79 protein-coding genes (1 of these 79 running past the window's edge) are annotated in these 115,343 nt (G+C 62.3%); 42 read left to right on the top strand and 37 right to left on the bottom strand.

Going from position 1 to position 115,343, the window contains the following annotated elements:
• Both QNI87_RS14245 and QNI87_RS14240 read right to left on the bottom strand, forming a co-directional pair.
• A protein-coding gene (locus QNI87_RS14245) for a circularly permuted type 2 ATP-grasp protein (protein WP_300597718.1) crosses the window boundary here: on the bottom strand, nt 1-1,238 show its 5' portion. Its footprint begins 1,276 nt before the window's first position; 1,238 of the gene's 2,514 nt are visible here — the first part of the coding sequence; it begins with the start codon at nt 1,236-1,238; the stop codon falls past the left edge of the window.
• 10 nt (nt 1,239-1,248) lie between these two features.
• The gene (locus QNI87_RS14240) at nt 1,249-4,644 is read right to left on the bottom strand and encodes a transglutaminase family protein (RefSeq protein WP_300597716.1); all 3,396 of its coding nucleotides are present in this window, start codon (nt 4,642-4,644) and stop codon (nt 1,249-1,251) included.
• A gap of 144 nt (nt 4,645-4,788) precedes the next feature.
• Between QNI87_RS14240 and QNI87_RS14235 the strand changes: the two genes are divergently transcribed.
• From QNI87_RS14235 to QNI87_RS14225, 3 genes are read left to right on the top strand one after another with little or no spacing between them, the layout of a single operon-like run.
• Complete coding sequence (locus QNI87_RS14235) at nt 4,789-5,613, top strand: sulfite exporter TauE/SafE family protein (protein ID WP_300597714.1); 825 nt, start codon at nt 4,789-4,791, stop codon at nt 5,611-5,613.
• 18 nt (nt 5,614-5,631) lie between these two features.
• The gene (locus QNI87_RS14230; RefSeq protein ID WP_300597712.1) at nt 5,632-6,783 is read left to right on the top strand and encodes an aminotransferase class I/II-fold pyridoxal phosphate-dependent enzyme; all 1,152 of its coding nucleotides are present in this window, start codon (nt 5,632-5,634) and stop codon (nt 6,781-6,783) included.
• 17 nt (nt 6,784-6,800) lie between these two features.
• Nucleotides 6,801-8,072: a hypothetical protein gene (locus QNI87_RS14225; protein ID WP_300597710.1), complete on the top strand. Its 1,272-nt coding sequence runs from the start codon at nt 6,801-6,803 to the stop codon at nt 8,070-8,072.
• Between the two features lie 58 nt (nt 8,073-8,130).
• On the opposite strand, the gene QNI87_RS14220 is transcribed toward QNI87_RS14225, so the two are convergent.
• Together QNI87_RS14220 and QNI87_RS14215 are read right to left on the bottom strand one after the other, a co-directional pair.
• Nucleotides 8,131-11,715 (bottom strand): M1 family aminopeptidase, encoded by a 3,585-nt coding sequence (locus QNI87_RS14220; protein ID WP_300597708.1) that lies wholly within the window; start codon nt 11,713-11,715, stop codon nt 8,131-8,133.
• Nucleotides 11,716-11,736: 21 nt separating this feature from the next.
• Nucleotides 11,737-12,648, bottom strand: coding sequence for an ABC transporter ATP-binding protein (locus QNI87_RS14215; RefSeq protein WP_300597706.1), 912 nt, complete (start codon nt 12,646-12,648; stop codon nt 11,737-11,739).
• A 225-nt stretch (nt 12,649-12,873) separates the two neighbouring features.
• Between QNI87_RS14215 and QNI87_RS14210 the strand changes: the two genes are divergently transcribed.
• From QNI87_RS14210 to QNI87_RS14180, 7 genes are all read left to right on the top strand, one after another.
• Nucleotides 12,874-14,034 (top strand): DUF2891 domain-containing protein, encoded by a 1,161-nt coding sequence (locus QNI87_RS14210; RefSeq protein WP_300597704.1) that lies wholly within the window; start codon nt 12,874-12,876, stop codon nt 14,032-14,034.
• A gap of 124 nt (nt 14,035-14,158) precedes the next feature.
• On the top strand, nt 14,159-17,452 hold the full coding sequence (locus QNI87_RS14205; RefSeq protein ID WP_300597702.1) for a glycosyl hydrolase: 3,294 nt from the start codon (nt 14,159-14,161) through the stop codon (nt 17,450-17,452).
• Nucleotides 17,449-17,976 (top strand): PepSY-associated TM helix domain-containing protein, encoded by a 528-nt coding sequence (locus QNI87_RS14200; RefSeq protein WP_300597700.1) that lies wholly within the window; start codon nt 17,449-17,451, stop codon nt 17,974-17,976. Before QNI87_RS14205 ends, QNI87_RS14200 begins: the two co-directional genes overlap by 4 nt.
• Nucleotides 17,977-18,006: 30 nt before the next feature.
• A complete protein-coding gene (ggt, locus tag QNI87_RS14195; protein ID WP_300597698.1) occupies nt 18,007-19,824 on the top strand; it encodes a gamma-glutamyltransferase in 1,818 nt (605 codons plus the stop codon).
• A gap of 47 nt (nt 19,825-19,871) precedes the next feature.
• Nucleotides 19,872-23,474 (top strand): hydantoinase B/oxoprolinase family protein, encoded by a 3,603-nt coding sequence (locus tag QNI87_RS14190; protein WP_300597696.1) that lies wholly within the window; start codon nt 19,872-19,874, stop codon nt 23,472-23,474.
• Nucleotides 23,471-24,688 (top strand): Nramp family divalent metal transporter, encoded by a 1,218-nt coding sequence (locus tag QNI87_RS14185; RefSeq protein ID WP_300597694.1) that lies wholly within the window; start codon nt 23,471-23,473, stop codon nt 24,686-24,688. Before QNI87_RS14190 ends, QNI87_RS14185 begins: the two co-directional genes overlap by 4 nt.
• Before the next feature lie 124 nt (nt 24,689-24,812).
• Entirely contained in the window at nt 24,813-27,392 is a 2,580-nt protein-coding gene (locus tag QNI87_RS14180; protein WP_300597692.1) for a M14 metallopeptidase family protein, read from the top strand.
• Nucleotides 27,393-27,510: 118 nt separating this feature from the next.
• Here QNI87_RS14180 and QNI87_RS14175 read toward each other — a convergent pair whose 3' ends face one another.
• The 3 genes from QNI87_RS14175 to QNI87_RS14165 form a co-directional block, all read right to left on the bottom strand.
• A complete protein-coding gene (locus tag QNI87_RS14175; RefSeq protein ID WP_300597690.1) occupies nt 27,511-29,397 on the bottom strand; it encodes a hydantoinase B/oxoprolinase family protein in 1,887 nt (628 codons plus the stop codon).
• Nucleotides 29,398-29,521: 124 nt separating this feature from the next.
• The gene (locus QNI87_RS14170) at nt 29,522-31,570 is read right to left on the bottom strand and encodes a hydantoinase/oxoprolinase family protein (protein ID WP_300597688.1); all 2,049 of its coding nucleotides are present in this window, start codon (nt 31,568-31,570) and stop codon (nt 29,522-29,524) included.
• A 40-nt stretch (nt 31,571-31,610) separates the two neighbouring features.
• Nucleotides 31,611-32,519 (bottom strand): hydroxymethylglutaryl-CoA lyase, encoded by a 909-nt coding sequence (locus QNI87_RS14165; RefSeq protein WP_300597686.1) that lies wholly within the window; start codon nt 32,517-32,519, stop codon nt 31,611-31,613.
• Nucleotides 32,520-32,758: 239 nt separating this feature from the next.
• Here QNI87_RS14165 and QNI87_RS14160 point away from each other — a divergent pair, with 239 nt between their 5' ends.
• Nucleotides 32,759-33,952 carry a CoA transferase gene (locus QNI87_RS14160; RefSeq protein WP_300597684.1) on the top strand — a complete coding sequence of 398 codons (1,194 nt, stop codon included), beginning with the start codon at nt 32,759-32,761 and terminating at the stop codon, nt 33,950-33,952.
• A 21-nt stretch (nt 33,953-33,973) separates the two neighbouring features.
• Here QNI87_RS14160 and QNI87_RS14155 read toward each other — a convergent pair whose 3' ends face one another.
• Nucleotides 33,974-34,651, bottom strand: coding sequence for a GntR family transcriptional regulator (locus tag QNI87_RS14155; RefSeq protein ID WP_300597682.1), 678 nt, complete (start codon nt 34,649-34,651; stop codon nt 33,974-33,976).
• Between the two features lie 422 nt (nt 34,652-35,073).
• Between QNI87_RS14155 and QNI87_RS14150 the strand changes: the two genes are divergently transcribed.
• On the top strand, nt 35,074-37,599 hold the full coding sequence (locus tag QNI87_RS14150; protein WP_300597680.1) for a TonB-dependent receptor: 2,526 nt from the start codon (nt 35,074-35,076) through the stop codon (nt 37,597-37,599).
• Nucleotides 37,600-37,625: 26 nt separating this feature from the next.
• Nucleotides 37,626-38,246: an isochorismatase family protein gene (locus tag QNI87_RS14145; RefSeq protein WP_300597678.1), complete on the top strand. Its 621-nt coding sequence runs from the start codon at nt 37,626-37,628 to the stop codon at nt 38,244-38,246.
• A gap of 18 nt (nt 38,247-38,264) precedes the next feature.
• On the opposite strand, the gene QNI87_RS14140 is transcribed toward QNI87_RS14145, so the two are convergent.
• Nucleotides 38,265-39,155, bottom strand: coding sequence for a LysR family transcriptional regulator (locus QNI87_RS14140; RefSeq protein ID WP_300597676.1), 891 nt, complete (start codon nt 39,153-39,155; stop codon nt 38,265-38,267).
• A 111-nt stretch (nt 39,156-39,266) separates the two neighbouring features.
• Here QNI87_RS14140 and QNI87_RS14135 point away from each other — a divergent pair, with 111 nt between their 5' ends.
• The 6 genes from QNI87_RS14135 to QNI87_RS14110 all read left to right on the top strand — a co-directional run bounded on the left by QNI87_RS14135 (nt 39,267) and on the right by QNI87_RS14110 (nt 50,378).
• Complete coding sequence (locus tag QNI87_RS14135) at nt 39,267-40,838, top strand: proton-conducting transporter membrane subunit (protein ID WP_300597674.1); 1,572 nt, start codon at nt 39,267-39,269, stop codon at nt 40,836-40,838.
• 4 nt (nt 40,839-40,842) lie between these two features.
• Entirely contained in the window at nt 40,843-43,245 is a 2,403-nt protein-coding gene (locus QNI87_RS14130; protein ID WP_300597672.1) for a DUF2309 domain-containing protein, read from the top strand.
• A 108-nt stretch (nt 43,246-43,353) separates the two neighbouring features.
• A complete protein-coding gene (locus QNI87_RS14125) occupies nt 43,354-44,994 on the top strand; it encodes a TolC family protein (RefSeq protein ID WP_366146192.1) in 1,641 nt (546 codons plus the stop codon).
• On the top strand, nt 44,991-46,310 hold the full coding sequence (locus tag QNI87_RS14120) for an HlyD family efflux transporter periplasmic adaptor subunit (RefSeq protein ID WP_300597668.1): 1,320 nt from the start codon (nt 44,991-44,993) through the stop codon (nt 46,308-46,310). The genes QNI87_RS14125 and QNI87_RS14120 overlap by 4 nt, the downstream gene beginning before the upstream one ends.
• On the top strand, nt 46,307-49,576 hold the full coding sequence (locus QNI87_RS14115) for an efflux RND transporter permease subunit (protein WP_300597666.1): 3,270 nt from the start codon (nt 46,307-46,309) through the stop codon (nt 49,574-49,576). The genes QNI87_RS14120 and QNI87_RS14115 overlap by 4 nt, the downstream gene beginning before the upstream one ends.
• A 124-nt stretch (nt 49,577-49,700) precedes the next feature.
• Nucleotides 49,701-50,378, top strand: a complete 678-nt coding sequence (locus QNI87_RS14110; protein WP_300597664.1) for a Fe2+-dependent dioxygenase — start codon at nt 49,701-49,703, stop codon at nt 50,376-50,378.
• Nucleotides 50,379-50,507: 129 nt separating this feature from the next.
• Here QNI87_RS14110 and QNI87_RS14105 read toward each other — a convergent pair whose 3' ends face one another.
• Together QNI87_RS14105 and gdhA are read right to left on the bottom strand one after the other, a co-directional pair.
• On the bottom strand, nt 50,508-52,358 hold the full coding sequence (locus tag QNI87_RS14105; protein WP_300597662.1) for an acyltransferase family protein: 1,851 nt from the start codon (nt 52,356-52,358) through the stop codon (nt 50,508-50,510).
• Nucleotides 52,359-52,537: 179 nt separating this feature from the next.
• Nucleotides 52,538-53,893, bottom strand: coding sequence for an NADP-specific glutamate dehydrogenase (gene gdhA / locus QNI87_RS14100; RefSeq protein WP_300597659.1), 1,356 nt, complete (start codon nt 53,891-53,893; stop codon nt 52,538-52,540).
• Nucleotides 53,894-54,233: 340 nt separating this feature from the next.
• Between gdhA and QNI87_RS14095 the strand changes: the two genes are divergently transcribed.
• From QNI87_RS14095 to QNI87_RS14085, 3 genes are all read left to right on the top strand, one after another.
• The gene (locus QNI87_RS14095) at nt 54,234-55,967 is read left to right on the top strand and encodes a BCCT family transporter (protein WP_300597657.1); all 1,734 of its coding nucleotides are present in this window, start codon (nt 54,234-54,236) and stop codon (nt 55,965-55,967) included.
• Nucleotides 55,968-56,323: 356 nt separating this feature from the next.
• On the top strand, nt 56,324-58,990 hold the full coding sequence (locus QNI87_RS14090) for a TonB-dependent receptor (protein ID WP_300597655.1): 2,667 nt from the start codon (nt 56,324-56,326) through the stop codon (nt 58,988-58,990).
• Nucleotides 58,991-59,064: 74 nt separating this feature from the next.
• Entirely contained in the window at nt 59,065-61,029 is a 1,965-nt protein-coding gene (locus QNI87_RS14085; RefSeq protein ID WP_300597653.1) for a tetratricopeptide repeat-containing sulfotransferase family protein, read from the top strand.
• On the opposite strand, the gene QNI87_RS14080 is transcribed toward QNI87_RS14085, so the two are convergent.
• Nucleotides 61,026-61,364, bottom strand: a complete 339-nt coding sequence (locus tag QNI87_RS14080) for a tRNA-binding protein (protein ID WP_300597651.1) — start codon at nt 61,362-61,364, stop codon at nt 61,026-61,028. The genes QNI87_RS14085 and QNI87_RS14080 overlap by 4 nt on opposite strands.
• Nucleotides 61,365-61,495: 131 nt before the next feature.
• Here QNI87_RS14080 and QNI87_RS14075 point away from each other — a divergent pair, with 131 nt between their 5' ends.
• The 5 genes from QNI87_RS14075 to QNI87_RS14055 are packed head-to-tail and all read left to right on the top strand — an operon-like array spanning nt 61,496 to nt 66,265.
• Complete coding sequence (locus tag QNI87_RS14075; protein ID WP_300597649.1) at nt 61,496-61,975, top strand: (2Fe-2S)-binding protein; 480 nt, start codon at nt 61,496-61,498, stop codon at nt 61,973-61,975.
• Between the two features lie 3 nt (nt 61,976-61,978).
• On the top strand, nt 61,979-64,228 hold the full coding sequence (locus tag QNI87_RS14070) for a molybdopterin cofactor-binding domain-containing protein (RefSeq protein ID WP_300597647.1): 2,250 nt from the start codon (nt 61,979-61,981) through the stop codon (nt 64,226-64,228).
• A gap of 28 nt (nt 64,229-64,256) precedes the next feature.
• The gene (locus tag QNI87_RS14065) at nt 64,257-64,730 is read left to right on the top strand and encodes a c-type cytochrome (protein WP_300597645.1); all 474 of its coding nucleotides are present in this window, start codon (nt 64,257-64,259) and stop codon (nt 64,728-64,730) included.
• Nucleotides 64,731-64,743: 13 nt separating this feature from the next.
• Complete coding sequence (locus tag QNI87_RS14060) at nt 64,744-65,691, top strand: XdhC family protein (protein ID WP_300597643.1); 948 nt, start codon at nt 64,744-64,746, stop codon at nt 65,689-65,691.
• The gene (locus tag QNI87_RS14055; protein WP_300597641.1) at nt 65,684-66,265 is read left to right on the top strand and encodes a nucleotidyltransferase family protein; all 582 of its coding nucleotides are present in this window, start codon (nt 65,684-65,686) and stop codon (nt 66,263-66,265) included. The genes QNI87_RS14060 and QNI87_RS14055 overlap by 8 nt, the downstream gene beginning before the upstream one ends.
• Nucleotides 66,266-66,387: 122 nt before the next feature.
• Here the strand turns inward: QNI87_RS14055 and QNI87_RS14050 are convergent, their stop codons facing one another.
• Entirely contained in the window at nt 66,388-67,839 is a 1,452-nt protein-coding gene (locus QNI87_RS14050; RefSeq protein ID WP_300597639.1) for a DcaP family trimeric outer membrane transporter, read from the bottom strand.
• Nucleotides 67,840-67,986: 147 nt separating this feature from the next.
• Here QNI87_RS14050 and acs point away from each other — a divergent pair, with 147 nt between their 5' ends.
• Both acs and QNI87_RS14040 read left to right on the top strand, forming a co-directional pair.
• Nucleotides 67,987-69,921, top strand: a complete 1,935-nt coding sequence (gene acs, locus QNI87_RS14045; protein ID WP_300597637.1) for an acetate--CoA ligase — start codon at nt 67,987-67,989, stop codon at nt 69,919-69,921.
• 46 nt (nt 69,922-69,967) lie between these two features.
• Nucleotides 69,968-70,597, top strand: coding sequence for a response regulator transcription factor (locus QNI87_RS14040; protein ID WP_300597635.1), 630 nt, complete (start codon nt 69,968-69,970; stop codon nt 70,595-70,597).
• Here QNI87_RS14040 and QNI87_RS14035 read toward each other — a convergent pair.
• The 8 genes from QNI87_RS14035 to QNI87_RS14000 all read right to left on the bottom strand — a co-directional run bounded on the left by QNI87_RS14035 (nt 70,567) and on the right by QNI87_RS14000 (nt 83,492).
• Nucleotides 70,567-74,001: a PAS-domain containing protein gene (locus QNI87_RS14035; protein WP_300597633.1), complete on the bottom strand. Its 3,435-nt coding sequence runs from the start codon at nt 73,999-74,001 to the stop codon at nt 70,567-70,569. The genes QNI87_RS14040 and QNI87_RS14035 overlap by 31 nt on opposite strands.
• 208 nt (nt 74,002-74,209) lie before the next feature.
• A complete protein-coding gene (locus QNI87_RS14030) occupies nt 74,210-75,985 on the bottom strand; it encodes a sodium:solute symporter family protein (protein ID WP_300597631.1) in 1,776 nt (591 codons plus the stop codon).
• A 12-nt stretch (nt 75,986-75,997) separates the two neighbouring features.
• A complete protein-coding gene (locus QNI87_RS14025; protein ID WP_300597629.1) occupies nt 75,998-76,375 on the bottom strand; it encodes a DUF4212 domain-containing protein in 378 nt (125 codons plus the stop codon).
• 162 nt (nt 76,376-76,537) lie between these two features.
• Nucleotides 76,538-77,209, bottom strand: coding sequence for an exonuclease domain-containing protein (locus QNI87_RS14020; RefSeq protein WP_300597627.1), 672 nt, complete (start codon nt 77,207-77,209; stop codon nt 76,538-76,540).
• 18 nt (nt 77,210-77,227) lie between these two features.
• Nucleotides 77,228-79,105: a putative nucleotidyltransferase substrate binding domain-containing protein gene (locus tag QNI87_RS14015; protein ID WP_300597625.1), complete on the bottom strand. Its 1,878-nt coding sequence runs from the start codon at nt 79,103-79,105 to the stop codon at nt 77,228-77,230.
• Between the two features lie 56 nt (nt 79,106-79,161).
• On the bottom strand, nt 79,162-80,655 hold the full coding sequence (locus QNI87_RS14010; protein WP_300597623.1) for a TolC family protein: 1,494 nt from the start codon (nt 80,653-80,655) through the stop codon (nt 79,162-79,164).
• Between the two features lie 3 nt (nt 80,656-80,658).
• Nucleotides 80,659-81,723: an HlyD family efflux transporter periplasmic adaptor subunit gene (locus tag QNI87_RS14005; protein WP_300597621.1), complete on the bottom strand. Its 1,065-nt coding sequence runs from the start codon at nt 81,721-81,723 to the stop codon at nt 80,659-80,661.
• 2 nt (nt 81,724-81,725) lie between these two features.
• Nucleotides 81,726-83,492 (bottom strand): ABC transporter transmembrane domain-containing protein, encoded by a 1,767-nt coding sequence (locus QNI87_RS14000; protein ID WP_300597619.1) that lies wholly within the window; start codon nt 83,490-83,492, stop codon nt 81,726-81,728.
• Between the two features lie 309 nt (nt 83,493-83,801).
• Here QNI87_RS14000 and eda point away from each other — a divergent pair, with 309 nt between their 5' ends.
• The 5 genes from eda to QNI87_RS13975 are packed head-to-tail and all read left to right on the top strand — an operon-like array spanning nt 83,802 to nt 89,677.
• Complete coding sequence (eda, locus tag QNI87_RS13995) at nt 83,802-84,449, top strand: bifunctional 4-hydroxy-2-oxoglutarate aldolase/2-dehydro-3-deoxy-phosphogluconate aldolase (RefSeq protein WP_300597617.1); 648 nt, start codon at nt 83,802-83,804, stop codon at nt 84,447-84,449.
• 3 nt (nt 84,450-84,452) lie between these two features.
• On the top strand, nt 84,453-85,562 hold the full coding sequence (locus QNI87_RS13990) for an FAD-dependent oxidoreductase (protein WP_300597615.1): 1,110 nt from the start codon (nt 84,453-84,455) through the stop codon (nt 85,560-85,562).
• A gap of 56 nt (nt 85,563-85,618) precedes the next feature.
• Complete coding sequence (locus QNI87_RS13985) at nt 85,619-87,757, top strand: bifunctional TVP38/TMEM64 family protein/FAD-dependent oxidoreductase (protein ID WP_300597613.1); 2,139 nt, start codon at nt 85,619-85,621, stop codon at nt 87,755-87,757.
• Nucleotides 87,758-87,776: 19 nt separating this feature from the next.
• The gene (locus QNI87_RS13980) at nt 87,777-89,060 is read left to right on the top strand and encodes a nucleoside transporter C-terminal domain-containing protein (RefSeq protein ID WP_300597611.1); all 1,284 of its coding nucleotides are present in this window, start codon (nt 87,777-87,779) and stop codon (nt 89,058-89,060) included.
• Nucleotides 89,061-89,071: 11 nt separating this feature from the next.
• Complete coding sequence (locus QNI87_RS13975) at nt 89,072-89,677, top strand: CDP-alcohol phosphatidyltransferase family protein (RefSeq protein WP_300597609.1); 606 nt, start codon at nt 89,072-89,074, stop codon at nt 89,675-89,677.
• On the opposite strand, the gene QNI87_RS13970 is transcribed toward QNI87_RS13975, so the two are convergent.
• A complete protein-coding gene (locus QNI87_RS13970) occupies nt 89,674-90,468 on the bottom strand; it encodes a DUF1499 domain-containing protein (protein WP_300597607.1) in 795 nt (264 codons plus the stop codon). The two genes, QNI87_RS13975 and QNI87_RS13970, sit on opposite strands and share 4 nt — an antisense overlap.
• A gap of 234 nt (nt 90,469-90,702) precedes the next feature.
• Between QNI87_RS13970 and QNI87_RS13965 the strand changes: the two genes are divergently transcribed.
• On the top strand, nt 90,703-91,278 hold the full coding sequence (locus tag QNI87_RS13965) for a plastocyanin/azurin family copper-binding protein (protein ID WP_300597605.1): 576 nt from the start codon (nt 90,703-90,705) through the stop codon (nt 91,276-91,278).
• Between the two features lie 73 nt (nt 91,279-91,351).
• Here the strand turns inward: QNI87_RS13965 and QNI87_RS13960 are convergent, their stop codons facing one another.
• The 15 genes from QNI87_RS13960 to bchF form a co-directional block, all read right to left on the bottom strand.
• Nucleotides 91,352-91,690 carry a cytochrome c family protein gene (locus QNI87_RS13960; RefSeq protein ID WP_300597603.1) on the bottom strand — a complete coding sequence of 113 codons (339 nt, stop codon included), beginning with the start codon at nt 91,688-91,690 and terminating at the stop codon, nt 91,352-91,354.
• Nucleotides 91,691-92,020: 330 nt separating this feature from the next.
• Nucleotides 92,021-93,244 carry a 5-aminolevulinate synthase gene (hemA, locus tag QNI87_RS13955; protein ID WP_300597601.1) on the bottom strand — a complete coding sequence of 408 codons (1,224 nt, stop codon included), beginning with the start codon at nt 93,242-93,244 and terminating at the stop codon, nt 92,021-92,023.
• Nucleotides 93,245-93,278: 34 nt separating this feature from the next.
• The gene (gene puhE / locus QNI87_RS13950; RefSeq protein WP_300597599.1) at nt 93,279-94,091 is read right to left on the bottom strand and encodes a putative photosynthetic complex assembly protein PuhE; all 813 of its coding nucleotides are present in this window, start codon (nt 94,089-94,091) and stop codon (nt 93,279-93,281) included.
• Nucleotides 94,085-95,146, bottom strand: a complete 1,062-nt coding sequence (gene acsF, locus QNI87_RS13945) for a magnesium-protoporphyrin IX monomethyl ester (oxidative) cyclase (RefSeq protein WP_300597597.1) — start codon at nt 95,144-95,146, stop codon at nt 94,085-94,087. The genes puhE and acsF overlap by 7 nt, the downstream gene beginning before the upstream one ends.
• Nucleotides 95,143-95,478: a hypothetical protein gene (locus QNI87_RS13940; protein ID WP_300597594.1), complete on the bottom strand. Its 336-nt coding sequence runs from the start codon at nt 95,476-95,478 to the stop codon at nt 95,143-95,145. The genes acsF and QNI87_RS13940 overlap by 4 nt, the downstream gene beginning before the upstream one ends.
• A complete protein-coding gene (gene puhC, locus QNI87_RS13935) occupies nt 95,478-95,963 on the bottom strand; it encodes a photosynthetic complex assembly protein PuhC (protein ID WP_300597591.1) in 486 nt (161 codons plus the stop codon). Before puhC ends, QNI87_RS13940 begins: the two co-directional genes overlap by 1 nt.
• On the bottom strand, nt 95,960-96,619 hold the full coding sequence (gene puhB / locus QNI87_RS13930) for a photosynthetic complex putative assembly protein PuhB (protein ID WP_300597589.1): 660 nt from the start codon (nt 96,617-96,619) through the stop codon (nt 95,960-95,962). The genes puhC and puhB overlap by 4 nt, the downstream gene beginning before the upstream one ends.
• Nucleotides 96,616-97,446, bottom strand: coding sequence for a photosynthetic reaction center subunit H (gene puhA / locus QNI87_RS13925; protein ID WP_300597587.1), 831 nt, complete (start codon nt 97,444-97,446; stop codon nt 96,616-96,618). Before puhA ends, puhB begins: the two co-directional genes overlap by 4 nt.
• A 67-nt stretch (nt 97,447-97,513) precedes the next feature.
• Complete coding sequence (locus tag QNI87_RS13920) at nt 97,514-98,977, bottom strand: BCD family MFS transporter (RefSeq protein ID WP_300597585.1); 1,464 nt, start codon at nt 98,975-98,977, stop codon at nt 97,514-97,516.
• A complete protein-coding gene (gene bchM / locus QNI87_RS13915; RefSeq protein WP_300597583.1) occupies nt 98,974-99,741 on the bottom strand; it encodes a magnesium protoporphyrin IX methyltransferase in 768 nt (255 codons plus the stop codon). The genes QNI87_RS13920 and bchM overlap by 4 nt, the downstream gene beginning before the upstream one ends.
• Nucleotides 99,741-100,637 (bottom strand): ferredoxin:protochlorophyllide reductase (ATP-dependent) iron-sulfur ATP-binding protein, encoded by an 897-nt coding sequence (gene bchL / locus QNI87_RS13910; RefSeq protein ID WP_300597580.1) that lies wholly within the window; start codon nt 100,635-100,637, stop codon nt 99,741-99,743. Before bchL ends, bchM begins: the two co-directional genes overlap by 1 nt.
• Nucleotides 100,638-100,655: 18 nt before the next feature.
• Complete coding sequence (locus QNI87_RS13905) at nt 100,656-104,321, bottom strand: magnesium chelatase subunit H (protein WP_300597578.1); 3,666 nt, start codon at nt 104,319-104,321, stop codon at nt 100,656-100,658.
• On the bottom strand, nt 104,311-105,963 hold the full coding sequence (bchB, locus tag QNI87_RS13900) for a ferredoxin:protochlorophyllide reductase (ATP-dependent) subunit B (protein WP_300597576.1): 1,653 nt from the start codon (nt 105,961-105,963) through the stop codon (nt 104,311-104,313). The genes QNI87_RS13905 and bchB overlap by 11 nt, the downstream gene beginning before the upstream one ends.
• 3 nt (nt 105,964-105,966) lie before the next feature.
• Nucleotides 105,967-107,262, bottom strand: a complete 1,296-nt coding sequence (locus QNI87_RS13895) for a ferredoxin:protochlorophyllide reductase (ATP-dependent) subunit N (RefSeq protein WP_300597574.1) — start codon at nt 107,260-107,262, stop codon at nt 105,967-105,969.
• The gene (bchF, locus tag QNI87_RS13890; RefSeq protein WP_300597572.1) at nt 107,259-107,807 is read right to left on the bottom strand and encodes a 2-vinyl bacteriochlorophyllide hydratase; all 549 of its coding nucleotides are present in this window, start codon (nt 107,805-107,807) and stop codon (nt 107,259-107,261) included. Before bchF ends, QNI87_RS13895 begins: the two co-directional genes overlap by 4 nt.
• Before the next feature lie 564 nt (nt 107,808-108,371).
• Between bchF and QNI87_RS13885 the strand changes: the two genes are divergently transcribed.
• The 7 genes from QNI87_RS13885 to QNI87_RS13855 all read left to right on the top strand — a co-directional run bounded on the left by QNI87_RS13885 (nt 108,372) and on the right by QNI87_RS13855 (nt 115,145).
• A complete protein-coding gene (locus QNI87_RS13885; protein WP_300597570.1) occupies nt 108,372-109,055 on the top strand; it encodes a B12-binding domain-containing protein in 684 nt (227 codons plus the stop codon).
• A gap of 15 nt (nt 109,056-109,070) precedes the next feature.
• Complete coding sequence (gene ppsR / locus QNI87_RS13880) at nt 109,071-110,495, top strand: transcriptional regulator PpsR (RefSeq protein WP_300597568.1); 1,425 nt, start codon at nt 109,071-109,073, stop codon at nt 110,493-110,495.
• 309 nt (nt 110,496-110,804) lie between these two features.
• Nucleotides 110,805-111,707: a chlorophyll synthase ChlG gene (chlG, locus tag QNI87_RS13875; RefSeq protein ID WP_300597566.1), complete on the top strand. Its 903-nt coding sequence runs from the start codon at nt 110,805-110,807 to the stop codon at nt 111,705-111,707.
• Nucleotides 111,707-113,077 (top strand): BCD family MFS transporter, encoded by a 1,371-nt coding sequence (locus QNI87_RS13870; protein WP_300597564.1) that lies wholly within the window; start codon nt 111,707-111,709, stop codon nt 113,075-113,077. The genes chlG and QNI87_RS13870 overlap by 1 nt, the downstream gene beginning before the upstream one ends.
• Entirely contained in the window at nt 113,074-114,270 is a 1,197-nt protein-coding gene (locus QNI87_RS13865; RefSeq protein ID WP_300597562.1) for a geranylgeranyl diphosphate reductase, read from the top strand. The genes QNI87_RS13870 and QNI87_RS13865 overlap by 4 nt, the downstream gene beginning before the upstream one ends.
• Nucleotides 114,271-114,275: 5 nt before the next feature.
• A complete protein-coding gene (locus tag QNI87_RS13860; RefSeq protein WP_300597560.1) occupies nt 114,276-114,788 on the top strand; it encodes a TspO/MBR family protein in 513 nt (170 codons plus the stop codon).
• Nucleotides 114,789-114,863: 75 nt separating this feature from the next.
• Entirely contained in the window at nt 114,864-115,145 is a 282-nt protein-coding gene (locus QNI87_RS13855) for a hypothetical protein (RefSeq protein ID WP_300597558.1), read from the top strand.
• The last annotated feature ends 198 nt before the right edge of the window (nt 115,146-115,343 follow it).

The raw sequence follows: 115,343 nt of genomic DNA, 5'->3' as shown, positions 1-115,343 counted from the left end.
GAAAAGCTGGCACCGGGCCGTGTGTGTCCATCTTCAAGGCCGACAACTCCGCGCCGAAACGCGGAACTGATCACAAGATCATTGAGATTGGCGAGCACGAAGGCGCGCTCGGTCTCGCCCCCGCACCACCAGGTTGCCGCATTGGGCAGAGCCAGCGGTTCGTCCATCAGAACGCGCGAAAGCTTGGGCAGAAAAGCGGGCATGGCGCGGCTCTCGACCACGCCAACCCCCGGCCAGTTGGTGAGCACCAGACCGTTTCTGGCCGCCGCCAGTAGGTTGGGCACGCCAATCTGCGAGCGCGCGTCAAAGTTCATCGGGTCAAGATCGCGCGTGGTGATCCAGCGCCACAGCGCGTCGATACGTTTCAGCCCGGCAATGGTCCGCGCGAACAGCCTCCCCTCGCGCACGGTCAGGTCGCGGCCCTCGACCAGCGAAAAGCCCAGCTGCCTCGCGAGGATGGCCTGTTCGGGATAGGATTGGTTGAAGCGACCGGGGGTGAGCAAGGCCACGCGCGGATCGTCACGCTGACAGCTTGCGCCAATCCCGCGCCGGAGCGCGTCGAAGAAGCCGCTGTGCGAGCGTGTTCCGATGGAGGCAAGCAGACCGCCGGTCGCGCGCGCCAGAGCTTGGCGATTCTGGATCGCGTAGCCGATCCCAATCGGGAAGCGCACCCGGTCGGCGAGCACGCGCCATTCCCCGCTGGGGCCGCGCGCTAGATCGACCGCGTAGGTGTGCAGGAACGGCCCGCCATCGCCACGCGCTCCGACCATGCGGCGGGCGAAATCCGCGCTACCCGAAACGACGGCGGCGGGCAGGTGGCCATCGTTGATCAGCGATTGCTGCGTGTACAGATCGGCGATGACCTTTTCGAGCAGATCGGCGCGCTGGATGAGCCCCGTTGTCACCGTTTCCCACTCGTCCGCAGCGATCAGGATCGGCATCGGTCCCAATGGCCAGGGGCGCTCGTGCTCGTCGCCCCGGATGCGGAAAGCCAGGCCCAGATCCTCGACGTGGCGGTCCAGATAGTCCTGCAAGACGTCGATCTGCCCGTTGCACTGCCTGGCAAAGCCGCGCGCGAGATCGTGCCAGGCCTTGCGAATATCGCCCGCAGACTGGCTGTAGAAATCCGCCGTTGGCGCTTGCGGTCGGTAATAGGCGAGCGGATCGGTTTCCGGGTCGGGCCCGAACAGGTCCGTGTCGGTGCTTGAGGGGAGGGGTGACGGGCCCTGATCGATCATGGGGCGCGGATTACACCGGACGGACCGGACGGCGCAAATCGAGCGTCAGCGGGAACTCGCCGCGATCCTCCAGGCTCGGAATGGTGACACAGCCCGGCGAGTGGCCGTGGTCCTGAAACCGGGCCTTGCGGCGCGATTCCGCTTCGAAATTGTTGATCGGTACATCCTCGAAGGAGCGCCCGCCCGGATGCGCGACATGGTAGACGCAGCCGCCCAGCGAGCGATCGTTCCAGGTGTCGTAGACGTCGAAGGTGAGCGGCGGGTCGGCTTTCAGGAGTGGGTGCAGACACGAAGCGGGAGCCCACGCCTTGTAGCGCACGCCGCCGACCGCTTCGCCAGGTTTGCCCGTCGGTGTCATTGGCACGCGCCGCCCGTTGCATCCGATCACATGGCGACCGGGCGTCAGCCCCTTGGCGCGCACCTGCAAACGCTCGGTCGAACTGTCGACATAGCGCACCGTTCCGCCCACCGCGCCGGTCTCGCCCAGCACGTTCCACGGCTCGAGCGCGTGCGCAATCTCCAGTTCGACGCCGCCCGCGTGCATGCTGCCGTGGACGGGAAAGCGGAACTGGCGCTGGGCTTCGAACCAGCTGGGGTCGAAATCGTAGCCGGCGCGCCTGAGGTCGGCGAGCACCTCGAGGAAGTCGCTCCAGCAGAAATGCGGCAGCAGGAACCTGTCGTGCAGGCTCGTGCCCCAGCGCACCAGATCGCCGTCCTGCGGCTCGCGCCAGAACCAGGCGGTCAACGCGCGCAGAAGGAGCTGCGCGGCAACGCTCATCTTTGCGTCGGGCGGCATTTCGAAGCCGCGGAACTCGACCAGGCCGAGGCGTCCGGTCGGACCATCGGGCGAGTAGAGTTTGTCGATGCAGATCTCGGTGCGGTGTGTGTTGCCCGTCACATCCACCAGCATGTTGCGAAACAGCAGATCGACCACCCAGGGGAAGGGCTTGTCCTCGCCCGGACCCGGCACCTGTCCCAGCGCGACTTCCAGCTCATAAAGGCTGTCGTGGCGCGCTTCGTCGATGCGCGGCGCCTGGCTAGTGGGGCCGATGAAGAGGCCCGAGAACAGGTAGCTGAGCGAGGGGTGGCGTTGCCAATAAAGCACGAAGCTCTTGAGCAGGTCGGGCCGGCGGATGAAGGCGCTTTCGGTAAAGCTTGCCCCGCCAAGGACAAGGTGATTGCCGCCGCCTGTGCCGACCGATCGGCCATCGACCATGAATTTGTCGGCTGTCAGGCCGCATTCGCGCGCGGCATCGTAAAGCCGCGTCGTTACATCTACCAATTCGTCGAAGCTCGCTGTCGGGTGGATATTGACTTCGACCACGCCGGGATCGGGGGTGATCTTGAGCACGTTGATACGCGGATCGGGCGGAGGCAGGTAGCCCTCGACCCGCACCGGGGTGCCCAGCGCTTCGGCGGTAGCTTCCACCTCGGCGATCAGCTCGAGAAAATCCTCCATGGCCTCGACCGGGGGCAGAAAGACCGAAAGGTATGTGCCCTTGGGCTCCACGGTCAGGGCGGTGCGCACCGCGCCTTCGATGATTTCCTGCTCGACGATGTCCTGGCGGGCCGCGCCGCCTGTGTCATCGACCCTCTGGTGCGCCTGTTCGGGGCGTCGATCCGCAGGCGACAGGGCCTCGCGCGTGGCCTTGCCGCGTTCCTCGCGTTGCTCGCGGTAATCGGCAAGCGGCGCGCCCGGATCGGTCTCCACGCGCGGGTGGATGTAGGGGTAGTCGCTCTGCGGGACATGCGGCAGAGAACCGAGCGGCAGGCGATAGCCAAGCGCGGAATCGCCCGGAACGGCAAACAGCGCGCCGCGTCGCAGCCGCCATTGCTCGCTCTTCCAGCGCCCCGGTTCGCGCGCCTGCTTGGCCTGCTGGACTTGAGCGGTCTGCTGGCGCTGGATCGGCAGGACAAAGCCAACCGGGGTCGTCAGGCCGCGGCTGAATGTCTCGACGATCCGCTGGCGCTCTTCGGGGTCTTCAAGCTTGGGATCGAGCGGGCTGACATTGACCGGCAACTCGCCTTCGCGTTCGATCCATTTTTCCGGATCCTCATAAACCGGGTGGACGAAGTCATCCTCCACACCGAGCGCGCGAGCCGTGGTCTTGAGGAAAGCGTCCGCGTCCTCGGGTGAGACTGTCTCGTCTGCGCCCTCATCCGGATCCGACGCGATGAGTTCGGGGTTTCTCCACAAGGGCTTGCCATCCTTGCGCCAATACAGGGAAAACCCCCAGCGCGGCAGGCTTTCGCCCGGGTACCATTTGCCTTGGCCGTGGTGGATCAGGCCTCCGGGCGCGTAGATCGCCTTGAGCTTCCGGATCAGCTTGTCAGCGTAGCGCGCTTTCGTCGGTCCGACCGCCTCGCCGTTCCATTCGGGCGCCTCGCCGCCGTCTTCGGCCACAAAAGTGGGCTCGCCGCCCATTGTGAGGCGCACGTCCTGTGCGTCGAGGTCCGCATCAACCCGGCCTCCCAGCTCAAGCAGCGCGCGCCAGCGTTCATCCGTGAAGGGCTTGGTAATCCGCACCGCCTCTTTCACGCGGTCGACCGACATGGAGAAGCTGAAATCCACCTCCGCAGGTTCAGCCATACCCTCAATCGGTGCAGCGGAGCGGTAGTGCGGGGTGGCCGCGAGCGGGATATGCCCCTCGCCAGCAAACATGCCAGAGGTTGCGTCCATGGCCACCCAGCCCGCGCCCGGCACATAGGCCTCGGCCCAGGCGTGCAGGTCGACAACGTCCTCGCTCACGCCCTTGGGGCCTTCGACCGGCTCGACATCGGCGACGAGCTGGATCGAGTAGCCCGAAACAAAGCGCGCCGCGAAACCGAGGCGACGCAACAGCTGGACGAGCAGCCACGCGCTGTCCCGGCACGATCCACGTCCCGCTTCCAGCGTCTGTTCCGGGCCTTGCGTGCCCTGCTCCATGCGGATGACGTAATCGACGCGCGCGTTGACCGCGCGGTTGACCTCGACAAGAAAGTCGATCGTGCGCCCTTGGTGGGACTTGAAACGGTCAACAAGCGCCTCGAACAGCGGCCCCTGCGGCTCGGTGTCGAAATAGGCCACGAGATCCTTTTCGACCTGCTCATCATAGCGAAACGGATAGGTCTCGGCGTAATCGGCGACAAAGAAGTCGAACGGGTTGATGACCGTCATCTCGGCCAGCAGATCGACCTCGATCCTGAACTCGCGCACCTTCCCGGGAAACACGATCCGCGCCAGCCAATTGCCGTGCGGATCCTGCTGCCAATTGATGAAGTGGTTTTCCGGCTCGATCTTGAGAGAATAATTGGGCACCGCGGTGCGCGTGTGCATCGCTGGTCGCAGACGGATCACCTGCGGGCCAAGCTCGATAGGCCGCGAATAGCGGTAATGCGTAAGATGGTTAAGGGCCGCGCGTATCATGGCGAGACGTTAGAGGGCCGCGCGCGCACTATTGCAACGCGAAAATGCAGATCGCTGTCGCGCCGGGGCGGTGCGTAGACGCGCAGCAATGCCGCACTGCAACAAAGCGCTTGGCGAATCCCCATTCGCGTCTATTATTACCAAGTGAGCGATCTCTCCTACCTCACCTTCGCCGTTCCGCTGCTGCTTGCCGCGGGCGCCGCCGCTGGCTTTGCGGGCGGGCTTTTCGGCATCGGCGGAGGCTTCGTAGTCGTCCCTGCGCTTGTCATCCTGTTCCCGATTCTGGGGCTGGGCACCGACGAAAGCGCGCACATTGCGGTCGGCACATCGCTGGCGACGATCATCTTCACCTCCATCCGCGCAACCCAAAGCCACGCCAGGCGCGACTCGGTCGATTTCGAGGTTCTCAGGAGCTGGGCGCTGTGGGTGGTGCTGGGCACAGCGCTGGGCACGATCATAGCGAACTGGGTATCGGGCGCGCAGCTCGCGCTGATTTTCGGCGTTGGCGTCATCGGCTTCGCAGTCTACTTCCTGCTGCCTGCGCGTTTGGGTGAGCCGGTCTTTGCCGGTATGCCAACCGGGTTTCCGCGAGCCGGAATGGCGGGCGGGCTTGGCGCGTTTTCCGCGCTGTTGGGTATCGGCGGAGGCACGATCACGACGCTGACGATGACGGTGTGCGGGGCGCCCATCCACCGCGCAATCGGAACGGCGTCGGGCATGGGCGCAATCATCGCGATACCCGCCACATTCGGCTTTATGCTTATCGGCTTCGACGAACCGGGTCTGCCCTGGGGCTCGGTGGGGTACGTCAATGTTCCCGCTGCCGCAGCGATCATCCTTACCTCGGTTGTCTTCGCCCCGCTGGGCGTGGCCGCCGCGCACAAACTGCCGCCAGAAATCCTTCGCCGGGTCTTTGGCGGGTATCTGATCACCGTGGGGGCCACGATGATCGCCAAAAGTTGGAGCTAGACCAAGGAGCGCCAGAAAATGAGTAAGGCCATGCCGACCGATCGACGCAATTTCCTGAAAGGCGCAGGGACGGGCGCGGGCCTCGCCACCGGACTTGGTGCAATGCCCCTGGGGGCCAGCGCCGCCATGGGCGAAGGCGCGGTTCAGGCCGACTTCGGCCCGATGAACGGACAGGCGCTCCTCAGCCGCAACGAAAACCCTTATGGCCCCGCGCCCTCGGCTATCAAGGCGATCACCGAAAACGCGAGGATGGGTTGCTACTACACGGATCGTGCGCTCAAACGCCTGCACGCCATGATCGCCGAGCGCCACGAGGTGCCGATCGAACAGGTGGTCGTTGGCAGCGGCTCGACCGAGATCCTGTGCGCGATTTCGCTGGCCTGGGGCCGAGACGGCGCGATCCTGTGCCCGGACCTCTTCTGGGACACCACGGTCAAATACGGGGAGCGTCAGGGCGTCACATCGATACGCGTGCCGCTATCGAGCGACATGAACGTGGATCTGGCCGGACTTGAAGCGGGGCTTACCGAGGAAGTCTCGCTGATCCAGATTTGCAATCCCAACAACCCTACCGGCGTGCTCATCCCCGCGTCCGACTTGCGCGCCTTTGCGGCGAAAGTGTCGCCCAAGGCGACCCTTCTCGTGGACGAGGCCTACAACGAACTGACCGACGCGCCCGACGACAACACCATGATCGACATGGTGCGCGGAGGCGCGGACTTGATCGTGTGCCGCACATTCTCGAAGATCTATGGCATGGCGGGCTTGCGCGTCGGCTACGCGATCACTTCGGAACAGAACGCCGAGCGCATTCGCAGCCATATGATGAGTTTTGGCGGAAACCTTGGCGGTGTCGCGGCGGCGATCGGCTGCTACAACGATCTCGCCTTCCTCGACCAATCGCGCGCCATGGTGTTGGAGGGTCGCAAGATGATCATGGACGCGGTCAAGACCGCTGGCCTAACCGCGCTGCCCTCGCAGACCAATTTCGTCTATGTCGAAGTGCCCGACGCCGATGCGGTGCAGGCCGCAATGAAAGAACGCGGAATTTCCATTCGCGGCGCTTACGGCAAGTGGACGCAATACTCGCGTGTCAGCACCGGCAAGCTCGCGGATGTAGAACGCTATGCGAAAGCGCTGCCGGAGGTTATTAGCTCACTCAACGCATAAAACCGCAAGAGAGAGGAATGACGATGCGCCTCAAGCTGCTTGGAGCCACAGCCTGTGCAGGAGTGGCGCTGTTCGCCGCTTCGGTGTTCTCCGCCCAAAGGGTCGAAGCGCACGAGGAAGACACCGCGCAGGCCACGCTGGTGGAGGTGACTAGCGGTCGCATCAGCTTCGATCACCCGGTCCCCACCTTCAAGGTCGACGCCGCCTGGCCGCTTTTGCCGGAGAACCTGATCCTTGGGCAAGTCTCGGGCCTTGCGATCGACAAGGACGACAATGTCTGGATCGCCAACCGTCCCAACGCGCTCGGCTTCAGCGACACGGGCCGTGACGCCGATCCGCCGATCACCAAAGCGTGCTGCAACGCGCCGCCTCATATCATTCAGTTCAGCGCCGAAGGCGATTACCTGCGCGGCTGGGGCGGGTCAGAGCTTGCGCCCGGGGAAAGCACGCTGGAGGGAAGCGGGCGGCGCGCGGTGGAGACGGGCGATGAGCAATGGCCGCGCAATATTCATGGCCTGTTTGTCGATGAGGATATGACGCTTTGGTTCGGCGGCAACGGGCCGGGCGATCACGCGATCCTGAACTTCACCGCCGATGGCGAATACATCCGCCAGATTGGCAAGCGGCAGGTGACCGATGGCAATTACTCCAAGGAGTATCTCGGCAACCCGGCTGACGCCTCTTACGATGGCAAGACTGTGCTGGTGGCCGATGGCTACACCAACCGGCGGATTGTCGAATTCTACGGCGAGAACCTTGAATACCGCCGCTTGTGGGGTGCCTATGGCGCGAACGCGGAAGATGCGGCGCGCGATATCGTGTTCGATCCCAGCCAGGCCTCCAGCAATTCCGATGGCGGCGCGCAGCCGGAAAGCCGGTCTTTCGGAGACATTGTCCATTGCGTTGTGCGCGGGCCGGAGAGCACCGTTTATGTCTGCGACCGTCGTAACAATCGCCTGCAGGTCTTCCGCGAAAGCGAAGAGGGCGTCGAATTTCTCCAGAACGTGCCTATCGCGCCCGAAACGGGCGGGACGCGCACCGTTACCGATGTCGGCTTCAGCCCGGATGGCGCATATGTCTACGTCGCTGACATGATGAACGGGCGCATCTGGATCCTGCTGCGCGAAACGCATGAGGCGATCGGCTGGATGGGCAAGAACGGGCGTTACGCCGGGCAGTTCATCTGGCTGCACAGCCTCGATGTCGACAGCCAGGGCAATGTCTACGCGAGCGAGGTCAACACCGGCCGCCGGGTGCAGAAGTTCGTCTTTCAGGGCCTCGAAGACTGAGCGCATGACTTAGGCGTTGGCGCCGGAGCAATGCCGATCCTCCGGCGCGTTTCAACGGTTAGCTAACCGCGACCAGATTGTCATCGGAGTTGCGATCCACATACTTGTTGTAGGGATCGACCCCGACCCAGCTTGGCCGCGTGTCGGTGACGATGGTGATTTCCTGTTCGCCCGAGGCCACCTGGCGTCGCTCAAGAAGGAGGACGTTCTCCTTGGCGAAAGCTTCGCTGCCCGGGCGATCGGTGAACAGGCCGATTTCGATCTCGTCGGCGAGGTCCGCTTCGGTCTCCACACCCTCACCATCGGCGTAGTATTTCGCCGCGGCAATCGAGATCGTTGTTTCGAAGCGGCCATCATCAAGCTCGGTCACCACGGCTTCCTCCGCGATGAGATCGTAGACCGTGATGCGCTGCAAGAGATCGCGAACCAGATCGCGCTCGGTGTCGTTGCGGGCGAGGCTGTAAAACCCATCGACCAGATCGGTCGCGCCCGCGTAAGGCTGGCCCTTGAAGCGATACTGGTCGAGCAGATCGGCGAGCATTTCGTTGACGCGGTCTTCGCCCAGGCGATCCTGAAGCAGGTACATCACCACCGAGCCCTTGCGGTAGTGAATGTAGCCCTGGTTCTCGACGCGTTCGAGCGGCAGTTCCTCGATCGCTTCGCTCCCGCGCGAACTCAGGTAATTGTCGAGCTCGAACTTGAGGAAGCGGCGCATCTGGTCTTCGCCGTAGAGCTCTTTCATCACCATCAGCGCGGAATACTGCGCGAGGCTTTCGACCAGCATGGTTCCGCCCTGCTGGTCGGCGCTGATCAGTTGATGCGCCCAGTACTGGTGCCCGAATTCGTGCGCGGCGATATAGGTGACATAGTCGATGTCTTCCGGATCGGCGAGATTGGCGAGAAAGCCCAGCCGCTCGGACCACGGCATCGTCCCGGCAAAGGCCTGCGCAAAGCTGGCGTATCCGGGAAACTCGATGATGCGCGCGTGATCGAACTGGTAGGGTCCGAAATTCTCGCGGTAATAGCCAAGCGAGGCCTGCATCGCATCGAGCATGCGTTCGACGTTATAGGGGTGCTTGGGATCGTAATAGACCTGTAGTTCGACCCCGTCCCAGTCGCGCTTGGCAACTTCGTAGCGCGCCGACTGGATCGAGAAGAACGCAAGGATCGGGTTCGTGGACTTGAAACGCGCAATCCGGCGATCCCCCTCGATGCGGTCCGAAACGCGGGTGCCGGGCGCGACCGGAACCTGATCCGCGCTGGTCGTGACCGTGATATCCGAGTTCACCCAGTCGACATTGCCGACATAATTGCGCTCGCGCGCGCTCTCGTCCTCAAGTTTGGGCAGCCGCAGTTCGGGATCGAGCCCGTATTCGCGCCGCGTCGCGCGGTCGGTCAGCAGGCCTTGCCGGTCCATACCCAATTGCACGCCAAACTCGGAATTGTTGAGGAAGGTGCCGTTCTCAACCAGACGCGTGCCGTATCCGCCTGCGCCCAGCGCCTTGTGCCAGCGCCGGCTCTTGAAGCTGAGCGACGCGGTTTCGTCGGGCGCCAGAGGCGTGTCAAAGCGGTAGATGCGGTGCTGAAAACGCTCATCGTTGGTCTCGAGCGTCGCGCCGGGCACATCGGCCTCGAGCAGTTCGGTCGCATTGTCGAACAGGCGCACATGCAGGGTCTCGACCGGCGCACCGGTGTCGTTGACCATCTGGTACGTGCCGCTCGCTTCCAGCCGTCTCTCGCCGGGATAAAGGTCCACCTTGTAGGTCACATCGGTGACCGACGGCTGCTTGAGCGAGGCGTATTGGAGATATTCCTTCTCGTAATCCGCCAGACGCTGTTCGTTCTCATCGCTGGTGCGATAGGTGTTCTGGACGTTCATCTGATCGTACAGGAAGACGCCCGTGCCAGCGCTGACCAGAACGCCCGCAAGAGCAAGCCCGCCGGCGGGTGAGACGAGGCGGGTGGGCAGGCGCTTGAGGCGCGGCAGCAGTCGCGTCTCGGTCCCGCGGCGCCACAAAAGGTGCGCCAGCACCGCCATCAGCAGCGCAACCCCGCCCCAGTACAGCCGCAGCCACCAGTTCACCGCCCCGCCAACCGCATCGGCGTTCATGTCGGAGAGCGCAGATGGACCGGAGCTGCCATAAAGCAGAAGCGGGTGATCGTAACCAAAGCCCGCAAGCGTAAGGGTGGCCACAAGGTAGATGACCATAATCCCCCACCCGACATATTTGTTGGGGCTCAGCGCTTGGACGAAGACGGCCAGGATCGCGATCAGGAGCAGGTCGACCGTAAACGGCAGGACATACCACCACCAATACTTGTCCACCTCAAAATTGAAGTAGCCGTTCAGCGCCTGGATCGCCACTGCGGCGGCGACCGAGATGAGCAAGGTCGACAACAGGACCAGCGTCACGGCAATCGTCTTTGGCACCATATAGGCCCAGCCGGGCAGCGAAGTGCTGTCGATGACCTCGTGAAACTTGCGGTCTCGATCGCGCCAGACCAACTCGCCCGAATAGTAGATTGCGATGATGATCGGGATGATCCCGAAGGTGCCCGCGAGGATCGGAATCAAGGCAAAGGTCGCCGGGACCGGAGCGGTGCCGTAGATCTCGTTGCCAAAGGCGAGCGAGGCGATCGAGTTGAACAGCCCCATCGCCATGAGGACGAAGAAAGCCGGGCTGCGAAACACTTGGCTCATCTCAAAGCGCGTGGTCTTTACAAGACGCGCAAAGCCCGCGCGCTCCGGCCGCGTTTCTGGCAGGGTGGCGACCGTGGCGGGCTTGGTGCGGGCGAGCTTTGCCGCCTTCCTCGCCAACTTCTTGGCCTTGCGCGCGGAAACGCCTTTTTCGGCAAAACTGAAGCGCCAATAGGCCAGCGCCAGCGCCAGCGCGGCGACTACCAGAACGCCAAGGCGGTTCATCAGGATGGGGCCGGCAAACGCGGGAAGCTGTGAATTGGATTCGGCGGCTGTCCAGTAACGGGTCGCGTTCCCGACTGCGCCAAGGCCAAGCGGATCGATCAACGCGGCGGTGTCGCGGTAATCCGGCTCCGAACCGACGACGACGTTCAGCGCCACGTAGAGCACAAGAAACGCCACGACGGCGACGTAGGAATAGATCATCGAGCGGGTGAGTGTCGCCACGGCAAAGAACACGGCGCACAACAGGATGATCGTCGGCGCCGCGAATTGCAGGTAGGTTCGCGCGTAGAAAGAGAATTGGTTGGGCCCAATCGTCTCGGGGTCGATCCACGGCATGAGCGACCCGATGAAGATCGCCAGCGGCACCACCATGAACGCGATCAGCGCAGCCAGCATCGCCCCGGTAAAGCGACCGATGAGATAGGCAAATTTCGTGACTTGCGTCGACCGAACCATCGGGCCGAACCCGCTCTCATCGTCGCGCACCACGACATTGGCGACGAAGGCGGTGGTCACAAACATGTAGAACAGAGCCAGGATCAGCTGCGTTTGCAGGATCGCCGAAGGGCTGTTGACGTTTACATTGCCGCCGCTACCGATCTGGACGGCGTCGCTCGCGGTCGCGCCAAACGTCATGAGGAAGAAGATAACGATGGCAACCCAGAACACCGGGTTGCGCAGTTGGTAACGCAGCTCAAACAGCGCGATCGATCCGAACATGTTCCCTGTTTCCTCGTTGCGTCAGGCGGCGTGCGCGGCCGCGGGCGGGGGTGCGGGCTGGGCGCGGCGGCTGGCGGCGAGTGTGGAGAAGTAAACGTCCTCCAAACCGCCATCGACGCTCTCGAACCCATCGGCCGGATCGGTTTCGGACAGGATATGGATGATCGTTCGTCCGGCGAACAGGCGGGTCGAAATGACCTCGTACCGCGCCGTGTAGTCCTCCAGTTCGCCGCGTTCGATGGTCTTGGCCCAGATTGTGCCGCGCGCGCGTTCGATCAGATCGATAGGCGCGCCTTCGAGCTTGATCGAACCTTTCACCAGCACCGCCATGCGTGGGCAAAGGTCGGCGACATCTTCAACGATATGTGTCGAGAGGATGACGACAACGTTCTCGCCGATTTCGGCCAGCAGGTTGAGAAAGCGGTTGCGTTCTTCGGGGTCGAGGCCGGCGGTCGGTTCATCCACGATGATAAGATCGGGATTGCCGATCAGCGCCTGCGCGATGCCGAAGCGCTGGCGCATCCCACCTGAGAAGCCCGCAATCGCCTTCTTGCGCACATCCCAAAGATTCACCTGATTGAGCAGGGTCTCGACCGTGTCCTTGCGCGCGCGCTTGCCGCTGATGCCCTTGAGCACGGCCATGTGGTCCAGCATGTCGTAGGCTGAAACGCGCGGGTAGACGCCGAAATCCTGTGGCAGGTAGCCAAGGCGTTTTCGAAGCGCTTCGGGGTCGGCAAGAATGTCGATACCATCAAAGGTGATCGCGCCCGAGGTTGGCGATTGCAGCGTGGCGACCGTGCGCATCAGCGTCGATTTGCCCGCGCCGTTGGGGCCTAGAAGGCCGAACATCCCTTTGGGGATCGAAAGCGTAACATCGTCCAGCGCGCGCACGCCGTTCGAGTAGACGTGGCTGACATTCTTCAATTCGAGCATGCGTGATAAGTCCCTGATTAGGCGGCTTGGATGCTATGAAGGCGTGTTGCGGTTGTAAAGCGCGTCAACTTGCGGCTTCTACCGACGCGCGTTTGGTGTCGACGAAGGGGCAATCGACCAGAGTGCGGCCGAACGGGGTGCGGCGAAGTGAGGCCGCTTTGCGCTTGCCTCACCGCGCTGTGTGCCCCTAACTGCCGCGCGCGTTGAACTACGAGAGAGATCTTGATGAAATCTGGTGCCTTGGCCGCGTTGACGGCGACGGTGGCGATATTTGGGCTTGCTTCAGCCTGTTCACCTGACCCGGCGGGCCTGGGCCCGGCGACCGAGGAACCTATGACCGACCGCGCCGAGCCCGTCACCACCGAAGACCGTTTTGCAGTCCTCGCGCTCGATTGCGTTCACCGCGAATATCCCAACAAGATCAGCCATGTCCTGAATTCGGCCGAGGATGTCGCCGCGCCCAGCGAGTTGACGCCCGCCTTCTACGGGTGCTTCGACTGGCATTCGTCAGTCCACGGCCACTGGCTCTTGACGCGCATCCTGACCACGCGGCCGGGAAGCGTCTACGAAGACGAGATCCGCGCCAAGCTTGCAAAGAGCTTTACCGAGGAGAACCTCGCTGTCGAGCTTGCCTATTACACGACCGAAGGCCGCCGGTCGTTCGAGCGGCCCTATGGCATCGCCTGGTACCTCCAGCTTGTGCTTGAGCTTGAGGAGAGCGATGATCCTCAGCTTGCTGAATCGCGCGAAACGCTGCGCCCGCTGGAGAGCGCGATTGTCGCCGAGGTGATGGATTGGCTCCCCAAGCTTGCCTATCCGATCAGGCTTGGGACGCACAATCAGACCGCCTTCGCGTTTGGTCTGATGCTCGACTACGCACGCGGTGTAGGCAACGCGGAACTGGAGCGGGCTCTGGTCGAGAAAACGCTGGCTTTCCACAGGGACGATGTGGATTGCCCGCTCGCTTATGAACCCTCCGGCGAGGATTTCCTCTCGCCCTGCCTGATGGAAGCGGACCTGATGCGGCGCGTCCTTTTCGGTGCCCATTATTCGGCTTGGCTCGCCCGTTTCCTGCCGCAAATTCCGCTTGATGGGGGCGCGGACTGGTTGGAGCCAGGTGTGGTGCGTGACGCCTCGGACGGCAAGCTGGTTCATCTCGATGGCGTCAATCTTTCGCGCGCCTGGGCCTTGGAAGGGATCGCTGGTGCGCTTGCCGCTGACGATCCGCGCGTGCCCGCCTTGCTCGCGGCGGCTGAGAGACACAAGGAAACCGGCATCGCGGCCGTCTCGGACGAGCATTACTCAGGCGGCCACTGGCTCGCGAGCTTTGCGACCTACCTTACTACAAAACGCGGGCTGGCTCTGGACTTGCGGGATGGCGGGTGAGAAGAGTTCGTGCAAGTCGACCAACGACACAACTTGATCGACCAACGCCGAGTGCTACGCTGGCGTGAACGGCAAGAGCTTGGAATACCTTGCGATCATTCGGGACGCTAAACGAGGGGCAAACATGCAAATTCTCAAAATCCTGGTCGGCTGCGCTGTGGCTTTGGGCCTTGGCAACGCGGCAATTGCACAAGACGACGAGGATAAGGAGAAGGACAAACCCGCGCTTTCGAGCGGCACATTCAAAGCCTTCGAACTGCGCAATATCGGGCCTGCGTTCATGTCGGGGCGCATCGCCGACATCGCCGTGGTGCAGGACGACCCGGCGACCTGGTATGTCGGTGTCGCCTCGGGCGGTGTGTGGAAGACCGAGAACGCTGGCACCACTTGGACCTCGCTTTTCGAAGGGCAGGGTGCCTATTCGATCGGTACGGTGGCGCTTGACCCCAGCGATCCGGCCCGCGTCTATGTCGGGACGGGCGAGAACAATGGCGGACGGCACATTGGCTATGGCGACGGCGTCTATCGCTCGAACGATGGCGGCAAGACCTGGACAAATATCGGTCTGAAACAGTCCGAACACATCTCGAAGATCATCGTCCACCCTGAAGATCCCGACACGATCTGGGTCGCGAGCCAGGGCCCGCTATGGGCGCCGGGCGGGGAACGCGGTGTGTTCAAGACGACCGATGGCGGGGAGACGTGGGAAAACGTGCTCGCCAAGGGACCGTACACCGGCGCGACCGACCTCATCATCGACCCGCGCAATCCGGATCGCCTTTACGCGGCCCTGTGGCAGCATCACCGCACGGTCGCGGCCTATATTGGCGGTGGTCCCGAAAGCCGCCTCTATAAGACCGAGGATGGCGGGGAGACCTGGGAACAACTCAAAACCGGCCTTCCCAAAGGCAATATGGGCAAGACGGGTCTCGCGATTTCGCCGATGAACCCGGATGTCGTCTACGCCGCGCTGGAGCTTGATCGGCGCGAAGGCGGCGTGTGGCGCTCGGAGAACCGCGGCGCGAGCTGGGCCAAGATGTCGGATGAAACGGGGCAGGGCACTGGCCCGCACTATTATCAAGAGCTCTACGCGAGCCCGCACTATTTCGACCGCATCTATCTGGTCTCGAACACCTCGAAAATTTCCAACGATGGCGGCAAGACCTGGTCGAGCCTCAACAACTCCACCAAGCATGTCGATGATCACGCGATCGCCTTCCGACCCGATGATCCCGAATATATCCTGTTCGGTTCTGACGGCGGCATTTACGAAAGCTACGATCACACCAAGACCTGGCGCTTCATCGATAATCTGCCGATCACCCAGTTCTACAAGGTGGCGGTCGACGACGCCGAGCCGTTCTACAACGTGTATGGCGGCACGCAGGACAACAACTCGCAAGGCGGCCCCTCGCGCACCGACAACCGCCACGGCATCCGCAATGACGATTGGTTCGTGACGCTGGGCGGCGATGGGCACCAGTCGGCGACCGAGCCTGGCAACCCCAACATCATGTACGCCCAGTCGCAGCAGGGGAACCTGGCTCGAATTGACCGGATCACCGGCGAATTCGTGCCGATCCAGCCGCAGCCGGTACCGGGCGATGATATTCCGCGCTGGAATTGGGATTCGCCGATCTGGGTCAGCCAACACGATCCCAAGCGCATCTATTTCGCCTCGCAAAAGCTGTGGCGTTCGGACGATCGCGGCGACACCTGGCGCGCCATTTCCGGCGATCTTTCACGCAACGAAAACCGACTGCGCCTGCCCGTGCAGGGCCGCCAGTGGAGCTGGGATGCAGGCTGGGATCTGCTCGCCATGAGCCAGTACAACACGATCACCTCGATCGGCGAATCGCCGTTTGACGAGAACTTGCTCTATGTCGGCACCGACGATGGCCTCATTCAGGTGACGCAGGATGGGGGCGCGAACTGGCGGCGGATCGAAGTGGGCTCGCTACCCGGCGTTCCGACAACCGCCTTTGTCAACGATATCCGTGCGGACATCCATGATGTGAATACGGTCTATGTCGCGCTCGATAATCACAAATATGGCGATTACAAACCCTACCTTCTCAAGAGCACGAACCGGGGCCAGAGCTGGACCAGCATGACCGGCGATCTGCCCGAACGGCACCTTGTCTGGCGCATCGTGCAGGATCATGAGGCGCCGAACCTGTTCTTCCTCGCGACCGAATTCGGCCTGTTCTTCACGGTAGACGCGGGCACCAAGTGGGTGAAGCTGACCGGCAAAGCACCCACCATCTCGTTCCGCGATGTCACCATCCAGCGGCGCGAGGATGATCTGGTTGCCGCAAGCTTTGGGCGAGGCTTCTACATCGTCGACGACATTTCGCCGCTTCGGGCCGTGAGCGAGGCGAGCCTGCGCCAGGAGGCGATGCTGTTTCCGGGGCGCGACGCGCTGTGGTATCTCGAGCAGCACCCGCTGGCGTTCTCGCCGGGTGGGAGCCAGGGCGATGGATATTTCCGCGCGCCCAATCCTCCCTTTGGCGCCAACTTCACCTACTACCTCGCCGACAGCATCCCCTCTTTGAAGGAGCAGCGTCAGGAACGCGAAAAGCCGGTTGCGAAAGAGGGCGGCGACAATCCGTTCCCCAGCTTCGCCTCGCTGACGCAGGAGCTTCAAGAGGAGAAACCCACGATCTGGCTGACCGTGCGCGACGCCGATGGCAATGTCGTGCGCCGCCTCAAGGGGCCGGCCAAGAAAGGCTTCCACCGGGTTAACTGGGATCTGCGCTATCCGGTGACCGACGTGGCGCGCAAGTCGAGCGGCGATAACCGTCGCTTCGCGTCCGGCTTCCTCGCGGCGCCCGGCGCGTACACGGTCGATCTGACCAGCCGTGTGCGCGGTGTGACCACGCAGCTGGTTGCGCCGCAGCCGTTCACGGTTGAACCGCTGCGCGAGCAAGGCGCGCTTCCGCCGCAACCCGATGCGATGGAGTTCCAGGCGCAGGTGACAAAATTCGACCGTGCGGTCACGGCGCTGGGCTACAAGCTTCGCGAAGCGGAGGAGAAAGTGCAGCTTCTCGCGATCGCGACGCGCAGCGCTCCGGGCGGCGATCCCGCTACGCTGGACGACCGTCTCGACACGATCCGCGGCGAACTGAACGCGCTTGACGAACTGGTTAACGGCAACCCGGCGCGCAACGCGATCAACGAGCGCACGCAGCCGACCGTGCGCAGTCGATTGGGCCGTGTCCTGTATGGCCTGTACGGTTCCACCTATGGTCCGACCCAAACCGCACGCGAACAGTTCGGTTACGCCCGGGCGGATTTCGAAGTGGCGAAGAGCCGTCTCGCGACACTGACGCAGCAGACGATTCCGGCCTTCGAAGCCGAGCTGATCGCGATCGGTGCTCCCTATGTTCCGGGCGGCGTGCTACCAGAGGCGCAATGAACTGGAAGAAATTCTGGCGCCAGGTCCATTACTGGCTGTCATTGGCCATTTTCCTGCCCGCCGGCGTCATCTTTGTCGCCGGCGGCTTTCTGATGCTCAAGAAAGAGATCGAGTGGATTCAGCCGGGCACGGAGCGCGGACAGGTGGAAGCGCAGCTGCCGGAGGCCTCGTTCGAAGCGATGCTGGCTGCGGCGCGTCAGCACCCCGAAGCGGGTATCGCTGAATGGTCCGATATCGACCGCATCGATCTGCGCGTGGACAAGGGCATGGCCAAGCTGCGCGCCAATTCAGGCTGGGAGGTCCAGGTCGACACGAAGACCGCCGAGGTCCTGAAGGTTGCCTATCGCCGCTCGGACCTGATCGAGAGCATTCACGATGGCTCGTTCTTTTCGGATGAGGTGAAGCTCTATCTGTTCCTTCCCACCGGCATCCTGCTGGTGGTGATGTGGGGAACCGGCATTTACCTCTTCCTGCTTCCTCGGATGCGCAAGAAGAAGAAACCGCGCCCCGCCACAAACGTATAGTCACCACAAGGACATTACCGGAGACACCCTATGCGCCCCATGCGCCTTTCGCTCAGCGCGTTCGCCGCCGCTCTTGCTCTCACCGTTTCCCCGCTGGTGGCGCAGGATGCCGGCGAAGCAAGGCCTCTCGAAGAGCAGATCGGCGGGGGCGGGCGTCCGGTCGGGGCAAACTGGTCGCGCAGCCCGGTGATCGCGCAGAACGGTATGGCTGCGACCGCGCATCCGCTGGCCACGCAAATCGCGCTCGATATCCTGAAGGACGGCGGCAACGCGGTCGACGCCGCGATTGCGGCCAACGCGGCGCTTGGTCTGATGGAGCCGACCGGCAACGGTATTGGCGGCGATCTTTTCGCGATCATCTACGATCCCAAGACCGACCAGCTCTATGGCCTCAACGGGTCGGGGCGCAGCCCGGCGGGCCAGTCCTACAGCCAGATGATGGAAAAGCTGGCTGGCCGCGACAGTATCCCGTCCGTCGGTGTGTTGCCGATCACCATTCCGGGTACAGTCGATGCGTGGTTCGCCATGCATGAGCGTTTCGGCTCAAAGCCCATGAGCGAAATCCTCGCGCCAACCGTGTCCTACGCGCGCGCAGGCCACCCCGTTGCCCCAGTGATTGCGATGTATATGGCGGGCGGATTGCGCAGCTACACGAGGCGGCTGGAGACGACGCAATTCGAGTTCGACAACGCGCGCGCCACCTATTTCAAGGACGGCCGGGCGCCCAAGGCCGGGGAGATCTTCACCAACCCCGATCTCGGCAACACGCTGGAGCGGATCGGTGCCAACGGGCGCGATGAATTCTACGAGGGCGAGACCGCTCGCATCATGGTCGACTACCTACGGCGTAACGGCTCTGCCTTTACGCTGGATGACTTTGCCAAGCATGCAAGCGAGTGGGTTGAACCGGCTTGCGCGGCCTATCGCGATGGGTTCGAGCTGTGCGAACTGCCGCCCAACGGGCAGGGCTTCGCGGCGCTTCAAATGGTCAACATCCTGAAGAACGTCGATCTGAGGCAGTGGGAACGCGGCAGCCCGGAAGTCCTCCACTATATCACCGAAGCCAAGCGCCTTGCTTACGCCGATGTCGCGCGGTTCTACGCGGACCCCGAGTTTGCGGCCTTTCCGATGGAATTGCTCACCGAAGACTACGGCGAGAAGCGCTTTGCCCTGATCGATCCGGACAAGGCTACGCCCGTCTTTGAACCCGGCCGGGTCGAAGTCGCACCCAAGCTCGAAGGCGAGGGGGATACGACCTACCTCACTGTGGTCGATGGCGATGGGCTGATGGTGAGCCTGATTCAGTCGAACTATCGCGGCATGGGCGGCGGGATGGTGCCCGATGGGCTGGGCTTCATGTTCCAGGATCGCGGCGAGCTCTTCAGCCTCGATCCCGACCACCCCAACGCCTACGGTCCAGCGAAACGTCCTTTCCACACGATCATTCCCGCTTTTGTGAAGAAGGACGGCAAGCCCTTTATGACGCTCGGCCTGATGGGTGGGGGAATGCAGCCGCAGGGCCATGTGCAGGTGCTGATCAACATCGCCGATTATGGCATGAACGTGCAGGAAGCGGGCGACGCGGCGCGGTTGAACCACACCGGCGGACGCCAGCCGACCGACACGCTAACCGGGCCGCTGCCGGACGGCAATCTGGGCACGCTCAATGTCGAGCCGGGCATACCGCCGCAGACGATCGCCAAACTAGAGGCGATGGGGCATAACGTGCGTGTGGTCTCGAACGGTATCATGTTCGGGGGCTATCAGGCGATCGCGCGCGATCCGGACACGGGTGTGCTCACCGGGGCGACCGAGATGCGCAAGGACGGTCAGGCAAGCGGCTTCTGAGCCCCCGCGCTTGACCCGCCGCGTCGGGGTGGGCACTCGGCTCGATAATGGCAGGCTGGCAATTCTGGATCGATCGCGGAGGCACGTTCACTGATATCGTCGCGCGCGGTCCAACGGGCGCTGTTGAGACCCGCAAATACCTCTCGCACAATCCGGAAAGTTACGAGGATGCCGCCGTCTACGGCGTCCGCCAGTTGCTCGGGCTTTCGCAAGACGAGCCCATTCCCGCAGGTGCCCTCGACGCGGTGAAAATGGGTACGACGGTTGCCACCAACGCCCTGCTCGAACGCGCGGGCGAGCCGACACTGCTCGCCATCACGCAAGGGCTCGCCGACGCGATCGAAATCGGCCATCAGGCGCGGCCTGAAACCTTCGCGCTCGACATCCAAAAACCCGCTGCGCTCTATGGCGATGTCATCGAGATCGATGAGCGCGTTTTGGCCGATGGGACGGTGGATCGTCCGCTTGATCTCGACGACGCGCGGGCGCGACTTCTGGAGGGGTTCGATAAGGGCTACCGCGCGCTTGCGATCGTCCTGATGCACGCGTTCAAACACCCTGCGAACGAACGCGCTGTTGCCGAACTGGCGCGCGAGATCGGCTACACTCAGGTCTCCACCAGCCATGAGGTTTCGCCGCTGAGCAAGATCGTGCCGCGCGGGCAGACCACGGTCGTCGACGCCTATCTGACGCCGGTGTTGAAGCGCTATATCGATCAGGTTGAAAATGGACTGGAATGCGAAGGCGAGGCGGTCCGCCTGCTCTTCATGCAGAGCTCCGGCGGGCTGACCGCCGCCAGCTGCTTCCGCGGGCGCGATGCAATCCTGTCAGGACCGGCGGGCGGGATTATCGGCAGTGTCGCGACGGCCAAGGCGGCGGGCTTTGACAAAGTGATCGGGTTCGACATGGGCGGCACCTCGACCGATGTGTCGCACTACGCTGGCCAACTTGAAAAGGCTTACGAGACCGAAGTGGCGGGTGCCGCCATGCGCGTGCCGATGCTGGCGATCCACACGGTGGCTGCCGGCGGCGGATCGCTGCTGCGCTATGAGGGCGGAAGGCTAAGGGTGGGGCCCGAGAGCGCGGGCGCGGACCCTGGCCCTGCCTGCTATCGGCGCGGCGGCGCACTGGCTGTCACCGATATCAACGCCGCGCTCGGCAAACTCGACGCGCGCTTTTTTCCCGCAATTTTCGGCCCCGAACAGGATCAGCCCCTCGATGTTGAAGCCTCGCGAGCGGGCTTTCAGCGCCTCGCCGAGGCCATTGGCGACGGGCGCAGTGTTGAAGAGGTTGCCGAGGGCTTTCTCGAGATCGCGGTCGAGCGCATGGCTCAGGCGATCAAGCAAGTCAGCCTCGCGCGCGGCTATGACGTCTCGGGGTATGCGCTCAATTGCTTTGGCGGTGCGGGTGGGCAGCATGCGTGCCTGGTGGCCGAGCGTCTGGGGATCGCCCGGGTGCTTATCCATCCTTTTGCAGGCGTGCTCTCTGCCTACGGCATGGGCCTCGCGGATGTGAGCGTCGAGCGGCAAAAGGTGATCGACCAGCCGCTTGAAGACACGCTTGAGCCCGTGCTCATCGCTCACGTCACTGCGCTGGAAGAGGCGTGCCGCGCCGAGCTCGTCGAACAGGGGGCCGATCCCGCCGCAACGCGAACAAGCGCCACGGCGCTGCTGCGCTATCGCGGGACCGACACCGTGCTCACGGTCGGGCTTGCCAACGCCGCGACGATGATCGCCGATTTCGAGGAAGCGCACGCGCGGCAATATGGGTTCATCGCGCGCGAAAAGGAGATCGCGCTCGACACGCTTGTCGTCGAAGTCAGCGCCGGAGGAGCCAAGGCAGGCGAAGAGCTCGCGCCCCTCGTCGAAACCGCGCCGCGCCCGACGGCTCGCACCCGGTTCTACTCCAGAGGGGAATGGCGCGAGGCGCCGGTCTTCGCGATTGACGATCTTGGCCCTGGCCACCAGATAGCAGGGCCCGCCATCGTGACCGAGCCCACCGGGACAATCGTCATCGAACCGGGCTGGGGCGGGACAATCAACACGCTCGGCCATCTTGTCCTGAGCGCTGAGGGCTCTGGAAAGACCGGCTTTGCTGATCCCAGCGTCGCCGATCCGGTTGCGCTTGAGCTGTTCAACAACCGCTACATGTCGATCGCTGAGCAGATGGGCATTGTCCTGCGCAACACCGCGCAATCGGTGAATGTCAAAGAGCGGCTCGATTTCTCCTGCGCGATTTTCGATGCCAGAGGAAACCTCGTCGCCAACGCGCCGCACGTGCCGGTGCATCTGGGTTCCATGGACGAAACCGTGAGGTCGGTGCTGGCCAGTGGGCAAAGCATCCATCCGGGCGACGCGTTTGTGCAGAACAACCCCCATGCGGGCGGCTCACACCTGCCCGATATCACCGTGGTCTCGCCCGTCTTCGACGCCGAGGGCCGCGCCATCCTCTTCTTCGTCGCCAGCCGAGCGCACCATGAGGATGTGGGCGGCCTTTCGCCCGGCTCGATGAGCCCGCGCGGCCGCTCGATCCACGAAGAGGGCGTGCTTCTGGACAATATCAAGCTGGTGGAAGCGGGCGAATTCCAGACGCAAGCTATCGAGGCTGCGCTGAGCGCCGGACCCTATCCAGCACGCAATGTCGGGCAAAACGTGGCCGACCTGATGGCGCAGGTGGCGGCCAACGCTGCGGGAGCGAATGAATTGCGCAAGCTCGTGGCGGATTACGGGCTCGAAGTGGTGCAGGCCTATATGGGCCATATTCAGGACAACGCCGCCGAAGCCGTGCGCCGGTCGCTTGGGGCTCTTGAGGATGGGGCCTTCACGTTGGAGGTCGATTCCGGCGCGCGGATCGAGGTGGCGGTGCGGGTCGACCGCTCCTCGCGCACCGCCTGTATCGACTTTACCGGCACCAGCGCGCAGCAGGAAAGCGCCTTCAACGCGCCCGCAGCGGTCACGCGCGCAGCGGTGCTCTATGTGATCCGCTGCCTCGTTGCCGATGAGATTCCTCTCAACGCAGGCTGCCTGCGCCCGATCGAGATCGTCATGCCGAAGGGCTCCATGCTCAATCCGCGCTTTCCCGCCGCCGTCGTCGCCGGCAATGTCGAGACCAGCCAGGCGGTGACTGACGCTCTGTTTGCCGCGTTTGGCCGTTTGGGCACCGCTCAAGGAACCATGAACAACCTCACCTTTGGCAACGCGCGTGTGCAGTATTACGAGACGATCTGCTCGGGCGCGCCAGCGGGCTCCGGTTTTGACGGAGCGGCAGGCGTGCACACGCATATGACCAACACGCGGATGACCGATCCCGAAGTGCTCGAAGCGCGCTTTCTCGTGGTCCTGGAGGCCTTCGCCATCGATCGCGGATCGGGCGGGCGCGGGCAGTGGTGCGCGGGCGACGGCGTGACCCGCCGGATCCGGTTTCTTGACAAGATGGAATGCTCGATCCTTTCGGACCGCCGCCGCGTGCCCGCGCCCGGCCTTAAAGGCGGCGAAGCGGGGCGGCTGGGGCGGAACACCCTGGTGCGTGCCGGTGGTGGCGAGGAGGATTTGGGCGGATGCGGCGAAGCGTCGGTCGGACCGGGTGACGCCGTCATCATTCGCACGCCAACGGGCGGTGGGTACGGTCCCGCAAGCAAGCGCGGCTCGTGATCGCCCGGTTGCGACAGATCGGCCCCGGGGCTCTGGTGACCGCAGCCTTCATCGGGCCGGGAACGGTCACCGCCTGCACTCTGGCGGGGGCGAACTACGGCTATGCGCTGCTGTGGGCTCTGCTGTTCGCCACGCTCGCAACGATCATCCTGCAGGAAATGTCGGCGCGGCTGGGCCTGATCACGCGGCAAGGGCTGGGCGCCAATCTGGCCGATATCTTCGAGGGTTCGATGGCGCGCTGGCCGTTGATCGCGCTGGTGAGTGTGGCGCTGTATGCGGGCAACGCAGCCTATGAGGCGGGCAATCTCTCGGGCGCGGCGCTGGGCCTTGCGGCGATGGCGGGGGATGGCGATGAGGAGGGCACTTTCCTCCTGGCCGTTCTCGCCATCGCGCTTCTCGCCGCCGGTCTACTGGCAACGGGCCGCTACGCCGTGATCGAGCGCGCTCTGCTGGGTCTGGTGGCGATCATGACGCTGGCGTTTGCGGCGACCTTCGCGATTGTCCGGCCCGACCTCGCGGCGCTTTTACGAGGGCTTGTTACCCCCGCCATTCCCGATGGCTCGCTGCTGACCGTTATTGCGCTCATCGGCACCACGATAGTGCCCTACAACCTTTTCCTGCACGCCTCCGCCGTGGCCCGCAAAGGAGGCAGCGCAAGCGCTCTGGCCGCCGCGCGCCTCGACACCGGCCTCTCGATCGGCGTGGGCGGGCTGATCGCCATCCTCATCGCATCGACGGCGGCCGCCAGCCTTTTTGCAGCGAACATAGCGGTCGAGAGCGCGGGCGATATGGCGCGGCAATTCGACCCGCTTTTCGGCGGCTATTCGAGGCTCTTGCTGGGCGTCGGCCTGCTCGCTGCGGGCCTGAGCAGCGCGATCACGGCCCCGCTCGCGACGGCGTTTGCTATGACCGAGATCTTGCGGCTGGGCGGCGGGCAGGCCTCGCTCAGCTTTCGCCTGATCGCGCTCAGCGTGCTGGCTATCGGTGCCGGTCTGGCGCTGACAGGTACAAAGCCTGTTCAGGTTATCCTCGCCGCGCAATTTGCCAACGGGCTGCTCTTGCCCATCCTTCCGGGCTTTCTCCTTTACGCGATGAACCAGCGCGCGCGGCTGGGCGTGTACGTGAACGGCTTGCTCGCCAACAGCGCGGGGGTCATCGTCGTGCTCATCGCAGCGGGTCTGGGAGCGCGCCTGGTATTACGCGCGCTGCAATAGGTATGATCAAGACGCTTGACGGGGCGCGCCCGTTGGCGTCAAAGCAAACATCGAATTCTCAGGGAAAGGTTTGTCGATGAGGCGAGGGTTTTTCGCAAGAGCGCTAGCGGGATTCGCGGCGCTTATGGCCACGATGGGCGCGGCTCAGGCCCAAAGCTTCCTGCCGGGCGAGTTCGATCCGGCGATCCCGACCGTCACCGACACACTGGGCCACGCGCCAGGCACGCGCATGTCCACCTCCGCCGAGGCGCTGAACTATCTTGAGGCTCTGGCCAAGGCCGCGCCGGACCGCATGAAGATCGTGAATTACGGCGAGACCTGGCAAGGACGCCCACTCAATTACGTCATTCTGTCTGCACCGCAGAACATTGCGCGTCTTGACGCGATCCAGTCGGACCTTGCGACCATCGCTGCGGGCGAGACCGGCAACGGATCGGCGCTGCCGGTCACTTGGCTGGCCTACTCCGTGCACGGTAACGAGGTTTCCTGCACCGATGCGGCGATGATGATGGCCTACCACCTGCTCGCCGCTAAGAACGATCCGCGCGTCGCCAAGATGATGGAAGAAACGCTTGTCATCATCGATCCGGTGCAGAATCCCGACGGGCGTGACCGCTTCATCTACAACTTCCGCTCGAATGTGGGGATTGAGCCGCGCAGCGACCGTCAGGCAGCCGAGCACGATGAGGGTTGGCCCTCAGGCCGCGTCAACCACTACATGTTCGATATGAACCGCGACTGGTTCGCGCTCACTCAGCCCGAAACAAGAGCCAAGGTGAAGGCGATGCTGTCCTGGCGCCCGGTGGTGGTCGCCGACGTCCACGAAATGGGCGGCGATAGCACCTATTTCTTCAATCCGGCCGCCGAACCAATAAGCCCCAACATCACGCAATCACAGCGCCAGGGCTACGAAGTGATCGGGCGCAACAACGCGGCTTATTTCGATCAGATGGGCGAGCCCTATTTCACCCGCGAAGTATTCGACCTGTTCTACCCCGGCTACGGCGACACCTGGAACACACACCAGGGGGCGATCGGAATGACCTTTGAGCAAGGTTCGCCGCGCGGGCTCGTGTTCGAGCGCAGCGATGGCAGTTTGCTCACCTACGCTGAAGCCACGCGCAACCATTTTATCGCCAGCTTCTCGACTGCCGACGCGGTGGCGCAGAACGCTGACCAGTTCCTCTCCAATTACGCTGAGTATCGGCGCGCCAACGCCTCGGGCGCAGCCGGAAGCGGAGCTTATGTTATTGACCTTGCCAAGCGACGCTGGAACGCTGAAGCCCTGGCCCGCCGACTGGTCGGGCAGGGCATTAATGTAGTGCGCCGCGAGGGGCCGGTGAGCGTGTGCGGGCGATCCTATCCGCGCGGCTACCTCGCGGTTCCACAGGCGCAGGGAGCGGCGCGTCTGGTGCGCGCTCTGCTGGATCGCAACACCGAGTTGCCGCGCGAGTTCATCGCCGAGCAGGAAGAGCGGCGCCAGGAGGATCTGGGGCACGAGCTCTACGATGTCACCGCGTGGTCGGTTGGCCTTATGTCCGGGGTTAATGTGGATGTGTGCGGCTCCATGCCCGGTGGTGCACCGGTCTCTGAGGACGCGCCGGTCCCGGCGATCACCGGCGGTTCGGGCGACTTTGCTGTCGCGGTTCCGTGGACCGACAGCGGGCAGGCGCGCCTTGTCACCCTCGCGATCCGCGAAGGGATGGTGGGCCGCTTGACCGATGAGGAATTCACCTCCGACGGGCGCACCTTCCCGCGCGGCACCGTGGTCTTCGGTGCGAAGGCCAACGGGGATGGCGCGCTTGCAAAGATCGAAGCACTTTCAAGCCAAGTGGGCGGGGAAACCGTGCGACTGGCCTCAAGCTGGGTCGAGGATGGTCCCAATTGGGGATCGGGCAGCTTTACGACGTTGACGCTTCCCAAGGTTGCGATCGCCTGGGACGAAGGCGTCTCGCAACTCAGCGCGGGCGCTCTGCGCTTCATCCTCGAGCAGCGCTTTGGCCTGCCGGTGACGCCGATCCGCACCAACCGCTTTGGCCGCACCGACTTCGCCGACTACGACGTCATCCTCATCCCCGAAGGCTCGCCAGCGGGCGTCATGGGATCCAGCGGCATGAGCAATCTGCGCAGCTTCGTGGAGCGCGGCGGCGTGTTGGTCGCGGTTGGGCGCAGCCTTGACGCCTTTACGCGCGGCGACAACCCGATGCTGTCTGTCACCCGCGAAGCGGCGATTGGCAGCGATCTCTCCGATCCAGAAGGCGAGAATGGCGGATCGCTCGCCAAGGCCAGCGAGATTGAGGACGAGGAGAGCTACCGCGAAGCCATCGAGGACGAAAACGCACTGCCCGATTCGTTGCCGGGCGCGTTGCTGAACGTGGTGGCGGACACCAATTCGTTCCTCTCGGCGGGCTATGATGACGGCGGTGTAGTCAACGCCGATGGTTCATCGGTCTATACTCCTTTGAGCCGCGCGAACGGCCTCAATGCGGTACGCTTTGCGAGCGCCGATGACCTGATTGCGAGCGGTTATGTCTGGTCGGAGAACCAGCGCCAGATGGCTTTCAAACCCTACCTGATGGCGCAGCCGACGGGCGAGGGGATGACCATCGCCTTCGCCCACGATCCCTCGACCCGTGGCTACCTCGACGGGCTTGACCTGATGATCGCTAACGCCGTGCTGATTGCGCCTTCGCGGGTCCGGTAGGCGAAGACGTCACGATGTCTGCGCGCTCCTGCGAAAGCAGGAGTCCAGAGAGGGTGGCGCTCGGTTGCACTGGGCTCCTGCTTTCGCAGGAGCGCACAAAGAGCCAGAGCTTATCCCATTAAGCCGCCGCCGTTTTCGGACCCCATTGCGGCGCTTTAGGAGCCGGTAGGCCGGTCTCATGCGTGCAGGTTTCGCGCAGCGTCTCGATCGGCGGGCCGTAGTCGAATAGCGGCAGCTCGCCCCGGCTCGCGCGAAGCTCGGCGCGCAGCGCTTCGGTTTCGTCGGCGTCGATCACGCCGTCCTCATCGGCCACCACGCCATAATCGCGCGCGCCGCCGGGGGTGACGAGACCTTGCCGGATCTCGAGGCCGACGGTTTCGGGATCGCGCTCCAGTGGGTCGCCCCAGCCGCCGCCTCCCCAGGTGATGAAGTGCAGCCGGTCGCCCGCCTTGATCTCGACATCTTCCACCTTGTTGCCGACCACCGTGGTCGAGCCATCGGCGCGTTCGAGCAGTTTTTTGGCGCGCGCGCCCGGAAGGCCGCCATTGACCCCCCAGGGCGGGACGAACCAGCGATCATCGTGAATGGCGATCTTGCCATCGGCGAGGAAGCGGTAGGTCATGTGGATGCCGTTGCCGCCGCGATGCAGGCCAGCGCCGCCGCTGTCGGGCTCGGTCGAATAGCGCTCGATCCGCATCGGGAAATAGCGCTCAAGGAATTCGTTGGGCACGTTGGTAAAACCCGGCCACAGCGAGTGGCCATCCGGGCCATCGCCCAGAGGCCGTCCGGGGATACCGCCAAAGCCGATCTGGAAAAGCTGGAACCATTCGCCTTCGTGTCCGGAGCGGTTGTCCCAGCCCGAATAGAACAGGTGGGGCGAGGAGGAGAATCCGGCCGCGTTCAGGAATTCCGGGGTCTTCTGACCCAGAAGCCCTCCCAGAATATCGAAAATCCGTCCCAGCGCGTGCGTGCGCCCTGACAGGGCCGCCGGGAATTGCGGCTTCAACAGCGAACCTTCGGGAATGCGCACGTCGATGAGATCGTAGAACCCGTCGTTGAACAGGATCTGCGGGTCGAAGACCATGATCATGTAGATGCCGAAAAACATCTTGAACATGTTTTCGTTGAGGAAAAAGTTGATCGAAGCGGCGGATTGCGGGTCGGTGCCTTCGAAATCGAGGATCACCTTGTCGCCTTCGCGGTGCATGGTGCAGGTGATCTTGTAGGGGCCAAAGCCCTTGCCATCATCGCAGATGTAATCGGTGAAGCTCACCGGCTCTTCCGCGACCGCCATCGCGATCAGCGCTTTCATAGCCCGGTGGTTGCGCGCGAGCAGCTCTTGCGTCGCGGAGACATAGACATCGTCGCCAAACCGATCGGCCATTTCGACGATGCGCTTGGCCGCGACGCGGCAACTGGCGATGATCGCGTTGAGATCGGCCTGACACCAATCGGGTTTGCGTGTCTGGTGCATGACGAGGCGCATCAGATCCTCGTTATACTCGCCTCTCTTCCAGATCTTGACCGGCGGGATGCGCACGCCCTCTTCAAAGATCGAAGACGCGTTGATCGGCATCGAGCCTGGCACGCTGCCGCCGATATCGGACTGGTGCCCGAACATCGCGGTGTAGGCGATGAGGCGAGCGTCCTTGAACACTGGCAGCAACACCAACCAGTCGTTCGAATGGCTGACCGCGCCCTCGCACGAATAGGGATCGGAGAGGAAGATCATGTCCCCGTCTTCGAGCGTGCCGTCAAAGCCTTTGAGGAAGCCATCGATGAAGCTGCCGAACTGGCCGACGATCATCTTGCCGGAGGGGTCGGCGATCATCGGGAAGGCGTCGCCCTGTTCGCGGATGCCAGGCGACATGGCGGTGCGCACGAGCGTTGCGTCCATCTCGATGCGCGCGTTGCGCAGGGCGTTTTCGATGATATCGAGCGTCACCGGATCGATATCGATCTTCGCAAAGGGCGTGGCGTTGGTTTCGATGATTTGCGCGGGCATTAGTTTGTCTCCAAGCTGGATTTTGCCGCTTCCCCGCGAAGGCGGGGATCCAGAGCTTTCCGGACACCGGTACTTGTTGCTCTGGGCCCCCGCCTTCGCGGGGGAGCGGTATGAAAATCCAAATTCACTGCAGTTCGATCAGAATGTTTCCCGAAGCGTCGACGGTCGCGACGCAGCCGGTTTCGATCAGGGTGGTGGAATCCATCTCGGTCACGATCGCGGGGCCTGGAATGCGATCGCCCTGCTTGAGCCTGGACCTGTCATAGATCACCGCCGCGCGCTCCTCGCCGTCCATCCAGAGCGTGTGGTCGCGGATCTTGGCTCCGATCGGATCGCCATTGCCTTTGGGGAGCTCAGCGGCGGGCAGCGCGGGCGCTTTTCCAAGAGCCACCGCGCGCAGGTTCACGATCTCGTGCGGGGTGTCCATGTTGAAGGTGAAAAGGCGGCGGTGCTCCTCGTCGAAGCGCGCAAGGATGCCTTCGATCCCGTCGGCTTCGAGCACCGCCTCATCAATGGTGAGCGGCACTTCGAAAGCCTGGCCGGCGTAGCGAATGTCGACTTCGAACTCGGCGGTGATGTCCGCATCGGCCACCCCGTCGGCGAGCAATTCGCCGCGTGTCTGTTCGGCCATTTCGCGCAGGACCGTGACGAGATCGGCAACGCTCGTATCCCTGGCAAGCCTGGAAAAGCTCCGCGCGGTTTCGGTGCGCATGCGCGTCGTCGCGTCGCCCAGCGCGCACAGCACTCCGGGCGAGACAGGCGAGACGGCGGGCCAGCTGCCCATCAGCTTGGCAACTGCGTTGACGTGCAGCGGTCCCGCGCCGCCGAAGCCCATCACCGCAAATTCGCGCGGGTCGTAGCCCTGCTGTACGCTGATCATGCGCAGCGCGCCGAACATGTTCTCGTTGACGATATCGATGATGCCGCGCGCCGCTTCCATCAGGCTGACCCCGAGCGCGTCGGCGATGATCTGCACCGCTTTCTTGGCGCCTTCGCGATCAAGCTGGAAGCTGCCGCCCAGCAGGTCTTCGGGCAGATAGCCCAGCACCACGTTCGCATCCGTTACGGTCGGCAGCTCGCCGCCTTTGCCATACGCGACCGGGCCGGGTACCGCGCCCGCGCTTTCCGGCCCGACACGCAGCGCGCCGGTGAGCTCGGGCACATGCGCGATCGAACCGCCGCCCGCGCCCACGGTTTTCACATCGAGCGCCGACGCGCGCACCGAAAGATGGCCGACCTCGGTGGTGCGCTGGCGGCGCGGCTCTAGCCCCTCGATCAGCGCAACGTCGGTCGAGGTGCCGCCCACGTCGAGCGTGAGAATATTCTTGAGCCCGGCGTTCTTTGCCACCCACAGCGCGCCCGTCACCCCGCCAGCGGGGCCCGACATCAGGATGTTGACCGGGTGCTCTTCGGCCTTCTGGCTGCTCATCAGGCCGCCATCCGATCGCAGCAGCGAAAGCTTGCCTTCGAGGCCTTCGTCTTCAAGCTTATCGCGCAGGTTCGAGACGTACTTACTCACCACGGGGCGCACCGCCGCGTTGGCAACAGTCGAAAGTGTGCGTTCGTATTCCTGCATTTCCGGCAGCACTTCGTGACTGAGCGACACCGGGATGCCGGGTATTTCCTCGGCGGCGATCTCGCCGATCCGCGTTTCGTGCGCGCCGTTGACATAGGCGTTGATCAGGCTGACGGTCAGCGCCTCTATGCCCTGACCTTTCAGCTTGCGTAGCGCTGCGCGCACCGCGTTCTCGTCCAGTCGCCGTACCTCCTTGCCATTAGCGTCCATGCGTTCGGGCACATCGATCGTGTTTTGGAGCGCGGCGAGGGGCTGGGGCTTGGGCCACACGATCCACGCAGCCAGGCCCCCGGGCACAAAGCTGCGCGCTATCTGCATGATGTCGCGATACCCCTCGGTCACGATAAGTCCGACCTTCGCGCCCTTGCCTTCCAGCACGGCGTTGGTCGCGACCGTGGTCCCGTGGAGGAAATAGGCAATGTCCTTGGCCGACACTCCCGCTTCGGCGGTGATCGCCTTCACTCCGTTGAGGATGCCCTCGGAACTGTCGTGAGGGGTGGACGGCGTCTTGTGGCGCCAGAAAGCGCCGTTGCTTTCATCGAACAAGAGCAGGTCGGTAAACGTGCCGCCAACATCGACACCCAATCTGTAGGTCATGCGCTCTCCCTGAGATGGGTCTTTAGGTTTGCGCCCGAACTCACGCCGCGCGGGCTACGAGCGAAGGCAATTCGCGATCGAGAATGGATGCGAACCAGCGATTGGTCGCGATAACTTCTTCAAGGTTCACACCGCTTTCGATCCTGGATGCGTCCATCAGGTAGACGAGGTCTTCGGTTGCAATGTTGCCGGTGGCCCGGGGTGCAAAGGGGCAGCCCCCAAGCCCGCCGAGCGAGGCGTCGAACACCCCCACGCCCGCCTGATAGGCGGCCCAGGCGTTTGCTATGCCGGTGCCGCGCGTGTTGTGAAAATGGCAGCGCATCGGGATCTCGCCCGCCAGCAACTCGCCAAGCTGGCCAAACAGATCGGTCATTTGTGCGGGGACACCGACGCCAATCGTATCGGCAAGCGCGATTTCAATCGGGCCTTCGGCGGCCAGATCTTCAGCGATGGAGAGAACGGTTTCGGGTTTGACCTCACCTTCGAAGGGGCAGCCGAAAGCGGCGGAGATCGTGATTTGTGCGGACAATCCCTCGGCTTTGCAGAGGCGGATCATCTCGCGGTTCTGAGCGATCCCTTGCGCAATGGTCTGACCCTGATTCTTCTGGCCGAACGTGTCGCTCGCCACGATCACGCAGCCAATTTGGTCGATGCCTCGCTTTCCCCCTTCGCGCGTCGCGAGCCCGCGCAGCACGCCGCGCTTGTTGAGGGCAAGCCCGATATAGGTGATGTGTTCGCGGTCTGGCAGGCCAGCGATGACCGCCTCGGCGTCCGCCATTTGCGGCACACGTTCAGGGTGCACGAAGCTCGCCACCTCCAGGCGGCGCGCGCCGTATTCGATCATCCGCTCAACCAGCGCGAGCTTGTCGGAGGTGGAGACGATGTCGGGTTCGTTCTGGAGCCCGTCGCGCGGCCCCACCTCAACCAGTTCGATGCTTTGCGCTACCATGAATCGGGCTCTTGTCCTGCTCCCCAGACCCGCATCCCATACGCAAATTGTATACAAAAGCAAATCTGCTGCCTATAGGCGCAGTCCAGTCGCCATGGGCGCCCGCTGCAACGTTAGCGGGTCGCTGTGTCGGTCGAGAAGACGCTCTGCACGGGTTAGGTGCCTTTCAGTGCCTTCTCTAGCTGCGAGTGATTCGCAGGTAAATCGGGCTCCCAGGCGGGGGCAAAAGGGAGCATTGCATGGGACAAGATGGCGCAACTGGCGCGCTTTCAGGACTGCGTCTGATCGAGATGGGGCAGCTCATCGCGGGGCCGTTTTGCGGTCAGTTGATGGCCGATCACGGCGCTGAGGTGATCAAGATCGAGCCGCCAAAGGTGGGCGATGCGATGCGAAACTGGGGGCAGGGCGTGCCGCTGTGGTTTTCGGTCGTGGCGCGCAACAAGAAATCGATCACGCTTAACCTCCGCGAAAAAGAGGGTCAGGCGATCGTCAAGCAACTGGTTGAGAAGGCCGACTTTCTGCTTGAGAACTTTCGCCCCGGCACGCTGGAGCGCTGGAATCTGGGCTGGGAAGAGTTGCACGCGATCAACGCCGGGCTGATCATGATCCGGGTTTCGGGTTATGGTCAAAGCGGTCCGTATTCGAGCCGCGCGGGCTATGGCGGGATTGGCGAGGCGATGGGCGGCATGCGCTATATTTCCGGCGAACCGGATCGCCCGCCAAGCCGCGCGGGCCTCTCGATTGGGGACTCGCTTGCGGCGACCTATGCGTGCCTCGGTGCCCTGATGGCGCTCAATCATCGCCACAAGACAGGCGAGGGCCAGGTCGTCGATTCGGCCATCTACGAAGCCGTGCTGGCGATGATGGAATCGACCGTGCCGGAATACACCGTCACCGGTCATATCCGCGAGCGGACCGGATCGATCCTGCCAAAGATCGCACCGTCCAACGTCTATCCGACCAAGGATGGCAGCGTGCTGGTCGCGGGCAATCAGGACAGCGTGTGGAAGCGCATGTCGGCGATGATGGGCAGGCCAGAGCTGGGCGATGATCCGCGCTACAACAGCCATGTTGCGCGCGGGGAGCGCCAGGGCGAGCTTGATGAGCTGATCGGTGCGTGGACCCAGCAGCACACGAGCGCTGAAGTGCTTGCCAAGTGTGAGGAACACGGGGTTCCGGCGGGCAATATCTACCGCGCTCCCGAAATGCTCCAGGACCCGCATTTCGCGGCGCGTGAGGCGATCATCGAGCGCGAGCATCCGCGTTATGAGAACTTCAAGATGCAGAACGTGGCGCCCAAACTCTCCGCAACACCGGGCCATGTCGAATGGGTCGGCCCTGACCTGGGTGAGCACAACGAGGCGATCTATGGCGAGCTTCTGGGCATGGACAGCCAGACCATGGCCGACCTTGAAGCGCGCGGCATCATCTAAGCCGCGCCTACTCCGCTGCGCTTACTCTGCTGCGCAGGCTCCTTCCGCGCTTGAGCGCTGCTCGCCCATCGCGTCGGCGAAGACGTGAAACGCCCGGCGCAAATGGCTGCCCATGATCGCGCGCGCCCAGTGCGGGTCACGCGCCCGAAAGGCGGCGATGAGTTCGTCGTGATCGCGCGAGGATTGCCTCAGATCCTCAATCGAGTATTCGCGCGCCGTGTGCAGGACAACGGGCTGCTCCACCAGCGTTGCCAGGATCCGCCCCAGGCGCGGCGAATGCGCCGCCTCGGTCACCGCCTCGTGAAACAGGCGATTGGCATCGAGGAAGCGCGCCACGTCCGGAGGATCAAGCGCGACCGCCTCGTGCAGTTCGGAATTGATCCGCGCAAGTTCGTCGATGTCCTGAGCGCTGACCCTCGTCGCGGCGCGCTCGGCGGCGTGGCTTTCGAGCATCTGGCGCAGGGTGAACAACTCATCGATCTCGTCCTCGCCCCAATCGGGCACGACAATGCGATTGGATTGCGTGCGCATCAGCAGCAGCTCGCGCTCCAGCCGGGAAACCGCCTCGCGCACCGGCGTGCGGCTTACACCGGCAATTGCGGAAAGCTGTTCTTCGGTCAGGCGATCGCCGGGCCGAACCCTTCCTTCGAGCAAATGCTGACGGATCTTTTCATAGGCGGTGTCCGACGCCGTGCTCATGCGGGCAAATCCGAAGGGCACTCAAAGGGTACAGAAACGCACCAGAAAGCGACACAGCGCCCCTGACCCGGCCCTGCGCGCGTCTCCGAAGCGTTCAAAACGTGACCCAAAAACCTCAATTCACGTCCCCGCGCCTACACTTGTGTGCGGCCTATCAATTTTTCTTGACGCGGGCAAATTGTATACAATAAGTGCACGACACCACGTGAGTGCGACCGGCTTGTGTCAACACTCGAGGGGCCGTGGCTGACAGGGATCCAGCGCGCGCTTTGAGAGACTGACCACACCCGCGAGGCTGGCGCATTCGATTCAGAACCGCGCGCCGTGGATCGGTGGTCCAGGGCGCACCATCCCCGCCGAGTGGGAAACACGCCGTGCGTAAGACGCGGGGGCCAGTCGGATGGACTTTTGAGGAATCCCTGATGACACGATCCGCCAAATCCATTTTTGTCTCCAGCGTCGCTCTGGGGGCGCTGGCGAGCGCGCAGCCTGCCGCTGCCCAGACCAACGGCGAAGCCGCCACCGAAGAGGGTGAGGACAACACAATCATAGTGACCGCACGGCGGCAGTCCGAAACGCTCGCCGAAGTGCCCGCCGCGATCACCGTGTTCACCCAGGATACGTTGCGCGCCGCCGGGATTGAGCGCGCGGACGACTTCGTTCAGCTCACCCCCGGCGTCACCATCGTGACGGGAACAGCCGAAGCGGGCGACACCCAGATCAATATCCGTGGGATCAATGGCGCGCGCGACGCGGAGAGCTCGGTCGCGCTGGTGGTCGACGGTATCTTGAAGACCAACACGGCTCAGCTCAACCAGCGGCAGGGCACCCTGCGCCAGATCGAGGTTCTGAAAGGGCCGCAGGGCGCGCTCTACGGCCGTAACGCCGCGGCGGGCGCCATCGTGATCCAAACCGCAAAGCCGGGCGATGAGGTTGAAGGCCGTCTGCTCACTTCGGCGGCTGAAGATAACACCTATCAGGTCAACGGATATGTCGCCGCGCCGCTCAGTGAGAGTGTGGGTTTCGTGCTTTCAGCCAACTATTTCGGTACCGATGGTTTCTTCTTCAATCGCTTCCTCGATGACAATGTGGTCGATGATCAGGAGATCTGGTCGGTCGATGGCCGGGTTGTTGCTGAGCTGGGGCCGAACACCGAGCTTGACGTCAAGGCGCGCTACGAAGACCTCCTGGCCGCCTCGATCAACTTCAACACGACGTTTCAACTGCCGGCCTTCGCGGGGACAGACCCCGCCTTCTTCGGAGACGTGAACGAGCATCAATTCGATTACTATTCGAACATTCGCCCGATCAACGAGCAGGAGACCTTCGAGTTTTCCGCTCTGGTTCGGCACGAGTTTGAAACGGTCACGCTGACCGCCTGGGGCCTCTACAGCGACGTCGATCAGCTCTTGATCGCGGACGGAACGTCGGCCGATTTTGCGCGCTTCACCTTTCCAGGCGCGACGGAGGACTCGGTCGCAGCCTCAAACGCTTGTTTCGCCTCGACCGCTGAGCTGACGGGTTTTCCCACCAATCCGCCGACCTTTATCGGCGAGACTCCCGTGCCTTTCATCTTTGATCCGGTCACCGGATCGACCTTTGGCGCCTATAGCCCGACGACCTGCGATGGCACCCAGCTGCAAATCCGCAATCAAACCGATTTCAGTGCGGAAGTCCGCCTGGCGTCGAACACAGGCGGTCCAATCGAGTGGCAGGTGGGCGCGTATTATCTTCACATCGATCGCCAGGTCGGGGTCAGCATCGGCGCGGATCTGGGCGAGGGCGTCAGCCGCGAGCTTTACAATCCGCCGGGTTCATTCAACCCCACATCGCAGCTGTTCAACGATGACTTCTCGACCGATGTCTACGCCGCGTTTGCATCGGTGGATTGGGATGTGAGCGATCGCTTCACCGTCAGCCTGGCGGGCCGCTACGACATCGAGGATCGCAGCGTTTCCAGCCTTGTACCGGATGTGGCGGATCCGATTACGGGCGCGCCGATCAACCCTGGCCTTGCCTTCGGACCGATCCCGGATCAGTCGGAGACATTCCGCCAGTTTCAGCCCAAGATTTCGCTGCGCTACGAGCTGACAGACACGGTCAATCTCTACGCCAACTGGGGCATTGGGTTCAAAGCCGGCGGCTTCAACAACCAAGGCTCGGCCGCCATTGTCGATCAAAGCTTCAACCAGTTCATCGGCACCGACGTCTTGATCGAAGACCAGTTCCGCAAAGAAACGTCGTCGGCTTTCGAAGCGGGCCTCAAGGGCGCTTTGCTTGGCGGCGCGGTAACCTTCGACCTGGCGGGATACTACACCGATGTCGATGACATGCAGTTCTTCGAGTTCTTTGTCGGCGATTTCGGATTGCTGCGGGTGGTCTCCAACATCGACGAGGTCGAAATCTATGGGGCTGAACTCAATATCGTGGCGGAGCCGATCGATGGGTGGACGCTGTTCGCCTCGGGCAATGTCACCGAAAGCGAGATCAAGGAGAACGCCTCGCGCCCGGTCACAGTGGGCAACGAATCCCCTTACACTGCCGATTACACGATCAATGTAGGAAGCCAGTTCGACGTGCCGGTGACCGATACTCTCGATTTCGTCGCGCGCGCCGACTACCGCATCACCGGGCCGACCTGGTTCCACACCGTACAGGACGACACCTCTCCCACGCTTTTCAGCGGGCTCCTGCCGGGTTCGGCTCTGGCGCTTCCGGCTGAAGTGGGCGATGCGGACTACACGGTCACCGAGCGCGAGGCCTTCGGTGTCCTGGATGTCCGCGTCGGTGTCGAGATCGACGATAGCATCACAATCATTGCCTTTGCCGAGAACCTCACCAATGAGGAATATGTGAATGAGGTCATCCCCGCCATCGAGTTTGGCGGTTCGTTCATTTCGCCCGGAGGTCTCCGGCGCTTTGGAGTGGAAGTCGCCTATAACTTTTGAGGCCATCGTGCGCTAAAGGCGTCGTCATGAGCGATGATCTTCAAGCGAGCTATTCGGGTGTGTATGAAGGCCGGATCGGGTTCGGCGCCAGACCGGCGCTGATCCTGATCGACTTTGTCGCCGCATATTTTGAGCCGGAGAGCCCGCTTTACGCCGATGTTGACGACGCGCTCGCTGCTGCGCTCATTTTGCGTGAGGCGGCGAGGAGAGCGAGTGTGCCGGTCATCTACACCCAAGTCGTGTACCACCCCTCGCTTTGGGACGGCGGACGTTTTGCCCAGAAAGTCGCGCCGCTGGCGGGTTTTGCGAAGGGGCATCGGTATGGCGAATGGGCGCGGGGTCTGGAGCCGGGCGAGGACGAGCTTGTCCTTTCCAAGCAGTATCCCAGCGCCTTTTTCGGAACGTCGCTGGCCTCAACGCTGACCGCGGCGGGGCACGACAGCCTGCTCATCACCGGATTGACCACAAGCGGCTGTGTCCGCGCGACCTGTGTCGATTGCTGCAGCCACGGGTTCATCCCGATTATCATCGAAGAGGCGGTGGGTGATCGTCAGGAGGACCCGCACCGCGCCAACCTGTTCGACATGAACGCAAAATACGGCGATGTGGTAAGCTTGTCTGAGGCGATCGCGTCGATCGGGGGCTGAACTGCGAGATGGCCTCGGCTAGTTAAGCACCTCGGTTAGCAGCGGATTGGGGAAGCGGCGGCGGATCGTCACCGCCCAGAATATCTCGCTCAAGTCCTCCAGTCGGTGCATCTCCACGAGGGTGCCCGCCTCCAGTTCGTCGCGCACGACAATCGGCGGGATGACTGCCACTCCGACATCCGCGCGGGCCAAAAGGCGCAGCATCGCCATGTCATCCGCTTCCGCTGCGATGCGTGTGACAATCCCCTGACGATCAAGGGCGAGCCTCTCGATCAACGCATCAAAACCGGCCCTTAGCGATGTTTCCGGGGTTGGGAGGATGAGCGGGTGCGCGCGGATGACTTCCGCAATCGAGGCACCGCTGCGCAAGCTCTGCGCCCGTTCGGGCGAGCCAACCAGACTGACCGGTTGCTCGTCTATTCGGGTCACCAGATACGGGCTGCCCGCGTCGCGTGCGGGGCTGAGGTTGGTGAGCACAGCATCAAGGCTGAGCCCCTCAAGCGCGCGCAGAAGGCTGTCCTGAGACCCTGAGCGAAGCACCACCTCAACATCGTCGCGGCCCAGAATAGGCTCCAGAAACCGCATCTGGAAGTTGCGCGAAAGCGTCGCAAGCGCGCCGATCCGCAAGACCCGGCGCTGCCCTTCGGCGCTGGAGAGCGTGGCGGTTAGGTGATCGGCGGTACGAAAGATGTCGTCGGCGTGGTCGAGCGCGATGCGGCCGGCTTCGGTGATCTCCAGGCTGCGTCCGCGCCGTTCGAACAGATCGTGACCGAGGGCGGCTTCCAGCGCCTTGATCTGGGTGGAGACGGCGCTTTGAGAAAGGTTGAGCGCGCGCGCCGCGCCGGTGAGCGTGCCCTCGCGCGCAACGGCGCGAAAAAGGCGGAGGTGGTGCAGGTTTAGAACAGCCATTGTTCTATCATAGCGAACGTTTCGCGAGAAATATTGAATTTTTTTTAATGCAAGCTTGCCGCTACACGCCTTTGACCAAATCCAGCTCGATCCCCTTCGGAGCCTCACTCTATGCTTACAGCGCCGTCCTTGTCGTTCTTTGCGCCTATCGTCCTGCTGCTCGTGGCCGCGTTTGCCGCGTCGCGACCGGGCCGTCGACCGGGCCTGACACCGCGTCTTGCCGAGCTCGCGGCGCTTTTCTCGCTTGCTCTGACAACGGGCGGTCTGGTGCAGGTCGTGGCCGCCAGGGCCGTGGGCGTTGCCGCGTTTGAAGGCCCCGTTCTGATTGCCCTGCGCGCCGATCTGGTCAGCGCAACCATGGCGCTGCTGGTGGGCTTTATCGGCTGGATCGTGATGCGCTACAGCCGCACTTATCTCGATGGCGAAAGCCGCGAGGGCGCCTTTCACGCCTTGATGCTGACAACGCTCGCCTCGGTGCTTGTCTTTGCGCAGGCCGGAAGCCTTGCGACCCTTGTGATAGCGACGCTGGCGGTGGGGCTCACCTTGAAGCGGCTTCTGCTGTTTTATCCCGATCGCCCGGAGGCTCAGCGCGCTGCCACGAAGTTTGCGATCGTGTGGCACGCGGGGGATGCGTTTTTGATCCTGGCAACGGCGATGCTGTTCGCCGCGTTTGGAACGCTGGAACTGTCTGCGCTGGCGGATGCGGCTTGGGCGCAGGGTCTTGGCCTTGTTGGCAACGCCGCTGTTGTATTCCTTGTCGTCGCTGCGGCGCTCAAAACCGCCGCCTTCCCGTTGCACGGCTGGCTCACCGAAGTGATGGAAGCGCCCACGCCTGTTTCCGCCCTCCTTCACGCGGGTATCATCAATTCGGGAGGCGTTCTGTTGATCGCCAACGCCGGACTGGTTCAGCAAAGCTCGGGCGCGATGGCCGCGCTTGTGATGATTGGCGGCTTTACCGCGCTGTTCGGCGCGGCCGTCATGCTGACCCAGAGTGCCGTCAAGACCGCGCTAGCCTGGTCCACCGTTTCGCAAATGGGCTTCATGCTGCTCCAGTGTGGCCTTGGTCTGTGGACGCTCGCTCTGCTGCACATCGTCGCGCACTCGCTTTACAAGGCGCACGCTTTCCTTTCCTCTGGCGGAGCGATCGAGGACGTTGCCAAAGTGCGCCGCCCGGGACCAGTCGCCGCGCCTAGCGTGAAAGCGGTGCTGAATTCGTTCGGTCTCGCCATGCTGCTCTACGCGTTGATTGCAGGCCTTTTCATCTTCGCCTTTGGGCCAAAGAGTCCGCAGGCCTTGGCTCTGGGTGCGATCCTGATCTTCGGTGTTGCCTACATGGTCGCGCAGGGCCTGGCTGACCTTGCCCCGCGCGAGCTGACGCAGCGGCTTGTCGGTTCGTCGATCATCGCGGCGGTCGCCTATTTCACCTTCCAGGTGCTTGCACAGGCGGTTTGGGGACCGATCCTTCCCGCCGCGCCGACGCCCGGCCCGCTGGAATGGGCTCTGATCGTTTTGGCGGTAGTGTCGTTCGGCCTCGTTGCCTTTGCGCAGGCGCTCTTCCCGCTTTGGGCGCACCACCCCTCGACTGCAGGGCTGCGCGTGCATCTGGCCAACGGCCTCTATCTCAATGCTCTGCTCGACCGCGCCATTGGCGGCTTCGCGGCGACCAAGAGCAAACCCCAATGAGCTGATGGCCGGAGATACAACGATGTTCCTCAATCCCTCGCAGATTACCCCCGCTCGGCTTTCCGAAGTGCTTACCGCCGCCGAGGCCGCCGCGCGTGCGATCCCGCCCGCATTCCCGCTTGATGCGACGGTCGCGGTCAACCCTTTCCTGGGGCAAACGAGTGAGGATCTCGCGACCGCATCGGCGCGGCTGTCGCGCGTCGCGGGCACGCGGATCACGCAGACGGGCTCAGCCTATGCCAAGGCCATTCGCGAGGGGTTCATTCTCGACGAAGATCTTGAGGCGGCGCTGGAGGCGAACACCTCTTCGCTCAAGCATTCGAGTGTCGCGGCGCTCAAACTGGCGGCTTCTTCGTTGGGGGATGTTGCGGCCGCTCCCGCTCTGCCGACCATCGCCGATCTCGCTGCGCGCACAAGCGGCACCGACTGGCCCTCGGTGATCGAAAAAACCTTTGGGCAATGGGCATCGGGCCACTTTGATCGCGGTCAGGCTCTGTGGTCACCCACGCCCGGTGCCGAGGCGTTCGCCGCCTGGCGCGCCTGGGCGAGCCACGATCTGACCCCTGAAATTGCGGGCCTTGGCGGGTTCTGCGCGCATGTCGCCGCGGCGCCGGACACGACTGAGCGCGCGATCCTTTTTGCCGCCGACAAGCTTGGGATCCAAGCGGATGCAGCCGAGACCGCGTTCCACCGCCTCTATATGAGCCTTGGTGGCTGGGCTCAGCACGCGCGCTGGATGCTGTGGCAGGCGGAACTAAAGGAGGATGTCGACCGCACGCTCGCCGATTTGCTCGCCATACGCCTGATCTGGGAGGAGGCATTGCTGGAGGCGTTTCCTGAAGTGAAGTCTGAGTGGACAGACGCGCTGGCGGGCCACGCTGCGCCGGTCGAAGCCACACAGGATCAGGTGACGCTCGCGATCCTACAGGACTCCGCCGACCGCGCACACCAGCGGCGCCTGATTGCCGCTCTTGATGGTTCCGACAAGGTGTCCGGGCGTCCTCACGTTCAAGCCGCTTTCTGCATCGATGTGCGCTCGGAAGTCTTCCGTCGCGCCCTCGAAAGCGTCGACAGCGGGGTCGAGACGATCGGATTTGCGGGTTTCTTCGGCATGCCTCTGGCGCACCGCCCGCACGGTTCGGACCTGATCCAGAATCGGCTCCCTGTCCTGCTGAATCCGGGTCTTGAAACAACCAGCGAGGGCGATCCGAAGGTCGATGAAAGCACCCGCATCAAGGCTCGCACGGCGCGCGCCTTTGGTCGGTTCAAGCAGGCGGCGGTCTCGTCCTTTGCCTTTGTCGAATCGATGGGGCCGCTTTACGCGGTCAAGCTGGTGAAGGATGCGTTGGGTCTCGCCAAGGGTCCGACGAAGCCCGAGCCCATGCCCGAAGTGGTCGGCGGTCTTTCCGCCAAGATGAAAGTCGACACCGCAGCCACCGTTCTCGGCGCGATGGGTCTGACGACCAATTTCGCAAAGGTGGTTCTGCTGCTTGGGCACGGCGGCAATGTGACCAACAACCCGCATGAAAGCGCCTATCACTGCGGCGCTTGCGGTGGCTACGCGGGCGATGTGTCGACACGGGTGCTGGCAGGCATGCTCAACGATCCCGAGACCCGTACGGGCCTGGCCGAGCGCGGGCTGCACGTGCCCGAGGATACGGTTTTCATCGCCGGGCTGCACGATACGACGACGGACGCGGTGACGCTCTACGACAAGGATGTGACGGATGTTCCGCACGATCTTGGCCTCGTGCGCGGCTGGCTTTCAGAGGCGGCTTGGATCGCTCGCGCCGAGCGCGCTCCGCGCCTGCCGGGTGCCAAATGGCAGAACCTCCACGCGCGTGCAAGAAACTGGGCCGAAACACGGCCGGAGTGGGGTTTGGCGGGCTGCGGCGCCTTCATAGCCGCCCCGCGCGCGGCGACCGCGGGCAAGGATTTGGGCGGCCGCGCCTTCCTCAATTCCTACGATTGGCAAAGCGATGAGGACTTCAGCGTTCTCGAGCTAGTCCTGACCGCTCCGGTCGTCGTGGCGAGCTGGATTTCGCTTCAATATTATGGCTCTTCGGTCGCGCCCGACATCTTTGGCGGTGGCAACAAGCTGATCCACAACGTTGTGGGCGGCATTGGCGTTATCGAAGGCAACAGCGGACGACTGCGTCCGGGCCTGCCGTGGCAAGGTGTGCACGATGGAGAGGAACTCGCCCACGAACCGCTGCGTCTGTCGGTGATGATCGAGGCACCGCGCGAAGCGATCCTTGATGTGCTGGAACGCCACCCCGGCATGCGTGAGCTGTTCGATAACGGCTGGCTGCATCTGTTCACGCTCAAGGACGGCCGTGTCGACGCGCGGTACCGCCCCGGACTTAGCTTTGCTGACGAAGTGACAAGCACCTCGATCGCCGCCTAACCCCTTCGTCAAAGAGGCTCGCCGAGGGGTCGGGCGAGCCTCTTTGTTGATTGAGCCCCTGCAAAAGGCCTCTTGCCAAATCTCTGATTGTGCGTCTCGTGCGGCTTCGTGCGCAGCGTCACGTCATCGCGACGTTCGGTTACGAACTTTCACTTGTCAGGATATTACGCAGCCTTAGTGCGTTGCGCTGTTATCGTGACACTCGCGCCTAGACTGCCATCCCCGAGGCTTCCGATCGTTCGTCGCTTTGCGGCCTGCGCCAGCGCGCTTTTGAGCGCGTGCGCGCTCGCAGGGTGCATTTCGATGGCACCCGATGCGCGAACGCCCGCGCGCGTTGAACAGATGCCCGAAAGCTTCGCTCAGGCCGAGCTTGCCGAAACCGGTGAATACACGCCCGAAAACTGGTGGCGCGCTTTTGAGGACCCGGTTTTGGATGACTTGGTCGAAAAGGCGCTTGCCAGCAATCTCGATATTGCGGAATCCGCCGCACGCTTACGTCAGGCGAGGGCGCAGGCGCGCGTCTCGCGCGCGGCTCTGGTTCCGCAGACCTCGCTTGCCGGAGATGCGTCCGAGACGAGTTCGCCGCTTGCCGGACTTGCCTTTGGCGATCTTGGCGGGGGCGGATCGGATCGGATCGACAACGAAGCGTATACGCTTGGCGCCACCGCTTCGTATGAGCTCGATCTGTTTGGCCGCGCGCGCGATGACTTTCGCGCCGCGCGCCAAGATGCGATCGCCAGCGAGCGCGACCTCAAGACGGTCCAGCTTAGTACGGCTGCTGAGACGATTTCGGCCTACTTCGACTATGTCGATACGGCGCGGCAAATCGCGCTGACGGAAAGAACCGTCGAAGTTCTGCGCGACCGCGCCAATCGCACCGATGAACGCTTTGAAAGAGGCCTTGTCGACAGCCTTGAACTCTACCAGATCCGGCAGGATCTTCGCTCGACGGAGAGCTCGCTGCCGCAATTGCGATCCACTCTCGTCGCCACCCGATCGCGCCTCGCCCTGTTGCTGGGCGCCTACCCCGCCGAACTGGACGAGGCGCTAAGCCAGCCTCTCCGACCGCGACTCGTCTTTGAGTCGGTGCCCAGCGGTCTACCGATCGCGATTCTGGCGCAGCGCCCGGATGTCGCGGCGGAGTACGAGCGGTTGGAAGCGGCGCGGCTGCGTATCGGTGCGCGCCGAGCGGAACGTTTCCCCGCCTTGAGTTTCACCGCCACGCTCGGCACTCAAGGCGCTGATCCGGCTGGCGCTTTCGATTTCGCCACCAACTGGACCTCTTCGCTCCTTGCGGCGTTCACTGCGCCCCTGTTCGATGGCGGGCGTATCACGGCAAATATCGCTTCGGCGCGGGCGACCTATGACCAACAGGCCGCGGCCTACGCTCGCAGCGTCATCACCGCGTTCGGTGAGGTGGAGAGTGCGCTGGCGGATTACGAGCAGCAGCGCGACCGGTATGCACTCGTGTCTGAACAGCTCGCGGAATCGCGCGGGTCGCTGGACCTGCAAAGCCGCCGGTTCGCCGCCGGAACCGGCGACTATCTTGCCTACCTGGACGCGTTGCGAACCGTTTATGGGGTGGAGACCAACCTATCGACGGCTGCTCGCGCGACCGCGCTGGCGCGCCTCGGGCTGCACCGCGCTCTTGGCGGAGACTGGAGCCCTGGGGGGGCACCGGGTGATGCGCGATCCGTCGATATGCAGCGCAGCGACAAGACAACACTCGATAATGGGGAAGCCTCATGAGCCGCCAGCTGCTCTATTCGCTCGCGTTTCTGATCGGCGGCACGCTGATCGCTGCTGTCTTGATAATGTTGCGCCCCGAGCCGATCGAGCAAGAGCGCATCGAAGAGGTCCCGCTGGTGGAGGCGGTGGCCTTGAAGGAGACATCCGGGACGATCCCCGTTTTGGGACAGGGCACGGTGCAAGCGCGAGACGAAGTTGTGATCGCGGCGCAGGTTTCGGGTCGGCTCACCTATGTGAACCCCTCGTTTCGCGAGGGCGGAGTCTTAGCGAAGGGCGCGCCGCTCTTTCGGATCGAGCAGAGCGACTTTGTAAACCAGGTGCGCGCCGCCGAAGCCGATGTCGAGGCGCAAAACGTCGCGGTGTTGGAGGCGGAAGAGGAAGTCGAGATCGCGCGCGAAGAGCTTGAGCGCTTTGCCGCAAGGGCGCAGGCGGCGGCTGCGGGTGGTTTGAGCGAGACGGTCATCCTGCCACCGCGCGGCATGGAGGACGTCGCCGCGCAGACTCAGACCGACGCGCCCACATCCGGGATAAGCGCCGGCTCGCGTGGACTGGCCACGCGTGAGCCGCAATTGCAAAGCACCAAGGCTGCCCTTGATCGCGCCGAAGCGAACCTTTCCGACGCCAAGCTACAGTTGGCTCGAACGAGTGTAAAAGCTCCCTTTGGCGGGCTCGTGCGTGAGGAGAACGCCGCCGTGGGTCAGCTGGTCCAGCCAGGTGAGCAGCTCGGCTCACTGGTTGCAACCGACGCTTATGAGGTTCGTGTTTCGCTGACCGCCGATGAAGCCGCGCTCATTCCCGGTTTGCTCACCGGTACGGGAGGACGCGTTCCAGCCGAAGTCACCACAACCTATGGCGGGACCCGCTATCGATGGGACGCCTATGTCGACCGGGCCAACGCAATCCTCGACAGCGCGACCCGCAATATCGAGGTCTTCGTGCGAGTGCCCGCGCCCCTTACCAGCGGGCGTATCCTGGATGAGGAGGCAGCCGGCCGTGCCCCGCCTCTTCTGCTGGGTGCGTTTGTGGACGTCACGATCACAGGCGCGAGCCTCAACAGCTACGCAACAGTGCCAAGCGATGCGGTGCGACCGGGCAACGAGATTTGGGTGGTGCGCGATGGCAAGCTAGTCGTCCTTGAAGTGCGCGTCATTCAGCGCAGCGACCGCATCGCGTACATAACATCGCCGGAGCTCTCAAAGGGCGGCAAGCTGATTACGAGCAACCTGGCCGCGCCCATTGAAGGCATGGCGCTGCGTGTCGTGGGAGCCGAGCCTCAAAGTGCGCAAGAGACGGTGTCAGTGAGTGAAGCCGAATGAGCGAGGATCCGGCCACGGCCAGCGCACCGGTCCCACCCCCACCGTCATCAGCATCTTCGCCGCGTCCGCGCCCCGGCGATCGCGCGCGCGACCGCCGGGGTGTGATCGCTTTCATGGCGCGCAACGGGGTGGCCGCCAATCTTCTGCTGCTCGCGATGTTTGTCCTCGGTGTAATCTCGTTCGGGCAGATTGTGCAGGAGGTCTTTGCCGAAAGCAGCCTCGATACGATTGAGGTCAGCGTCAATTATCCTGGCGCCACTCCCGCCGAACTCGAAGAGTCGGTTGTCCAGCGGATCGAAGAGGCGGTCGAAGCCATCGAAGGCGTAGACAAGATCACCGCCACAGCTCGTGAGGGCAATGGCACGGTCAGCATCGAGATGGAGGAAGGAACGGACATTGCGGCCGCGCTCGACGAGGTAAAGTCCGAGGTCGATCAGATCGAAACTTTCCCCGCTGAAGCGGACGAGCCCGATATCCGGGAACTCACGACACGCTCCGTCGTGCTGCGCATCGCTTTGTTCGGCGACGTTTCGGAGCGGTCGCTTAAGGAAACGGCCTTTGCTCTCGAAGATGAGATCGCCGCCATGCCCGAGGTCTCCTATGTCGAGACCAGCGCCGTGAGGGACTATCAGATCTTTGTCGATGTTCCGCAAGGATCGCTGCGCGCGCTCGATCTGTCGCTGCCGGAAATCGCGCAGGTGGTTACGCAGTCTAGTCTGGACGCGTCCGCCGGATCGCTCGAAACGCCTAATGAAGAAGTGCGTCTGCGAACGGTTGGCCAGAACTACGACCAGTCGGACTTTGAGAACATCATCGTGGTCAGCAGCGGCGAAGGCGATCTTTTGCGGCTGGGTGATATCGCAACCGTAACGGACGGATTTGAAAACAGCGACCTGATCGCGCGCTTCAACGGCAAGCCAGTCGCCTTTGTCGATATCTACCGCACCTCCGATGAACGCGTGCTCGATGTCGCGGCGGCCGTCAAAGAAAGGTTGGCGACGAGCTACGCGCCCCCGCCCGGCGTCGAATTTGCGGTATGGAGCGATCAGTCCGAAATCCTCAACGACCGTTACCAGCTGCTGCTCAAGAACGCGGCTCAGGGCCTGTTTCTCGTTCTTCTGGCCCTTACGCTGTTCTTGGATCTGAGGCTGGCGTTTTGGACCGCGGTAGGGATTGGCGCCACCTTTACCGGCGCGATTTTCGTCCTCGATATCATCGGGTCGAGTATCAACATGTTCTCGCTGTTCGGCTTTATCCTGGCGCTTGGCCTTGTGGTCGATGACGCGGTCGTGGTCGGCGAAAATATCTACGCAGAGCGCGAAGGTGGTCGAAGTGGCCTGGGGGCTGCTATTGCAGGGGCGCAGCGGGTGCGCACGCCGGTGATCTTCGCGGTTCTGACCAGCATGACCTCCATACTTCCGGTGCTGGCGATCGGCGGGGTGATCGGTAACATCACGGCCGATATTCCTCTGGTGGTCGTCTCGGTGCTGGGCCTCTCGCTGGTTGAGGCGCTGCTTGTTCTGCCAAGCCATTTGTCGCACCTGCCGGCTGCGGGCGCGCACGCGGGCAATCAGATCACGCGCTTTTTCGAAAGGGTGCAGCAGGCGGTCGACAAGCGTTTCAAAGCCTTTGTCGAAGGACCGCTCGACAGGGCTCTCGAATTTTCGGTGAAAGCGCCAGCGGTCGTGCTCGCAGCGGCTACAGCCCTTTTGATCGTCATGATCTCGCTGATACCCGCGGGGATCATCAAGGTCAGCTTCTTCCCGCAGATTCCGGGCGAAATCGTCTCAGCCTCGATCGATATGCCAGCCGGATCGACCATTGAGCGCACACAGAGAGTGACCGAGAAGGTCCTGGCGGCCGGCGACCGGGTGCTTGCGCGCTATGCGCGCAAGGAAGAGCGCGAGGCGGGGGTGATCCCGGACTTTGTCGAAGCGATCTACTCCACTGTCGGTCAGCGCGCATCCGGAGGTGGCCCGGCTGGCAACTCGACCACCTTGGCTGCCAACCTGGCCGATGTGCAGATCGCGTTGAAAGCGGATCGCGAAGTCGAAGTCGACGCGGCCGAGATCGAAGCGGCGTGGCGCGAGGAAATCGGCGAGCTTGTCGAAGTCAGATCGCTTTCCATCTCCTCTGATGACATCAGCTTTGGGGCTGCGATCAACGTTCAGCTGTCAGACAAGGACCAAGCGGTTCTGGACGCCGCGCGTGTCCGTGTGATGGAAGGTATCGGTCGGATCAACGGCGCGTTCGATACTGAGAGCGATCAGGACGCTGGCCTGCGAGAGATCGAGCTGCGCTTGAAGCCGGACGCGCGCACACTTGGTCTCACCGTCCAGGATTTGGCCAATCAGGTGCGCGCCGCGTTCTTCGGTGCGGAGGCTGTGCGGGTCCAGCGTGGCCGACAGGATGTGCGCGTCTACGTGCGTCTGCCTGAAGCAGAGCGCGATTCGATCGCCGACGTTAACGCGTTGCGCGTGCGCGTTCCCGGCGGCGGCTTCACCTCCCTGTCCGCGATCGCGGAGGCGAACTTTACCGAGGCGCCCGCGACCATCCGGCGCGAAGATGGGCGGCGCATCGTCAGTGTGAGCGCCGATGTCAATGAAGACGCCATCACCGGGACGGAAGCGACCCAGTTCATTGAGGAGGAGATACTGCCCCCGATCCTCGCCGACTATCCCTCGTTGCAATACAAGTTCGGCGGCGAGCAGGAAGAGCAGTTAGAGAGTTTTGGTGATCTGGGGGGGGCTTTCGTGATCGCCCTGATCGCGATCTACGCGCTGCTTGCCATCCCATTCAAATCCTATACCCAGCCGTTCGTTATCATGGCCGCGATCCCCTTCGGCTTTATCGGAGCGCTTGTCGCCCATGTCTTGCTTGGGCTTTCGATTGGTATTCTGTCCTTGTTCGGTTTCGTTGCGCTGGCTGGCGTGATCATCAACGGCAGCCTCGTGATGATCGACTTCTTCAACGAGAATATCACGTTGGGAATGAGCGAGGACGAGGCGATTGTGGACGCGGCCAAATCGCGGTTCCGCCCGATCATGCTCACCGCGACGACGACCTTCCTGGGCGTGGCGCCGATTACGTTTGAGACCAGCCGGCAAGCTCAGTTTCTGATCCCCATGGCCGCAAGTCTCGGTTTCGGCGTGCTGATCGGCACCGCGCTCTTGATGTTGGTCATCCCTGCGCTCGCGATCACACATTTCCGGGGACGCCGGTGGCTGAAGAAGCTCTACCGCGGCGAACTGGACGAGGAGGATTAGGCCGCACTCCAGTGTCGTGATGGTTCCGTGAGGGCGTTGCTTCCTCCCGCGTCGCGCGCCTATGTCATGTCCATGCGAGCCCGCAAGTGCAGGCGCGCGCATCGGGCGAGGAAATCCAGCTGCAATGATTGTCAAGATCGCCGCCTTTACCGAAGACGAGCGCATTGCCACGCTCAAGGACCGGCTTGCCGCGCTGCGCTGGCGCGATGGCCGCGAGACAGCGGGTGCGGTCGCCAAGCGCGTCAAGCGCAACCTCCAAGCGATCGTCAACGACGAGGCGGGACGCGCAATCCGTGCCGAACTCGGGCCGCTCATTTCGGAAAATCGCGTCGTGAAGGCCGCCGCTCGCCCGCGTCGCATCTCTCCGCTGCTGATCAGCAAGACTTCGGACGGTGGCCATTACGGCCCGCATGTCGACAATTCGCTGATGGGCAAGGGCGCAAACCGCATCCGCACTGACATCTCCTTCACGCTGTTCCTGAGCAATTCGGCTGACTACGAGGGCGGCGAACTGGTCATCCACACTGCGGGCCTGACGCAGGTTGTGAAAGGCGATTGGGGGCAACTTGTGCTCTACCCTTCGACCTCGATCCACGAAGTGAAGCCGGTAACGAAGGGCGAGAGAGTGGTGTGCGTAGGCTGGATCGAGAGCCTCATTCCCGACCCTACGCAGCGCGAATTGCTGTTTGACATGGAGAACCTTCGCACCAGCCTGCGCCAGAAGCTGGACCTGGGGTCGGCCGAATTGCTCACGCTTGACAAGACGATGTCGAACCTCGTGCGGATGTGGAGCCAGACCTGACCACCAGCGTTCCGACCCATCGCTCAAATGCAAACTCGTCACCAGCTCTCGCCAACGACAAGAACACCGACCTATTGGGCAAGGAAGGATGAATGTTGGCAGCACAGGCGCCGTCTACCCGGTCGAAGATCAGGGCCTTGGGAGGTCTCTGAGCGCGTAGGTTGAGCCCGATGTCGTCAAATGACCATAATCAAAGATCATCGGGCCGCCGTCCGGCGCGTAGAGCTTGCAGGATCCCTCCGGGCAGATTGCCTGGGCGACGGAATGGTAGCGCGCGTCCGAGCCGCTCAAGGCTTGCATCAGGCGTTGCTCTGTCACATCGGTCGACCGGTCACGGAAAGAGTGAACTGCGCTTTCGCTTTCGCTTGCGACCGCGCGTGCAAGGATGATGGGGAAGCTGCCGTCATATTCGATCACGGGGCCAAGGACGGTCACATCGATGCCTCGGTCCCGGATCGCATCAATCGTCTCGCGCAGCCTTTGGGCATCGTCGGCTCGCCAGCGGCTGGCCATGACCACGCCATCGATTTTGCCCGATGGCAAAAGCGTGTTCAGAACCCGTTCGCGGGTCGCCTTGCAGCCAGGATGCAACCAGCCATCGACAAGGGGTGCGCAGCCGAAATGGGTCGCCTGCAGCCAGTTGATTTCCGGGAAACGCTGGCGCAAGGCCGCGCTGTGCATGTGCGCGTGACTGTCACCGAAGATCAGCACATTGCGACGGCCAGGATCGGCGGTAAGGCACTCTTGCTCATCCAGTTGCTCTGATGGATCATTGATGAAACAGACGCGTGCCCGGTCCCGTGCCGGCTCGTCGACCCAATTCGTATATTCCACGTATCGCGCGATCTGTTTGGCGCGATCGGTAACCGGCCAGATGCTCTCAGCCTGCTGCGAGAGTGTGACGCCCACGGCAAGAGCGGCGACGGTCACTCCAGCTCCCAGCCCGACTGCCGTGCTCGGGGCGATGCTTCGAAGACGATTGCGCGCCGGTTTTTCGACAATAACGTATGAAACGGTGGCGGCGACCAACGAGGCAATGATGAGCGCGATAGTCTCCCGATAATCGAGGCTCCGACCGGTGGCTTCGCGATAAAGCGCGATGATCGGCCAATGCCAAAGATACAGTGGAAACGAGATGAGGCCGATCCAACGCATCGGCGCAAGCGACAGGAACCGGGCTGCAAAAGTGCCTGGCCCGTACGCAATGAGAAGCGCCGTTCCAAGGCAGGGCAGCAGAGCGAGTGGCGATGGGAATGGCAGCCAGCTGACAAGAAAAAGGACACTCACACCGATCAGGCCAAACCCGGCCATCGCCGCTAGTGTTGAAAGACGATGGCCCAGCTTTGGCGCCAGGCCCAAAGCGAGCAGACTGCCAATCAAGAGTTCCCAGGCTCGAAAGGGCAGCAGGTAAAAGTCAGCCTCCGGGTAAGACTGATGGACAAGGGTGCCTACCCCTAGCGAGGTGATCGCGATGCCGGACAACGCGATTGCGAGGCGCCTGCGATCCAGCCCGCGCAGAAGAACGAGCAAGAGGGGAAAGAGAATGTAGAATTGCTCTTCCACACCAAGGGACCATGTGTGGAGCAGCGGAAGCGAGTCTGCAGATCTGGCGAAATAGTTGATTTCAGACCAGAAATAGATATTCGAGCCGAACGCTGCACTGGCGGCTAGGCTATCGAAGAACTTGGCGATCTCGCTCGGCAGTCCAAGCACAGCGCCGACTGCAAGCGACACTATGGCGAGCATGAAATAAAGCGCCGGCAAGATGCGCGCGACGCGGCGCTGGTAGAACCGCACGATCGAGAATTGGCCCTGCTCGATTTCTTTCAGGATGATTTGCGTGATCAGGAAGCCCGATATGACGAAGAAGATGTCGACGCCGACATAACCGCCCCGCAGCGCGTCGACGCCTGCGTGAAACAGCAGGACCGGAACAATGGCAACCGCGCGCAAGCCTTCGATATCGGGGCGATATTGCACGGTCTGGGCGGCTCCATTTTCCCGTATGTCAGGGACGCTGGCTCGGGCTCTAGGAACGATTTCGGTTGAGATCAAACGGCGTGCGAGGTCATCCCACAGCCGCGCGAAGGTCACTCAAGCGGGTGAGGAACTCCGCGCCGCGGTCTTGCAAGGCACAAGCATGGATGCGAGCGCGCCCGTTACACCACCCCGAACGCCAGCATCGCGTCGGCGACTTTCTTGAACCCTGCGATGTTTGCCCCTTTTACATAGTCGACATAGCCGTCACCGGTGTCGCCGTATCTGGTGCATTTTTCGTGGATCCCTCTCATCAGATTTGTGAGCATGTCGCCAAGGCGCTCCTCGTCCCAGGTGATGCGTTCCGAGTTCTGACTCATTTCGAGACCCGAGACCGCGACACCGCCCGCGTTGGCAGCCTTGCCGGGGCCGTAGAGGATCTTGGCTTCGTGAAAGACCTTCACGCCCTCAAGTGTCGTCGGCATATTCGCGCCTTCCGATACCGCCGCGCAGCCGTTTTCGACAAGCTTTTTGGCTTCGTCTTCGTTCAGCTCGTTCTGCGTGGCGCAGGGGAGGGCGAGATCGGTTTCAACGCCCCAGGGACGCTTGCCCTCATGATAGGTCGCGCTCTTGAACTCGTCGACATATTCGCTGATCCGGCCGCGCTTGACGGTCTTGAGATGTTTGACCCAATCGATCTTTTCCTGACCGATGCCATCGGGATCGTGGACAAAGCCGTCGCTGTCGGAGAGCGTGATCACCTTGCCGCCCAATTGCGTGATCTTCTCCGCCGCGTGCGTTGCGACGTTGCCCGAACCTGAGATGACTGCGCTTTTGCCTTCGATGTCCTCACCCCGATGCTCCAGCATATTGCGCAGGAAATACACCGCGCCGTACCCCGTGGCCTCCGGCCGCATTTGTGATCCGCCGTATTCGAGCGCCTTGCCCGTTAGCACGCCTTCCCAGCGATTGGTGATGCGCTTGTATTGGCCGAACATGTAACCGATCTCGCGCCCGCCCACGCCGATATCTCCCGCCGGGACGTCGGTGTCGGGGCCGATATGGCGATAGAGCTCGGTCATGAAGCTTTGGCAAAAGCGCATCACTTCGCTGTCGGACTTGCCGCGCGGATTGAAATTCGCGCCGCCCTTTGCCCCGCCCATGGGAAGCCCGGTGAGCGAGTTCTTGAAGGTCTGTTCAAAGGCCAGAAACTTCAGGACACTCTCGGTTACGCTTGGGTGAAAGCGGATCCCGCCCTTGTAGGGACCGATCGCGTTGTTGTTGTGGACGCGCCAGCCGCGCTGAACCCGGATATTGTGATTGTCGTCTTCCCAACACACGCGAAACGAAACGATACGATCGGGCTCCGTGATGCGGCGCAGGATCTGCGCCTCGTGATATTCGACCTTGTCGGATATGAAATCGTAGATGTCCTGCGCGACTTCCTGCACCGCCTGGATGAATTCGGTCTGGCCCGGATTGCGTTTCCTGACACCCTCCATGAAGGTCTCGAGGTTCACGTGATCGGACAGGGCCATGCTTGCTCCTTCCAGCTCTGATTAGTGGCAGCGCGGTAAACACGGAAGCGAGAACTTTCGCGCAGCTTGGCCTAGAGTTACGTCTCGCTGCGCATAATGGTTCCGTCGCGGGGCGTTCGAACTTGCCCCCCGAAGGCGCGCCCTAGACGCTTGCAATCGGTGATCAGTCCCTTACCAGTGCTTCACCGTTGAATTTTCGCAACAGTAACGTGCATTCTCATGACGTCGCTTCGTTGCGAACCAAGGGACGAATAGGCTGCTAGCGTGACGCGATAGTGTCGAACAGGCGCTGGACTAATCGCAAGGCTCTGGGTGGGCGAAGCAGTCGGACAGGAAACGAATGGCTAGCGTAAGCGGCGAACCGACGCCGCAAACCGAGTACCCGATCGACCCGCCGATGGTCGAGCTTGAGATCGACACGCACGACCGGGGTTTTTACGACGGTTTTAGCCGCGAGGTTACGATCCCTGCCAAGATCATCGTCGCGCTTATTATTCTGTGGGCTATCTTCTTTCCGGTCAGCGCGATGGGAACGCTGCAAGCGGCGAACGCGTCCATTATCTCCTCGTTTTCCGCCTGGTATATCTACCTGGTCGCGGGGATAGTGATTGTCTGCGTTGCTCTGGCGGCGCTGCCTCAATCGGGCCGCCTGCGGATGGGGGCGCCGGGGGAGGAGCCCGAGTTTTCGCGCTTCTCCTGGTTTGCCATGCTGTTCGGGGCCGGGATCGGGATCGGCATGCTCACATTCTCGACCGGTGAACCGCTGGCGCACTTTTCGAACAATCCCGATATCATTAGCGGCGCCATAGAGGCGCGCTCGCCCGAAGCGGTGCGCCCGGCCTACCGATACACATTTCTGCACTGGGGATTTGGCGCGTGGTGCACCTATGCGCTCGTGGGATTGTGCGTTGGTTACGTGTCGCATCGCCGGGGCCTGCCGCTCACGATCCGTTCCAGCCTCGCGCCGCTGTTTGGAGAGCGAATGTCGGGCCTTGCCGGCCACGCCGTCGATGTTGTCGCGGTCGTCGCGACCATTCTTGGAGTCGCCTACACGCTGGGTTTTGGGGTCGAGCAATTTGTCGCCGGGCTACACCGGCTTGGCCTTGGTGAGTGGCTGATGGTAACCGGCTCGCATGGCAAGGCTCAGGGGGCCTCCAGCGGCGCCATCGTTCTGGCGCTCTTCGTCCTGGTCGGAGCATCAACCATCAGCGCGCTCTCGGGCGTGGGGCGCGGCATCAAGTGGCTCTCCAATCTGAATATGGGGCTCTCGATTGGATTGCTTGCGCTCTTCGTGACCGTAGGCTCAGGTCTTAAGGGACTGGAACTGCTCGGCCTTGGTGTCTTGGACTACGTCTTGGCTCTGCCGCAACAGTCCTTGTTGCTGTTCGCCCCTGACGGCAGCGAAACGGGCGACGCGCTGGTCGCGTGGCAAGAGGGCTGGACCGTCATGTATTGGGCGTGGTGGATCGCTTTTGCTCCGTTTGTGGGAATGTTCATCGCGCGCATTTCGCGCGGGCGCACGGTGCGCGAATACGTGCTGGGTGTGGCGATGGTGCCTTCGCTCATGTGCTTTATCTGGATGGCACTTGTCGGCGGAACTGCGATCGACTTGGAACTCTCCGGGGTCGCGCGAGGCGCGATCGCCGACGCTCCGATGGCGGATCAGCTTTTTGCAACGCTCGCTTTCCTGCTCAGCCCGGGGGTGGCGTTCATCGTTTCGGGCCTCATCGTTTTGCTCCTCATGACCTATCTCGTTACTTCGGCGGACAGCGCGATCCTGATCGTGAACACCATCAACGGAGCCGGGGAGGACGAGGGGGCGCGGCGCTATCATATCCTTTTCTGGGGGCTGGCGCTGGCCTTCGTCGTTGGGTCTATGCTTCTGCTTGGCGGGATAGAGGCGATCCGCATCACCATGATCATCGGAGCCTTGCCATTCTCGGTGGTTGTGCTGGCCATGGGTGTCGCGATCGTGAAGGCGGTCGCCTTCGATATCATTCGCGAACGCCACGGCGTGCCCACAACGGCTCAGGAATGCCAAGATTGGAATGGCGAGTTGAGAGCGACCGATTGACCCGGCCTCAGCTTTCTGGACTTAAGTAAAAATATATGACAAGTTCGTAATACTTAAATTGTCAAGAATTTATCTATCCAGATCATAAAATCAATATCTCGAACAATTGAGTAAATTATCAGTTCTTGAAAAACTCTTTCAAAAATTACTACGATTAATCTCGAATGTTGTTATTTCGCAACAATCTGGTTTTTGTTCGAGATTTGTCCGGCTCACCGGTGGCCAATGGCGGTCCGCCTTGGTAGCGGCCTTGGCAAGCCGCGCGCGGAAGGGGTTTTTCTGCGGCGCGTCTTGGCGGTGACGCCGATACACTGACGTATCGCGAGCTGCATTTCAAAGCTCAAAGGGGCCAATACATGAAGACTCTTATCTGCGGTGCGTCCGTTGGCGCGCTCGCAATCGCACTCGCTTCGCCAGCCGCCGCGCAGGATTCTGCCGCGGACCCAACGACGTCGGAGCCGGAGGAAAAGCGTGGCGGCGTGCCGGTCATTGTTGTGACCGCGCAGAAGCGTTCGGAAGATTTGCAGGACGTGCCGATTTCCGTTTCGGCGATCGGCAGCGAAGAGCTTGATCGACTCAACATCGACACGTTCGAGGATTACCTGGAGCAACTGCCATCGGTTACCGCAGGTGGCAACGGACCGGGTCAGAGCACAATCTACATTCGCGGTCTTGCCTCCACAACACCCAACATCACCGTCGCAGGGGTGGCGGGCCTTGCTCCCAACGTGGCGCTGTATCTCAACGATCAACCGCTCGCCCAACCGGGGCGGAATCTGGACGTTTACGCTGCAGACTTGGAGCGGATCGAGGTGCTCTCTGGACCTCAGGGCACTCTGTTTGGCGCCAGTTCGCAGGCGGGTGTTGTGCGTCTCATCACCAACAAGCCGGACCTTTCGGGGCTTTCTGCCTCGTTTTCAGGGGGCGTCAGCTTCACCAAGGGAGGTGAGAGCAGCTATCAGGGCGAGATGATGCTCAACGTGCCGGTGACCGACACCTTCGGTTTGCGCGGCGTTGTCTATCTCGACGATCAGGGCGGTTACATCGACAATGTGCAAGGCACGCGCGACCTTTCTGAAAGCGCGCGCTTCCGCCCCGAAGGCACGGTGCGCTCGAACGGCGTTCCGGTAAACGCCAACCGCGCCGGTTTCCAATCGACCGCTGATCTCTCAGATGTGACCTTTCTGGAGGCGGACAACGCTGGCCTCGCCGAAGATGACTTCAACGACACAACCTATGCGGGCTTTCGCATTTCGGCGCTGTGGGAGGTGACACCCGATTGGACGGTCAACATCTCGCACCAGCGCCAAAGCCTGGAATCGGACGGTTCATTCTTCGCCGATCCTGAACTCGACGGTCTTGATGACCTTGAGATCGAACGGTTCGAGGAAGACCGCCTTGAGGACGATTTCTCGAACACGAGCTGGACCGTTGAAGGCCGTATCGCGATGCTCGATGTGGTCTACACGGGCGCCTACACCGAACGCGACAGCGATCAGCGCGCCGACTACACCGACTACCTTTTCGCAGGCCAATACCTGCCCTACTACATCTGCGATGGGTCGGTGAGTTATCCTGGCGCTGCCGATCCCAGCGGCACCTGCCAGGCTCCAAACCTTTACATCAATTCGGTGTCGAAGACCGAGGTGTTCACGCAGGAATTGCGCTTCGCAACCCCTGATGACTGGCGTGTGCGTTTCCAGGGCGGTGGGTTCTATTCCGATCTCAGCCTCGAAGAGCGTGTAGACTTTGCCTATCCCGGCAATGTGATTGCGCAGCCGTTTGGGGCGTTCCCGGAAAACTTCCCGCAGCCCGACGCGTTCTTCTCGGATCCCGGACCTTTCCCGGCCGACACGATCTTTCGCAATGATATCCGCCGCACTGATGAGCAATGGGGCGTATTTGGCGAGGTGAGCGTCGATCTTGTGCCCGATTTGCTCACCGCCACATTCGGCGCGCGCTACTACGATGTCGAAGTGGATTTTGAAGGTTCGGCGAACGGGTCCTTCTGCAATTCAGGCGGGACCGATCAAAACGCGTTCGGCACCAATATCAGCGATCTGTATGACGGCGACGGTGAGTTCACGTTTATCGGATCGTGCGATCCGGCGCTGCGCCAGACCTTCGACCTCGACGACAGCCTGGCGGACATCCAGGCCGCCGGCCTTTCCGAAGCGCAGGCCCAGCAAGTGTTCAACGCCGTCAGGGCACCTGATACTGCGTCGACTAGCGGGACAATCTTCAAAGGCACGGTTACCCTGACGCCGACCGAGGATCTGTTGTTCTATCTGACCTATTCGGAAGGCTTCCGCCCCGGAGTGCTCAACCGTCCAGGCGGCGCGGTGGCTCCGGGAGCCAGCGGGTTCGTGGTGCCTTTCGAAGTGGAATCGGATGAAGTCACCAACTATGAATTGGGCTGGAAGACCGAGTTCATCGATGGTCAGGTCCGTCTCAACGGATCAGCGTTCTTCGTCGATATCACCAACCTGCAAACTCAGATCTTCGATCCGTCGATCACCAACCTGTTTTTCTCGGCCAACGCCGCGAACGCGGAAATCTATGGAATGGAAGCCGATTTCGTGATCGCGCCCTATTCGCTGCCCGGTTTTTCGGTCGCGGGCGCGTTTTCAATCCTCGATACCGAAATCACCGAAGTCCTTATCCCAACAGACGATGTGCTCGTGGGCTCGGACCTTGCCTACGCGCCGCCGTTCCAGGGCAACATCCGCGCGCGGTACGAATGGGACCTTTCGGATACGCTCGAAGCCTATGTGCAGCCGCAGGTGACCTATTCGGACAGCAAGTTCACAGACGTGGTCGAAATCAACAAGCTGGAACTCGACAGCTACACCGTCTTCGATCTGTCCGTCGGCGTGCGGGCCGATCAGTGGCGTGTCGAGATATTCGGCGAGAACCTGTCGGATGAGCGCGCACAAATCTCGGGCAATTTCGGCAATGATCGTCCCCGTGTTGTGACGAATCGTCCGCTAACCGCCGGTCTGCGCGTCGGTTTCGACTACTGACCGCGTTCAACCCATGCGATAAGGCGGCGGGCAGGGCGTGGCTCTTCCCGCCGTTTTCGTTTTAAGGGCGTTGCATGAGCACTCGCGAAGACAAGCTCAAACGCGCGCAGGAAGCGCTGCAGGCAGGCCGGTTTGAGGGCGGTCTTGCGCTCGCAGATGAGGTTCTTGGCGAGGATCCCGCCGACGGGGAGGCTCGCTATATCGCGGCCATCGCCTCTCGCTATCTCAAGCGCTTCGATGACGCGGCTCAGCATCTGGCCGCGCTTCATGCAGCGATGCCCGAATACGGGCGCGCCTGGCAGGAGCAGGGGCATTTGGCGGTGGCGAGGGGCGAAAACGCGGCTGCGCTAGAAGCCTACACTCGCGCAACTCGGTTCAACCCCGCGCTCGAAGCCAGTTGGCGCGAGCAGGCGCGCTTGCACGCGCAAGCGAGTCAGTCGGCAGAAGCGAAAGCCGCCGAAGCGCAACGCCAGCGCCTGGCCGGTCTTCCGCGCGAACTGGTGGCGGTGCAGCATCATCTGGCGGAGGGGAGATTGTTGCGCGCAGAGGAAATCTGTCGCCACTTCCTGCGCCAGAACCCCCGCAACGTTGAAGGCATGCGCCTCCTTGCGCGTCTCGGGATCGAATTCGGTGTGCTCGAAGAAGCGGAGTTTCTGCTTGAGAGCGCGGTGGTGTTCTCGCCCGACGATCCACAGCTCAGACTGGATTACATCGACGCGCTGCGACGGCGTCAACGTTTTGCCAAAGCGCTCGAAGAAGCCGAGGCGCTGCACAAGCGCGATCCTGACAACCCGATCTTCCAGTCACGCCTCGCGATCGAGTGCATCCAGATGGGACAATACGAGCGCGGTCTGGCGCTGTTCGACGCGGTGCTCAAAAGACTCCCACGCGATCCGGCGAGCCTGACGAGCCGGGGGCACGCCCTGAAAACGACAGGCGCGCGCGCTGAGGCTGAGGAGAGCTACCGCGCCGCTATCGCAGCCAAGCCCGATCATGGGGATGCGTATTACGCCCTCGCCAATTTGAAGACCTATCGCTTTGAGGCCGCGCAGGTCGAAGCAATGCGCCAGCAGGTCGCGCGTCCCGATCTTGCGTTCATGGACCGGGTGCATCTCAGCTTCGCTCTGGGCAAGTCGCTGGAAGACGGCGGCGAATACGAAGAGAGCTTTGCATTCTATCGCAAGGGCAACGATCTGAAGCGCGCGCAGACCCGCTACAGCGCCGACGCGATGAGCTTGGAGCTCGCGAGGCAGCGTGAGTTCTGCACGCCCGATCTGTTCGAAAAGCATGCAGGGGGCGGCCATGAGGCCCCCGACCCGATCTTCATCCTTGGCCTTCCGCGAGCCGGCTCAACGCTATTGGAGCAAATCCTCGCAAGCCACTCTCAGGTCGATGGGACGCTTGAGCTACCCAACATTCCCGCGCTCGCCCATCGGCTTCGTGGGCGCAAGGCAGGAGTGTCGCGCTATCCTGAAATCCTGCACGACCTTGCGCCCGAACAGCTCGCGAAATTCGGCGAGGATTTCATCGAGAACACGCGCGTTCACCGCCAGGGCGCTCGCTTCTTCATCGACAAGATGCCGAACAATTTTCGCCACATAGGGCTCATTCATCTGATTCTGCCAAACGCCAAGATCATCGATGCGCGCCGAGCGCCGATGGATTGCTGTTTTTCGGGTTTCAAGCAGCTTTTCGCCGAAGGACAGGAGTTTACCTACGGCCTCACCGAAATTGGTCGCTACTATTCCGACTATGTGGATCTGATGGCGCATTGGGACACGGTTCTGCCGGGCAAGATCTTGCGGGTGCAGCACGAGGACGTCCTCGATGATCAGGAAGGCCAGACGCGCCGAATGCTCGATTTTCTGGATATTCCCTTCGAAGAGGCGACACTCCAATTCCACAAGACGAGCCGCGCCGTGCGGACCGCGTCGAGCGAACAGGTGCGCGAGCCAATCAATCGCAAGGGACAGGGCGCGTGGAAGCCCTTCGAGCCCTGGCTGGACGACCTCAAGATCGCCCTGGGCCCACTGGTTTAAGCCAATCGAGCGCCATCGGGCACGGGCCCTTCGGGTTTGGCAAGGACAATCGCGCCATCCTCATCGGGAAAGCCCAGCACCAGCACTTCGGACATGAACGGGCCGATCTGGCGCGGGGCGAAGTTGACCACCGCCATCACCTTTTTCCCGACCAGAACCTCGGGTGTGTAGCGATCGGTAATCTGCGCGGAACTCTTCTTTAGGCCAATCTTCGGGCCGAAATCGACCCATAGCTTGATCGCCGGGCGCCGCGCTTCAGGGAACGGCTCGGCCCGCGTTACCGTGCCGGCTCGGATATCGAGCGCAAGAAAAGTCTCGAACGGTGTCTCGCTCATAGTTCTCGCGGATAGTATTGTGCTTGGCGTTCGTCGAGCGTTCCGATAGATTGCATCGTGCAACTGAGAGGCACGCCTGAAGCGGCTGGGGGTTCGCGGGACGCCGTCTCTCAAGTGAAGAGTGAGCAAACATGGCAAAATTCATCCTCAACGGGGAGCCGGTCGAGGTCGACGCCGATCCGGCCATGCCGATCCTGTGGGTCGTGCGCGAGAAACTTGGCCTAAGCGGCACGAAGTTCGGTTGCGGGATCGCGCAGTGCGGCGCCTGTACAGTGCACTTGGATGGGCAGCCCGTGCGCTCGTGCTCGACCCCGGTTTCCGCCGCCGAGGGCAGCGAGATCACCACGATTGAAGGCATTGCTGGTGCCGGGGGCGAACTCACCGTGCTGCAAGAGGCATGGGTGTCAGAGCAAGTCCCGCAATGCGGATACTGCCAATCAGGGCAGATCATGAGCGCGGCAGCGCTGCTGCGCGACAATCCGACACCCTCGGATGAGGATATCGATGCGGCGATGTCGGGCAATATCTGCCGCTGCGGCACCTACACCCGTATTCGCCGCGCGATCAAAGTCGCCTCGGGTCAGCTCGAAGCGCGCGCTGAGGAGGCCTGATCCATGAATGAGATGTCTTCTGACAAGAAACCTTCGCGTCTCGCCAAATGGAGCCGTCGCGGCTTCATCGGCGCTGGCGTTCTGGCGGGCGGTGGTCTGCTCATCGGCGTTGCGGTGCGTCCGGGTAACCCGGTTGGAACGCTCGCGCCCAAAGTGGCTCCGAGCGAGGGCGAGCAATTGATCAACAGCTGGGTCAAGATCGGCCTCGATAACGTGGTAACCGCGATCGTCCCGCACTGCGAGATGGGGCAGGGCGCGCATTCGGTTCTGGCGCAGATGCTCGCCGATGAGCTCGACGCCGACTGGAACAAGGTCAAGGTCATGCAGGCGCCCGCTGACGGTTCCTACGTGGTGACCGATACCGCGCGCATGTTCGTTGCGCCCTTTACACTCAACGCAGCAGACTGGATCGAGCCGACGTGGAACGGCCTGTTTACGCAGGTTGCGAAGCTTGCCGATGCTATGATCACCGGCGGTTCGTCCTCGATCCGTACGACAGGTCAGGGACAGATGCGCGTGGCGGGGGCTGCGGCGCGTCAGATGCTGATTGGCGCGGCGGCGGAGGATTGGGGCGTGCCGGCAAGCGAGATTGAAACGCGCGACAGCACGCTGATCCACGCGGCCAGCGGCAAGTCGGCGACCTATGCCGAGTTCGCGACCGCCGCGGCCGAGCAGCCGATGGACCAGACCCCCAAGCTGAAGGACCCGTCGCAGTACCGTCTCATCGGCAAGAGCAAACCGCGCACTGATATCCCGAGCAAGGTCAATGGTACGGCGGAGTTCGGAATTGACGCGGCGCCGGATGGCCTTGCGCTCTCTTACGCTGCGACTGTGCGCCCGCCTGTGCCCGGTCGCCGAGTGGAGAGCATGGACGCTTCAGAGGCGAAAGCCATGAACGGTGTGCTGCAGATCCTGAACATGGGCGATTTCGTTGCCGTTGTTGCGGACAGCTATTGGCAGGCGCAGCAGGCCTTGAACCGCGTCAAGGTCACCTGGACGGCGCCCGAAAGCGCGATCCTGACGACCGAAGGCCAGTTTGCCTCCTACACCAGAGCCTTGGACGATGCGGGCGCGACCGGCGGTAAGGAAGCCGCGGGCAAAGGCGATGTTGTAGCCGCTTTCGAAAGCGCCGCGACAACGATCGAGGCCGAGTACAAAGTGCCCTATCTCGCCCACGCGCCGATGGAGCCGATAAACTGCACCGCCTATGTGCGCGACGGAAAGTGCGACGTGTGGACCTCGACACAAGTGCCGTTGATGGTGCGCTCGGCGCTTTCCGAGGGCACCGGCATTGCCAAGGACAACATCACCGTTCACCACCCTTTCCTGGGAGGCTCGTTCGGCCGCCGTCTTGAAGCGGTCTACGCGGTGATGGCGGCGCGCATTGCGCAGGCGACCGGGTTCCCCATCAAGTCAATCTGGAGCCGCGAGGAAGATACCCAAAAGGCGCTCTATCGCCCGTCAGACATCAGCCGCTTCAGGGCGGGTCTTGATGAAAGAGGCGCTCTCATCGCCTATGACAATGTCTTCACCCAGCGTGACGAACCAGCCGAAGCGAGCGTTCCGGGCATCTATTCCATCCCCAACACCAAAGTGCGCGTTGCCGAAGCCGAAGCGCTGCTGCCGTTCGCCGCTTGGCGCTCGGTTGATCACTCGCAACACGGTTGGTTTATCGAGAGCTTCATTGACGAAGCCGCGCACGCAGCGGGACAGGACCCTTACGAATACCGTCTCGCCATGCTGAAGGATGCGCCGCGCCACGCCGCGGTTCTGAAGCGCGTGGCCGAGATATCCGATTGGTCCGCGCCGTTGCCCGAGGGTACCGCCAAGGGTATCGCGATTGTCGAGAGCTTTGGCACGATCGTCGCGCAGGTGATCGAAGTCGACATGGGTTCGGGCAAGCCCAAGATGCTCAACGCCTGGGCGGTGTGCGACGCTGGCTTTGTCGTGAACCCTGATGGCTTCAAGAACCAGATCGAGGGCGGCCTGGTCTTTGGCCTGACTGCGGCGATGTACGGCGAACTCGATCTCGTCGATGGTGGTATCAAGCAGAGCAACTTTCACGACTACAAGATGCTGCGCATGGATGAGACACCGCACATCATGGTGGATATCATCAACAGCGGCGATGTCCCGATCGGCGGCGCGGGCGAGCCAGGCCTGCCTCCGGCGGCGCCCGCTCTCACCAACGCGATCTTTGCCGCGTCCGGCCAGCGCTTGCGCGAATTGCCGATCGCAAAGCAGTTCGTCTGATCGCTGCCTTGGCAAGGGGGTGAGGCTGATGCGGAATGAAACGTTGCTGGCGGTCGGCGTGCTGTGCGCTGGTCTAGCCGCTTGTGGGCCGAGCGAACCGGAACCGGTGGTTGAACAGATTGTGGTGCGTGAGCCAGGCGATCCAGCGGTGGGAGCGGGCGCTCCGACACTCAGCGAAGGCGCTGGTGAGGTCGATCTGGTAGCTTTGGGCGAGCGGGCGTTCCAGGCGTGTACCGGCTGCCATAACGCTGATCCCGGCGGTGCCAGCATGGCCGGACCCAACCTGCACGGCGTGATGGGCCGGGCTGCGGGATCAAGAGACGATTTTGCCTACAGCGAGGCGCTGGCATCCTCTGGTATCACCTGGGACTTCGCGACGCTTGATCGCTACCTCGCTAACCCAACCGGCTATGTCGAAGGCACTGCGATGGTGGCGGGCGCGGTGCGCGACGGGGAAACCCGCGCGGCCATAGCCGCCTACCTTGCCTCAACCAGCGAGTAGGCACGACATCGCGTTGGACCTGCATAGAGTTCTTGGATTTCTCGATCGCGCGCAGCGGCGCAACCTGAAGACCGTGCTCGTCACCGTGTGCGCTGTGGAAGGGTCATCCATGCGCAATCCGGGCACCATCATGGGCGTTGCCGCGGATGGCCGATTTGAAGGCTCGCTCTCGGGCGGGTGTATCGAAAACGCGGTGGTGGCCGAGGCACTCGACACGCTTAAGGTGGGGGAGCCACGCGTTGTACGGTTTGGAGCAGATTCGCCCTATCTCGATATCAGGCTGCCGTGCGGCGGGGGACTGGACCTGCACTTCTGTCCTCTGGAAGCTGGCGATGAGGTTGCAGGGAAGTGTCTTGCGACGATAACGGAGCGCACGCCGTTTTCGATTCGTGTCGGCCCTGAAGGCGCGGACCACATTTCCCAGTGGCGCCCTCCAAACTTTGACGCGGAGCGAGGGACTGGGGAGTTTGGCCACTGGCCCGCGCCGCAATTGCATATTATCGGTCACGGCGCGGGCGTTGAGGCGTTGGCCCGTCTGGCTCACACCCTCGATTGCGAGACGCGGGTGCTAACGCCCGATGAGCGCATTGCTGGCGCGCTCGAAGCCCGCGGCGAAAAGCCCGTGATCCTGAAACGTCGCACCCAGACCGACCTTCTCAAGAGCGATCCGTGGAGCGCGTTCGTGTTTCTCTTCCACGATCACGATTGGGAGATTGAGCTGATGAAGCGCGCTTTGGATCTGCCTCATTTCTACGTGGGCGCGATGGGCGGGCGAAAGGCTCACGCCGTGCGCACGCAGGCGCTTCTCGCCCGCGATGTGAGCGAGGCACAATTGGCCACGATCCGCGCGCCGATTGGTGTGTTCCACTCTTCACGCGATCCTGAGACCCTTGCGCTCTCCACACTGGCTGAAGTCATCCGTGCGTATCAGGAAAGCGATTTCGGGGCTGCTCTTGCCTGATCGGCGCATCTTCATGGCGGTCCTTGCCGCGGGCTCCTCGCGGCGCTTTGGAAAAGCGGACAAGCTGACGATGCCGTTTCATGGCAAGCGCCTGGGAGAGCATGTCACCGATAACGCACCGTTGGATCTTATCGCACCCGGGTGCGCGAGGGTTATCGCTTCGAGATCGGGCCACCCTTGCGAGGCTGCGTGGTCGAAGGCCGGCTTCACTGTGGCCATCAATTCAGACGCGGTGAAAGGGATGGGCACATCGGTTGCTTTGGCGGCGCGCCTCTCCATCAAGGCGCAGTGTAATGCGCTTCTCATCGCCCTTGCGGACATGCCGCTTGTCCCGCGCAAGCACTTTGCGGCGCTGATCAGCAAAAGCCTAACCAAAGGCGCCACTCTGTGTTCCAGCGACGGAAAAGCGCGTATGCCACCGGTCATCTTCGGGCAGGACTTCCTCCCTACGCTTGTCTCGCTTAACGCGGACGAGGGCGCACGCGCTCTTTTGCATGACGCAGAGGCGCTCGCATGCCCGGTCGAATGGCTGATCGACGTCGACACGCCCGAGGCTCTCGCACGGTTTGGCTAACACGGATTAAGAGGCCCTGCACTCTGGCGAACCCTATGGGGAAGAGTGCAGGGCCTCACTTCTCAGGTCAGCTTTTTGGAGAGAGGAGACGACCTGAAAAGTCTCGATAATGGCGCGTTGTCCTAGAAATTGTACTGGGTCGAAAATTGCACCCGTTGCAGATTGCCTGAGCTCCCGTCTTCCAGAATACGCTCGGCGTACATGAGCTCGACGCCGATATTGATCGGGCCAACCGGGGTCCAGATAAGGTTGACGAAGGTGTTCCAGCTTTCATCGGTCACCTGATTGGTGGTCAACCGCACCGGGTTGTCCGCCTTGAAGTAGGAACCAGCGACGTTGGACCGCAGATTGTCAGCCCAGATGTGTCGGTAGGCGGCGAAGCCGGAATAGGTGTAGATCGGATCGAGGGTGCCATCCATCTTGATCGCGGCATCGTTGACTATGTTGAGGCCGATATATCGCCCCAGACCATCGCCTGCCGTAGCCATGAACCGGAAGTCGTCCTGCTCGCCAACTTTGAGCTTACCCGATAAGCTCAGGCCATAGCCCCAGGCGCTATCATCGACACCCATAAGATCGTCGGTCGAGACGTGGAGCTGACGCACTATGCCCGCTGCGGTAAAACTGCCCCAGTCGCCGGACCAATTGTAGCGTCCCACAATGTCTGGGAGCTGGTCATCGCCCGCGATAACTCGCGAGCCGTCTTGCGCGGTGATCACCGTCTCGGGCTGTTCGATCGCGATTTGCAGGCCGCCATTGGTGTAACGGATCAAAGGCTGGCGGTCGAATACGGTGCCAGGTGTCACCCCGATGAAATCGAGCGTATCCGGCAATGCGCCAACGTTCTGGAACGTCGACCAGCCCTGGCCGAAGGTCCAGTTATCGTAGTTGATCAAGGCGTTGCGGATGCGCGGGACAAAGCTGTTCGAGATCCTCTCGTTTCCGCCTTCGGTGACATTGAAATCGAGCTCAATGAGGCCGCTTAGCTTGTGCTCGGTACCGACATCGGTTTCGGTCTTGAAAAGGAAGCGGGTCTGGCGCGCTGAAAAATCGGTGTCGAAGCCGCTTGGTTCTCCCCCTACTGGGATAGCAACCGGAATGAGGAAATCGCGCAGGATGGAATTGCCAGGCAATTGCCCGCCACTGGTGCGCTGGCTGATTGCATCGAACTTCACATAGCCATCGTAGGTGATCCGGGTCTTGCCGACCTGAAAGCCTTCGCCTTCCGGGATGGGGAAATCGATGATCTTCGCCGACATTTCTGTCTGCTGTGCGGTGATCTGCGCTTGACTGGCCGACAATTCTGTTTGTCGCGCCTCCAGGGCGCGCGTGGCCTCCAGCGCCGCTTCGGCCTGGAGGCGCATTGTGTCCTGCTGAGCCTGCATCGCGGCGTTCTGCTGCGCGGTTTCGCCCGCTTGCGCGTCGAGCCGTTCGATCAGTCCCTCGACCAGCGCCTCGAGACGGTCCAACCGGTCCTCGACGCTTTGCTCTTGCGCGAACGCCGGCGCCGCAGTGAGGCACGTGGCAGCCAGTAGTACGGTGCGCGCAGCAAAGCGGGTCCCCGTTTGCGACATGGATATCCCTCCCAAGTTATCTTGTCGCCTTAAGCGTGTGAGCAGCCTCGCCATATCGCCAGCTAGCGGATAGTCTTACGACCATTGTCTGAGAGTATGGGAAGGGGAGAAATCGGTATGATCAGGGCATCAAACGGGAGAGAATCCATGATCCATGCTGTCGAGCGTCCGCAATCGAGCCGTGCCACCCATTGCGTGGCTGAGCAGTATCGGGAATTGTACCGCCGATCGGTCGAACAGCCCGATGCGTTCTGGCTTGAGCAGGCGGAACGCCTCAGCTGGTTCAAGGCGCCGAGTAAGGGTGGGGAATGGTCGTTTGATCCGGTCGACATCAAGTGGTTCGCCGATGGCACGCTCAACCTGTGCTACAACGCGGTTGATCGCCATCTGGAGAGCCGCGCCGACCAGACGGCGTTGATCTTCGAACCTGACGATCCCGCGACGCCCGGTCGCACGCTTACTTACGGTGAACTGTACGCGCACGTTACGCGCATGGCGAACGCGCTCAAGGCAATGGGCGTCCAGAAAGGCGATCGCGTCACGATCTACATGCCGATGATTTTGGAAGGGGTGCTGGCGATGCTGGCCTGCGCTCGGATAGGCGCTATCCACTCGGTTGTGTTCGGCGGCTTTTCGCCTGAAGCGCTCGCGAGCCGGATCGAGGATTGCGAGAGTCGCTTCGTCATCACCGCGGATGAAGGCCTGCGTGGCACCAAGCGCGTGCCTCTAAAGGCCAACGTCGACGCGGCTCTTGCCGAACCCGATCACGACACACCGCTCGATGGCGTGTTGGTGGTGCGGCATACCGGTGGCGGTTCCTTCGACATGGTCGAAGGCCGGGATCACTGGTTCCACGAAGTCGCGAGCGACGCTGAATGCCCGTGCGAGCCGATGAAAGCGGAGGATCCGCTCTTCATTCTCTACACTTCGGGCTCAACCGGCAAACCCAAGGGTGTGCTTCACACGACCGGCGGATATGGCGTGTGGACCGCGACCACGTTTAACTACGTTTTCGATTATCAGCCGGGCGAGGTTTTCTGGTGCACCGCCGATATCGGCTGGGTCACCGGGCACAGCTACATCGTCTACGGCCCGCTCATAAACGGCGCGACCGGAATCGTCTTTGAAGGCGTTCCGAATTATCCCGATCACGGGCGTTTCTGGGATGTGGTGCAAAAGCACAAGGTCAACATCCTCTACACCGCTCCCACCGCGATCCGCGCGCTCATGCGCGAAGGCGATGACTGGGTGAAGAAGTACGACCGTTCCTCGCTGCGGCTGCTTGGATCGGTTGGGGAGCCGATCAACCCCGAAGCCTGGCGCTGGTATTTCGATGTGGTGGGCGAAGGTCGCTGCCCGATTGTCGACACCTGGTGGCAGACCGAGACAGGCGGGGTGATGATCACCACATTGCCTGCCGCGCACGACATGAAGCCGGGCTCTGCGGGCCTGCCATTCTTTGGCATTCAGCCCGAACTGGTGGATAATGAAGGCGGCGTTCTCGAAGGCGCGATCGAAGGCAATCTGTGCATCACCGCAAGCTGGCCCGGCCAGGCCCGGAGCGTCTATGGCGACCATGAACGCTTCGAGCAGACCTATTTCTCGACCTACACGGGCAAATACTTCACCGGCGACGGCTGTCGCCGCGATGAAGACAACTATTATTGGATCACGGGCCGGGTGGACGACGTCATCAACGTCTCGGGCCACCGCATGGGGACGGCCGAGGTCGAAAGCGCATTGGTGCTTCACGCCAAGGTCGCCGAAAGCGCGGTGGTGGGCTACCCGCACGATATCAAGGGGCAAGGCATCTATTGCTACGTCACCTTGAACGCCGGTGAGGAGGGCTCGGAAGAGCTTTACAAGGAGCTGCGCGCCTGGGTGCGTCAAGAGATTGGCCCGATTGCCACTCCCGATCACATTCAGTTTACCGACGGGTTGCCCAAGACCCGTTCTGGGAAGATCATGCGCCGCATCCTGCGCAAGGTGGCGGAGAATGAATTCGGGTCGCTCGGCGACACTTCGACGCTCGCCGATCCTTCGCTGGTTGACCGTTTGATCGAGGGGCGTCAGAATCGCTGAAGCGAGCGCCTGCGACGTGTGGGGCCTCGCTGTGGGAGAGGTCACCATGCGAATTATCATTGCGGACGACCATCCGTTGTTTCGCACCGCGCTGAGCCACGCCGTGTCAAAGGTGTGGACCGGTGCACAGGTCGTCGAAGCCAGCACCGCCGCCGAAGCGCGTCGTGAAATAGGGGACGGTGCCGAAGCGCTGCTTCTCGACCTTCACATGGAGGATTCCAACGGGCTGAGCGTTTTGATGGACCTGCGTCAGGATTTCCCGGCGCTACCGATCGCCATTGTGTCGGCCAGCGAAGACCAGCGTGTGTACGCTGCAGCCCAGCAACTGGGGGCGGCGGCGTTCATCCCCAAGTCCGCCGGCCTCGATGACATGCGCGCGAGTCTTGCAGCGGTGCGTGATGGAGATCGCTCGTTTCCCGAAACGACCGCAGGCGAGGATGAGGATCTGGCGCGAATGGCCAGCCTTACCCCGGCCCAAAGGCGTATCCTGGGCTCAATTCGACAAGGTTTGCTGAACAAACAGATCGCTTACGAACAGGACATCAGCGAAGCGACCGTCAAGGCGCACATTACCGCGATCTTCCGCAAGCTGGGGGTGTCGAACCGCACGCAAGCGGTTCTGCTGGCGGCCAAGTTGGACGTGGATCAGCCCGCGACAGATTCGGTGAACGCCTGATCGCGCTGCTGCGTTGATGCGGTAGAACTCTGCGCCAGGCATGTCGAAATAAGCGCGCGCAAGGCCGCAGGCGACGACGGTTTGAGCAATCGATTGGCATCCATCGCCACAGCTGCGAACTCGGTCTCGTCGCTCGCTTCGGCGGTGAGCAGGATAGCGGGCGGCTGCGCTTTCCACGCCATGCACAATTCGCTGTAGACGCTGTCGCCACGTTCATCGCCGTTGAGACGATAGTCCATAATGACAATATCGGGCGGCTCTGGGCAGGCATCAATCGCGGTAAGAAGGCTGGTGGCGGTCACTGGCCGCAATCCCCACTTGCTCAGCAGAGACGAGGTCGCCGTAAGAACGGCGGTATCGTTGTCCACCACAAGCACGCGCGCTTCGCTGACCGTGCGAACCGGGCGCTGCACGGCCTGAATGGTCATCGGTGTGCCCCAACGCTTGACGGGCACAGCAAGAGCAAAGCGGCTTCCCCGCCCGAGCGTCGATTGCGCCTCGATCCGCGCTCCAAGTAGACCGGTGGTCCTGCGGACTATGGCAAGGCCAAGGCCCAACCCTTCGTGGTCTTTTGATGCGCCGCGCTCGAACTCGTTGAAAATACGATCGATATCGTCATCGCCAATGCCGCGTCCGGTATCATGAACGCACAGCATAACACTCTTGCCAGCGCGCCGCACGCCCAGCAGCACACCGCCGCTCGCGGTGTAGCGGATCGCGTTGCTGACAAGATTGCGCAGCGCGCTGGTGAGCAAGGTGCGGTCGGTCATGACCCACGCGCTGGTGCGGACCCGGCGCAGCGCGATGCCCTTGGCCTGGGCCTGGACGGCAAATTCGCGCTCCACTTCCTCGAAAACCTGATCGAGCGCGGTCTCCTCGACCTTGGGAACGATACCGCCGCTATCCAGCTTGGAAATATCCAGCAGCGTGCGGATCAGCCGGTCCGCTGAAGCGATCGACCCATCCAGATCACGGACCATCTTTCGAAGGTCATCGTTACCAGCCATTTCCTCTCCCAACGCCGAGGCGAACAGACGCGCCGCGTTGAGCGGCTGGATCAGATCGTGACTGGCAGCGGCGAGGAAGCGCGTCTTGGACTGGGTCGCCTCGGCCAGAGCTGCGTTGGCGTCGCGCAGCTGTTCGGTGCGCTCGGTGACTTTGTCTTCCAGCGCCTGCTCGGCCCGGCGATCCGCGGTGATGTCGGTGTAGGAGGTCACATACCCCCCGCCCGGTGTCGGCGATCCGACGATGCGCATCACCCGGCCGTCGATCTGCTCGCTTTCATGCCGATGGCGATGGCCGGCGCGCATGTGATCGAGGCGCCGCTGCACATAGTCATCGATTTCTTCCTCGCTGAGCGCGCGATGGCGCTGATTGTAGCGGATGAGATCTGCAATCGGCGTTCCGACCTGCACAATCGAGTTGGGAAGGTCGAACATCTCCTGATAGCGCGTGTTCCAGGCTACCAGGGTCATGTCCGCATCCACAAGGGCCACTCCGGTATCGATGTTCTCGATGGCGATCTGCAGCAGATCTCCGGAGAAATTCAGCCGTTTGCTGGTTTCGTCGAACATCGCGACCACGTCAGGCAGCGGGATCGCATCGCCCCCGGACCACGAGGAAATGAGCATGCGAGCCGATGACGTGCCGATGGTACCCGAAATGACGCGCTCGGCCATTTCGACCAGCGCGGCGTCGGCGGCGTGTGCCTCGGTCCGATAGCCCGGCAGCGATGTTATGGCGGCGTCCGCGCGGGCCGCGCCCACAAACTGGGTGAGCAGAATACGCACATCGGCGACTCGCTTGTTCGTGACCAGCTTGGGGCGAACGCCGGGGCTGGGGGTGCCGACAAAAGCAGCGGCTTGCGAGGCGTCGAGGAGCGTCGGCTTCCAGAGCTCCGAACCGATCCAATAGGCTGCGCAATTTGCACCCAGACTAAGCACAACGCCGGAGACCAGAGGGTCGGAGTGGATGGAGACGACCGGCGCCGATGCACTTGCGGCAGGAACGATCAACAGGACCAGCCAGGCGAGCGCTCCGACAACAAGGCCGCAGATCATCCCGCATTTGTTGCCGCTCTCGCTCGCCATGCCCAGAACAAGTCCGGGCGCGAACTGAGCCGCAGCGGCGAAGGCGAGAGTTCCAAGGCCGGCTAGGCTCGCAATGCTGCCCAGCCCCAGATAGACCATGTAGGCAAAGAACAGCAGGCCCGCGATCACCAGCCTGCGGACCATCAGAAGTTGGGCCGCCAATTGCGCTCGATCGCTGCCTTGTGACCGATCCGGCTCGCTCTTCAGCGCCTTTCGAAAGATGAGCGGGGCGATCAGATCGTTCGTAATCATGGTCGAAAGCGCGACGCTGGCGACCACGATCATGCCCGCCGATGCGGAGAAGCCGCCGAGGAAGACCAGAACCGCCAACGCGTATTGTTCTTGCGCCAGCGGCAAAGCCAGAACGATGCTGTCAGGATCGGTCCCGGCGGGCAGAGCGCTAAGGCCGGCAAGTACGATCGGGACAATGACGGCGGCTGTCAGCACCAGGTAGATCGGGAAGACCCATTGCATGGGCCGTGTGGCGCGCTCACCGCCCGCCTCGACGAAGGTCATGTGGAACTGACGCGGCAGGCAGAGCGCCGCGCACGCCGCAATCAACGTAAGGGTAAAAAATCGCGCGTTGATCTGCGCACCAGAGAACACGGGCTCTTGTGCGTGCTGGGCCGCCTGCGAGGCGATCGGTTCGCTGATCAGAACAAAAATCGCAAGAGAAGCCACTGCGATCAGCGCGATCGCCTTGACGACGGCTTCGACGGCGATGGTGAGAACCAGCCCTGCGTTGTCACCGGCCCGGTCGGCGCGCTTCGCCCCGAACAGGATCGCGAACAGCGCCATGATGCCTGCTACCATGAGCACCAGTTCATCCGCCGCGACCGTGTCGGCCAGCTCCGGGCTCAGCGTAAGCAGGGAGGATCCGACCGACTGAAGTTGCAGCGCCATGTAGGGTAGCGATCCGACACTGGCGATGATCGTCACCAGCGCCGCGACCGAAGCGCTCTTGCCATAGCGTGCCGAAAGAAAGTCGGCGATCGAGGTCGAATGCTGCGCCTTGGACTGGGCAAGCACCTTGCGCACCAACCCAAAGCCCATGGTGAAGACGAGTATCGGGCCCAGATAGATTGGCAGATAATCAAGACCGCTCGTCGCCGCTGTTCCGACCCCACCGTAGAAGGTCCAGCTGGTGCAATAGACGGTGAGGCCAAGGCCGTAGACGATGCCCGTGCGCTTCGTGAGCCAGCGCGCAGGGCCAGAAACCGCCTGCGTGGCAAAGTGCGCATCGCGCCGCGCGGCGAGCCAGAAAAGACCCAGCAAATAGAGGCATGCCGCGGCGATCGCCGCTCCAAACAGCATAGTCCCAACCCTCTCCCGGTCAGTAAGCTACGCGAAATCCTGAAATTCTCAAGCTTTACAGTTCTTCGCATCGCGTTGGCTGGATGGAAGAAGGGCGACGCTCACGATCCCGAGAGCGCCGCCCTTCGATTTTGACCCGCCTCTGCGAGAGGGTCTTCTCCGTCCACCAATTGTCCCCCTCGGTGGAAGAGAGCGTTGATGCTCGCGCTTAGTGCACGTGCGCGTCACCCGCGCCGCGCGGAACGCGGATCGAGTCGACTAGCTTGCGGATCTCCGCCGGGGTGCGAGCGGTGACGCTCGCAACCGCCATCGCGACGCCGAAGTTGATCAGCATGCCGATCACGCCGATGCCTTCCGGCGAGATACCGAACAGCCAGTTGGCGGCAACGTTGGTCTCGGGTGCGATCAGCTTGAAGTACAGGATGTACCCGAAGGTGAAGACCAGACCGGAGACCATACCTGCAATCGCGCCTTCCTTGTTCATCCCCTTGAAGAAGATACCCATGAAGATCGCCGGGAACAGGCTGGCCGCAGCCAGGCCGAACGCAAAGGCCACAACCTGCGCCACCCATCCGGGCGGATAGATGCCGAGATAGCCTGCGACACAGATCGCCGCCGTTGCCGCCAGCCGTGCCGCCAAGAGTTCGGCCTTGGCCGAGATGTTTGGCGCAAAAGTGCTCTTAAGCAGGTCATGGCTGACCGAGCTTGAGATCACCAGCAGCAGCCCGGCGGCGGTGGAAAGCGCCGCTGCAAGACCACCAGCCGCCATCAAGGCAACCACCCAGCCTGGCAGATTCGCAATTTCCGGATTGGCCAACACCATGATGTCTTTGTCGACATACACTTCGTTCGTGTTCTGCGTGTTGGGCGCGTTGGCCAGCATCCGCTCACCGTTGGGCCCACGCTCACCGGTGTATTCCGGCTTGCCAGCGAACGCATCGCCGGGGCGATATTGCATCACACCGTCGCCGTTCTTGTCCTGGAACGCGAGCAGCCCGTTGTCCTCGTAAAGCGGGAAGAAGCTGTCGACTTGAGAATACTCGGTCTCATCAACCTTATCGATGAAGTTGAGCATCCCGAAGGCGCCCACAGCTGGAGCGGTGGTATAGAGCAGAGCGATGAAGACCAGCGCCCAGCCTGCCGATTTGCGCGCATCCGACGCCTTGGGAACGGTGAAGAAGCGTACGATGACGTGGGGCAAACCCGCTGTCCCGACCATCAGCGCCATGGTGATGCAGAAGATGTCGATCGTGCTCTTCTTGGCCGCCGTATAGGCGCTGAAGCCCAAATCGACCAGGACGGCGTCGAGCTTTTGCAGGACGCTCATGCCCGAGCCATCGGCCACCTCCGAGCCGAGACCGATCTGCGGGATCGGTGTTCCCGTGATCAGGAAGCTGAGGAAGAAGGCCGGAACCATATAGGCAAAGATCAGCACGCAATATTGCGCGACCTGCGTGTAGGTGATGCCTTTCATCCCGCCCAGAACGGCGTAGATGAAGACGATGCCCATACCGATAATCACGCCCCAGAAGATCGAAACATCCAGGAAGCGTGAGAACACGATCCCGACGCCGCGCATCTGGCCTGCGATATAGGTGAAGCTGATGAAGATCAGACAGATTACCGCCACGACGCGCGCAACCTTGGAATAGTAACGCGTGCCGATGAAATCGGGGACCGTGAACTGGCCGAACTTGCGAAGGTAAGGAGCCAGCAGCAGCGCGAGCAGGACGTACCCTCCTGTCCAGCCCATCAGATAGACGCTTGCGTCATACCCCATGAAGGCGATGAGACCGGCCATCGAGATGAAGCTGGCCGCGCTCATCCAATCCGCAGCCGTTGCCATGCCGTTCATGACAGGATTGACCCCGCCGCCGGCGACGTAAAACTCTTTCGTCGAACCCGCGCGGCTCCAGATGGCAATGCCGATGTAGAGGGCGAAGGTTGCGCCGACGAAGAGGTAGATAAGGGTTTGCGTGTCCATCGTTCCAGCCCCCTAGTCGTCGAGATCGTATTTGCGCTCGATCTGCTTCATACGAACGACGTAGAAGACGATGAGAGCGATGAAGACGTAGATCGAACCCTGCTGCGCGAACCAGAACCCGAGCGGGTAACCGCCAAGGCTGAACTGGTCGAGAAAATCGCGGAACAGGATGCCGCAGCCAAAGGAGACGACAAACCACACCGTCATCAGGCTGACCAGAAGGCGGATGTTTTCGCGCCAATAGGCTCCTTCGGCCTGGGAGGTTTCCTCGCTTGCCTCGGTCGCGTTCGTGCTGGCCGAGGGCGCCGTGCTGTGCCGGTCCCCATCGGTGCTTGAACCGCCGCCAGCGTCAAAATCGCCCGGATCGGCTGTTGAAATGGGTTCGCTCATGTCCCTCTCCCTTGAAGGTGCATCGATCCGCGAGCGTATTCGGGACGAATACCAAAGACTCCGGATCTTCAGGCCGAAGGCTATGTGCGAGAGCGTTTTGTTTCGAGAGCGACTTTAGTCTTACGGGCACAATGGCTCCCGTCGGTGTCAGGACGGGCGCCTTCAGGCGCTCTCAAGGTGTTCTAAAGTCGTGTGTTCGGGCATTCGCGACAGCTGCGCGGCCAGCAGCTCAGCCGCGGCGATCGCGTCGGTCAGCGCGTCGTGGGGCTCGTATTCGGGAAGGCCGTAGCGCGCACGTGTGGGACCCAGACGATAGGCCTCGCCCCCCGTGAGATTGGGATGAAGCGTGCGCTCAAGCGCGAGCGTGCAAACGCAGCGGATCGGCAGTTTCACTCCGAACAGAGCTCGCACCGCTTGTGAAAGCGCGGTGCGCTCGATTGCGGCGGCGTGAGCGACAAGGATCCGTCCGGCAAGCGCGTGAACCAGATGCCGCATCACTTCGCCAACCGGCGTCCCCCGGGCGGCGCGCTGCTCGCCAATTCCGTGGACGGTTACTGCCAACCGGTCGAGCGTCGCATCGCTGCGGATGTCAAGCGACCGGGATTCATCAAGGCGCAGCTTCGTGCCCTCGAATGGAGTCCAGCCTGCTTGCAAGAGATGCGCGCCTTTCCTGAGCCCATCGAGCTCGAAGTCGAGCGCGAGATAGGCGGCTTCACGCGCGAGAGTGTCCTTGGTCGGCCATGGGGCGTTGGCGTAGGCCACGAGCGCGGGATCGCTTGCGCTCTCCAGCACGGCCAGCGCGCGGTCAAAGCGCCAGCGATCGAACAGCCTCACTTTCGGTTCATCCGCATACTAGGCGATGCCGCCCGCGTAATTGCGGCGGAGCGCGTCGAGCCCGTCCCGAACAACCGCAAACGCGTCCTTGAGATAGTCGCGTTCAAGGGGAGAAAGGTCATAGGGAGCGATCGCATTGTCCGGCGCGTCGCCGCGTTCGACTTGCCGCGCCTGGTGGGCGATGCGCAGTTCGTTGACAAACAGCAGGGCGTCTTCGAGGCTGCGCGCGTCGTCAGCGTTCATTCTTCCGGCCTGAGCCAGCGCCCGCAGGCGCGGCACTGTTCCAACCTCTTCCAGCCCTGCGGCAAGCGCCTGGGTGCGGGCAATGTCGATGATCGGCATAATGGTCTGCGATTTTGCGTCGAAGATCTTCTGTCCATCCTCACCCCTGTCCAGCACAAGGTTACGAAAGATCCCAAGTGGCACTTTGCTGCGCATCGCGTCGCGCGCAAGGAAGCTGATAAAGAGCGAATTGTCCGCCACGAGTTTCAGGGTCCGATGCCGCAGGGCCTGGGTCAGGCTGCGATCGCCATGCACGGTGCGCATGTCAAAGAAGATCGTCGCGCGCATCACCCGGTCTTCGTCGGGCCTTGTGATCCAGCTTTCATAGCGTTTGCACCAGGCGTTCAGCGTCAGGCGCTGCTCGGCGTTCTTGGCCATGATACCGCCGCTGCAATAGATGTAGCCGCATGCGTTAAGGAGGTCGGAAATGCGCGTGCCGAGAGCCGCGAAATAGTGGTCCATCGGCTCGGAAACGGGCTCTTCCCCCTTTGCGTCGGCAATGATCAGCCCGTTGTCCTGATCGGATCCGATCAACTGTTCTTCGCGCGCGAGCGATCCGAACACGACGAGCGCATAGGGCCGAGGCGGAGGCCCCAGCTCCTCTTCGGCAAGGCTCGCTGCCCGGCGATGACACGCCTCGCCCAGCGCCGAGGCAAAGCGCATCGCATGCCCTGCATGCACGCCGCTTGAGACCATGGCGGCAAAGCTTTCGGGAACGCGGCGAGCCGCTGCGATCAGCTCCTCCTCGTTCTTTGCCTTCGCGATCATCATGCCGGTGTCGATCGCGTTGCTTCCAATGGCCGAGAGGATATCGGTCGCTGAGAGAACGCCGAGCAGGGTCTCGCGCTCGTCAAGGACGGGCAGGTGACGAAACCCGCCGCTCGCCATAAGCGCCATCGCCTCGGCCACGGGCGCGTGGGCTCCCAGCGTGCGCGGGCCGCGTGTCATGACCGCGCTTATCGGCGTATCAAGCGCAACGGCTTTGGCGACGACACGCTTGCGCAAATCCTTATCGGTGAAGATTCCCACAAGCGCGCCGTCGTCGCAAATCGCCAATGTCGAGACATCGCGCTGCGCCATCAGGGCAACCGCTTCCGCGATGGTTGTTTCGCCGGCGCAGGTGACGGGCGCCGCGCGCGCGATCAAACCCGCGATGGGACGATCGTCGAGCGAGAACGCGTTCCCATCCCGGCGCTGTTTCAGGGCATGGGAAAGGCGCGCGGCCTCGTCACGGGCAAAAAAGGCGGCGAAGTCAGAATGCCGCTCGCGCAAAGCGTGAAAGCGCTCGGCGGGCAGGGAGTAAAGAAGCGTGTCCTCGATCGCGCTTGTCGTGTTGCGCACTTCGCCGCCGCGCAAGAGCGAGGGGTAGGCAAAGCAGGAACCAGCTTCGAGCCGCGCGCTTAGCTCATCGCCCGCCAGCATCAGTTCGACAGCGCCCGAGCGCACTATGTAAAGGTGATCGTTCCGCTCACCCGCCTCGATGATGACTTCGCCCGCTTTGCGGTAGCTCACCTCAACCGCTCGGCTGAGCGGGGCGAGCGTTCTGTCATCGAGCTCGTCGAACGGCGCGGTTGCTCTTAGAAAGCGGGCAATCTCGCTGATCTCGCTGGCCATGAAAAGCAGTATAGCGCTCCAGCGCGGTAAACGGGTGTGCGACTTTAGGCTAAAGCCTATTCGAGACCGAGTTCCTCCAGGTTCATCGTCGCTGCCGAAAAACTGGCGGCTGCCAAGCGCCCGTTAAGCTCTGCTCGGATCGCGCGAACCTGTGCGTCAGCCGCGCGTTCTTCCTGCAGGTTCACGCTCAAGAAATCGCCTGCTCCAAGACGAAAGCGCGTGCGTTCGCCTGCAACGACGATGGTGGCTTGCTCGACCTCGTCATTGGCAAGGCCGGCCTGACGCAAAGCGGTGTTGAGATTGGCAAGAATGTTGTCGAGTTCAACCCTGATCTGGTCCGCCGTGCGCTGTTCGCGCAATTCGATCTCGCGAAGCTCGGCCTCGGCGCGCTGTACCGCGCCGCGTGCCGTTCGACGCTGGAGCGGCACTGATAGGGTTAGTCCAACGACCGTATCGGTTGAGTCGAACGTGGGTCCGCCATCGCCAATCGGCCCAAAGTCTCGGCTCAACTCGACCGAAAGATCGAGGTTGGGCTTGAGATCGTTTCGGCGCAATTCAACACGATTGCGCGCGCGTTCCAGTTGAATTCGGAAATTGCGCAGTTCCGGGCGCTGGTCGAGAACATCACTCCGCGCCATCGCCATCAGTGTCTGCACATCGGGCAAATCGGCGAGCTTATTGATATCGGGCAATTGCTCGCGCGAAGGGACGATCAATATGCCGTTCTCATCTCTAAGGTAAAAGGAAAGCAAGTTTGATGCGGTGATGAAGCCGCGCTTCGCTTCTTCAAGCAAGCTCTTGCGACGAATGACGTTTTGTTCGTTTTCGTTGAGCGCAATGCTGGGCAAAGCCCCCGCTTGGACCTGCCTGGAAAGACCAACAGCGCGCGCTTCGGCGATTTCAAGCAAACCCTCGTAGACGCGGATCTCGTTACCAGCGGCTACCCATGTCCAATACGCTCGCAGAGCTTCGAACTGGACGTTGAGCTGAACAAGCAGCACATCAAGGCGCGCTTGGCTGGCAGCGAGGCGTGTGTCTTCCACATTGAAACGGCGCTGGTCGATCCGGCGGTTGCGCAACAGCGAAAACAGAGCCCCGACTTTGAACTCGCCCAACTCGTTGGTGTTGTAGATGTTCTCGTAGGTCGGAAAGCGTCCGTCCGACAGGCGGTAACTGGCGAATACTTCGCCGCCGAAAGGCGCTATCGGCTGGGTTGCCTTGCTTTCGCCAAAGCCGCCCGAAAAGGTGCCGGTATAGCGGTCGTAATATTCGGCATTGAGCATGAGATCGAAGGCGCCATCCGCAGCAAGCTGATCCGAACGCGCGGCAGCCTCGCGCTCAAACGCTTCTAGAATGCGCGGGAATGTCAGGGCGGAAGAACGCAGAACCTCTTCTGGCAAGAGCGGCCCGTCGCGCAGAGCCTGACCCAGTGATTCCTGATTAGGCTCAATATTCTGCGCCCGCGCCGGAGCGGTCGCCAAGCCCGCAAGGACGAGAGCGATGACGCCCAGAACGCCGGGCAAGACGCCTCTGATGGCGGGAAGGAACATCGGTCAGCCGCTCTGCTGGCTTGATACGCTCGTTGTCGACGCGTTCGCCGCGGTCGCCGCAGCGGGAAGCTCAGGCGGGAAGTTGTTGAGCTGACGCCAGATCTCGTATCCGACCGGAACCGTTTCGAGCAGCACAAACGCCTGACCAGCGGCGCCAAAGCGAACGAAGCGCTCATCGGGCCAGGGCTCTTCGCCCTCCACGATGCGTTCCTTTATGAGCACTCGGAAGCGGCCATCGACCTGCGCCGACTGGTCGACTGCGATAACCTCGCCTGCAAAGGTACCCACCGCTACCGATGGCCAACCGCTGAATTGAACCGCTGGCCAGCCCTCGAACTGGACCCTAGCGGGGGCGCCAACATAAACCAGGCCAACATCGCGGCCATCGAGGAAGACTTCGATTACGCGCTCGGAGTTTTCCGGGACAAAGGTCGCCAGCACGTCACCTGCGTTGATGAAGGTCGCGGCATCACCGCCAGTGATCGACTGGATAAAGCCGTTTCGCGGCGCGGTGACCAACTGGTTCGACTGGCGCGAAAGGCTTACATTGGTGCGCGCAAGGTTTGCCTCCGCTTCGGCCACACTGCCGCGCATCTGGTCCACCCGGATCTGCGCCTGTTCGTAGTCGCGTCGCGCCGCGAGGCCGCCTTCATACAGCTCTTGCATACGCCTTAGGTCGATCTCGGCGGTGGCCTGCGCGCTTTTGGCCGCCTGCAACTGAACCTCGACCTGCGCCCGCTCAGCTTCCAGTCGCTGGATCAGTTGTGGGTCGATATCGGCGATGCGCGCGATCGGATCGCCCATTGTCACCGCGCTTCCGTCTCGCACATACCATTCCTCGATCCGGCCCGAGACGAGCGCGTTGATATCCTGTTGCCGCTCATTCGGGTTGAGCGTCGTGATCACACCGCGCCCGGCCACATTCTGCACCCACGGGACATAGATGAGGAACGCCACTGTTGCGATGAAGGTGATTAGCAGCAGGAAAAACGTGGTCCGAAAGATACGCGGCAATTTGATGTCGCGCAGCGCGGTGAAGTGCACCATATCCTGTTCGATTGTCGCCATGGTTATTCCGCTGCCCCCAAAAGACTGCTCGAGAGGGGGCGTGGCCCGCCAGGCATTCGCCGCGGTTTGCTGTTCACCGCAAGACAAAAGTCATCGAAATTGTCGTAATAGCCCTGGCGCTTGGCTTCCATGTGCAAGAACCGATCGAAGCCCAGGTCTATCCGCCGGTTGGAAAAATAGATCACGGTCGAATACGCTTGTTCGCGCAATTCGTTGACCGCCGCCGCAAGATTGTCCTCGTCAAGCAAATCAAACAGCTTGGAAAGCACCAGAATGCGCGGCTGTTCGAGGAGCGCGTTCGCGAGTTTGAGCTGCTGCAATTCGACCGATGACAGCGGCCAGCCCGTCGCGGCAATCGGAGTGTCGAGACCGTGCTCGAAGGTCGAAATGGTCTCGATCAGGCCCACGGTTTCGAGCGCACCGACCATGCGTTGAGGGGCGGTCTGTTTGCATGACAGGCCGAGATACTCGCGCACCGTCATTCCCACAAAACTCGCCCGGTCGAGAACATGGACGTCTTTACGCAGGTTGTGCGCTTCGATGTGATTGAAATCGACCCCGCCCAGCGTCGCAAAACCGCCTTCAGGCAGCTGGTGCATCTTGAGTATGTTGGTGAACAGCCGTTGGACACCATGATGGCTGGCGCTGGCCATGACGATGGCGCCACTTGGAATTTCAAGATTGAACTCGGCGTCCTCGTGCCGCGCGCGGCCACGCACTCCGCTTAGAACCAGAGTGTGTTCGGTCACGTTGATCGGGTCATCGCCCCCTGGCTCTTCCTGCTCGACATCGTAGAACAGCGAGAGCTCTTCAATCGCCGCGCACAGATCATAGAAATAGGTGAGATAGGTGCCCAGTTGCGCCACCCCGAAGAACGCGGTCGACAGCACGAGCTCGGCTGCGACGAGCTGGCCAAGTGTCAGCTGATTGGTGATGACCAGCCATCCGCCAAGGCCCAGCAGGGCTGCGCTTGCCGCCGCGTAGAGTGTGAGGAAGGCGATCGACTGGCCAAAGTGATTGCGGAAATGGCGCTTTCGTTCCTTGATATAGCTTTCGGTGTGAGCGTTGCTCTGCTGAAAAGCGTAATCGATGCGCCGCTGGGATTTGAAGAAGCCGTTGGATTCCCCAACTGTCTCAAGCCAGGCCGCCGTTCCATGCTTTGCGTGGCTCAGATCGATGCCCGTTCGAACGGCGCGGGCGCCCCAGACCAGCCAGATGAGCCAGATCGTCGCCGTCATGATCAGCGTGAACAGCAGGAAGTAAGGGTGGTAGAGCGAGACGAGAATGAACCCGGTGAAGACCTGCAAGACAACCGTAAAGCCGCCTACGAAGAGGATCGGGATCGCCTTTTCGACGTTGATTACATCGAAATAACGGTTGAACAGCGAACTCTTGCGCGCGTCACCAAAAAACGGGTTCTTGGCGTAGACCGCCAGCAGCGAGATTTCTGCCACCATGCGCGCGTAAAAACGCCGCGAAAACAGTTCCATAAGATGAATTCGCAAGGCGTAGAGCAGCGCAAACATCATCAGCAGGCCGAACAGGGTGACCGTGAGCACAACCAGCGGCGTCGCCATCGCGGTGTTGGCCACCGTGTTGATGAGCATCTGCACCGAAATCGGGGTCGCAAGGCTCAGGAGACTGATGCCAACGCCGTAAACCAGCGCCAGCCAGTAGAAATTGCCCTCGGGGCGCAGGATATTGAAAAACGTCCGGAAAAAGTCCGGGAGCGAGATTCGATCTCCGTAAGTCGTCTTCTTGACGGCCATGGCCAGTTACGATCCAATCAGCGTGACGCGGCGCGCTTGACGCGAGGCGCATGTGTTTGGGGGCGTCCGCTGATCCCTTGCCGACGCGGCGCTACTATACTGTAAATCCAACGCGAACATTTATGCAAAGTTCCAGCGTTTCGTGCAATCCGCGCAAGAGCCAAAAGGGTGCAAATGGTATCTGGAAAGAGTTCTCCGACCCCTAGGACAACCGCTGCGCGAGTGCGTTAGCGGCGCAAACCTGACTTGCACTTGAACGACAGAGAGCGCACGGACCGCTTTGGGTCTGAAACTGGGAAGCGCAAGCTTATGAGCGGTACATGCCTAGAACAGCTAGACACGCGGCTTGCGACGGCGCCGATCGTGCCGCTGATCGCTGAGAACGATGCGGAGCGCGCCGTCGAGACCGCGCTCGCGCTCAAGGCGGGAGGTCTGTCTGTCATCGAAGTGGTTCTGCGCAGCGAGAACGCGCTGGCGGGACTGGATGCCATTCGCTGCGCCGATGCCGACCTGATCGTGGGCGCGGGCACAGTCCTGACGCTCGATCAGCTTGCGGCGGCGCGCAGCGCTGGCGCGCAGTTCATAGTCTCGCCCGGCCTCTTGGACCCAATCGCCGAGCTTTGTCTGGCGGAGAATATTCCAGTCTTTCCAGGTGTTATGACAGCGGGCGAGGTGCAGCGCGCCTACGCCATGGGGCTTCGCACGGTGAAGTTCTTCCCCGCAAGCCTGGCCGGCGGCGTGCCAATGCTCAAGGCCTTTGCCGCGGTTTTCCGAGACATGCGGTTCATGCCGACGGGCGGGATATCGGCGGGCAATCTGGTTGACTATCTCGCCTTGCCTAGCGTGCTTGCATGCGGCGGCAGCTGGCTCACCCCCAGGGGCGCCGAGCCAGAGGTTACCCAAGGCCTTGCGCGCGAGGCGCTTGCCATAGCGGCGACCGCGCGACCGAGCGGCTGACGGGTGGGGGCCTCAAAGAGCGACATCCTTCTGATCGGCGGCGGACACAGTCACGTTGGGGTGCTGGCCGACTGGGCGCGTCGCGGGTGTCCCGCCCGACGCGCGACATTGCTGACACCCGAGCCAACCTTGCGCTATTCGGGCATGGTGCCCGGCTGGCTCGCGGGCGAGCACACGCGCGACGCTGGCCTTGTCGACCTCGCCGGTCTTGCCAGAGCCGCCGGGGTCGATCTTGTCCTCGATCGCTGCGTTGCGATTGACCCGGAGAGCCGGACGATTCTCTCACTCGGCAACGGCGTCGTTCCGTTCGATCTTGCTTCAATCGATGTCGGAGGCGTTCCGCATGCGGCGCGCGTATTGGGCGATGATCCCCGTTTGCTTGATATCCGCCCAATTGACCGTTTTGTGGCCGAGTTGGAGCGCAAGGAACAGCTTGCGCGCAGCATAGCGGTGATCGGCGGCGGTGCGGGCGGGGTCGAAATTGCCTTTGCGCTGCGCCAACGCGCGGGTGGGCCAAAACCTGTGAGTGTGACCCTTATTGCCGGCGAGCGCGGCTTGTTGCCCGACTTCTCAAGCCAAGTCCGTCGCAAGGTGGTGGCGGAGTTGGCGCGCCAGGGTATCGCTTTTTTTGCGGTCGATGCGTGGATGGAGCGCGGCGTTCTTCTGGCGGGTGAAGTCGAAACGCCTGCGGATCTGGTCGTTGCCGCGATTGGCTCCGCCGCTCCCGATTGGCCGCGCGCAGGCGGGCTTGCGGTGGATGAGGAGGGTTTCATCGCCGTGGACCGCCACCAACGTTCCACCTCGCATCCTTACATCTTCGCTGCCGGTGACTGCGCACGGCGCATCGACGCAAAGGTAGCGCATTCCGGCGTCCACGCGGTTCACACCGGTCGTGTGCTAGCCGCCAACCTGCGCGCCGCGTCAAAAGGCAAGCCGCCGCGCCGATCTTACCGTCCGCGCCCCGCCAGCCTTTATCTGCTCTCGACCGGCACCGGAGAGGCCATTTTGAGTTACGGCCCCTTCGCCGTGCAGAGCCGGTGGGCTGCGCGCCTCAAGGCATGGATCGACAAACGGTGGATTGCGACCTACGCGGCGATGACCGAACGCGCGTAACCCTTCGCGTTCCAGCTCCGAAAAGGGCAGAGAAGGGACACGCAACAAGGGGCGTCATGAAGAAGATTGTAATCCTCGCGGCCATCGCGGCCCTGATCGCGGCCTATTTCGTCTTCGACCTGGGCAGCTACCTCACCCTGGATGGCATCAAACAGGTCGCCGCCGAGACGTCCGGTTTTTACGAAGAGAACCCGGCCTTGGTGCTGAGCGTATTCTTCGCGATCTACGTCGCGGTCACCGCCGCCTCGCTTCCGGGCGCGGCGATCATGACCTTGGCCGCGGGCGCTCTGTTTGGTCTGGTCACGGGCACTATCCTTGTCTCCTTCGCCTCGACTTTGGGTGCCACGCTCGCTTTCCTCGCGTCGCGCTACGTGCTGCGCGACACAGTGGAAAGCCGCTTTGGCGACCGGCTTAAAGGCATCAACGAAGGGCTGGAGCGCGACGGCGCTTTCTACCTCTTTACGTTGCGGATGATCCCCGCCGTGCCGTTCTTCGTCATCAATCTCGTCTTCGGACTGACCCGCATCAAGGCCAGGACATTTGCCTGGGTAAGCCAGATCGGAATGTTTCTTGGTACGATCGTTTATGTGAATGCGGGCACGCAACTCGCGCAAATTGAGAGCCTTTCAGGGATCGCTTCTCCCGCGGTTCTTGGTTCTTTCGTGCTGCTCGGTATCGCGCCTTGGATCGCAAAAGGCATCATCGGTGTTATCAAGCGGCGCAAGGTCTACGCGGGCTACTCCAAGCCAAAAAGCTTCGACCGCAACCTGATCGTTATCGGCGCTGGTTCGGCGGGTTTGGTCTCCGCCTATATCGCGGCGCAGGTGAAAGCCAAGGTGACGCTGATCGAGGCGGGCGCGATGGGCGGGGATTGCCTGAATACTGGATGCGTGCCTTCCAAGGCGCTGATCAAGAGCGCCAAGGTCGCGGCAACAATGCGTCACGCCGACAAGTACGGGATCATCCCGCACGAACCCGAAGTCCCGTTCAAGAAGACCATCGCGCGCGTCATGGACGTCATCAAGACGATCGAGCCGCATGACAGCGTGGAGCGCTACACCGGGCTAGGCGTCGAGGTGATCAAGGGCTACGCGAAGCTGATCGATCCCTGGACAGTCGAGATCGCGCTCAATGAAGGCGGGACGCAGCGCTTGACCGCACGCAGCATCATCATCGCGACCGGGGCCGAGCCGGTGGTGCCACCGATCGAAGGGATCGAAGATAGCGGTTATCTGACCAGCGAGACGCTGTGGCAGGGGCTGGGCGAATTCGATCAGGCTCCCGCGCGGGTTGCGGTGCTGGGCGGCGGGCCGATCGGATGCGAGCTCTCCCAGGCGCTGGCGCGGCTGGGTTCGAAGGTGACTCAGGTGGAGATGCACCACAGCGTCCTTGGCCGCGAGGACGCCGAGGTCTCGGAGCTTGCCAAAGCAGCCCTTGAGGGAGCGGGTGTCACGGTCTTGACCAACCACCGCGCGGTGCGGGTCGAGGACAGCGCTCTGGTCGCCGAAAGCGGCGGCCAGGAAAAGCGTATCGCGTTCGATGCGCTGATCGTCGCGGTCGGGCGCAAGGCGCGGCTGAGGGGCTTTGGCCTGGAGGAACTGGGCGTCGAGACGGACCGGACCGTCGTCACCGACGAATTCCTCGCGACCAAGTTTCCCAACATCTACGCTGCGGGTGATGTCATCGGACCCTATCAGTTTACCCACACGGCCAGCCACGAAGCCTGGTTTGCCAGCGTCAACGCGCTGTTCGGGGCCTTCAAGCGCTTCAAGGCGGATTACCGCGTGATACCGGCGGTGACATTCCTTGACCCGGAAGTCGCACGCGTTGGCCTCAACGAAGCGGAGGCCAGCGAGCAGGGCATCGAATACGAAGTCACGCGTTATGAGTTGGAAGAGCTCGACCGGGCGATCACCGAAAGCGAGACGACCGGCTTTGTGAAAGTGCTTACGCCTCCCGGTAAGGACACGGTTCTCGGAGCCACCATTGTTGCGTCGAACGCGGGCGAACTTTTGGCGGAATATGTGCTGGCGATGAAGCACAAGATCGGCCTCAACAAGATCCTTGGCACCATCCACTCCTATCCGACCATGGCAGAGGCGAACAAGTTTGCGGCGGGGAACTGGAAGCGTGCGAACAAGCCTGAAGGGATGCTCAAATGGGTTGAGCGCTACTTCAATTGGCAACGCGGGTAAGCGCGGTTAAGGCGTTTGCGTGGAGTGGTTTGATCAGCTGCGCCCGCTCGCGGGGATCGTTGTACTGGTCGCGCTGGCTTGGGCGTTGAGCGAGGACCGAAGCGCGCGCCCAAACCTTTCCTGGATCGCGGGCGCTTTGGCTCTTCAGGCCGGGCTTGCGTTGCTGATTATCCGGGTTCCGCTTGTCTGGGCGGCGATGGACTACCTCAATCGAGGCGTTGCCGCGATCGAACGCGCGACCCTCAAGGGCTCGTCCTACATGTTCGGTTATCTGAGCGGAGCGCCGCTGCCGTTTGAACTCAAACAAGGTGTCGATACGCCGCTCATTATCGCGTTCCAGATCCTGCCGCTCGTCATTGTGTTTTCCGCGCTCGCCGCGCTGCTTTGGCATTGGGGCGTGCTGCGCGCACTGGTGAACGGCCTGTCGTATCTGCTTCGCCGCACCCTCGGTGTCAGCGGGGTCGTGGGCCTTGCTGGCGGCGCGAACCTGTTCCTCGGTGTGGTTGAGAGCCCGCTGGTTGTGCGCGCCTACTTTGCGCGTGTGAGCCGCGCGGAGCTGTTCCAGATCATGGTGCTCGCCATGGCGACGATATCGGGCGCGATCCTGATCCTGTACGCCACAACCCTGCGCGAGAGCGTCGAGAACGCGGTGGGGCACATGATTGCCGCCTCGTTGATTTCGCTTCCCGCCGCGCTCTTGTTCGCACGGCTCATGGTCCCCGCTGCGTCGCAGGATACCGCGACCGAGGCCGAAAAGAGCGAGCTTGGCCTTTCCTACGAATCCAGCGTGGACGCGATCGTCAAGGGAACGATGGATGGGATGCAGCTCTTTCTGGCCGTGGTCGCGATCATAATCGTGGTGTTCGCTTTTGTTGCTCTCGCAGACGAAGCGCTCAGTCTGCTGCCGCTGGTGGGGGAGGAGCCTCTGACGCTCAAGCGCGTGTTCGGCTGGCTGTTTGCGCCGCTCATGTGGCTTATCGGTGTCCCGGCAGCCGAAGCCATCACGGCGGGGGGGCTGATGGGCACCAAGGCGGTTCTCAACGAATACGTGGCCTATCTTGAACTTGCCGCCCTGGCTGAGGGCGCGCTTGGTGAGCGAAGCCGCCTGATCGTTACCTATTCGCTGTGCGGCGTCGCCAATCTCGCGAGTGTCGGCTTGTTGGTGTCCACCATCGGAACGCTGTGCCCCGACCGCCGCGCGGAAGCCGCCGGGTTGGGCATCAAAAGCTGGATAGCCGGAAACCTTGCCACCGCTATGACCGGGGCGTGGATCGGGCTGCTGACCTTGGCCGGCGCGGGTTGAGGGGGGACGGCGTGCTCGATTCCAGACTGCGCCCTTTGATCGACCCGCCCTTGAACGCTGTCGGCCGGGTTCTCGCCAACACCGGCGTCACGGCCAATGCGCTCACATTCGCGGGCTTGGCTTTGGGGCTGGGCGCCGCTGCGGCGATTGCGCTGGAGAATCTTGCGCTCGGTCTTGTTCTTATTCTGGCAAACCGTGTTTGTGACGGGCTCGATGGCGCGGTGGCGAGGGTACGCGGACCGACGCCGCTGGGAGGCTTTTTCGACATCGTCGCCGACTTCGCCTTCTATGTATCCATCCCGCTTGCCTTTGGCGTGATGGACGAGCGCTACACTCTTCCCGCTCTGGCGCTGGTGGCAAGCTTTGTTCTGACAGGGGTGAGTTTCCTGGCCTTTGCGGTCATTTGCGCTGAGCGTGGATTGGACACCAAGGCGCACGGAACCAAGAGCTTTTACTATTCGACCGGTCTTGCCGAAGGAGCCGAAACGATCGCCGTCTTTGTCGCAATGTGCGTTTGGCCCACCTATTTCGAGGAAATGGCCTATGGCTATGCCGCGCTGTGCGTTTTGACCGTGTTTCAGCGCAGCGCGCTCGCCGTAATCTTGTTCCGCGATTAACGGCCCAGCTTCTGCGCGGTGCGTTGACGCAGCTCCATTATCCGCTTGGCGTTAGCGCCCAAATCGCTTTGGCCGACGCGGCTGACCGAGCGAAAATCAATCTCGCCATCCGCCACGCGCGCAACCACGTCGTCCTTGAAGCCGAACCAGAAGGTCTCCGCCAACCCCTCGACCGTGCCGGTCTCTGGATCCGCAATGATGTTGGTAAAGCCCATGCCCTTCATGGCGCCCTCCAGCGCGGCCATCGCGTTGCCGGTTTGGGTGTCTCCGATCGCAAGCGGCTCTAGCTCGGGATAATTCTGCGCGATGATATCGGCGTATGTGAGCTGCGAATGCGGCGGCTTGGTCTCGCCGAATTGCTCGGTTTCACTCATGGGCACGTCATAGGCGTTGAGCGGGTTGGCACCGGAAGCCTTTCGCGCGGCGAGGACGCGGGCCGAGAAGGACGGTGGATCGCTGGTGTCGGTCGCCATATCGTGAATGGGGTGGTCGCCGGCCCCCATGATCACGGGCGCAAACAAGGCGGCAAAGCCGAGCGACACGACCAGACCGAAGATCGCGGGACCAAGGCCGGACTTCTGGTCGCGGCGTACAATCAGAACGATCGAAACTGTCGCTATCAGCGCCGTCAGTGCGATCAGGATCAGTCCACCCAGTCCGAACGCGCTCAGGCCCAATTGCCAGTCCCATAGCCCGAACTTCGTGCCAAGCGCGCAGACAGCGAGAAAAACCGGCAATATGATGGCCAGAGAGCGCGCCAGTCCAGCGTGCCAAGGAGCTTTCTTCTTCATAGACCGGGGTTTTAGCGCCCCGCCTCGGGATCGCAACTCCTGGCAGCGCCATCCCTGAGCCATGATCAATTATCGTCAGCTTCGGGAAACCCTATCGGCGCTGGGCGTTATGCGACCATCGCATCGGGCTTGGTGCGGGGTGGATCGTCCCAAAGGGTTCTTTTCATGTCCGCCAATCTGGTCTATGCCCCGCGCGTCGCGGGTGGATGTAAGGTTTTCAAAGGGAAGACAGATATGAAGCGTAATGTTCTTATGGGCGCAGTGGCGTTTGCCAGCCTTGCCACTCTGACAGCTTGCGGCGGCGGTTCGGCTCCGGCCGAAGAAGCGCCCGCTGAAGAAGCGGCGGCTCCGGCTGAAGAGGCTGCGGCTGAAGAAGCGCCAGCTGAAGAGGTTGTTGAAGCGGTTCCGGCGGCTGAAGCCAATGGCAACGTGATCGAGATCGCGATGTACACCAAGGATCCCGATGACTCGAGCGCGCTTCAGGTCTTCAAGCCGCGCCTGGTTGAAGCAACGGTGGGCGACACGATCAAGTTCGTCGCGGCCAACCCGACGCACCAGTCCTCGTCGATCGACGGCATGATCCCCGATGGCGTCGAAGGTTGGGAAGGCAAGATCAACGAAGAAGTCAGCTACGTGATCCCGACGGCGGGCGTGTACGGTTACAAGTGCGTTCCGCACTACGCCGCTGGCATGGTGGGCCTGATCGTCGTTGACGGCGGCGGCGACAACGTTGACGCGGCCAAGGCTGTAAGCCATCCGGGACTTGCCGGGCGTGAATTCGGCGAAATCTTCGAAGAAGCTGGGCTCTAAAGGCAGGGCTCATAAACAAAAAAGGGGCAGCGTGGCTTACCAGGCTGCCCCTTTTTTTCACTCAACAGATGTCCTAAATCTCGCCGTTCACTTCCAGGTACTCGATCAGATCCGCCCGCTCTTGCGGATCCTTGATCCCCGGGAAGGCCATTCGGGTGCCTTTCAGGTATTCCTGCGGCGCCTCTAGATACTCAAACAGCACGTCCTTCGTCCAGGTATTGCCGCTGCCCGAGTTGGCCGGGGTAAAGTTGAACCCCTCGACAGATCCAGCCACTCGTCCGACCACTCCGTAAAGGTGCGGGCCCACGCGGTTTACGCGCTCTTCCTGAACGTGGCACGCCATGCACTTGGCGAAAGCCGTCTTGCCCGCCGCAGCGTCTCCCGTCAGATCGGCGTAAGCAACTTCCGTCATCTCCGCTTCGGGTGCCGCCTCGGTTGCCTCTTCGGGCGCGGTCGCGGTCTCAGCGGCCTGAGTTGTGGCTTCCTCAGCTGGTGCTTCGCTTGCGCCGCCCCCCGCAACCGGTCAGCGCGATCGCACTGGTGATCGCAACCGACATCAAACCTATCTGTCGCATAGGGCCTCTCCTCTTGTCCAAGGCTCCTTGCTCAAGGAGCCAGCCTGCCAAACCGGCTCAGACCCACTGAGCGTCCAAGCCCAAATCCGATACGACCCTCAAAGGAGCCTGCCCCGCGAATAGCCAGTCTACTGAGGACAAACCTCTCCTGCGCAAAGCTCCAGGTCTCAGGCCGCCGTCGCCATCCTTGCCAGCTCGCACTGTGACCAGATTTCGCTCAGCGCGTTGATCAGGCGGTCGATATCGCCATCGGTATGCACTGGTGAGGGTGTCAGGCGCAGACGTTCCGTACCCACCGGCACGGTTGGGTAATTGATCGGCTGAACATAGATGCCGTGATTGTCCATCAGCCAGTCGCTGATCCGTTTGCACTTGTGCGCATCGCCCACCATCACAGGAATAATGTGGCTGGGATTGGCCAGATGCGGGATGCCCATCATGTCGAGCTTGCGACGGACGGTCTCAACCCGTTCCTTCTGCAACTCACGCTCACGATCGCTTGTCTTCAGGTGGCGGATGCTGGCCGCTGCGCCGGCCGCTACCGCCGGAGGCAACGCGGTCGAAAAGATGAAACCGCTGGCAAACGAGCGCACGAAATCGACCAGATTGCGCGAAGCCGCGATGTATCCGCCCATTACCCCGAAAGCCTTGCCCAAAGTGCCTTCGATCACATCGATCCGGTCCATAAGACCCTCGCGCTCGGCGATCCCGCCGCCGCGCGGACCGTACAGTCCGACCGCATGCACTTCGTCGATATAGCTGAGCGCGCCGTGCTTTTCGCACACATCGAGGATTTCAGCGATCGGCGCGATGTCGCCATCCATCGAATAGACGCTCTCAAACGCCACCAGCTTGGGCCGATCCGCGTCGAACTCGGCAAGATGCCGATCGAGGTCCTCGGGATCGTTGTGCTTCCAGATACGGCGCTCGGCTTTCGAGTAGCGGATGCCTTCGATCATCGAAGCGTGGTTGAGCTCGTCGGAGAACACGGCGCAATTCGGAATGCGCGCGGCCAGTGTGCCGATGCCAGCCCAGTTCGAGACATAGCCGCTCGTGAAGAGCAGCGCGCTCTGTTTGCCATGCAGATCGGCGAGTTCGGCTTCGAGCTCGACATGGTAATGATTGGTGCCGGAGATGTTGCGCGTGCCGCCCGCTCCCGCGCCGCATTCATCGAGGGTTGAGTGCATCGCTTCGAGCACGGCGGGATGCTGGCCCATGCCCAGATAATCGTTGGAACACCAAACGGTGACGGCCTGCGTCTCGGAGCCTTCAAGAAACCGGGTAGCGTGAGGGAAGCGTCCGCGGTGGCGCTTGATATCCGTGAAAACGCGGTACCGGCCTTCGTCGCGAACCGTTTCCAGCTCGTTTTCAAAGAAACCTTCATAATCCATCGTGCTTCCCCCTCCAGGGTGTCTGCTCTTTACTTTACTCATTCGTGTCAATCACATTCGCTTGAGAGGCCGGTGTCCTTGCAGGACGGCGAAACGCCCATCCCCACAGCATCCCATCGCGAAACGGCAAGGCGAGAAAGAGGTGTTCGAGCGCGCCCAGCAGACACAGGGTCGTCAAAAGGCTTGCCCCGACCATTTCCGCGCTGCCCAGCGAAGCCGAGAGCGCCAACGATCCGAACCAAAGCGCAATCAGGACGATCGCCACGATCGAGACGGCCAACAGCGCAGTCATCCGGTTCCGGCCAAAATAGGTCTTCAGGTAATCCAGGTGTGGCGGCAGCATCTCGGCGCTGGAATTGGGTACGCCTACAAACATGTTGATCTTGGCGGAAAGCCGCAGACCAAACAGCAGCACAAACACGGTCGCGCCGATCTGATTGGGCAGGTTCCAGGAGAGCGAGATCAGGAGAAGGGCGGTCAGCGCCAGAACCACCTCGTGATGGATTACAGTCGCGCTTGCTTCGCGAAACCGTTGCGCTCCGCGAAGACCGGGGGAGGCGGGCTCGCGCCGCGGGCCAGCCGCCGCGCCGGTCAGGAAGCCGACTTCGTGCCAGCCCCATACCATCAGCGCGCCTATGAAGGCGGCGTAAACGGCGAGCACCGAAACGCTTTGGGATGCGGCCAGAATGACGAGCAGCCCAAGAATCCCCCCGATGCCGCTGATCATCAAGCTCTTGGGGAAGGTTTTGGCGTCGCGATTGTCCGCCCAGGCCACAAGCCCGGTCGCCACGAACCAGATCAGCACCGTCACGATGAACGGCACAATATGGCCATCCCAACTCACCATGTAGGCTGAAGCCTGATGGTGGCCGGAAGGGTGTTAGCCTTGGTGCGGTGGAAGTACATCCGGGCAAAGGCCCAGCCTGCGCCCGCCATGCCGCTCGCGCGTTTTACAAAGCCGCCCAGGCCGCCTTGCGTCTTGCCATCTTCAATCCTGTCGGCCGCGATCCGCAGTTTCTCCATCTGGTGCCGGAACGCCGGATCATCGATGTCGAGTTCGACCGGGAAAACCTGGCGGCTGATCTGGTTGCAGACCGAGAACACCTCGTAATCGTATTCGGTCGGATCGACGCCCAGCGCCTTGTGAAAGACCGGGCGGTTATGGTCGCGGACATACATCGTGGCGTAGACCGACAGCAGGAAGAAGCGCACCCAGAGCTTGTTCGCGCCTTGCAGCAGCTTGGGATCGGAACGCAGCAGCATCGCGAACGCTTCACCGTGGCGGAATTCGTCGTTGCACCATTCCTCGAACCATTCGAAGATGGGGTGGAAACGATGCTCTGGATTGCGCGCCAGGTGGCGGAAGATCGTGATGTAGCGCGCGTAGCCGATCTTCTCCGACAGATAGACAGCGTAGAAGATGAACTTCGGCTTGAAGTAGGTGTATTTCTTGGTGCGCGTCAGATAGCCGAGATCCACGCCGATACCGGCGTCCTTGAGACTTTCGTTGATGAAACCGGCGTGCCGGCTCTCATCGCGCGCCAGCAGCTTGAACAGCTGTTTCACGTCCGGGTTCTTCGTGCGCTTGGCGATTTCCGCGTAGAGCACGCAGCCCGAAAACTCCGATGTCATCGAACTGACGAGGAAGTCCGTGAACTCCTTGCGAAGGGCGGGTTCAAGCTTTTCGATCACGCCTTCGAAGCGTTCGTCCTTCTTGAAATGCTTCTTGTTGGGATCGCCGATCATCTCATCGATCAGAGCGTCCCATTCCTCGCGCACCGGGGTTACGTCGATCGCGTCGAGCGCGTCGAAGTCGGTCGTGTAAAAACGCGGGGTCAGCATGGTGTCCTGCGTGGCGAGTTCCATCGCCTCTTCGCTGGTCATGGGCTTGTAGGCGTTCATCTGATCCTCCCGGCGTTGAAGCTGACTTCGTAGAGCTCAGCCAGATCGAAATAGGCCGCGGCCTTGACGGCGAGACGCTTGATCGGTCCTGCGCGGGTCACCGTGGCGGTGCGCTCGAACACTTCTCGGCTGCCGAACGGGATGGCGATCGGATCGCCGTGGATGCGGACCTTGTCGCCCGGCTCCATGACAACGTCAGCGGGCAAATCGACATGCGCATGGAAATGCTCGGGGCTTTGTTCGACGGTGATGGTGCACACGACGTCAAAGACGCGCTCCCGAAGGTTCGACGGCGTCTGGATAGCCGATCCCGCTGCTATCGTTGTGTCCATTATTCGCGTCCCTTTGCCATCATGTCGCGGTAGATCTCATGCGTCTTGCTGCCGAAGGCGGAAAGTTCGACCGCCCGGCCTGTCTGCGTGTCGCGCAGGGTCATGGCTCCGGTGTCCCAGGCGATCAGTTCGAATGGCACGGCGGGGCCGATCCCGTGCTGAATCCGGTTGTGAACCATGGCCCGCGCGGTGGCGCGAACGAAGCCGCCTTCGCCTTGCGGGAAGCGACCGAGTTCCAGACCGGTCTCCGCATCGGCGACCCATACACTGCCGTCGGCTGCGTCGTTGAAAGTGATGCTGCGGGTGTCGACCGACAGGACGCCGCGTTCGGCGCGGATGCTTTCAGGCACGGCTTGGCGCTCGAAGAAGCCCAAACTCGTCGAGATGGCCAGCGCCAGCGTGATCGCGATCACGGTGCCCATGGCAATCAAAGGCAGCGTGTGAACGCGAAAGTCGTCATCGTCATAGGTGCGCACAATAGTCATGCCGTCACTCCCGTGAGCCCCGGTTTATCGACGCCGCCGCCCGCTTCTTTGACGTCGGTCAAATTTCGCGCGATCGCCGTGTGCTGGCCGCAAGCCTCGGCGAGGATCTGCGCCACGCTCTGCGCATCGGGCACGGCTCGCAGCATGGGCTGAGGCCGGGCAAAGCGCCACGGGCGCACATGCGGCCACATCAGGAAGTAGCCGAGCAAGCGCTCGCCGCCGAGTTCGACCGCGATGTCGCCGTGCTCGCGGCCCCGCATGTTGAGATGCGCCGCTTCGATATGTTTGAGCGGGATGTTGATCCGTGTCTCCACCGCCATGCCGATACGCAGGATAAGGCGCGCGTCGGTGAGAATGTAGAGCGTGCTGCGCGCGCTGCGCCACGCCATCAACTGGATCACCAGACCGCCGAACAGTCCCATGCCCGCCAGAAACACCGCGCTGTCCGTGTTTCCGAAGAACAGCGCCAGCAAGACCATCGCGGCCATGTAAAGCGCAAAGCTTGCAAGGTGGAACGCGGTTCGTGTCAGGACCGGCACGCTTGGCCGGCCCTTCCACAGAACGCGTTCGTCCAAGGCCGGGGTGCCCATGGGGTCGCCATGAGCGCTGGGCCCGTCCGCCTCGCTGATCGAAGGATGATCCCGATTTTCGATCATATGACGGGCTCCGAGCGTTCCGGCGTTGCGTACATGTAGCCGCCGCCATAGTAGGCCATGATCTTATCCTCCTCGAGACGGGTGATCTGACCAGCCGTCGCCAGGCGCGGCACATCGGCGAATTGATCCTTGGTGATCGCGTCGATCTGCACCAGTTGGGGCTTGGGAGGCAGGAGACCCGCGAGCAGGCCCTTGGACTGGACAACCGCGACGAATATCGGCGCCAGCACCTTCTCGCCTGCGTTGGTCTCGATCTCGAGATACCGGATGATGTGCTCGGACTGATCGACCCAGATGTCGCTCACCTTGCCCGCCAGTTCGACGTTGCAGTCATAGACCGGCCAGCCGATGATGTCGGGATCGTTCGGCGCGATTTCGATTTCGTGCGCATCGCCGATCGGGACGATGCGCGGGCGCCCGTCAAAGGTAAGGTCGGGATAATCTTTGCGATTGGCCCAGGCGGCCGGTCCAAGGCCGTCCTTCATCGGATTTCCGGTGGGGACATAGGGCGCGCCGCCGCCATGGAACGCCCGCTGAGCTGGTACATCGACCGGCTCGCGCGGCATATCTTCGGGCACGTAAGTCCCGCGACCGTGCGGCAGCTTGAACACCTTCTTTTCCGCCGACATCAGCGGCATGCTCTCGACCTTGCCGGTGTATTCATCCTCAAGCGGATAGCCTTCGCGGCGGCTCTCGCGGTTGAGGTAGAGGACCAGCCCGATGAAGAAGAAAAAGAACAGGAAGAAGGTCAACTCAGCGACATCGAAACTGCCGGTGATGTAGGTGGCATTCATCGCCAGAATGCCGAAAGTGTCTGGAAGTGTCATTTCAAGGTCCTCCGGTGGATCTGTGCGGCTGTCCTTCGGCTTATCCCGTGGCGTGGGGCGGTCGCGGTCATGTCGGGAACTCACGCAGACCGAACGATGCGTCTGCGCCTTCCCTCGAAGCGGTGGTGGTTCTGCGAAGACGACCGACAAGCGGTCCGATCGCGGCGAGGCCTGCCAGAAGCAGCAGGATTTCGATGATGTAGACGGTGGTGTATCCGCTTGCGCGGGTTGCATCCTGGATCAGGGGATTGGCCGCGCCAGCGCCGCCGATCGCGATGGCGGCGGCGCCGTCGCGGATCGCGCCGCCCAGCGCAATACCCGCGCCCGCACACGTCGCCTGGACCGCGCCCCAGGCGCCAAGAGCCAGACCCGTGGTCGATTGGCGCGCAAGGTTCATGGCCTCGATCAGCGTGCCAACGGAGAAGAGCCCGAGCCCGAGCCCAATCGCGAAGGCCCCGAGAAACAGCAGCGCGGGCGCTGCAAAGGGGGCGGCAAAGATCACCATCAGGAATGCGGTAAGCCCGGTCACGAGCCCCGCGCCCGCAACGCGCAGCGCTTCGTTTCCGCGCCCCAGCGAGCGCGCCGAAAGCATGAACCCGACCAGCGCGCCGAAAGCCCAGGCGCCGGTCAATCCCGTCGTAGCGCCAACGCTCATACCGAGCACTTCGCCGCCATAGGGCTCAAGGAGCGCGTCTTGCATCGCGAAGCCGGCCGAGCCGATGCCGATGCCGATCAAAAGCCGTGCGTTGTAGCCATCGCTGACAAGCGCGCGCCACAATTGCCCAAAGGTCGGGCCCGTGTCCTCGCGCGTGGTGAGGTCCTTGTTGCGCGCTTCCTGCTTCCAAAGCGCCACAAGGTTCAGCGCCACCGTGATGCAGGCGGCGCTCTGGATGACCTGGATCAGCCTTGTGTTCGAGAAATCGATCAGGAGCCCGCCCATCACGAACGCGGCGAACATCATGCCGACAAGCAGCATCACATAGAGCAGCGCAACCGCACGCGGGCGCTTTTCTTCGGGCGCAAGATCGGTGGCCAGCGCAAGCCCGGCGGTTTGCGTCACATGAATGCCGATCCCGGTCAGCAGGAAGCTGCCCGCCGCAGCGGTCGTCGCGAGCGCAAAAGTGGCCTCGTTCTCGAACAGGATCAGCGCGAAGGGCATGATCGCAAGGCCGGCAAACTGCATCAGCGTGCCAAACCAGATGTAAGGGACGCGTCGCCAACCAAGAACAGAGCGATGCGTGTCGGACTTGTGGCCGATCAGCGCGCGAAAGGGCGCTGCGACCAGCGGGATGGCGATCAAGAGCGCGACCAGGAAAGTGGGAACGCCCAATTCAACGATCATAACCCGGTTGAGCGTACCGTTGAGCAGCACCATTGCCATGCCCACGCTCACCTGGAACATCGACAGTCGCAATAGACGCCCGAGCGGCAGATCGGTGCTGGCCGCATCCGCGAAGGGCAGCCAGTTCGCGATCAACTGCGCGAAGGTGGGGGCGTCCGGGCCTGGGGGAGGGTGGGGCTGCGAACTCATCCGCGCTTCACGATCTCCATGGCCTGACTGGTGTAGAACCCGCTCGCGACGCGACGCGTGCGCTTGACCTCCCAACTGGGTATGCGCTCAGAAAGGTGCATACGCAGGTCGCTTTCCGCGATCGGGACAATGGCCGGTGAGCGGTCGCTCTTCGGAAAGACCTTCCCGAACTTGTGCATCGCGCCCAGCATCCGAGTGAAAGGCGCGAACGTGAAGACGATCGAGACCTTGGTGCGCTCTGTCAGCTTGGCAAGGGCGTCCACCAGATCCTCGATCTCGTAGTGGATGAGGGAATCCATCGCGACGACATGCGCGAAATCGCCGAGCGAGGGATCGAGCATATCGCCCGACTTCCACCATATGCGCCCGTGTCCCGTGAACGAGGGCGCTCTCTCGCGAGCCACGTCCACCAGGCCACCGGCGACGTCGATGCCGGTGATCTCCGCCCCGCGACACGCCGCGGCAATGGTCAGCGCTCCGGTTCCGCAGCCCGCGTCCAGCACGCGCGTGCGGCGCAAATCGGCGGGTAGCCAATCGAGCAGAACGCCGCGCATTTCGTCGCGACCCGCGCGCACCGTGGCCCGAATGCCGCTGACCTTCACATCGGAGGTCAGGTCGATCCAGGCTTGTCGCGCGGTGCTGTCGAAATAGGTCGCAAGCGCTTCGCGCCGGTCCTCGTACCCACGGGTCACAGACACGCGCGCCCGGTCGTCTTCACGGGCGAGGAAGCCGGCCTCAAGGGCTTCGGGAGAGCGCGTCGCCATCACTCGAAACCCAGAAAATCAAAGATATCCCGGTCCTTCATCGGAGCCGCGCTTGTCGGCTCAACCCCGGCCCACAGCATGGCTGCGAGGCGCAGATATTCATCCTGCGCTTGCTGGACTTCGGGGCTGTCGGGCATTTCGAACAGGGTGCACTTCTTGAGGCGCGACCGGCGGATCTCGTCGACATCGCGGAAGTGTGCGAGGCGCTGCATGCCGATCTTGTCGCAGAAGCGATCGATCTCGTCGGTCTCGCGGCTGCGATTGGCGACGACGCCAGCCAGCCGCACATCGTAATTCTTCGATTTTGCACCGATAGCGGCGACGATGCGGTTCATCGCGAAAATGCTGTCGAAATCGTTCGCGGCAACCACCAGCGCGCGCTCGGCGTGTTGAAGAGGGGCGGCGAAACCGCCGCACACCACGTCGCCCAGCACATCGAAGATCACGACGTCGGTGTCCTCGAGCAAGTGGTGCTGCTTGAGCAGTTTGACCGTCTGCCCCACGACGTAACCACCGCAGCCAGTGCCCGCAGGCGGGCCGCCCGCCTCCACGCACATCACTCCGTTGTATCCTTCGAACATGTAGTCGTCCGGGCGCAGCTCTTCGGAGTGGAACTCCACTGTCTCCAGGACATCAATGACGGTCGGCATCAGCTTCTTGGTCAGCGTGAAGGTGCTGTCATGCTTGGGGTCGCAGCCGATCTGAAGGACGCGGTGGCCAAGTTTCGAGAACGCCGCCGAGAGGTTCGAGGAGGTCGTCGATTTGCCGATTCCGCCTTTGCCATAGACTGCAAAGACTTTCGCACCCTTGATCTGATCGCGCGGATCGAGCCGGACCTGAACCGAGCCCTCGCCATCGGTCCGATCGAATTTCGCGTTCTTTTCCATAAGGTTCATGGCTTGCGATCCCTCTCTTTACTCTTCCACGAAAACGCCTTCGAGGCGGTCTTCGAGTTCGTCGCTCGCATCGCGCAGAGCGGCGAGCGTTTCTTCATCGGGTTCCCAGAGTTGACGGTCGCACGCTTCGAGCAGGCGGTTGGCGACGCGCGCGGAGCTCTTCGGATTGAGGTGCGCCAACCGCCGGCGCATCTCGGCGTCGAGCACGAAGGTCTCGGAGATTTTCTGGTAGACCCACGGCTTGACCTGGCCTGTGGTGGCGGACCAGCCGAGCGTGCTGGTGACGTGGCCTTCGATGGTGCGCACGCCTTCGTAGCCGTGGTCAAGCAGGCCCTCGAACCATTTGGGGTTGAGCGTGCGGGTGCGCGCTTCAAGGTCGATCTGTTCGCCCAAGGTGCGCACTTTGGTTTTGCCGCGCGTCGCATCGAGGATGTAGACCGGCGCGTCTTCGCCCTTGGCCTTGGCGACCGAGCGTGTCACCCCGCCAAGTCCGTCGACATATTGATCGACATCGTTGATCCCCAGCTCAACGCTCTCAAGGTTCTGATAGGTGAAATCGACCGTGCCGAGCGCGCTTTGCAACAGTTCGCGTTGTTGCACCGGCGTGCCCTTTACCCCGTAGGCAAATCCCTTGTTGACTTCGAACGCGTTGGCGAGCTCGTCCGGATCGGCCCAGGCGCCGCCTTCGATCATCTGATTGACATTGGCGCCATAGGCGCCCTCGGCGTTGGAGAAGACCCGCAAGGCGGCGGTTTCAAGGTCGCAGCCATGCGCCTTGGCGTGCGCCAGGCTGTGCTTGCGCACGAAGTTGCTTTCGACCGGCTCATCGGCGCTGGCGGCGAGGTACGCGGCTTCGGCCAGCATCCGCGTCTGCATCGGCAGGAGATCGCGGAAGATGCCCGAAAGCGTGACGACCACATCGACCCGCGGGCGTCCCAGTTCGGCGAGCGGGATCAGCTCCGCGCCCGCCAGGCGACCGTAGGAATCGCGGCGCGGCCTGGCTCCCATCAGTGTCATCGCCTGGGCGATCTGCACGCCTTCGGTCTTCATGTTGTCGGTGCCCCACAGCACCATCGCGATGCTTTCCGGAAAGGCGCCGCCGGCCTCACTATGCCGCGCCAGCAGACGTTCGGCTTGCTCCTGGCCTTGCGAACACGCGTAGCGCGAGGGAAGCAGGAAGGGGTCAAAGCCGTGAATGTTGCGGCCCGTGGGCAGAACCTGCGGGTTGGCCACGACATCGCCGCCCGGCGCGGGCTCGACATAAGCGCCGTCGAGCGCGTGGATGAGCGAGGCCATCTCGTCGCTTGCATCAAGCCTCGCGGCAAGCGCGGCGCGGTCGGGCGTGTCTTCGCCGTTGCCGAGTTCCAAGCCCGCCTCGACCATCGCGTCGAGCATGTCTTCGCGCGCCTGGCCTTCGGGATTGCGGCCAAAGATGTGCAGGCCATGCGGGATCAGCGTTTCTTCGAGTTCGTAAAGGCGCCTGGACAGACCTTCGATGTCGCCGCCTTCCAGATCAATCGCCTCGCACTGATCGGCGATCAATCGCTCAAGGTCCGCGCGTTCCGCCGGATCGTCGCTGGCGCGCCAGCGCTCAACGCTTGCCTTGAGGTCCACCAGATCCTTGTAAAGCCCCGCCTGGGCGAGCGGCGGGGTCAGATAGCTCAGCAGCGTTGCGGCCGAGCGACGCTTGGCGAGCATTCCTTCGGACGGATTGTTGGCCGCGTAGAGATAATAATTCGGCAGATCGCCGATCAGCCTTTCGGGCCAGCACGCATTCGTCATCCCGGTCTGTTTGCCCGGCATGAATTCCAGCGCCCCGTGCGTGCCGAAGTGAAGCACCGAATGCGCGCCGAAATCTTCGCGCAGATACCGATAAAAGGCGCTGAAGGCGTGCGTGGGCGCAAAGCCGCCTTCGAACAGAAGCCGCATCGGATCGCCTTCATATCCAAAGGCGGGCTGGACGCCGACAAAGACGTTGCCGAAATGCGCGCCCAGAACCTGGATGTGGCTGCCATCGCTTTGTTGCTTGCCCGGGGCCGGACCCCACACCGCTTCGATCTCCGCCAGATGGGGCTCGCGCGCGACATGCTCATCCGCGGGCACGCGGTGAGCGACGTTGGCCTCGGCCCCGTATTGCGCGGCGTTGCCTTCGAGCAGAGCGGCGCGCATGGCTTCGAGGCTTTCCGGTACCTCGACGCTGTAGCCTTCCCGGCCGAGGCGCTGGAGCGTCGCATAGAGCGATTCGTGCACCGCCATGAACGCGGCCGTGCCGGTGGCGCCCGCGTTGGGCGGAAAATTGAACAGAACGATCGCCAGTTTGCGCTCGGCGCGCTTCGAGCGGCGCAGCGCGATCATCTTGGCGACCCTCGCGGCCAGCGCCTCGGCGCGCTCCGGGCAGCCCTGCATGGCGCGCATGCCCTGCGTATCAGGGCGCTGGCATTGCCGGTCGCAGCCTTGACACTGACCGCCACTCGAAGCGGAACGCCCGCCAAAAACGCTCGGTACGCTTGAGCCATCGAGTTCGGGCAAGGCGACCATCATGGTGGCTTCGAGCGGCAGCAGACCCTGCTGGCGATCGCGCCACTCTTCGAGCGATTGAAACTCCAGCGCGTGCGCCGCGAGATAGGGCACGTCGAGCTTGCTCAGCACCGTGCGCGCGGCGTCGGAATCGTTGTAGGCTGGCCCGCCCACGAGCGAAAATCCCGTCAGGTTGACGACCGCATCAACCGTCGGTTTGCCCTCTTCATCGACGAAGAATTTTTCGATGGCCGGCCTTGCATCAAGACCGCTGGCGAAGACGGGAACCACCTTCAGCCCTTCGGCCTCGAACGCCGAGATCGCTCCATCGTAATGGGCAGCGTCGTTGCCCAGCAGGTACGAGCGCAAGAGCACAAGGCCCACAGAGCCACTGCGGCCCGGCGCGTTCTTTCCCCGATCGCGCGGGAGCACGCGCAGACTTTCAGAAATCTTCTGCGGATTGCGCGGGTGGTAAACGCCGGTCTCGGGATATTCGCGCGGCGGATCGGCTTTGGTCAGGCCTTTGCGTCCGGCCCGTTCACCGGCGGCGTAGCGATCGATCAGCGCGCGCACCATTGCCGTGACGTTCTCGTCCGATCCCGCCAGCCAGTATTGCAGGGTCAGGAAGTAGGCGCGGACATCCTGCGCTGTGCCGGGAATGAATCGGAGAATTTTGGGCAGGCGCCGCAGCATCTTCATCTGGCCTGCACCCGAACTGGCCGCGCCCTGTTTCTTCGAGCCGCGCAGACGTTTCAGCAGCGCGAGCGGCCCCTTGGCTGGCGCGTCCATGCGGTAATTGCCCATGCGCGTCAGCTTCACGATCTCGCCTGCGGACATCAGGCAAACCATGGCGTCGCAGTCCTCTCGCCGAGCTTCGAGAGAGGGCATGATGAGCCGCACATGGTCGTCCACGAACAGCATTGTCGCAATGACAATATCCGCTTCCGCGATCGCGGCGCGGGTTTCGGCGAGCGCGGCCTCGTCCGCGCCCCATTCCGACGCGGCGTGGAGGGAGACGGTGATGTTTTCCTGGCTGAGAAGCGCGTCGGTGCGCTCGACAGCGCCTTTGAGGTGATTGTCCAGCGTGACGATGGCCACGCTCACAGGCGCGTCATGGCCAAAGGCGCTCTTGCCTTTGCGTGGGGGAGGCGACGCCTTACCGTGCATAATGCGCCTTCGCGTCGTAAAGCGTTTCGATATCGATCTCGGCCCGGCCCTGTTCGGCGGCAAAGGTCTCGGTGTTGCGTCGCGCCTTCCCGCGCACAAAGAAGGGTATCTTCTTAAGCTCTTTAGTCGCTTCGGCGGTCCAGACCGCATCCTCCCCAGAATGGGGAGGGGTACCATCCGCAGGATGGTGGAGGGGCGGGCTGCCCGATTCTTCGTCATGCGCAGGGGGGCTGACGCTGTTCGCCCCTCCACCCCGAACTTCGCTCGCGGTCACCCTCCCCTTTCCGGGGAGGATGGGGCTGTGCGCTGCGTGATGCGAAGCGCCGGCATCGTCCGAAAACTCGAAATCCTCGCGGAACATGGTCAACAGGTGTTCTTCAAGGCCCATCACCAGCGGGTGGACCCAGGTGTCGAAGATCACGTTGGCGCCTTCAAAACCCATCTGGGGCGAATGGCGCGCGGGAAAATCCTGCACATGGACCGGCGCGGAGATCACCGCGCACGGCATCCCCAAACGCTTGGCGATGTGCCGTTCCATCTGCGTGCCCAGCACCATTTCAGGCGCGGCTTCGATAATCGCCTCTTCCACCGCGAGATGATCGTCGGTGATCAGCGGCTCAAGCCCGTGCTCCTTGGCCTCGGCGCGCACTTCGCGGGCGAATTCGCGGTTATAGCAGCCAAGGCCACACACTTCGAAGCCAAGCTCATCGCGAGCGATGCGCGCGGCGGCGACCGCGTGCGTGGCGTCGCCGAAGATGAAGACGCGTTTGCCGGTGAGGTAGGTCGAATCGACACTGCGGCTCCACCACGGCATGCGGGAATGGGTGTCGCCGAGGGCAGGCGTGGGATCTGCACCTGCCAACTCGGCGACTTCGGCAATGAAAGCGCGTGTGGCGCCCACGCCGATAGGGACGCTGCGAATGGCGGGCTGCTTGAACGTGCGCTCAAGCCAGCGAGCCGCTTCGTCAGCGATCTCGGGATATAAAACGATGTTGAAGTCCGCCTCGCCAATACGGGCGATGTCGGAGGGTCGCGCGTCAAGCGGCGCGACGAGGTTGATTTCCACCCCGAGGGTGTCGAGGATTTTGCGGATTTCGACGAGGTCGTCGCGGTGGCGAAAGCCAAGCGCGCAGGGCCCAAGAATGTTTGCGCGCGGGTTTTGTCCTTCCGCACGCCCTTCCATCGGCGCCCGTTCGACGCCGGTATCCGCGAGGTTGCGAACGATCTGGTAGAAGGTTTCGGCCGCGCCCCAGTTCTCCTTGCGCTGATAGCTCGGCAGCTCAAGCGGGATGGCGGGGCAGGGCAGGTCCATGGCCTCTGAAAGGCCGCCGGGATCATCCTGGATAAGCTCTGCTGTGCACGATGCGCCGACGATGATCGCTTCCGGGTTGAACCGTTCGACCGCATCCATCGCGGCGTCCTGGAACAGCTGCGCTGTGTCCTTGCCGAGATCTCGCGCCTCGAACGTCGTGTAGGTCACGGGCGGGCGGTGGTTGCGCCGCTCGATCATTGTGAAGAGCAAATCGGCGTAGGTATCACCCTGAGGGGCGTGGAGTACGTAGTGCAGGCCTTTCATCGCGGTCGCGACGCGCATCGCGCCGACATGCGGGGGGCCTTCATAGGTCCAGACGGATAGCTGCATCGCCTACACCTCCAACCTGTCGCGCCGCCGCAATGGACGCGCAAAGAGTTCGGCGAGGTCGCCGGCCTGATCGAAGCCATGGATCGGCGAGAAAACGAGTTCGATCGCCCATTTGGTCGTCAGTCCTTCGGCCTCGAGCGGATTGGCGAGGCCGAGCCCGCAGACGGTCAGGTCGGGCCGATCTTCGCGAACCCGGTCCAACTGGCGATCAACATGCTGCCCTTCGCTGATCCGCGCCTTGTCCGAGATCAGGGCGAGGTCGCCTGCGAGGTGCGCGCGGTGCAGATAGGGCGTGCCGACTTCGACGGGGACCATACCCATCTCGGTCGACAGGAAGCGCGCGAGCGGCACTTCCAATTGCGAGTCGGGAAGGAAGCTGATGCGCTTGCCTTCAAGCTCGCTGCGGGCGTGGTCCATCGCGCGTTTGGCGCGTTCGCGTCCCGGTGCGATGACCCGGTTGAAGAGCTGTTCGTCGACGCCGAATTCGCGCGCGGCGGCCTTGAGCCAGTCGGTCGTGCCATCAGCGCCAAACGGGAACATTGCCTCAAGGCGCACCGCGCCGCGATCCTCGAGCGCCATGGCGGTTTCGGCCAGAAAGGGCTGGGCGAGCAGATAGCGGGTGTTGGGCCCAACGCTGGGCAGATCGCGCGCGTTGCGTGCGGGCAAAGAGGCGACGTTTTCAATCCCGAGTTGGTCGAAAAGGCGCAGGAACTGGTCTTCGACAATGTCGGGCAGCGAGCCCACGATCAGCAGGTTCCTGGGCGCGTCTTCGCCAAGCTGGGGCATTTCCGGCACCAGCGCGGTCAGGCACGTATCCTCGCCCTGGGTGAAGGTCGTCTCGATCCCGCTGCCCGAATAATTCAGGATGCGCACATCGGGCATGTAGCGGGTGCCGAGGCGTTCGGCCGCCTTGGCAAGGTCCAGCTTGATCACCTCCGAGGGGCACGAGCCGACGAGGAACAGCGTCTTGATATCGGGGCGACGCGCCAGCAGGCGGCTCACCACCCGGTCGAGTTCGTCCTGCGCGTCGACCATGCCGGCGAGGTCGCGCTCCTCCATGATTGCGGTGGCAAAGCGCGGTTCGGCAAAGATCATCACGCCGGCTGCCGATTGCAGCAAATGCGCGCAGGTGCGGGAGCCGACGACGAGGAAGAACGCGTCCTGCATCTTGCGGTGCAGCCAGACGATCCCGGTCAGCCCGCAGAACACTTCGCGCTGTCCACGTTCGCGCAGCACCGGGCGCTGGCCCTGGGCGGATTGCTCGCTCGAACAGCCGGGAAGGGCGGCAACATGGTTCATGCCGGCACGGCCTCCGGCGCCGCTGGCGCTTCGAGTCGCGCCACGCGCAGCTTCCACAGGAACTGGCCAGCGTTGATGACATAGGCCGCGTAACCCGCGAGCGCGACGATCAAGCGCGCTTCCACAGAACCCAGCCCGCCGAACAGCATCACGAGATAAGCGGTGTGCAAGGCCAGAACGAGCATGGAAAAGACGTCTTCCCAAAAGAACGCCGGCGCGAACAGCCACTTGCCGAACACGACCTTCTCCCAGATCGAACCAGTGATCATGATCGTGTAAAGAAGCCCTGTTTTCAACACGATAGAGATGTCCGCCGCCCAGGCGCCCTCGCCCGTGGCAAGCGTGCGCACGACAAGTACGAGGCTGATGAGGAAGACCAGAAACTGCAGCGGTGCAAGCGCGCCTTGAACAAGTGTCCAGACCGTATCGTCCCGGCGGCGGCGCTCCTCATCCGAGTAGAGCGCGCCCTTGATCCCCTGACCCTTCTTGACCTGCGGCGTGGTGCCAACAGGCTCGACCGGGGAGACTTGGTCCTGTCGAGTCATGTTCGAGCTTTGCCTCTTTTGTCAGAACTGAACACTAGGCCTTTGCCTATCCAGGTGTCAATCTCTTTAGACGTAAAATAAACTGGACACTTTGGTGCAAAAGATGAGGCGTTTGTTTGCGCAAAAGGCAAAAAGGGCGTATGGACGAATCGCCGACGTTGAATGGGATGACTTTCGGCCGCCACCGGTCAGCTCGTATGCGGGTCTCGCATTTCCGGGTTGTGTGGCCGGTGATTAGGAGGTCCCTGCGTGTCTGCTCCGGACAAAGAATGCGCTCCGTATCCGGGCAAGAGCCTCGGTTTTGGAAGCCATGCCTTGCGCAACATGATTGCCAACCCGTTCAAACGCCTTAAGAGGTCCAGAGGTGAGCCGGACTTGGAGTTCGCAACGCGTTCCTCTCCAGAATCGATCGAAACGATCCTCGAAGGTGACATCATTCCGCGCCTTATGTTGGCGCATGCTTTAGAGAGGCCCATCGCAGACAGGTCCATCGAAGACAGGCCCATCGCAGACAGGGCGACGCGTTCAACCAGGGAGTGCGGCGAGATCGACACAAAGCAAGTTATGGATTTCGCAAGGCTGCCGATGCGGCACGAGGCGCCGGACCTTATACGACAGGTCGATCGGTTTCTCGAGCGCGGCTTTAGCGTCGAAGAGGTGTTCGTTGACCTGCTCGCTCCAGCCGCGCGTCATCTTGGGGATTTGTGGAGCCGGGACGAATGCGACTTCATTGACGTAACAATGGGGCTCTGGCGCCTGCAGGAAGTCTTGCGGGAGATTTCGCTACGCGTGCCCTCCGGCCCTTCGTCGATCGGGCGGCCAATCGGGCACCCGATTGGACAGGCGCGCAGCGCGGTGTTTTGCCCCGTGCCCGGCGATGTTCACACCTTTGGCGCGCAGATGATCGAGGAGGTCTTCGCCCGCGCCGGATGGCAAAGCGAAGCGCTTTTGAGGCCGCATCGGCGCGAATTGCTCGATTACATGGCCAGCCGGCCTGTCGATGCGATTGGACTGACTGTATCGCACAACCACTCGGTGTCGGTGCTTGCGCGTCTCATCAAGGCCATCCGCAGTGTCGCTGTGAAACCAAATCTCGTCGTCTTGGTTGGTGGACATATGATCAATTGCAATCCCGCGCTCGTCGCTGAAATCGGTGCCGACGGCACGGGAGAAGACGCCAAAGCAGCACTCGCCATCGCTGCGCGGCTCGTAGACGCTGCGCAGACCCGTGCGCGCGCGATCGCTTAGGCTTCGGACATCAATATGCTGACAAGAAAGCACAGTATCGAAGGCAAGAACCCGTTCGGCAACGCTGCCGAACTGTTCGACGCGCTCGACGCCGAGGCGGCGATGAAGCTCGCCATGGTGGCGGGAGATGTCACGCTTGTGCTCGATGACACCGGCACGATCCTTGACGCCGCCTACGACCCCAGTGAGTTTCCCGGGTTTGAGAACTGGGTGGGGAGCAACTGGATCGAGACGGTAACCGATGACAGCCGTCCCAAGATCATGGAGATGCTCGCCGCCGCGCGGCGCGGGGAGGTCCAGCACTGGCGCCAGGTCAATCACCCTTCGCGCGACGGGGATGTGCCTATTCGCTACGCGGTCCTGAGCGTCAACGGAGGCGAGCATCGCATCGCCTTCGGGCGCGATCTGCGCGAAGCGGGCAAGCTTCAGGCGCGGCTCCTCCAGGTTCAGCAATCACTTGAGCGCGACTACATGAGGATGCGCCAACTCGAATCGCGCTATCGCATGCTGTTCGAACTATCCTCCGAACCCATCCTCATCGCCGAAGCGCAAACCTTGCGTATCCGCGAGGCGAATGCCGCCGCGCACAGTCTGATGAACGCGCGCGCAGGCTCGCTTCCGGGCAAGAAGCTTCTCACCTTGCTTGATAAGGATTCGCGAGATCCGATGCAGACGATCGTGGGCGCCGCGCTTAGTTCGGATCGCGTTTCGCCGATTTCGGTGCGTCTTGCGAAGCCTTCGCGCGAAGTCGACGCCTCGATTACCGGGTTCACTCAGGATCGTGGCCAATTCCTGCTTGTGCAGCTGGCGCCCATTGGTGAGGGCGTGCAGCAAGCGGTGTCTTCGCCCGTTCTCGATCTGGTTGAGAATATGCCGGATGCATTCGTGGTTGCGAGCGCGCAGCTCGAACTCATCAGCGCCAACCAGGCCTTCGTGGAGATGGTCCACGCCGCCAGTCTCGATCAGGTCCGTGGCCGATCTCTCTCGGAATGGATTGGGCGTCCGGGTATCGATCTCGATCTCATTGAAGGGCAGATCGCTCAGCACGGGGCGGCGCGCAATGTGAGCACGGTGCTGCGCACCGCCAACGATGTCGAGGGCGAGCCCGTTGAACTTTCGGCAGTGCGAAGCGCCGGCGAGGAAGCGCTATACGCCTTTGTTATCCGCCCGATTGGCCGACGTCTGCGCGATTTGCCGCCCGGCACCGAAGACCTGCCCCGCTCGGTCGAGCAATTGACCGATCTGGTTGGTCGCATGTCGCTCAAGGACATTGTTCGCGAGAGCACCGATCTGATCGAGCGGCTGTGTATCGAGGCGGCGCTTTCCTACACCTCGGACAATCGCGCGTCCGCCGCAGAAATCCTCGGGCTCTCGCGCCAAAGCCTCTATTCCAAGCTGCATCGCTATGGGCTTGGCAATCTTCCGGTCGATCCGGACTGATCCCTTCGCTGCAAGCGGTTTCCCGAAACAGAGTGGCGTTTGGTCGGCAAAAGCGGTGTCTCCCCCGTTTGCCGGTCTCTTGCGCGTCATCGGGGAGCTGCGCCAAGCGCAGTCCTGGGGACGTGAGGGCGGTTCTCTCGCTCTCGCTGAAGTCCAAGGCGCCGAGACCCCTCTCAAACGCACCGACATGCCACCAAACTGGACACAGCCTTAGCGTCCGCATGCCATAAACACGCATTTCTGAGTGTCGATGACAGTCTAGTGTCAAAATAATTTGACGCCATGATATGTCAGTCATAGTCTGACTCCATGCAACGCTCAGCGGCCTCGACTCGCGTAGCGCCTCCACCGGCGCTTCGTGACGTGTTGCAACTGCTCAAGCCGATAACCTGGTTTCCTCCGATGTGGGCCTTCATGTGCGGGGCGGTTTCATCCGGCGCGGGTCTCGATGGCCGTCTCTGGTTCGTTGCAGGCGGGGTTCTGCTGGCGGGGCCCTTGGTGTGCGGCACGAGCCAGGCGGTGAACGACTGGTTCGACCGGCACGTGGACGCGATCAACGAGCCTGATCGTCCCATCCCGTCGGGCCGGGTGGCTGGTCGCTGGGGCCTTTACGTGGCGTTGCTGGGAACGGCTGTGTCGGCTGTGGTGGCTTGGGCGCTTGGGCCGCTCGTGTTTGCAGCTGCGTTGGTCGGGTTGGCGCTTGCCTGGGGCTACAGCGCGCCGCCATTTCGGTTCAAGACCAGTGGGTGGACGGGTCCGGCGGTGGTGGGCCTCACCTACGAAGGGCTGAGCTGGTTTACCGGCGCTACGGTCATGCTTGGTGCCTTGCCTAGCAACGAAGTGCTTATCGTGCTCGTGCTCTACAGTCTGGGCGCGCATGGGATCATGACACTGAACGATTTCAAGGCGGTCGAAGGGGACCGTGCGACGGGCTTGCGTTCGCTGCCGGTCGTGCTGGGCGTGAGCGGTGCGGCGCGCTTCGCCTGCTTCGTCATGGCGGCGGCTCAGATTGTCGTGATCGCGCTGCTCGCCCATTGGGGGCTGACGGTTTCGGCGCTTCTGGTTGGCGCGGTGTTGCTCGCTCAGTTGATCGCGATGCCGCGCCTGCTCTCCGATCCGGCCAAGTACGCGCCCTGGTACAACGCGGTGGGCGTTCTGCTCTATGTGCTGGGCATGCTGGCGGCCGCTCTGGGGCTGGGGGGCTACATCTGATGCACGCGCCCGTCTCCGCTGTGGGTAGATCGCCCGCTGGTCTTTCCTGGTTCGCGATTGCACGGATCGGGCTGGTGCAGGCCTGCGTGGGGGCGCTCGTCATGATGGCAACCACCGTGCTCAACCGCCTGATGGTGGTGGAGTACGGCCTTGTCGCCGCGATCCCGGCTGGATTGGTCGCATGGCATTATGTGATCCAGCTTGGGCGTCCGATCTGGGGTCACGGCTCCGACCGGGGCGGCAATCGCACGCTCTGGATCGTGGGTGGAATTGCGGTTCTGGCGCTGGGCGTCCTGATGGCCACCCAAGCCACGTTGATGATGGGAAGCGCGACCCTTTGGGTGTTTGCCTTCGCGATCCTCGCCTACAGCGTGATTGGCGTGGGGGTCGGCGCGGCCGGAACCTCGGCGCTTGCGCTTCTGGCCTCCAGCGTGGCTCCCGACCGCCGCGCCGCCGCCGCCGCGCTGACCTGGATCATGATGATCGCCGGTATCGTTGTTTCGGCCTTTACGGTCGGGGCCTTGATCGAGCCCTTTACCCCGCAAGCGTTGACACGTGTGGCCGCAGGGCTTGCCGCTGCGACGATTGCGCTCGCTATCCTGGCGACCTTCCGGCTGGAGAGCGGCCATCACGTCTTCGAGGAAACCGCCAAGTCCAAGGAAACGCCAGGCTTTGGCGACGCCATTCGCGAGATCTTTGCTGAACCCGCCGCGCGCCGCTTCACGATCTTCATCTTCGTCTCGATGATGGCCTACAACATGCAGGACTTGATCCTGGAGCCGTTTGCGGGACAGATTTTCGCAATGCCACCGGGTGAGACGACGCAGCTGGGCGGTATGCTGAACGCCGGTGGGCTTGTTGGCATGATCGTCGCCGGGGTTGGTGGGAGCGCGTTTCAGGCCCGTATGCCCACCGACCTCAGGGTCTGGATCGTGAGCGGTTGTCTCGGATCGGCGATCGGTCTTGCTGGACTGACGATCGCAGCGATGGTGGGCCCGGGCTGGCCGCTGGTCGCGAACGTGTTTTTCCTCGGGTTTTGCAACGGTGTCTTCTCGGTCGCGGCCATAGGGGCGATGATGGGTCTCGCCGGTGCAGGTGAGAAGACCCGCGAAGGCGTGCGCATGGGCGTATGGGGCGCCTCTCAGGCCATTGCCTTCGGCTTTGCCGGGCTGCTGGGCGCGGCCGGGCGCGACATCGCCTTGGCCGTTTTCGGCGACCTTGGACGCGCCTACCAGATCGTTTTTGCCGTCGAAGGACTGCTTTTTGTCCTAGCGGCCATCCTTGCCCTCACGGTCGCCGGATCGCGACCGGCGCGTGCCAACCGCGCTTCGGGCAACACCCCCTCCAGTGAGAAGGAGATTTTCGCGTGAACGAGATGATCTACGATGCCGTTGTCATAGGGGGAGGGCCGGCGGGAGCCACCGCTGCGACCGATCTGGCTCGCAATGGCCATTCGGTTCTCCTGATGGAGCGTGGGGGACGCATCAAGCCATGCGGCGGCGCCGTGCCGCCGCGGCTGCTTGAGGATTTCGACATTCCGCAAAGCCTGCTTGTTGCGCGGGCGCGATCGGCGCGCATGATTGCGCCTTCGGGCCGGGCGGTCGATATGCCCGTGGGAGAGATCGGCTATGTCGGGATGGTCGACCGCGAGGACTTCGACGAATGGCTGCGCGTGCGCGCTTGCGAAAATGGTGCGGATCGCCTGTGTGCGACTTTCGAAAAGATCGAACGCGACGATCAACCGCATCCGCTGATAACGTTTCGACGCGAGCGCGGCGGTCCTATCGAAGCAGTCCGCGCGCGCTGCGTTGTCGGCGCTGACGGCGCGCGCTCGGCGGTGGCAAAGCAGGCGCTTCCCAACGCGTCTAGGGTCAAGTGCGTCTTTGCCTATCATGAGATCATCAAGTCCCCGGCGAACGACAGCGAAGCGTTTGACGCCAATCGATGCGACGTTTTTTATCAAGGGCGCTTGTCACCCGATTTCTACGCTTGGGTCTTCCCGCATGGGGAGACCTCCAGCATCGGAGTTGGGAGCGCCAATAAGGGCTTTTCGCTCCGCGGAGCGGTTGCCGAAATGCGTGGTGACCTAGGCCTTGACCGCTGCGAAACCATTCGCCGCGAAGGCGCCCCCATTCCACTCAAACCGCTTAAGAAGTGGGACAATGGCCGCGATGTCGTTGTTGCGGGCGATGCCGCCGGTATTGTCGCACCCGCTTCGGGCGAGGGCATCTACTACGCTATGGTCGGCGGTCGCTTCAGCGCCCAGGCTGCCAGCGAGTTTCTCAAGACCGGCGAGGCGAAGGCGCTCAAGCGAGCCCGCAGCCGCTTCATGAAAGAACACGGTCGCGTCTTCTGGATCCTCGGCGTGATGCAGTACTTCTGGTATTCGAGCGACAAGCGGCGAGAGAGGTTTGTTTCCATGTGCGACGATAAGGACGTGCAACAGCTCACCTGGCAGGCTTATATGAACAAGAAGCTCGTCCGCTCCAAACCGATGGCGCACGTCAAGATATTCCTCAAGGACACAGCGCACCTGCTTGGCCTTAGAGCCGAGACGAGCTGATCGTGATGAAGACCCAGCTTCGCGAGCGCACGATCCTCAATCCGATGTGGGTCTTGCCAGTGGCGGTGGCGACGTTTGCCGCGATGTGTGTCGCCTTTCTGGGCGCGACGGTCACCGATTTGGGGCCTTGGTATCAGGCGCTCGAGAAGCCCGGTTGGACGCCGCCCGATGGCCTTTTCCCGATTGTCTGGACGGTCATTTATGCCCTTATAACGGTGGCCGGTGTTACCGCGTGGCGCGCGGCACCCACGTCACGTGCGGCGCAGACCGTGGTAAGCCTGTTTGCGCTCAACGCCTTCCTTAACATCACATGGAGCCTGGTGTTCTTTCGCCTGCAACGGCCCGACTGGGCGCTGGTCGAGGTCGGTTTCCTCTGGGTTTCGATCCTCGCGATCATCCTTTACTGTCTGCGTTTCTCGCGCCCGGCGAGCGCGCTGCTTTTGCCCTATCTGGTCTGGGTAACGCTGGCAGCGGCACTTAACTGGTCGATCAACGCGCTCAACGCGCCTTTTGGATGAGCCCGGTCGACGGTGCTTACGTTGCGCGCGACTTGATGTAAGCGGCGCTGGTCCTGAACGCGAGAGACCACCAGCATGATCGAAAGCTTCTTTTCCAGCGGTTACGCGGCCGACGCGGTGATCCTTGTGCTCGCAATCGAAGCAGTGTGGTTGAAGAGCCGAGGCTGGAACTGGACCGCGATCGCAAAGCCCCTGGGCTCTGCCGTCTTTATCGTTCTCGCCGTGCGCGCAGCCCTGGTGGGAGCGCCCTGGTACTGGATCGCGCTGGCTCTGATGACCTCATTCCCGTTCCATGCGCTCGACCTTCGCGATCGACTTGGAGACCGTGTCCACGCCGCCAAGGCCGAAGGCTCATGATCAGCGAACCATAGCCGTGCGGAGAAGAGTGTGATGGCTGCGTGGAAGTTGTCGGCTTGTTGGTCGTATCGTGTTGCCAGGCCTCTGGCGTGTTCGAGTTTTCCGAAGAAGCGCTCGATCAGGGTGCGAGAGCGGTAGCGGAAGGCGCTTAAGGGGAGCCCCTTGCGGCGGTTGCGCCTTGCCGGAGTGTTGGCAGAG

The sequence above is a fragment of the Erythrobacter sp. genome, from assembly GCF_030066995.1.
Lineage (GTDB): Bacteria > Pseudomonadota > Alphaproteobacteria > Sphingomonadales > Sphingomonadaceae > Erythrobacter.
This window is presented reverse-complemented; position numbering and strand designations above follow the sequence as displayed.

Coding starts and splice junctions, on each gene's coding strand:
- QNI87_RS14240 (WP_300597716.1), bottom strand. CDS start 4,644: ATGATACGCGCGGCCCTTAACCATCTTACGCATTACCGCTATTCGCGG.
- QNI87_RS14230 (WP_300597712.1), top strand. CDS start 5,632: ATGAGTAAGGCCATGCCGACCGATCGACGCAATTTCCTGAAAGGCGCA.
- QNI87_RS14225 (WP_300597710.1), top strand. CDS start 6,801: ATGACGATGCGCCTCAAGCTGCTTGGAGCCACAGCCTGTGCAGGAGTG.
- QNI87_RS14220 (WP_300597708.1), bottom strand. CDS start 11,715: ATGTTCGGATCGATCGCGCTGTTTGAGCTGCGTTACCAACTGCGCAAC.
- QNI87_RS14215 (WP_300597706.1), bottom strand. CDS start 12,648: ATGCTCGAATTGAAGAATGTCAGCCACGTCTACTCGAACGGCGTGCGC.
- QNI87_RS14210 (WP_300597704.1), top strand. CDS start 12,874: ATGAAATCTGGTGCCTTGGCCGCGTTGACGGCGACGGTGGCGATATTT.
- QNI87_RS14205 (WP_300597702.1), top strand. CDS start 14,159: ATGCAAATTCTCAAAATCCTGGTCGGCTGCGCTGTGGCTTTGGGCCTT.
- QNI87_RS14200 (WP_300597700.1), top strand. CDS start 17,449: ATGAACTGGAAGAAATTCTGGCGCCAGGTCCATTACTGGCTGTCATTG.
- ggt (WP_300597698.1), top strand. CDS start 18,007: ATGCGCCCCATGCGCCTTTCGCTCAGCGCGTTCGCCGCCGCTCTTGCT.
- QNI87_RS14190 (WP_300597696.1), top strand. CDS start 19,872: ATGGCAGGCTGGCAATTCTGGATCGATCGCGGAGGCACGTTCACTGAT.
- QNI87_RS14180 (WP_300597692.1), top strand. CDS start 24,813: ATGGCCACGATGGGCGCGGCTCAGGCCCAAAGCTTCCTGCCGGGCGAG.
- QNI87_RS14175 (WP_300597690.1), bottom strand. CDS start 29,397: ATGCCCGCGCAAATCATCGAAACCAACGCCACGCCCTTTGCGAAGATC.
- QNI87_RS14170 (WP_300597688.1), bottom strand. CDS start 31,570: ATGACCTACAGATTGGGTGTCGATGTTGGCGGCACGTTTACCGACCTG.
- QNI87_RS14165 (WP_300597686.1), bottom strand. CDS start 32,519: ATGGTAGCGCAAAGCATCGAACTGGTTGAGGTGGGGCCGCGCGACGGG.
- QNI87_RS14160 (WP_300597684.1), top strand. CDS start 32,759: ATGGGACAAGATGGCGCAACTGGCGCGCTTTCAGGACTGCGTCTGATC.
- QNI87_RS14155 (WP_300597682.1), bottom strand. CDS start 34,651: ATGAGCACGGCGTCGGACACCGCCTATGAAAAGATCCGTCAGCATTTG.
- QNI87_RS14150 (WP_300597680.1), top strand. CDS start 35,074: ATGACACGATCCGCCAAATCCATTTTTGTCTCCAGCGTCGCTCTGGGG.
- QNI87_RS14145 (WP_300597678.1), top strand. CDS start 37,626: ATGAGCGATGATCTTCAAGCGAGCTATTCGGGTGTGTATGAAGGCCGG.
- QNI87_RS14140 (WP_300597676.1), bottom strand. CDS start 39,155: ATGGCTGTTCTAAACCTGCACCACCTCCGCCTTTTTCGCGCCGTTGCG.
- QNI87_RS14135 (WP_300597674.1), top strand. CDS start 39,267: ATGCTTACAGCGCCGTCCTTGTCGTTCTTTGCGCCTATCGTCCTGCTG.
- QNI87_RS14130 (WP_300597672.1), top strand. CDS start 40,843: ATGGCCGGAGATACAACGATGTTCCTCAATCCCTCGCAGATTACCCCC.
- QNI87_RS14120 (WP_300597668.1), top strand. CDS start 44,991: ATGAGCCGCCAGCTGCTCTATTCGCTCGCGTTTCTGATCGGCGGCACG.
- QNI87_RS14115 (WP_300597666.1), top strand. CDS start 46,307: ATGAGCGAGGATCCGGCCACGGCCAGCGCACCGGTCCCACCCCCACCG.
- QNI87_RS14110 (WP_300597664.1), top strand. CDS start 49,701: ATGATTGTCAAGATCGCCGCCTTTACCGAAGACGAGCGCATTGCCACG.
- gdhA (WP_300597659.1), bottom strand. CDS start 53,893: ATGGCCCTGTCCGATCACGTGAACCTCGAGACCTTCATGGAGGGTGTC.
- QNI87_RS14095 (WP_300597657.1), top strand. CDS start 54,234: ATGGCTAGCGTAAGCGGCGAACCGACGCCGCAAACCGAGTACCCGATC.
- QNI87_RS14090 (WP_300597655.1), top strand. CDS start 56,324: ATGAAGACTCTTATCTGCGGTGCGTCCGTTGGCGCGCTCGCAATCGCA.
- QNI87_RS14085 (WP_300597653.1), top strand. CDS start 59,065: ATGAGCACTCGCGAAGACAAGCTCAAACGCGCGCAGGAAGCGCTGCAG.
- QNI87_RS14080 (WP_300597651.1), bottom strand. CDS start 61,364: ATGAGCGAGACACCGTTCGAGACTTTTCTTGCGCTCGATATCCGAGCC.
- QNI87_RS14075 (WP_300597649.1), top strand. CDS start 61,496: ATGGCAAAATTCATCCTCAACGGGGAGCCGGTCGAGGTCGACGCCGAT.
- QNI87_RS14070 (WP_300597647.1), top strand. CDS start 61,979: ATGAATGAGATGTCTTCTGACAAGAAACCTTCGCGTCTCGCCAAATGG.
- QNI87_RS14065 (WP_300597645.1), top strand. CDS start 64,257: ATGCGGAATGAAACGTTGCTGGCGGTCGGCGTGCTGTGCGCTGGTCTA.
- QNI87_RS14050 (WP_300597639.1), bottom strand. CDS start 67,839: ATGTCGCAAACGGGGACCCGCTTTGCTGCGCGCACCGTACTACTGGCT.
- acs (WP_300597637.1), top strand. CDS start 67,987: ATGATCCATGCTGTCGAGCGTCCGCAATCGAGCCGTGCCACCCATTGC.
- QNI87_RS14040 (WP_300597635.1), top strand. CDS start 69,968: ATGCGAATTATCATTGCGGACGACCATCCGTTGTTTCGCACCGCGCTG.
- QNI87_RS14035 (WP_300597633.1), bottom strand. CDS start 74,001: ATGCTGTTTGGAGCGGCGATCGCCGCGGCATGCCTCTATTTGCTGGGT.
- QNI87_RS14030 (WP_300597631.1), bottom strand. CDS start 75,985: ATGGACACGCAAACCCTTATCTACCTCTTCGTCGGCGCAACCTTCGCC.
- QNI87_RS14025 (WP_300597629.1), bottom strand. CDS start 76,375: ATGAGCGAACCCATTTCAACAGCCGATCCGGGCGATTTTGACGCTGGC.
- QNI87_RS14015 (WP_300597625.1), bottom strand. CDS start 79,105: ATGGCCAGCGAGATCAGCGAGATTGCCCGCTTTCTAAGAGCAACCGCG.
- QNI87_RS14010 (WP_300597623.1), bottom strand. CDS start 80,655: ATGTTCCTTCCCGCCATCAGAGGCGTCTTGCCCGGCGTTCTGGGCGTC.
- QNI87_RS14005 (WP_300597621.1), bottom strand. CDS start 81,723: ATGGCGACAATCGAACAGGATATGGTGCACTTCACCGCGCTGCGCGAC.
- QNI87_RS14000 (WP_300597619.1), bottom strand. CDS start 83,492: ATGGCCGTCAAGAAGACGACTTACGGAGATCGAATCTCGCTCCCGGAC.
- eda (WP_300597617.1), top strand. CDS start 83,802: ATGAGCGGTACATGCCTAGAACAGCTAGACACGCGGCTTGCGACGGCG.
- QNI87_RS13985 (WP_300597613.1), top strand. CDS start 85,619: ATGAAGAAGATTGTAATCCTCGCGGCCATCGCGGCCCTGATCGCGGCC.
- QNI87_RS13970 (WP_300597607.1), bottom strand. CDS start 90,468: ATGAAGAAGAAAGCTCCTTGGCACGCTGGACTGGCGCGCTCTCTGGCC.
- QNI87_RS13965 (WP_300597605.1), top strand. CDS start 90,703: ATGAAGCGTAATGTTCTTATGGGCGCAGTGGCGTTTGCCAGCCTTGCC.
- QNI87_RS13960 (WP_300597603.1), bottom strand. CDS start 91,690: ATGACGGAAGTTGCTTACGCCGATCTGACGGGAGACGCTGCGGCGGGC.
- hemA (WP_300597601.1), bottom strand. CDS start 93,244: ATGGATTATGAAGGTTTCTTTGAAAACGAGCTGGAAACGGTTCGCGAC.
- puhE (WP_300597599.1), bottom strand. CDS start 94,091: ATGGTGAGTTGGGATGGCCATATTGTGCCGTTCATCGTGACGGTGCTG.
- acsF (WP_300597597.1), bottom strand. CDS start 95,146: ATGAACGCCTACAAGCCCATGACCAGCGAAGAGGCGATGGAACTCGCC.
- QNI87_RS13940 (WP_300597594.1), bottom strand. CDS start 95,478: ATGGACACAACGATAGCAGCGGGATCGGCTATCCAGACGCCGTCGAAC.
- puhC (WP_300597591.1), bottom strand. CDS start 95,963: ATGACTATTGTGCGCACCTATGACGATGACGACTTTCGCGTTCACACG.
- puhB (WP_300597589.1), bottom strand. CDS start 96,619: ATGATCGAAAATCGGGATCATCCTTCGATCAGCGAGGCGGACGGGCCC.
- puhA (WP_300597587.1), bottom strand. CDS start 97,446: ATGACACTTCCAGACACTTTCGGCATTCTGGCGATGAATGCCACCTAC.
- QNI87_RS13920 (WP_300597585.1), bottom strand. CDS start 98,977: ATGAGTTCGCAGCCCCACCCTCCCCCAGGCCCGGACGCCCCCACCTTC.
- bchM (WP_300597583.1), bottom strand. CDS start 99,741: ATGGCGACGCGCTCTCCCGAAGCCCTTGAGGCCGGCTTCCTCGCCCGT.
- bchL (WP_300597580.1), bottom strand. CDS start 100,637: ATGAACCTTATGGAAAAGAACGCGAAATTCGATCGGACCGATGGCGAG.
- QNI87_RS13905 (WP_300597578.1), bottom strand. CDS start 104,321: ATGCACGGTAAGGCGTCGCCTCCCCCACGCAAAGGCAAGAGCGCCTTT.
- bchB (WP_300597576.1), bottom strand. CDS start 105,963: ATGCAGCTATCCGTCTGGACCTATGAAGGCCCCCCGCATGTCGGCGCG.
- QNI87_RS13895 (WP_300597574.1), bottom strand. CDS start 107,262: ATGAACCATGTTGCCGCCCTTCCCGGCTGTTCGAGCGAGCAATCCGCC.
- bchF (WP_300597572.1), bottom strand. CDS start 107,807: ATGACTCGACAGGACCAAGTCTCCCCGGTCGAGCCTGTTGGCACCACG.
- QNI87_RS13885 (WP_300597570.1), top strand. CDS start 108,372: ATGGATTTCGCAAGGCTGCCGATGCGGCACGAGGCGCCGGACCTTATA.
- ppsR (WP_300597568.1), top strand. CDS start 109,071: ATGCTGACAAGAAAGCACAGTATCGAAGGCAAGAACCCGTTCGGCAAC.
- chlG (WP_300597566.1), top strand. CDS start 110,805: ATGCAACGCTCAGCGGCCTCGACTCGCGTAGCGCCTCCACCGGCGCTT.
- QNI87_RS13870 (WP_300597564.1), top strand. CDS start 111,707: ATGCACGCGCCCGTCTCCGCTGTGGGTAGATCGCCCGCTGGTCTTTCC.
- QNI87_RS13860 (WP_300597560.1), top strand. CDS start 114,276: ATGAAGACCCAGCTTCGCGAGCGCACGATCCTCAATCCGATGTGGGTC.
- QNI87_RS13855 (WP_300597558.1), top strand. CDS start 114,864: ATGATCGAAAGCTTCTTTTCCAGCGGTTACGCGGCCGACGCGGTGATC.